This window comes from Streptomyces sp. CNS606 (assembly GCF_000426325.1).
In genome coordinates, this window is the sequence record NZ_AUFD01000009.1 from 57672 (window position 1) to 173014 (window position 115343).

Here is a 115343-nt window from a genome sequence, read left to right on the forward strand (position 1 = left end):
GGGTCCCGCGTGGTCTCCTCAGGGTGTTCCAGGCATGCACGGCGAGGGTTCACAGGAGGGGTCGGGAGCGATGCACTGTCCCTTCTGCAAGCACCCGGACAGCCGCGTGGTCGACAGCCGCACCACCGACGACGGCACCGCGATCCGGCGCCGCCGGCAGTGTCCCGACTGCGCGCGCCGGTTCACCACGGTGGAGAACGCGTCACTGATGGTGATCAAGCGCAGCGGTGTCACCGAGCCGTTCAGCCGGGACAAGGTGATCGCGGGAGTCCGCAAGGCCTGCCAGGGGCGTCCCGTCACCGAGGACGCGCTCGCCCAGCTCGGCCAGCGGGTCGAGGAAGCGGTCAGAGCAACCGGAAGCGCGGAGCTGTCCACGCACGACGTGGGCCTCGCCATACTGGGTCCGCTCCAGGACCTGGACCTTGTCGCCTATCTGCGCTTCGCGTCCGTCTACCGGGCTTTCGAGTCGCTCGAGGACTTCGAGGCCGCTGTCGCGGAGCTCCGCGAGGCCCGGCCGTCCGCCGAGGAAGCCGGACCCGTCGAGGGCCACGGGGACCTCGACGTGCCCGCGCCCACTGCCGCCGCCGACTGAGCGGCACGGCGTCAGACCTGGCCGGCGGCCCACAGGGCCGACCGGTCGATGATCAGAAATTCGCGTTCCGGGAAGAACCGGGGCACACGGGGCGTTATGCCCGTACAGGGAGGCGGAATGACAGAGACGACGAGCGGCCCGGCACGCGGCTCCCGCGCCAAGGGCGGCAAGGCGAACAAGGGTCTGCGCATCGAGCGCATCCACACCACCCCCGGCGTGCACCCGTACGACGAGGTGAGCTGGGAGCGCCGTGACGTCGTCATGACCAACTGGCGCGACGGCTCGGTCAACTTCGAGCAGCGTGGCGTCGAGTTCCCCGACTTCTGGTCGGTGAACGCGGTCAACATCGTCACCAGCAAGTACTTCCGCGGCGCGGTCGGCACCCCGCAGCGGGAGCACAGCCTCAAGCAGCTCATCGACCGCGTGGTGAAGACCTACCGCGCGGCCGGCGAGGAGAGTGGCTACTTCGCCTCACCGGAGGACGCCGACGTCTTCGAGCACGAGCTGGCCTACGCCGTGCTCCACCAGGTCTTCGCGTTCAACTCCCCGGTCTGGTTCAACGTCGGCACCAAGCAGCCGCAGCAGGTCAGCGCCTGCTTCATCCTCTCCGTCGACGACTCCATGGAGTCGATCCTCGACTGGTACAAGGAAGAGGGGATGATCTTCAAGGGCGGTTCCGGCGCCGGCCTGAACCTCTCCCGCATCCGCTCCTCCAAGGAGCTGCTCTCCTCCGGCGGCAACGCCTCCGGTCCCGTCTCCTTCATGCGCGGTGCGGACGCCTCCGCCGGAACCATCAAGTCCGGCGGCGCCACGCGCCGGGCGGCCAAGATGGTCGTCCTGGACGTCGACCACCCCGACGTCGAGGCCTTCATCGAGACCAAGGTGAAGGAGGAGGAGAAGATCCGCGCGCTGCGCGACGCGGGCTTCGACATGGACCTGGGTGGCGACGACATCACCTCCGTCCAGTACCAGAACGCCAACAACTCGGTGCGCGTCACCGACGAGTTCATGAAGGCCGTGGAAGCCGGCTCGGACTTCCCCCTGCGCGCCCGCATGACCGGCGAGGTCGTCGAGAAGGTCGACGCCAAGTCGCTGTTCCGCAAGATGGCCGAAGCCGCACACGTCTGCGCCGACCCGGGCATCCAGTACGACGACGTCATCAACCACTGGCACACGTCTCCGGAGTCGGGCCGCATCACCGCCTCCAACCCGTGCAGCGAGTACATGCACCTGGACAACTCCTCGTGCAACCTGGCCTCGCTCAACCTGATGAAGTTCCTGCGGGACGACGACAACGGCAACCAGTCGTTCGAGGCGGAGCGGTTCGCCAAGGTCGTCGAGCTGATCATCACCGCGATGGACATCTCCATCTGCTTCGCCGACTTCCCGACCGAGAAGATCGGAGAGACCACCCGGGCCTTCCGCCAGCTGGGCATCGGCTACGCCAACCTCGGCGCCCTGCTGATGGCCACCGGCCACGCGTACGACAGCGACGGCGGCCGGGCGCTCGCCGGCGCCATCACCTCGCTGATGACCGGCACCTCCTACCGTCGCAGCGCCGAACTCGCCGGTGCCGTCGGGCCGTACGACGGCTACGCCCGCAACGCCGACGCCCACCGGCGCGTGATGAAGCAGCACGCCGACGCCAACGACGCGGCGACCCGCATGGACGACCTGGACAGCCCGGTCTGGGCCGCCGCCACCGAGGCATGGCAGGACGTCGTCCGTCTGGGCAAGAAGAACGGCTACCGCAACGCGCAGGCCTCCGTGCTCGCCCCGACGGGCACCATCGGCCTGATGATGGACTGCGACACCACCGGTGTGGAACCGGACCTCGCGCTGGTCAAGTTCAAGAAGCTGGTCGGTGGCGGTTCGATGCAGATCGTCAACAACACCGTGCCCAAGGCGCTCAAGCGCCTCGGTTACCAGCCGGAGCAGGTCGAGGCGATCGTCGAGCACATCGCCGAGCACGGCAACGTCGTGGACGCCCCCGGCCTCAAGCCCGCGCACTACGCGGTCTTCGACTGCGCCATGGGCGCGCGCTCCATCTCTCCGATGGGCCACGTGCGGATGATGGCGGCCGCGCAGCCGTTCCTCTCCGGCGCCATCTCCAAGACGGTCAACATGCCGGCCTCCAGCACGGTCGAGGACGTCGAGGAGATCTACCTCCAGGGCTGGAAGCTCGGGACCAAGGCGCTCGCCGTCTACGTCGAGAACAGCAAGGTCGGCCAGCCGCTCTCCGCCAAGCAGAAGGAGGAGGAGAAGAAGGAGGAGCCGGCCACGGTGGTCGAGTACCGCCCGGTCCGCAACCGCCTGCCCAAGGGCCGCCCCGGCATCACCACCTCCTTCACGGTCGGCGGCGCCGAGGGCTACATGACCGCCAACTCCTACCCGGACGACGGTCTCGGCGAGGTCTTCCTGAAGATGTCCAAGCAGGGCTCGACCCTCGCGGGCATGATGGACGCCTTCTCCATCGCTGTCTCCGTCGGCCTCCAGTACGGCGTCCCGCTGGAGACCTACGTCTCGAAGTTCACCAACATGCGCTTCGAGCCGGCCGGCATGACGGACGACCAGGACGTGCGGATGGCGCAGTCGATCGTCGACTACATCTTCCGGCGCCTCGCCCTGGACTTCCTGCCCTTCGAGACCCGCTCCGCACTCGGCATCCACTCCGCCGAGGAGCGCCAGCGCCACCTGGAGACCGGCTCCTACGAGCCCGGCGAGGAGGAGCTGGACCCGGACGGCCTGGCCCAGTCCGCGCCCACGGCCGACCAGCCCGCCGCGCAGAACCCGGCCCGGCAGGCGCACAACTCCACCGAACTGGTGGAGATGCAGCTCGGCCTGAACGCCGACGCCCCGCTGTGCTTCTCCTGCGGCACCAAGATGCGCCGTGCGGGCAGCTGCTACCTCTGCGAGGGCTGCGGCTCCACCAGCGGCTGCAGCTGACCGGCCCGAACGGCGGGGGTGGGACCGGCGCGTACGCGCCGGTCCCACCCCCGCCCGCGTCTGCTCCCGCCCCCGTGCACCGGGTCGCTCGTGCGCGGCGGCGTTCGCGCGGGCGTTCCCCGCCGGCGGACGCGGGTCGATGCCCGAGGCGCTCACCCACTTGGCCGTACGATGGCGCGGTGCTGGTCAAGTGGATGCGTTGCACCGTCGTGGACCGTCGCGGGTTCGAGCGGGGGCAGCGGAAATGGGCGGGGCTGCTCGGGGAACCAGGCTTCCGCGGGCAGGGCGGCGGCTGGAGCCGTGCCCGCAGCGGCGTCGCGCACCTCTTCGGCTTCTGGGAGAGCCGGGCCTTCTACGACTCCTTCATGGCCCGCTCCCACGACCGGCTGCACGCCTCCCAGGTCGGCACCTACAAGGACATGCGCGTCCGCCTCTTCGAGTACCGCTTCGACGTGAAGACCGGCTTCTCGCCGGTCTTCACCGACGCCGACCTGCTCCGCGTCGCCCACTGCCGGGTACGGGACGACCGCGTCGAGCACTTCACCCTGATGCAGGAGAAGGTGTGGAACCCGGCGATGGCGGGATCGCCCGGCATGCTCCGCGGACTCTTCGGACAGGCGGATCCCCAGAACGAGTTCCTCGTCCTGTCGATGTGGGACTCCGCCGCCGAGCACGGCAAGTACCGCACGGAACGGGTCGAACGGCTCGCCCTGCGGGCGCAGATCGGCGCCGACGTGACCGCGATCGCCGGGGACGTGATCGACCTCGAGCCCTCGTGGACGGTGTGAGGACACGATGAGCGGGCGGGCGCGTCCCGTCCGCCTCCCCCTGGGGCGGCAACATCGCCACGGCTGGAGTCGGCACACCATGACCGATGATCCTTCCCCCCCCGTCCGGCCCGTCCGCCCCGTCGCCGGCCTGCACGGGCTCGCCGTCGGCGACGCCCTGGGATCCCAGTTCTTCGTCCCCGCCCACCTCGGCCTGCTCCGGCGCCGCGCGCTGCCGCCGGACCCGTGGCAGTGGACCGACGACACCGAGATGGCCTGCTCGGTGCTGCTCGTCCTGGCCGAACACGGCGAGATCGACCAGGACGCGCTGGCCGCCGCCTTCGCCACGCACCACGACTTCGACCGGGGCTACGGACCCGCGGTGAACCGCATGCTGCGGCGAATCAGGCAGGAGGACGCCGACTGGCGGCAGCTGTCCTCGGAGCTCTTCGACGGTCAGGGCTCCTGGGGAAACGGCGCCGCCATGCGGGTCGCGCCGCTCGGAGCATGGTTCGCCGACGCTCCCGAACGCGCCGCCGAACAGGCAGAGCTGTCCGCCGTCGTCACCCACCGGCACCCCGAGGCGGTGGCCGGAGCGATCGCCGTCGCGGTGGCCGCGGCGCTCGTCGCGCGCGACGCGGACCCGGAAGCCCGCGTGCCGGCAGCGGCGGGTCCGGCCGCCCGGCCGGACCACGCAGAGGCAGGCGGGGCGGAGGCCGGCGCCCGGCTGCTCGACCGGGTCCTGGACGTCGTGCCGCGCAGCGCGGTGCACGCCGGTCTGCGCAGGACGAAGGACATGCTCGACTTCGACGACGTGGCCACCGTCGCCGCGGTCCTGGGCTGCGGACGCCGTACCAGCGCCCACGACACCGTGCCCTTCGCGCTCTGGGCGGCCGCGCGTCATCTCGGGGCGTTCGAGGAGGCGTTGTGGAACACCCTGCAGGCAGGCGGTGACGTCGACACCACGGGGGCGATCGTGGGGGGCATCGTGGCCGTGAGCGCGGGCGGCGCACCACCGGAGCCCTGGACCCGGCGTACCGAGGTGCTGCCGAGCTGGATGCCCGCCCTCGTCTGAGGGTTGTAGGGCCGCACGTCACGGGGCCGTCACAGGGACGCCCGCCCGTCCGGGTCCACGTCACCGCCTGGTCACAGAGGCAGCCCGCGACGTGCAACCTCCGGGCGTGGAACTAGCGTTGCCGCACTGAGGGCCGCACCGTGGCTTCGGGTGGCCGGGGGAGGAGACGCATGGTCGAGCAGCCGGGTGGGGAATCCACGGAAGGGCGCGGACGAAGAGCCGAGCCGGACACGGTGACCGAGCGGGGCGTTCCGCAGGAGCGCGCGGAGGAACGCCGGGACGAAGGGGCCGGCCGGGCCGGCGGGAAGGCCGGGGCCGGGGCCACCGTGCCGGACCAGCCGCGTCACGCAGCGGGCCCGTCGCCCGCCCGCCCGCCGGGCAGCGGCGAGCCCGGTCCGGGGCCGGACCTGCGGAAACCTCCGCAGCACGGGGAAGCCGCTCCGCAGCCCCAGGGCGGCCGCGGCGTTCCCGGCGGGATGGCGCCCCACCCGCAGCCGCCGCACTACGCGTACCAGCCGCCCAGGCCGGCACCGCCGCCGGCCTGGGTCGTGTCTTCGCGTCCCGACGACCCGCCCGCGCCCCTGCGTGCGGCCACCGGCTGGGCCGCGGTCGGAGCCGGAGTCGCCGCCTCACTGCTGCTCGGCGAGGGCCTCGGCGTCAACCTGCTGCTCGCCGCGCTCCCGGCCGCGCTCGCGGCCCACTTCGCGGCCCGGACCGCCGGCCGCAGGCCCCGGCCGTGGACGCTGCTGTGGGTCGCCGGATGCCTGGCCCTGCTCGCCGTGCCGGCGCTGCGTGACGCCGCCTGGCCCAGCACGCTCGCCGTGCTCGCCGCCCTCGCGGCGGGCTCCTTCGCCCTCCAGGGCGGACGCAGCTGGGCGGCGGCCCTGATCAGCCCCTTCTGGCTGCCCGCCGCCGTGCCAGGCGGCGTGGCGTGGGCGTGGAAGGGTGCCCGGGAGCGGGCCCGGAACACCCGGCACCGCTGGGGGCCGGTGGTCCGCACCGGCCTGATCGCCGTCGGACTCCTGGTGGTTTTCGGTGCGCTCTTCGCCGGGGCCGACGCCGCCTTCGCCGACCTGCTCGGCAGCCTGGTCCCGGACGCCTCCGTCGCGGACGGCCCGTTGCGCTCGTTCTTCCTGCTGCTCGGCCTCGTCACCGCGCTCGCGGCCGCCCGTACGGCCGCCGCACCCCGCCGCTGGGACCGGATCGACGTCAAGCCGGGGAAGGGACGCGGCCGGGTTGAGTGGGCGCTGCCGCTCATCGTGCTCGACGTCCTGTTCGCCGTCTTCAACACGGTGCAGCTCACCGTGCTCTTCGGCGGCTACGACCGCGTGCTCCGGGAAACCGGCCTGACCTACGCCGAGTACGCGCGGCAGGGATTCTGGCAACTGCTCTGCGCCACCCTCCTGACCCTGGTGGTGATTGCCCTCGCGCTGCGGTGGGCGCCGCGCGGCCGTCGGCGGGACGCCACCCTGGTGCGGGCGGTGCTCGGGACGCTGTGCGCGCTCACCCTGGTCGTGGTGCTCTCCGCCCTGCGCCGGATGGATCTGTACGTCGACGCCTACGGGCTGACGCGGCTGCGCCTCTCGGTTGCCGGCGTCGAACTCTGGCTCGGACTCGTCATCGTGATGATCATGATTGCCGGAGGACTCGGTGTCCTCGGCCGACGCGGCGCCACCTGGGTGCCGCGTGCGGTCACCGCCTCCGCCGCGCTCGGTGTACTGGCCTTCGGGCTGATCTCCCCGGACCGCCTGGTGGCCGAACAGAACCTCGCCCGCCACGAGCGGACGGGCAAGATCGACCTGCTCTACCTGCGCAACCTCTCCGCCGACGCCGTACCGGCCCTGGACCGCCTTCCCGAACCGCTCCGCTCCTGCGCCCTCGGCGAGATCGCGCGCGGGGTCGAGGCTGACGAGCGCGAGCCCTGGTACGCGACGAGTCTCGGCGAGGCACGCGCTCGCGAGCTCCTGGCGCAGCGGCCCGTCGCCGAGAACCGTGATGCCTGCGCCTCAGCGGGCGCCTACGACGGCTACCGGAGCTACTGAACGCGTACCGGCCCGGCGTGCGCGGGCCGCGCCGTGCACGCCGGGCCGGCTTGTTGCGGTTCACCACGGGGCGCGACAATGAGGAGGGCGGTACCGGGGAGCACCGGCACACCGCCGACCGAACGACGCCCGCAGCGGAGGCCCTTCCGTGCACCTTCCGGAGCCGGTCGAACCCGTGGCGGAGCAGGCGGCTACGCTTGCTCCCGCCATGCCGTACGAACCGCCCACCCACCGTGTCGAGCGCTCCCTGCGCGCCACCACCGGAGCGAAGGTGGTGGCCGGGGTCGACGAGGTCGGTCGCGGCGCGTGGGCCGGACCCGTCACCGTGTGTGCCGCCGTCACCGGTCTGCGGCGGCCTCCCGAGGGACTCACCGATTCCAAACTCCTCACCCCGCGGCGGCGGGAGCAACTGGCCCGCGAACTCGGCGGCTGGGTCACCGCGCACAGCCTGGGTCACTCCTCGCCGGAGGAGATCGACGCGTGGGGGATGACCGCAGCCCTCCGTACGGCCGCGGTCCGCGCCCTCGAAGGGCTGCCGATGCGTCCGGACGCGGTGATCCTCGACGGCAAGCACGACTACCTGGGGCGGCCCTGGCGGGTCCGCACGGTCATCAAGGGCGACCAGTCCTGTGTCGCCGTGGCGGCGGCCTCCGTTCTGGCGAAGGTCCGGCGGGACGCGATGATGGCCGAACTCGGGCAATCCCACGCGGACTTCGCCTTCGCCGACAACGCCGGGTACCCCTCCCCGGTGCACCGCGCGGCACTGGAGGAGTACGGCCCGACCCCTTACCACCGGCTGTCCTGGGCCTACATGGACGGGCTTCGGCGCTGGCAGCACCTGAAGAAGATCCGCACCGAACCGGTCGAGCAGATCGGCCTCTTCTGACCGTCCCCGGTCCGCGCGTCCGTGTCGCGGTCGCCCCCGCCGACGCGTGCGGCCGCGGAGTTTGATAGACAACACCCCATGCCTCTCTCCCCTGAGGAGCCACAGATTCACGAGCGTGTCCCCGGCCGCGAAGGCGGCGTGGGAACCACCCGGACTCCGCAGGCTTCCCGATCTTCTGTTCCCCTTCCCGGCCCCCGGACCACCCCGCGTCCCGCGCCGCCGCGCGCGGACCGGACCAACCGGCCCGCGCCCGGCCCCGGCCGGCCCGGCAACGCCCGCGGTGCGGGTACGTCCCCGGCTCAGCCGCCTGTGCGGCCACCCGCCCCGTCGAAGCCCGCCGTGCCCGCCGCCGCGCCGCCGCGTACCGCCGCCGACATACAGCTCGTCGAAGCGAGCGACGCCACCGCGGTCGACGCCGCCGACGAGGCCGTCGACCGCCTCCTCGACGGCGGCCGGGAGCCGGGCGGCGTCCTCGTCCTCACCACCGGCGGCCCGCACCCGTGGGCCGAGCACGAGACGTCCTTCGGCGAGGACGCGTACTGGCGTCAACAGGCCGAGGGCGACGACGTGTTCTGCGCGCACGTCACCGAACTCGCCCGGGTCGCTCCCCGGCCCGTCGTCGTGCTCGCCGTCAACGGCGGTACGGACGCCGACGTCGCCCGATCGCTGCCCGCAGCGCTGGACAAGGCCGGTGAACGCCTGGTGGTGTGCGGCGACCCGCAGCGGCTCGGCACCCTGCTCTGAACCCTGCCTGCGGGGGCCTGAGCCCTCCCCCGGCCGGGTGGGCGGCCCGCTCAGGGCCATGCCTCAGGGCGATGCCGAGCCCCGCGGCCGATTCCGTCGCTGTCAGCGGTGCCCGGTGCGACCGCCGGGGGCGAAGCCGTTCGACGCGCCCGGGACGGCCGGCCCTCCGGCCACGTGCGGGGGGCGGGTCGCCTCGACCAGGGTTCGCGGGGCGCTCACCGGCCGGTCCGGGGTGGGCGTCACCTGCGGCAGTTCCGCAGGTGCGCCCCCTGAGGGCTCCGGGGAGCGCGGGCGCCGCCCCTTCCTCCCCTCGCCCAGCACCTGCCATCCGGCGGGCGTGAGCACGATGTACGCCCCGCAGCGCAGGCCGTGCAGGGTGCAGGCGTCGCGCAGTCCCCACATCCAGGCGCCGTCCACCTCGCTCCAGTCCGATCCGCCGCCGCGGCAGAACAGCAGCGCAGCCGTGCGCACCGGAGTACGACGGCGCAGGTCGTGCGGCACGATCCGGCGCAGCTGCCCGAGCAGCGCGTTGCGGAACTCCCAGCCGTCCGGCCGATCGGTCGACCGTGCGAAGGACGCGCTGGCCACCAGCCGTTCCTCGGGCCCGAAGACGGCGATCACCGCCGTTCCCGGCGCCGGCAGATGGCGTTCGTACAGCCCGCCGACCACCTCCCGGGGGCTGCGCAGCAGGGGCACACCCAACGCGGCCCATTCCGACGGCTCCAGACTGCGGCTCAGGCGGGACACGGCGTCGGTAGGAGGCGGCGTCGCGAAACCGAGACTCACATTTCCCCCTTCGACGGCGCGCGCAACCCGCCCGGGCCTTGCTGCGGATCCGTGCCGATTCTCGCCGCCCGGACCGGACGCGGCAATGCCCGAAGCCCTGTCGCACCACCCGGCCTTCGCCTGCCGGCCGGGACGCCCCGCTGGTCAGCCCTGTACCGCGAGCACCAGGGGCAGCACCCCCTTCGCTCCCGCACCGCGCAGCATCCGCGCGGCGACCGCCAGCGTCCAGCCCGTCTCGGTGTAGTCGTCGACGAGCAGGACCGGACCGTCGGCCGCCGCGACCGCGGCCGCCACTTCCGGGGGGAGGTGCAGCGCTCCGTCCAGCGCCCGGAGCCGCTGCGCGCTGTTGCTCCGCGGCACCCGGCCGTGCTCGGCGGAGCCCTCCGTGTACTCCACGGCTCCCAGCAACGGCATCCGGCCGATCTCCGCGATGCGCCGGCCCAGCGACGCCACCAGAGCCGGCCTCCCCCGCGAGGCCATGGTCACCACTCCGGCCGGACGAGCGGGCGACCCTTCGTTCCCGGAAGCCCAGCCGTCCTGGCCGCGGGCCCAGTCGGCCAGCACCGTCACCACCGCATCCAGCACGTCCTTCGGGACCGGGCCGTCTCCACCACCCGGAGCGAGCATCGGCCGCAGCCGGTTGCCCCAGCCGATGTCGGAGAGGCGGCCCAGCGCCCGTCCGGGAGCCGCCTGTTCACCCGCGGGGATGCGTCCCTTGAGGTCCATGCCGACGGCCGACAGGCCGGTGGGCCACATCCGGCGCGGTTCGACCCGGACGCCGGGGCGCCCCAGCGCCGCCCGCGCGGCGTCCATCGCCTCCGGGGACACCTTCTCCGAGAACCGGGGCTCGCCGCGGCAGTTGTCACAGCGACCGCACGGCGCCGCCTCCTCGTCGTCCAGCGCGCGCCGGAGGAATTCCATCCGGCAGTCGCCGGTGGTGGCGTAGGCCCGCATGGCCGTCTGCTCGGCCTCGCGCTGCCGCGCGATCCACGCGTACCGCTCGGCGTCGTACGTCCACGGGGCGCCCGTCCACTCCCAGCCGCCCTTGACCCGGCGCACCGCACCGTCGACGTCGAGCACCTTGAGCATGGTCTCCAGACGCGACCGGCGCAGTTCCACCTGCGGTTCGAGAGCCGGAAGCGACAGCGGACGCCCCGCTTCCGCCAGCACCTCCAAGGTCCTGCGCACCTGTTCCTCGGGAGGGAAGGCGAGGGAGGCGAAGTACCGCCAGATCGCCTCGTCCTCCCGCCCGGGCAGCAGCAGCACCTCGGCGTGCCGGACTCCGCGGCCCGCCCGCCCCACCTGCTGGTAGTAGGCGATCGGGGAAGCGGGGGAGCCGAGGTGCACCACGAAGCCGAGGTCCGGCTTGTCGAAGCCCATCCCCAGCGCCGAGGTGGCGACCAGCGCCTTCACCCTGTTCTCCAGGAGGTCCCTTTCGGCAGCCTCCCGGTCGGCGTTCTCGGTGCGTCCGGTGTAGGAGGCGACCGTATGGCCGCTCTGCCGCAGGTGGGCGCTGACCTCCTCGGCGGCCGCGACGGTCAGTGTGTAGACGATGCCCGACCCCGGCAGCTCGTCCAACTGCTCCGCGAGCCACGCCAGCCGGTGCGCCGCGTCGGGCAGGTGCAGCACCGACAGGCTCAGACTCTCCCGGTCCAGCGGACCGCGCAGCACCAGCGCCGCTCCGCCCTCCGGATCCTGCTCGGTGCCGCCGGTGCCGAGCTGGTCGGCGACGTCCGCCGTCACCCGGGCGTTGGCCGTCGCGGTCGTCGCCAGAACGGGGACGCCGGGCGGGAGGTCGGCCAGCAGACTGCGCAGCCGGCGGTAGTCCGGGCGGAAGTCGTGGCCCCAGTCGGAGATGCAGTGTGCCTCGTCCACCACCAGCAGGCCGGTGGTCGCGGCCAGCCGGGGCAGCACCTCGTCGCGGAAGTCGGGGTTGTTCAGCCGTTCCGGGCTCACCAGCAGCACGTCGACCTCGCCGTCGGCCACCTCCTGCTGGACGGCATCCCACTCCTCGGTGTTCGCGGAGTTGATGGTGCGGGCCCGGATCCCCGCCCGCTCGGCGGCGGCGACCTGGTTGCGCATGAGCGCGAGCAGCGGCGACACGATCACCGTGGCGCCCTCGCCGCGGTGCCGGAGCAGCGCCGTGGCGACGAAGTACACCGCCGACTTGCCCCATCCGGTGCGCTGTACGACCAGGGCGCGGCGGCGGTGCGCCACCAGTGCCTCGATGGCCCGCCACTGGTCGTCTCGCAGGCGGGCGGTGCCGCTCTCGTCGCCCACGAGGCGGGCCAGGACGTCGTCCGCAGCGGTACGCAGATCCGTGTCGGTCATGCGCTCCATGCAAGCCCATCGCACCGACAGAAGCGAACGCGCCCTGGGGAAAACTCAGCGTCGGTCCGGTGATCACATGAGCAGACCGTGCCTGTGGACGAAACCGGGCGGAGATCGGCGCAGGCAGGGCACAGTCGCGTCATGACACAGCACAGCGGGGGATCCGCACCCGACAGCCCGCCCACCGACCCGGTCACGCAGGTCTCGCTGCGCGGGCCCGCCGAACTCGCCGACGCCCTGCCCTACCTCCTCGGTTTCCATCCCGACGACTCGGTGGTGCTCGTCGCCGTACACGGGGAGGAGAGCCGTTTCGGCGGGCGTATCCGGCTCGGCATCCCGGCAGAAGCGGGGGAGTGGGAGGAGGTCGCCCGTCACCTCGCCCGCTGCCTGTCGGACGGCTCGCAGGTGCGCGGCGCACGGCCGGAGGGGGCCGTGGTCTACCTCTGCCGGGATCCGGCGGAGGGGGAGACGGCCCGCACGGTCGCCGAGCGGCTCCGCCCGCTGGCGCAGGCGCTGCGCCGGGCGTGCGGCGAACGGGAGATGCCCGTATACGAGGCGCTCTGTCTCTCCGGCGGCCGCTATTTCTCCTACTGCTGCCCCGATCCGGCGTGCTGCCCGCCGGAGGGGGCCTCGCTGGAGAGGCCGGGGACCTCGGCCATGGCCGCCGCGGCCGTGTATGCCGGAATCCGGGTGCGCGGCTCGCTGAAGGACATGGAGGCGCGGATCGCACCGCTCGGACCGGTCCTCGCCGAGGCACAGGAACGCGCGCTGGACACGGCGGCGGCCGAACTCGTGCCCCGCATGTTCGCCGCCGAGGGCGCCACGGCCGTCCGGGCGCGGACGGTCGTGCTGGCGCGGCGGCTGATCGCGCGCTTCCGTGCCGCCGTGCCCGGGCCCGACACGGTGGCCGCGGTACAGGACGCCGCCGACGACGCGCTCCTCAGGCCGGAGGAGGCCGCCACTCTCATTCTGGGGCTCCAGGACCGGGGCACGCGGGACCAGGCCGCGGAGTGGATGGAGGGCAGGGACGCCCAGCCCGCGCTGCGCCTGTGGCGTGCGCTGGCCCGGCGCTGCACCGGCCCGTACGTCGAGCACGCCCCGGCGCCGCTCACCCTGGCCGGTTGGGTCGCCTGGTCGACGGGGGACCAGCCGGCCGCCCGCGTGGCGTTCGTGCGGGCGCTGGAGACCGATCCCGACTACGTCTTCGCCCAGTTGCTGCACCGTGCCTGCAACGAGGGCCTCGATCCCGAGCCGTTGCGGCGCTGCATGCGTGAGGAGCGGGCCGCGCGGCGACGCCGGAGCCATCGCGGGCGGAAGGGAGGACCGGCGAGGCGCGGGGGCCGGAGAGCTCGTGCCGACCGGAAGGTCCGTGCCGGGAGCAGGGCCCGCGCGGAGCGGAGCGCCGGTCACCGATGAGGTCGGCAAGCGCCCTTTTTATCGTCAGGGAGACGACTATGATCATGCCATGCCCTATGACCCGTCGGCCTTCCCGCCGTTCGCCGTCACCGTCGACCTGGTCGTGCTCACCGTCCGCAGGCACGCGCTCTGCGCACTGGCGGTACGGCGTGGCGAGCCGCCCTTCCAGGGGCGGTGGGCGTTGCCGGGCGGGTTCGTCCGGGCGGACGAGGACCTGGCCGGCGCGGCGGCCCGCGAGCTCAACGAGGAGACGGGGCTGCGGGCCCAGGACCCCGGCGACCACACGGCCGAGGCCCATCTGGAACAGCTCGCCACCTACGGCGACCCCGACCGCGACCCGCGTATGCGGGTGGTCAGCGTGGCGCACCTGGTCCTCGCCCCCGACCTTCCGTCGCCGACACCGGGCGGCGATGCCGACAGCGTCCGCTGGGCTCCCGTCGAGAGCCTTCTCCAGCTCTCCGGTACGGAGGAGGACCCGCCCGAACCGCTGGCGTTCGACCACGGGCGCATTCTCGCGGACGGTGTGGAGCGGGCCAGGTCCAAGATCGAGTACAGCTCTCTCGCCACCGCCTTCTGCCCGCCGGAGTTCACCGTGGGCGAGCTGCGCCGCGTGTACGAGGCGGTCTGGGGGGTGGTGCTCGACCCGAGGAACTTCCACCGCAAGGTCACCGGCACACCGGGTTTCCTGGTGCCCACCGGCGGCACGACCTCGAGGCAGGGGGGCCGCCCTGCACAGCTCTTCCGGGCCGGCGGCGCCACGCTCCTCAACCCGCCGATGCTGCGACCGGACGTCTGAGCCACACCGGTCGCGTCATTCCCGGCAAAACGGGCATTTCATCGCTATCTTGCAGGGGTGCGTCCCCCATGTGCCCTGCGGGAGCAGCGATGATTCAGGCGATCGGACTGACCAGCGTTCCCCGCCGCGGCCGGCGCCCGGCGGTCGACGACGTGACCTTCGAGGCGCCTGCCGGCCGGGTGACGGCTCTTCTGGGCCCCTGTGGCGCGGGCAAGTCGACGGCGCTGCGGCTCCTCCTCCAGCTCGAGCCGGGCCGTGGCGTGGCGCTGTTCGACGGGCGGCCCCTCCACCGGCTGGAGCATCCGGGGCAGGAGGTGGGTGTCCTGCTGGGAGACGTGCCGGGCCACCCGGGGCGCACCGCCCGCAACCACCTGCGGATGCTCGCCGCCGCGGCGGGCGTCCCCGCGGAGCGGGCCGACGAGATGCTCGAGATCGTCGGGCTCGGGGTCCTCGCCGAGGAGCGGGTCGGTGCCTTCTCCCTGGGCATGGACCGTCGCCTGGGCATGGCCGCCGCGATGCTGGGCGACCCCCACACCCTGGTACTCGACGAGCCGGCGCAAGGGCTGTCCCCTCGCGAAGCCGGCTGGCTCTACGGGCTGCTGCGCGGATACGCGGCCCAGGGCGGCGCCGTGCTCGTCACCCTCCGCGACCCCGGGGAGGCGGTCCGCGTCGCCGACCGGGTCGTCAGCCTCGAGGAGGGACGGCTGCTCGCCGACCAGGAGGCCGAGGACTTCGCCCGTACGCGGCTCCGCCCCAGGGTCGCCGTGTCCACGCCGCACGCCGGACGCCTCGCCGATCTGCTCGTCCAGCAGGCCCGGAGCGTCCCGCGTACCGGCGCCGACGGGCGCGAACGCGACGAGATGGAGGTGGTGGCCGAGTCCGGCACCCGCCTCTGCGTCTACAACAGCGACTGCGCCTCGGTCGGCGAGACCGCCTACCGTCACGGCATCCTCGTGCACCGCCTCGCCGAGGAGAGCGGCGACGACGGCGCCTCCGTGGTGACGGCACGCGCGGAACGGGCCGTGACCGGATCGCCCACGGCCCTGGTCGCCGCGGAACGTGCGGCCCTCGCTCCACCGCGGCAGCGCGCGGCCGCGCCCCGGCGGAGCGACGCCCCCCGACTGCACAGCATCGCCCCTCCCGGCCCGGCTTCACCCCTGCGCTACGAGGTGCGCCGCATGCTGAGCGTCCGCACCCCCTGGTACGTGCTCGGCTGTGTGCTGGCCGTCGCACTGACCGCCGGCCTCGGCCTCGCGCTGGCCGGTCCCGACCCCGACACCGACGAGGCGCTGCTGCGCCTTCTCGCCGGCTGGCCCGCGACCTTCCTGTTCCCGCTGCCGCCCGCCGCGGCCGGCGCGGGCCTGCTCGGAGCGCTCGCCTACGGCCAGGAGTGCCGCTACCCCTCGCTGGTCCCTGCCGGAGCGTCCGTGCCGCGCCGGCTCGGACTGCTGCTCGCCAAGGTCGCCGTGACCGCGGCCGGTTCGCTCGTGCTGTGTCTCGCCGTCCTCGCCGTGAACGGCGCGGCGCTGCTGCTCCTGTTCGGCGGCGAGGTGCTCGTCCCGTCCGACGGGCTGCGTGGACTGCTCGCCGCCGGCGCCTGGTCCGTGGTGCTCGCCGTCGGCTGCGGCTGGGCGGGTCTGCTGGCGGCCGGAGCCGCCCGGTCCACCGCCGTCGGGCTGGCCGCGGTGCTGGCCGTGCCCCTGCTGGTGGTGCCGATGGCGAAGCGCATGTTCCCCGGCGGTGACGGCCCGGTGCTCGACGGCCTGGCCGGGCGGCTGGAGAGCGCGCTGCTGTCTCCGTGGCCCTCCGGAGTCGACGGCTGGGTTCCGGTCGCGGTCAGGCTGGTCTCCCAACCGGTCGGCCAGGCCCTCGCGATGTCGCTGACCGTGCTGTTCGCCGCCTACCTGCTGCTCGGCCTCCGCGGTCGGACGTCGTGACCCGCCGCGAGGGCTGTCGGGGGGACCGCTCTTCCCGGTCAGGCGATCGAACGCGACACTGGTAAGCCTCTTTCTTTCCGATAAGGCGTCAATTGTGCGGAAGTCAGCGATCACCCTTTCGTGTGCTTTTCACCAAAGCCCTCAAGGCGGCCTGTGACCAGGCCGACAAAGGGTTCGTGACTACCCTTGCGCACACCTCGATGACCTCCGCCCGCTCCGCCCGCTCCGCCGGCTCCGGCCTCGCCGGCCCGGGAGAGCTGGACCGCTACGCCTACGCCGAATCCTCCGGAGCGGCGCGCACCACCAACGCCCCCGCCTGGGAGGGGGCCGAGGCTGACATGGGCCGCCTGGGCCGCCGGTCGTCCGGCAACCGCGGCCGCGGGCTGCACGGCCAGCTCGTACAGCAACTCGGCCAGATGATCGTCTCCGGTGACCTGGGCGCCGACCGTCCGCTGGTCCCGGAGGAGATCGGCCAGCGGTTCGAGGTCTCCCGCACCGTCGTCCGCGAGTCGCTCCGGGTCCTGGAGGCGAAGGGCCTCGTCAGCGCCCGTCCGAACGTCGGCACCCGGGTCCGTCCGGTCAGCGACTGGAATCTGCTCGACCCGGACATCATCGAATGGCGGGCGTTCGGCCCGCAGCGGGAGGACCAGCGCCGCGAACTGTGCGAACTCCGCGCCTCGATCGAGCCGCTGGCCGCCCGCCTCGCCGCCGCCCGCAACCGCGACGAGGTGCAGCAGCGCGTCGCCGACATGGTCGGGATCATGGGTCAGGCCCTGGCCCAGGGCGACTCGCTCACCTTCTCCCGCGCCGACGCCGAGTTCCACGGCCTGCTCCTGCAGTCCGCGGGGAACCGCATGCTGGAGCACCTGGCCGGCATCGTGTCCTCCGCGCTCCAGGTCTCCGGCGGCCCCTCCACCGGCTGCGTTCGCCCGAGCGAGGCGGCCGTGGCCCAGCACCGGCAGATCGCCGACGCGCTGGCGGCAGGGGACGAGGGCGCGGCCGAGTCCGGGATGCGCGGCCTCTTCTGCGGTCAGGCGGACGCCGCGGTCGCCCAGCAGGCCCCGGGCGCCGACCACGTCGTGCCCGCGCCCCGCGAGCACTGAGACGGCGAGCGGTCCGTCCCGCTGTGCGGCAGCGCCGCCGGGCTCCCCGGCGGCGCTGCCGCACGTGACGGCGGTGCCGGGAGCCGGACCGTGCGCGCGCCCGGAGCCGGCGGCCCGCGCCCGGCCCGGTTCGCCCGGTTCCCGTCGCTTGGGCCGGGTACACGGTGTGACTCGGGCCACGCACGGCGTGCGTAACGCTTCCCGCCGTCGTGCGATGACTCAAGAGGTGGCAGCCGAAGAGGGAGCTGATCCGCGCCTCCGCGCTCTCCCTTCCCGGCTCTGCCCGCGCCGTCGGTGCATCCCGCCGGCGGTCCGCCGTTTCCATCGTTCCGAGAGGTTGTTCGTGTCGGCCAGCACATCCCGTACGCTCCCCGCGGAGATCGCCGAGTCCGAGTCCGTGTTGGCGCTCATCGAGCGGGGAAAGGCCGAGGGGCAGATCGCCGGCGATGACGTCCGTCGGGCCTTCGAGGCTGACCAGATCCCGCCGACCCAGTGGAAGAACGTCCTGCGAAGCCTCAACCAGATTCTGGACGAGGAGGGTGTGACGCTCATGGTGAGTGCCGCCGAGGCGCCCAAGCGCACCCGTAAGAGCGTGGCGGCGAAGGCCCCGGCCAAGAAGACCGCCACCACGTCGGTCCGCGCCAAGACCGCCGCTCCGAAGAAGGCCACGAAGGCCGCAGCGAAGAAGACCGCCGCCGAGGCCCCCGCCCCGCCGGAGACCGCCGCCGCAGACGACGCCGTCGAGGCGCCTCCTGCGAAGAAGGCGGCGGCGAAGAAGACCGCCGCGAAGAAGACGGCCGCAAAGAAGGCTCCTGCCAAGAAGGCGGCCGCCAAGAAGGGCGCGGCGAAGAAGTCGGTCGTCGACGAACTGCTCGAGGCGCCGGACGCCGAGGCGGAGGAGCCCGGTGCGAAGCCCGTCAAGAGCGCTCCGCAGGACGGGCCCGCCGTCGAGACCAAGAACGAGAACGAGGGCTTCGTCCTCTCCGACGAGGACGAGGACGACGCACCCGCGCAGCAGGTCGCCGCGGCCGGCGCCACCGCCGACCCGGTCAAGGACTACCTGAAGCAGATCGGCAAGGTGCCGCTGCTCAACGCCGAGCAGGAGGTCGAGCTCGCCAAGCGCATCGAGGCGGGTCTCTTCGGCGAGGACAAGCTGGCGTCCGAGGAGAAGATCGCCCCGAAGCTCAAGCGCGAGCTGGAGATCATCGCCGAGGACGGCCGCCGGGCGAAGAATCACCTGCTGGAGGCCAACCTCCGTCTCGTCGTCTCGCTCGCCAAGCGCTACACGGGCCGCGGCATGCTCTTCCTGGACCTGATCCAGGAGGGCAACCTCGGTCTGATCCGCGCCGTCGAGAAGTTCGACTACACCAAGGGCTACAAGTTCTCGACCTACGCGACGTGGTGGATCCGTCAGGCCATCACCCGCGCGATGGCCGATCAGGCCCGCACCATCCGCATCCCGGTGCACATGGTCGAGGTCATCAACAAGCTGGCCCGCGTGCAGCGGCAGATGCTCCAGGACCTGGGCCGAGAGCCCACCCCGGAGGAGCTGGCCAAGGAACTCGACATGACCCCGGAGAAGGTCGTCGAGGTCCAGAAGTACGGGCGCGAGCCGATCTCGCTCCACACCCCGCTCGGTGAGGACGGCGACAGCGAGTTCGGTGACCTCATCGAGGACTCCGAGGCCGTCGTCCCCGCGGACGCGGTCAGCTTCACCCTTCTGCAGGAACAGCTTCACTCCGTCCTGGACACCCTCAGCGAGCGCGAGGCCGGTGTCGTCTCGATGCGCTTCGGCCTCACCGACGGCCAGCCCAAGACGCTGGACGAGATCGGCAAGGTCTACGGGGTCACCCGCGAGCGCATCCGCCAGATCGAGTCCAAGACGATGTCCAAGCTGCGGCACCCCTCCCGTTCGCAGGTCCTGCGGGACTACCTGGACTGATCCTCGCAGCGAGAAGCGCCTCCGACGACGTGCACTGATGCGGCTTCGGAGGCGCTTTCTGCTGTGGCGGCCGAGACGACGAGGCCCGCTCACGCGCTGCCGCTCGGTCTCTCTGCGAAGAAGCAGGTGAGTGCGCGCGCGATCCGGTCGGGCGCGTTCTCGGTGGGGATGTGCCCGGCATCCGGGACACGCACGAGTGTGGTGTGCGGGATCTCCGAGGCGAACCGCTCGGCGTACTCCACCCTCTGAAAGCGGTCGTCCTCGCCCCAGATCAGCAACTTGGGCGTCGCGTTCCGCCGCAGCACCGGAACGGCATCGCGGGTGTAGCGGTTGTCGGCCGCGCCCGCCATGGCCATCCAGGAGCGGCGAACCCGCGCGTCGGTCCACGGATCCAGATAGTCGGCGATCCGCCGCTCGGTGGCGGCACCGGCCAGTGCCGCCCTCACGGCTTGCCGGCGAGCGGCGAGCATCTCCTCGGCTGTGGTCGCGGCGATGACCTGCGGGTCCCGGAATCGGGCCACCCCGGGCACGGGCCAGGAGTCGTAGGTGACGGAGTTGACCAGCGCCAGCCGGGACACGTCCAGCCGGTCGTGGGCGAGGAGGTGCTGGGCGATGGCGCCGCCGATGTCGTGACCTGCTACGGCGATCGGCCCGGAGAGTCTCAGCGCGGAGGCGAAGCGCGCCACCCAGTCCGCGAGGGCTGGGACCGTGCCGGTTTCCAGAGTGAGTTCGCCTCCCGAGCGTCCCAGCCCGGGGAGGTCGACCGCGACGGGTCGCAGCCCCGCCTCAGCGAGGCGGGCCAGTATCGGGAGCCAGACACGGCTCCAGTACGTGCCGTGCAGCAGCAGAACGGCCGGGCCGTCCTGTTCCACGGTCAGGTAGCTGGCCGTCTCTCCGTCGACCTGGATCCCGGTCCGCAGCACTGTCGTTTCGGTGATCTGGCTCATGGGTCCACTGTCACCGGGGCCGGCCTCCCGCCCGAGAGTCCAGAATGACATCTTCAGGTACATTCCTGCCATGACCCTTCACCGGGTGGTGGCCCTGCTCACCCCGCCGCAGTCGCCCTTCGAACTGGCCTGTGCCTCCGAGGTCTTCGGTACCGTCCCCGAGGACGCCGCGCCCCGCTACGGCTTCCAGGTCTGTGCCGAGCGTCCTGGACCCGTACCGACCACCGCCGGCTACGCGATGCTCGTCGAGGCGGGGCTGAGCGCCCTGGGCGCAGCGGACACCGTGGTCGTCCCGGGGCGGCAGCAGCCGGACGCACCCGTGCCGCCTGCCGTCACCGATGCGCTGCGGGGCGCCCACCGGCGCGGGGCGAGGATCGTCGCCATCTGCACGGGGGCGTTCATCCTCGCTCAGGCCGGTCTGCTCGACGGCCGACGGGCCACCACCCACTGGCGTAGCGCCGCCCGCTTCGCCGCCGCCTTCCCCCAGGTGCAGGTGGACCCGGACGTGCTCTTCGTGGACCACGGCGACGTGGCGACCAGCGCCGGCACCGGCGCGGGAATCGACCTGTGCCTGCATCTGGTGCGTTGCGACCAGGGCGCGGCGTACGCCGCGCAGGTCGCCCGGCGCATGGTCCTGCCGCCGCACCGGGAGGGCAGCCAACTCCAGTACGCCGCACGGCCCGAACCGGCTCGGACCGACGCGTCGTTGGCGCCGCTGCTGGAGTGGGCCACCTCCCACCTCGACGCCGGGCTGACCCTCGATCGCCTCGCCGAACGCGCCGGACTGTCCAGCCGGACCCTCGCGCGGCGGTTCACCGAACAGCTCGGTACCAGCCCGGGGCAGTGGCTGCTCGGACGGCGCCTCGACGCAGCCCGGATACTCCTGGAACGGACCGACCTTCCGGTGGAAGCCATCGCCACCCGGGTCGGACTCGCCTCGGCGGTCAACCTGCGTCGCCGTTTCCGGGCGCATTTCGGTACGACGCCCGGCGCTTACCGGCGGACCTTCGGCGAGGCCTGACAGAGCGGTTCACTTCCTGGCGAGGTCTCGCAGGCGAGGTGGCCGCCGGAGGGAGCCGCCGGGGCCGGTGAGGTCGGCCCGCCGGACTTCGCTGTCGCGCGGCAGGGACGCGGTCCGGGCGCGAGGAGGAGCGCGAGGGTCATCAACACGGCGGCAGCCGGCGGCACGTACGACGCGCCGAGTGCGCCGATGACGGTGCCGCCCACGGCGCCGGCCGCGCCTGTGCCCAGGTAGAGCCCGGCGATGTTCAACGACAGCGCGGTCATGCCGGACGTCGGGCCGGTGGCGGCCAGGACGCTGCCCTGCACCGGCGGGGCCAGCCCCCAGGCGAAGAAGGCCCAGCACACCACCGCGGCAGCCAGGACGTATCGGTTCCCCAGGCCGTTGAAGAGCAAGGCTGTTGCCCCGGCCAGCGCGAGGGCGTGCCCGGCGAGCACCCCGCGCAGGCTTCGCTGCGGGCCCCATACGTCCGCCGCCCGGCCCCAGCTCACCGCGCCCACCAGACCGGACAGGCCGACCAGCAGCAGGAGCAGCGGCAGAAGGCCCTGCGAGGTCCCGGTGACGTGCGCGGCGTAGGAGCCCAGGTAGGTGTAGAACATCAGACCGCCGCTCGCGGCCAGGAAGGTGACCGTCACCAGCCGCAGCACGCTCCGCTCGCGCAGGGGCGCCAGCCGTTGCCGCAGCGGGACGGGAGGCGAGCCGGGCAGCCGGGGTGTGGTGACCCACACCCCGAGGGAGGCCACCGCGCCGACTGCGGCGATCAGCCAGTACGTGGCCCGCCGGCCGAACGTCCCGCCCAGCCAGGCCCCAGGGGGACGCCCGAGAACAGCGCCGCCGTCATCCCGGCGGTCACCAGCCCCAAGTACCGCCCCTGCTCGCCCTCAGGCGCGCCCAGGCCTGCGGTCGCGAACGCCGCGGAGGCCACCACCGCCGCGCACAAGGCGGCCACGACGCGGGCGGCCATCAGCCACCAGTAGCCCGGCGCCAGTGCCGCCGCGACGTTGGCCACCGCGAAGACCAGCAGGCCCGGTGGCCATCACCGTCCCTACCTCCTCCGTGCCTGGTGGGACGGTAGGCAGTGACACCGGTGTGAGGTTCAAGTCGTGGAGCGCAGCAACTCCGCGAAGTCCTTCGTGCTCGCGGCGCCGGACCGCATCCGGGCGATCCGCTCCAAGAGCGCCGCCCGGTGCTGCTCCAGCTCCGCCGCCTTGGCCTCCACCGCGGCCAGGCGTCGCTCGTACATCGGCAGCGCGCCGTCCGGGCCGCCCTCGCAGGCCAGGAACTCCTCGGTCTTCATCTCCAGGCACGGCACGACATGGCCGATGTCCTCCATGGTCAGTCCGGCCCGCAGCAGCTCGCGGATGTTGGCCACCCGCAGCACCGCGTGTTCGTCGTACTCCCGCCACCCGTTACCGGACCGCCGCGCCTCCAGCAGCCCATGCTGCTCGTAGTACCGGATCGAGCGGCGACTCACTCCGGTCCGCTGCGCCTATTCCCCGATGTGCATGTCTCCTCCTCCCAACTCCCCGTCAACTCACCCTTCGACGCTACGACCGGGACCGGCACCGGAGCCCTCCCGGGCGGGCGGTAGCAGCATCTCCCACGGCTTCCCGGCGGCTGGACCTGAGAGCACCGCCGGGCAGGGGCCTTTCGGACGATCCCCCCGCCGCACCCGAGGACCTGAGCGGGTTACGCGACCAGACGGCCGGCGAAGCCTTGATCGGCCCGCCCTTCAGGCACCCGAATGGCCGAGGCGGGGTTCCCCGGCAGCGAGCGGCGAGCGCCGTCACGGCCCTGGGGGTTCGCCGCAACCCCGTGGACCGGCGGGAGCGGGCCGAAGGCGGCGGCGGCGAGGGACCTGCGCCGGCCGCCACGGTCAGGCCGGAGCAGCGCAGGACGTGGCGAGTACGGCGCTCACACCCGGCCGGGGCCCTGACCGGGTCACAACGGCGCGCAGCCGGCGTTTCAGCAGGTCGTGCGGCGCGCCTACCCGGACCGACGGACGGCCGCACGGCGGGCCTTCGGTGACCGACGGGCCGGTGTTCCCCCGAACGGGGTCTCGGGGCCGTGCCCGTTGCTCCGGATGCGGAGGGTGTTCCCGGGGTCGACTCTGGGTGGTCACGACGCCACCGACCTGGGGAGGCCGCGTGCGAGACCGCCTGCTCCGCCCGCTCATATGCCCGCTCCTGCTGCTGGCCTGCACCGCGCCCGCCGTCCCCGCGCAGCTCCGGGAGGCCGAGAACCCGCGTGACGGCACGTCCGCCGCCCCTGCGGTCACCGACACGGTCGCCGGGGAGACGGCGGACGCGAAGAATCCCGCCGCGGTCCGGGACGGGGACGTCGTGGGCGGCCGGGACGTGAGCGTGGCCGCGCACTCCTGGACGGTCGCCCTGGCCAGCCGGGAGCGCTTCGGGGACACCCGCTCCGGCCAGTTCTGCGGAGGCGCGCTGGTGGGCCCGCGTACGGTGCTGACCGCCGCGCACTGCCTGAGCACCGAGGTGCTGGGGGTGGACCGGCGGCAGGTCACGGACCTGCGGGTGATATCGGGGCGGGACGACCTCACGGGCGGGGCGGGACGGGAGACGCCGGTGTCGGACGTCTGGGTGAATCCCGGGCACGACCTGCGCACCAACGCCGGCGACGTGGCGATGCTGACCCTGGCCGAACCGCTCTCGGGCGCGCGCCCGATCGAGCCGGCCGCAGCGGGGGACGAGGCCTACCGGCCGGGCAGCGAGGCCACCGTGTACGGCTGGGGCGACATGCGCGGGGACGGCAGCTTCGCGGACACGCTGCACGCGGCCCGGGTGCGCCTCCTGCCCGACGGCGCCTGCGCCGAGGCCTATCCGGGCAGCGTGTCGGGCACCTACCGGGCCGGTTCCATGCTGTGTGCGGGACTGCCCGCCGGTGGTCCGGACGCCTGTCAGGGCGACAGCGGAGGGCCCCTGGTGGCCGACGGTCGGCTGGTGGGGCTGGTCTCCTGGGGCACCGGCTGCGGCGAGCGGGGCCTTCCCGGCGTCTACACCCGGATCTCCGCGATGCTCCCCCTGCTCCCCGCCCCCGCCCCGGCCCCGGAGGATCCCTCCTGACCGGCAGGGCCGGCGCAGAACCCCCCCCTGCGGAGGCCGCGGAACCTTCTGCGAGGGCCCGCACACGACCGACGGGCGGCTTCCCGGTCCTACCGGGAAGCCGCCCGTGGTGTCCGGCCCTGTGGCCGGTCCGAGCTCGTCCGACGCTGTGGTACGCCGGGGTCCGGCGTGTCCCGCGCCTGAGGCGGGACGTCAGCGCTCGTCGTCGCCTGCGGTGGCCGGAGTCGCGGTGAGCTTCTCCGTCTCGTCCTGTATCTCCGCGGCGATCTTCTTCAGTTCCGGCTCGAACTTGCGGCCGTGGTGCGCGCAGAACAGCAGCTCTCCGCCACTGAGAAGCACGACGCGCAGGTAGGCCTGCGCGTTGCAGCGGTCGCAGCGGTCGGCTGCCGTCAGCGGGGTCGCGGGGGTCAGAACAGTAGTCACGTCGCCTCTTCTCTAGCTCGACGAGCTGTCGTACCAGGGTCAACATCCAACCAGCCCGAAAACGTTCCCGCTCCGGACTTTCCCAGGAGGATTTCTCCCTCCGTGACGGCCGGAATGCTGCCGGTTGGCGGCGAATGAGCCGTGGTGCGTCGGTTGCCGGTGGTGCTCGGTTCGTGATGAAGGGTGTCGAAGGTGTGGGGTCGGTGTCGGTCGTGGTCACGATCCGGTTCAACGGTTCGTGTCAGAGGACGTGCCCGGAGCCTAAACGGTTCATGCCTGGATGTGAACGTGATGTACGCGTCACCCGTCCGAGTTATCGAACGTGCATGCGACGCTGCGCTAGCATGGGCGCCCTGCACAACGGCTCAACTGGGCCTCGGTACCCTCTCATCCGGCACCACCGCCACACGAGCAGAATTCAGCGAGGAGCGAACCGCGTGACCGCCGAGACCTCAGTGTCGTCTTCCACCGCCCTGCTGTCCGGAGCGGACCGGGACGGCGGGTCCAACTACACCGCGCGGCACCTGCTCGTCCTGGAGGGGCTCGAGGCGGTCCGCAAGCGCCCTGGCATGTACATCGGGTCGACCGACAGCCGCGGCCTGATGCACTGCCTCTGGGAGATCATCGACAACTCCGTCGACGAGGCGCTCGGCGGCCACTGCGACCACATCGACATCGTGCTCCACGACGACGGCTCCGTGGAGGTCCGGGACAACGGCCGCGGCATCCCCGTCGACGTCGAGCCGAAGACGGGGCTCTCCGGCGTCGAGGTCGTCATGACCAAGCTGCACGCCGGCGGCAAGTTCGGCGGCGGCTCGTACGCCGCCTCCGGGGGTCTGCACGGCGTCGGCGCCTCCGTGGTGAACGCGCTCTCCTCCCGGCTCGACGTCGAGGTGGACCGCGGCAGCCGCACCCACGCGATCAGCTTCCGCCGCGGCGTTCCCGGCATCTTCACCGAGTCCGGCCCGGACGCGCCGTTCGACCCCGCCACCGGGCTGCTGAAGAACAAGAAGATCCCCAAGACCCGTACGGGCACCCGCGTGCGGTACTGGGCCGACCGGCAGATCTTCCTCAAGGACGCCCGGCTCTCGCTGGAGACGCTGTACGCGCGCGCCCGCCAGACCGCCTTCCTGGTGCCGGGCCTCACGCTCGTGGTGCGCGACGAGCGCGGCCTGGACGGCGCGGAGGCCACGGAGGAGGTCTTCCGCTACGACGGCGGCATCAGCGAGTTCTGCGAGTACCTCGCGCAGGACCGCGCGGTGTGCGACGTGCTGCGGCTGCAGGGCCAGGGCACGTTCAAGGAGACGGTCCCCGTCCTCGACGACCGGGGCCACATGATCCCCACCGAGGTGCAGCGGGAACTCGCCGTCGACATTGCCCTGCGCTGGGGCACCGGTTACGACACCACCGTCAAGTCCTTCGTCAACATCATCGCCACCCCCAAGGGCGGCACCCACGTCACCGGCTTCGAGCGCTCGATCGCCCGCACCGTCAACGAGGCGCTGCGGTCGGCCAAGCTGCTGCGCGTGGCGGAGGACGACGTCGTCAAGGACGACGCCATGGAGGGCCTCACCGCCGTGGTGACCGTCCGGCTCGCGGAGCCGCAGTTCGAGGGGCAGACCAAGGAGGTGCTGGGCACCTCGGCGGCCTCCCGGATCGTCGCGCAGGTGGTGGCGAAGGAGCTCAAGGCCTTCCTGACGTCGCACAAGCGGGACGCCAAGCAGCAGGCCCGGTCGGTGCTGGAGAAGGTCGTCGCGGCGGCCCGCACCCGGATCGCCGCCCGGCAGCACAAGGAGGCGCAGCGCCGGAAGACGGCGCTGGAGTCGTCCGCGCTGCCGGCCAAGCTGGCCGACTGCCGCAGCGACGACGTCGACCGCTCCGAACTGTTCATCGTCGAGGGCGACTCGGCGCTGGGCACCGCCAAGCTCGCGCGGAACTCCGAGTTCCAGGCCCTGCTGCCCATCCGCGGCAAGATCCTCAACGTGCAGAAGTCGTCCGTCTCCGACATGCTCAAGAACGCCGAGTGCGGGGCGATCATCCAGGTCATAGGAGCCGGGTCCGGCCGGACCTTCGACATCGACCAGGCCCGCTACGGCAAGGTGATCTTCCTCGCCGACGCGGACGTCGACGGCGCGCACATCCGCTGTCTGCTGCTGACCCTCTTCCAGCGCTACATGCGGCCCATGGTGGAGGACGGACGGGTCTTCTCGGCCGTGCCGCCGCTGCACCGCATCGAGCTGATCAACCCCAGGAAGGGGCAGGACAAGTACCTCTACACCTACTCCGACAACGAGCTGAGGCAGACCCTGCTCGACCTCGAGCGCCGCAACGTCCGCTACAAGGACAGCATCCAGCGGTACAAGGGCCTCGGAGAGATGGACGCCGACCAGCTCGCCGAGACCACCATGGACCCGCGGCACCGCACGCTGCGGCGCATCAACATCAGCGACCTGGAGGCGGCGGAGGAGGCGTTCAGCCTGCTGATGGGCAACGAGGTCGCGCCGCGCCGTGAGTTCATCACCACGTCGGCGGCCACGCTGGACCGCTCCCGCATCGACATCTGAGCGGCGAGCCGCCGGGGCCGTCGTGTCCGCGCCCGCCCGAGGCCCCCGGCCTCAGGCGGCACCGTCCGCGCCGCCCGCGGCCGCGCCCGCCCGGTCCGCGACGGCCGGGCCCGCGACGGCCGGGTCGGGCGCCAGCGCGTCCGGCAGCACCACGGTGAACTCCGCGCCGCCGCCGGGCGCCTCGCTCACCCGCACGGTGCCGCCGTGCCGTTCCGCCAGTCGCTTCACCAGCGCCAGGCCGAGCCCTCGCCTGCCGTGCGCCGGCGGCGGCTTCGTCGACCAGCCCTCGGCGAACACCTGCTCCCGCCGCTCGGGCGGAATCCCGGGCCCGCTGTCGGTGACCCGCAGCCGGACGCCCGTGCCGCCGAGCGGGAGCAGCTCCACGCCGACCTCCGCGCGGGCGGTGCCGGCCGCCGCGTCCAGCGCGTTGTCCACCAGGTTCCCCACCACGGTGACCATCTCCCGCGCGTCGACCAGCCGGTCCGGGAGCAGCGTCCCGGAGCGGACACGCAGCGCCACGTCGCGTTCGGCCGCCACGGTGGCCTTCCCCACCAGCAGCGCGGCCAGCTGCGGGTCGCGCACCTGACCGGTGATCTGCTCCGCCGTGGCCCGGTGCACGCCGACCACCTCGGACAGGTAGGCGGCGGCCTCGTCGTACAGCTCCAGTTCCAGCAGGCCGAGCAGGACGTGCAGCCGGTTGGCGTGCTCGTGGTCCTGCGCGCGCAGGGCGTCCACCAGCACCCGCGAGCTGTCCAGCTCGCGGCCCAGCTGCTCCAGCTCGGTCCGGTCGCGCAGGGTGACCACCGCGCCGCCGTCGTCGGTCGGCATCCGGTTCGCCACCAGCACCCGGCCGCTCCGTACCGTGAGCAGGTCCCGCCCGGTGACGCGCCCGGTGAGCACGTCCGCCGTACGCCCGGCGCCGAGCGCCTCCTGCAGCGCCCGTCCCGCATCCCGCGGGGCGAGGTCGAGCAGCCGCTGGGCCTCGTCGTTGACCAGCCGGATGCGGCCCGCCCCGTCGAGCGCCACCACGCCCTCACGGATGCCGTGCAGCATGGCTTCGCGCTCGGCGAGCAGGGCGGAGATGTCGGAGAACGCCAGGTCGTGGGTCTGCCGCTGCAGACGCCGGGAGACCAGCAGCGCCGCGAGCACACCGACGCCCAGGGCGCCCCCGGCGTAGGCGAGGAGTTCGGGGACGGCGCCGAGCAGCCGTTCGCGGACGCTGTCGTAGGCGATGCCGACCGACACCGCGCCGACGATCCGGCCCTCGCCGTCCCGCACCGGCACCTTGCCCCGCGCAGACCGTCCCAGCGTTCCCACGTCGATGTGCCGCACCTCGTGTCCGGCGAGTGCGCGGGCCGGGTCGGTGGAGACGTACCGTCCGATCCGCCGCACCTCCGGGTGGGACCAGCGGATGCCGCGGGTGTCCATGATCACCACGTAGCTGGCGCCGGTGGTGCGTCGCACCCGCTCGGCGCGTTCCTGCACCGGCCCGTCCGCGGACGGGCCGCCGGGGGAACGCAGCTGTTCGGGCAGGCCCGGTTGCACGGCGGTGGACCGGGCGATGGCCAGGGCGCGCTGGGTGGCGCGGTCGTCGAACTCGGCACTCAGCGGGGCCAGGAAGAGACCGGTGACCAGGGCCGTCACCCCCGTGATGATCGCGAGCTGCATCACGAGGACCTGGGAGAAGACCCGCCGCGGCATGCCGACCCGCAGCGCGCGCGGCGACAGCCCGAACGGGACACGCGGCCGTACCGGTCCGATCCGCCGCCGCGAGGCCGTCCCGGACCGGCCCGGCGGCCCGCCGGTCGTGGCCCGCCCGGGCGGGCCGTCCGTCCCGGTCTCCTTGCCCGGCGTGGCCGTCACCGAGCCGGGCGCTCCGCTCCCTCGCCCGCGGCCCACGGTGCGCCCGCCGGCGCCGCCGTCACGGGCACGAGCGCCTCGACGGCCTCGACCCGCATCTGCGGCGGCAGCCCCAGCGCGGCGCCGCAACTGGGCGCCGCCTGCGGGGCGTCGTCGGCCACCGCGGCGATGTGCACCTGCCAGCGGCGCCCGTCCCGGTGCACCACGGTGGCCGCCCACCGCTGCCCGCCGGAGCCCTCCGACGCCTCGTCCACGTCCTGCACGTCCACCACGTCCAGCGCGTCCGCCTGCTGCTCGCCGGTGGTCTCCCGGACGGCCAGATCGGCCGCCTGGCCGGGCCGGTCCCAGACCGAACGTCCTCGGCAGCCCTCGGTCACCACACGCCCCTCGCGCACGGCCTCCAGCACCGCCTTGACGGTGTGCGCGGCGGCGCGCCCGTAGGCGTAGCCGTACGGCAGCACCAGCAGGGTGGGGGAGAAGCGGTGGCCGCCGATGTGCGTGATCTCCCAGACGTCGGCGTGCGCGGACGCGGCGAGTTCCGCGGCCAGCGGGCGGCCGAGCAGGGCGCAGCAGCGGTCCCGCTTGCCGTTGGTGCACACCAGCGCCAGCGGGTCGCCCCGGTGGTCGTGCCAGCCGGGGCCCGCGCCGGCGCGGATCCCGGCGCCGAGGGCGGCGAAGTCCATGTCCGGCAGGGACGTGACGGGGTCCACCCCGGCGGCCGTCTCGCGGGTGAGCACCCAGGATGCGCCGGGTGCGGTGTGGGCGAGGTGGATGCGCCGGTGGTGGGGCTCGCCGCGGTCGGCGTGCGGTCCCGGCCGCCGGATGAGCGCGACGCGCACGCCGTGCGGGGCGGCCGCCCGGTCCAGGGCGGCGCCCAGCGCGGGATCGAGGTGGCTCTCCGTCAGGGCCTTGGAGCCCCAGGGGCCGGGCTGTTCGATCAGCAGCCAGGTGCGTGCGGTGGCGGCCGTGGCCGCCAGGGGCTCGCTCAGCACCCGGGACGCTGTGGCGCACGTTCTCACAGAGGCGAGCCTAACCGAACCTGTTCCAGGTCACTCCCCGGGACGCGTCCCCGCGGCCGGGCTGCGACCGACCGCAGTGGCTCGACTACGATCGGGCCCCGCCCGCCCGCCCCGTCCCGACACGCTGGAGGTCCCCGTGGTCACCCGCCGGATTCCGGTCGTCGTTCTCGCCGGCTTCCTCGGTTCCGGCAAGACCACACTCCTCAACCACCTGCTGCGGCGCAGCGGCGGCACCCGCATCGGCGCGGTCGTCAACGACTTCGGCAGCATCGAGATCGACGCGATGACGGTCGCCGGGCAGGTCGACTCCATGGTGTCGCTCGGCGACGGCTGCCTGTGCTGCGCCGTAGACACCGAGGACCTGGACGGCGTGCTGGACGTCCTCGCCCGGCCGTCCGCGCGGATGGACGTCGTCGTGGTCGAGGCGAGCGGGCTCGCCGAGCCCGAGACGGTGATCCGGATGATCCTCGCCAGCCGCAATCCGCACATCGTGTACGGCGGGCTGGTGGAGGTCGTCGACGCCGCCGAGTACCCCGCGACACGGGAACGCCATCCGGAGCTGGACCGCCATCTGCGGGCCGCCGACCTGGTGGTGCTCAACAAGACCGACCGTGCCGATCCCGGGACGCTGGAGACCCTGGAGTCGAGCCTGCGGGAGCTCGGCCCCGGTGGTCCGGTGGTGCGCGCCGCGTACGGGCGGGTCGACCCCGGCCTGCTCTTCGACCGGCCGGAGCGGCGGCGGCCGGCGGCCGAACAGCTCTCCTTCGACGCGCTGCTGCGCGCCGGCGACGAGTCCGCGGGGGACCATGCCGGTCACCTCCACGCGGCCTACCAGAGCGTGGAGTTCAGCACCGGGGAGCCTGTGGACCCCCGCCGGCTGCTGGAGTTCCTTGACCGGCGTCCTCCGGGCGTCTACCGGATCAAGGGCTTCGTCGACTTCGGCGACGCCGACCCGGGGCGGCGGTACGCGGTGCACGCGGTGGGCGGCTTCCTGCGGTTCGCGCCCGTGGAGCGCGCCGGGCCCGGGCCCGCGGGCACCGAACTGGTGCTGATCGGCACCGGCGTGGACGGCCCCGCGCTCCGTGAGGGGCTCGACGCGTGCAGGGCGGACCCCGCAGCCCCCGCCGATGCGCGCGCGATGTGGGGCGTCCTGCGGTACGTCGACGACCCCGCCGCGAAGGACGCGACGGGGCCGTCGGAGACGGACGGGGAGCCCGGTGACGCGTGGGACGACCTGGACGAGGCGGAACTCGTCCAGGTCGAGCCGTTGCAGCCCTAAGCCGGCCCGGCCAGCGCCGTGATGGGCTTGGCCAGCGGCACCCCGGAGCCGTCCCGGCGCGGGTCCGGCTCCGGCAGTTCGGCCGGAGCGCCGGTGCGGGTCGCCGCGCGGACGGGCGCAGGTCCCGCCCAGGCCATGGTCAGGCAGTCCTCGCCCTTCAGGAACCGCTGGCAGCGCACGCCGCCGGTCGCCCGGCCCTTGCGCGGGAACTGGTCGAACGGGGTGAGCTTGGCGGTGGCCACCGAGTCGTCGAGGGTGCCGTGCGAACCGGCGACGGTGAACACCACGGCGTCGGCCGACGGATCGACCGCGGTGAACGTGAGGACCTTCGCGTTCGGGGCGAGCTTGATGCCGGCCATGCCGCCGGCCGCCCGGCCCTGCGGCCGTACCTGCCCCGCCGGGTACCGCAGCAGCTGGGCTTCGCTGGAGACGAACACCAGATCCTCCTCGCCCGTGCGCAGTTCGGCGCCGCCGACGACGCGGTCGCCCTCCTTGAGCGAGATGACCTCCAGCTCCTCCTTGTGCGCCGGATAGTCCGGTACGACACGCTTGACGACGCCCTGCGCGGTGCCGAGCGCCAGCCCGGGTGAGGACTCGTCCAGCGTCGTCAGGCAGATCAGCGACTCGTCCGCCGCCAGCGTCAGGAACTCCGACACCTGAGCGCCTCCGGAGAGGTTCGGCGGCCCTCCGGTCTCCGGGAGCTGGGGCAGGTCCACCACCGCCAGCCGCAGCAGCCGCCCGGCCGAGGTGACCGCGCCGATCTCGCCGCGGGTGGTGGCGGGAACGGCCGAGACGATCACGTCGTGCTTGACGCGTTTGACCTCCGCGCCCGCTCCGGTGTCCGCGGTGCCGTTCTCGGCACGGGCCAGCAGGCCGGTGGAGGACAGCAGCACGCGGCACGGGTCGTCGGCGACCTGGAGGGGGACGGCGGTGACCGGCGACTCGGCGGAGTCCAGCAGCTCGGTGCGGCGCTTGGTGCCGTACTTCTTGGCGACGGCGGCCAGTTCGGAGGAGACCAGCTTGCGCAGCTCGGCGTCCGAATCCAGGATGCGCGTCAGCTCCTCGATCTCCTCCCGCAGCCGGTCGCGCTCGCTCTCCAGCTCGATGCGGTCGAAGCGGGTCAGGCGCCGCAGCGGGGTGTCGAGGATGTACTGCGTCTGCACCTCGGAGAGTCCGAAGCGCTCCATCAGCGTCTGCTTGGCCTCGGCGGCGTTCTCGCTGGCCCGGATGAGCCGGATGACCTCGTCGATGTCGAGCAGCGCGACGAGCAGGCCCTCGACCAGGTGCAGCCGGTCGCGTCGCTTCCCGCGCCGGAACTCGCTGCGCCGCCGCACCACCTCGAAGCGGTGGTCGACGTACACCTCGAGCAGCTCCTTGAGCCCGAGGGTCAGGGGCTGCCCGTCGACGAGGGCGACGTTGTTGATGCCGAAGGTCTCCTCCATCGGCGTCAGCTTGTACAGGTGCGTGAGCACGGCCTCCGGGTTGAAGCCGTTCTTGACCTCGATGACCAGCCGCAGCCCGTGCTCGCGGTCGGTGAGGTCCTTGACGTCCGCGATGCCCTGGAGCTTCTTCGCGTTGACCAGGTCCTTGATCTTGGAGACGACCTTCTCCGGACCCACGGCGAACGGCAGTTCGGTGACGACCAGGCCCTTGCGCCGTGCGGTGACCTGCTCCACGGCGACGGTGGCGCGCATCTTGAAGGTGCCGCGCCCCTTCTCGTACGCGTCCCGGATCCCGTCCAGTCCGACGATCTTCCCGCCGGTGGGCAGGTCGGGGCCGGGCACGAAACGCATCAGCGTCTCGAGGTCGGCGCCAGGGTGACGGATCAGGTGCCGGGCCGCGGCGACGACCTCGCCCAGGTTGTGCGGCGCCATGTTGGTCGCCATGCCGACCGCGATCCCGGAGGCGCCGTTGACCAGCAGGTTCGGGTAGGCCGACGGCAGCGCGACGGGCTCCTGCTCGCTGCCGTCGTAGTTCGGCGCGAAGTCGACGGTGTCCTCGTCGATCGATTCGACCATCAGTCCCGCGGCCGGGGCCGACCGGCATTCGGTGTAGCGCATCGCGGCCGGCGGGTCGTCGTTGCCCAGCGAACCGAAGTTGCCGTGCCCGTCGACCAGCGGCACGCGCATCGAGAACGACTGCGCCATGCGCACCAGCGCGTCGTAGATCGCGGAGTCGCCGTGCGGGTGCAGCTTGCCCATCACCTCGCCCACCACACGGGCGCACTTGACGTAGCTGCGCTCGGGGCGCAGGCCCATCTCGTGCATCTGGTACAGGATGCGGCGGTGCACGGGCTTCAGGCCGTCGCGGGCGTCCGGCAGGGCGCGCGAGTAGATGACCGAGTAGGCGTACTCCAGGAAGGAGCCCTGCATCTCGTCGACGACGTCGATGTCGAGGATGCGCTCCTCGAAGTCGTCCGGCGGCGGGGTCTTCGTACTGCGGCGGGCCATCGCGGCGAGCGCTCCTTCGTCCGGGTGGTCTGACGAGCTGGGTCAGGGAGAGCTGAGACTGACGCGGACCATTGTGGCCCGCGGGTCCGACAACCGGTCGCGCGGGGAAGGTCCTGGGCACGTACCGTACGGGAACTTCGCGGACAGTCGGAGCGCTTGCATACAGTGACGGAAAGAATCACTTCTCGCGATCGAAGGGACTGAGCGGCCCATGGGTCACACGGCCACGCCCCCGCCTTCCACCGGCGGGCTCACCGCGACCGAGCACCGGCTGGCCAACGGCCTGCGCGTGGTGCTCTCCGAGGACCATCTGACGCCGGTCGCCGCCGTCTGCATCTGGTACGACGTGGGCTCCCGGCACGAAGTGAAGGGCCGTACGGGTCTGGCCCACCTCTTCGAGCACCTGATGTTCCAGGGCTCGAAGCAGGTGCCGGGCAACGGCCACTTCGAGCTGGTCCAGGGCGCCGGCGGCTCCCTCAACGGCACCACCAGCTTCGAGCGCACCAACTACTTCGAGACCATGCCGGCGCACGAGTTGGAGCTCGCCCTCTGGCTCGAGGCCGACCGGATGGGCTCGCTGCTGGCCGCCCTGGACGAGGAGTCCATGGAGAACCAGCGCGACGTGGTCAAGAACGAGCGCCGCCAGCGGTACGACAACGTGCCCTACGGCACCGCCTTCGAGCGGCTGACCGCCATGGCCTTCCCCGACGGCCACCCCTACCACCACACCCCGATCGGCTCCATGGCCGACCTGGACGCCGCCTCCCTGGAGGACGCGCGCCAGTTCTTCCGCACCTACTACGCGCCGAACAACGCGGTGCTGTCCGTGGTCGGCGACATCGACCCGGAGGCCACGCTCGGCTGGATCGAGAAGTACTTCGGCTCCATCCCGGGCCACGACGGCAAGCAGCCGCCGCGCGACGGCGCCCTCCCCGAGATCATGGGGGCGCAGCAGCGGCAGGTGCTCCGCGAGGAGGTGCCGGCCCGCGCCCTGATGTCCGTCTACCGGCTGCCGCAGGACGGCCTGCGCGAGTGCGACGCCGCGGACCTCGCGCTCACCGCCCTCGGCGGCGGCGAGTCGTCCCGGCTGCACAACCGCCTGGTCCGCCGGGACCAGAGCGCGGTCAGCGCCGGCTTCGGCCTGCTGCGCCTCGCCGGTGCCCCCTCGCTGGGCTGGCTGGACGTGAAGACGTCCGCGGGCACCGAGGTCGCCGACATCGAGGCGGCCGTCGACGAGGAGCTCGCCCGGTTCGCGGCCGAGGGCCCCACCGAGGAGGAGATGGAGCGCGCCCAGGCGCAGCTGGAGCGCGAGTGGCTCGACCGGCTCGCCACGGTCGGCGACCGCGCCGACGAACTCTGCCGCTACGCGGTGCTGTTCGGCGACCCGCAGCTCGCGCTGACCGCCGTGCAGCGGGTGCTGGAGGTCACGGCCGAGGAGGTGCGCCAGGTCGCCGCCGCCCGGCTCCGGCCGGACAACCGCGCCGTTCTGGTGTACGAGCCGACCACGCCCGAGACCGCGTCCGAGGACGGGGACCAGACCGCAGCCGAGGAGACCGGCCAGTGAGCGACGCCGCCAACACCCCAGGCATGACGATGGACTTCCACCCGCGCCCCCGCGGCGGCGAGCCCAAGCCGTGGGCCTTCCCGGCGCCCGACCGCAGCACCCTGCCCAACGGCCTGACCCTGCTGCGCTGCCACCGGCCGGGCCAGAAGGTCGTCGCCGTCGAGGTCAACCTGCTCGCCCCGCTGGACGCCGAGCCGGAGGGCCTGGACGGCGTGTCCAACATCATGGGCCGCGCGCTCGCCGAGGGCACCGACAAGCTGGACGCCGAGGCCTTCAACGCCGAGCTGGAGCGCTGCGGCGCCACCCTGGACACGCACGCCGACCACCCCGGCGTGCGGGTCTCCCTGGAGGTCCCGGCCTCCCGCCTCGACAAGGGGCTGAGCCTGCTGGCCGACGCGCTGCGCGCGCCCGCCTTCCGCGACGACGAGGTCTCCCGGCTGGTCCGCAACCGCCTGGACGAGATCCCGCACGAGCTGGCCAACCCGGCCCGCCGCGCCGCGAAGGAACTGGCCAGGCAGCTCTTCCCGGCCGCGTCCCGGCACTCCCGCCCCCGTCTCGGCACGGAGGAGACGGTGCAGCGCATCGACGCCGCGGCCGTCCGCGCCTTCTACGAGGCGCACGTGCGTCCCGCCACGGCCACCGCGGTCGTGGTCGGCGACTTCACCGGCGTCGACCTGGACCAGGCCGTCGCCGACACCCTCGGGGCCTGGACGGGCTCGACGGCCGAGCCCCGGCCGGTCCCGGCCGTCACCGCCGACGACACCGGTCGCGTCGTCATCGTGGACCGGCCCGGTGCGGTGCAGACCCAGCTGCTCATCGGCCGCATCGGCCCCGACCGGCACGACCGCGTCTGGGCCGCGCAGGTCCTCGGCACGTACTGCCTGGGCGGCACCCTGACGTCCCGTCTGGACCGCGTGCTGCGTGAGGAGAAGGGCTACACCTACGGTGTCCGCGCCTTCGGCCAGGTGCTGCGCTCCGCGCCGGACGGCTCGGGGGCGGCGATGCTCGCCATCAGCGGTTCCGTCGCCACCGACGTGACCGGTCCCGCGCTCGCGGACCTGTGGCAGGTGCTGCGCACCCTCGCCGCCGACGGCCTCGACGACGAGGAGCGGGACGTCGCCGTCCAGAACCTCGTCGGCGTGGCCCCGCTGCGGTACGAGACGGCCGCCGCCGTCGCCGCCACCCTCGCCGACCAGGTGGAACAGCACCTCCCGGACGACTACCAGGCGCAGTTGTACCTCCGCCTCGCCGAGACGGGCACGGTCGAGGCCACCGCCGCCGTCGTCAACGCCTTCCCCGAGGACCGGCTGGTCTGCGTCCTCGTCGGCGACGCCGGGCAGATCGCGGACCCGGTGCGCGCACTCGGCATCGGCGAGGTGACCGTCGTCCCCGGCACCTGAGGGCGCGTCCCGTGCGCACGCACGCCTGAACCGCGCCTGAACACCGCCTCCGGCGTGCACTCCTGAGCGCGGCCTGTGGCGAGGTGAGCACCTCGCCGCAGGCCGCGCTCTGTCCGCTTCGGCGGCGAGATGCCCGGTCTGTGCTGTGGCATGCGCGACAATCGGCCGATTCGGTTTGGCTGTTGGCAGATGTCCTGATTAGCGTCCCTCCGGCTCACGTCAGCAGGCGCCGCCGCCGCGGCCCGCGTGCAGCCGGAGAGGAGCCCGCCGCAGCATGGCGACCACCACTGGCCCCGGGAGGCAGCGCACCCCGGGCAAGCACCGCCGGCCGGGCCGCGCCTGCCGTGCGGGCGCCCGCATCGCCGGCGTGGCCGGACTCGCCACCGCGAGCGTCGTCGGCTCCCTCGCGGCCCCGGCCGCCGCTGTGCCCGCCGCCCCGGCCGCCGCTGTGCCCGCCGCCCCGGCCGAGGATGCCTCCGGGCGCCCGGACACCGGTCTGACGCAGGCCGCCGCCGTGTCGGACTCCCTCGCCGGCCGCATCGCGGACCAGGCGCGCACCCAGCGCAGCGCCGCGGAGGAGGCGGCCGAAGAGGCAGCCCGGAAGGCGGCCGCCCGGGCCGAGCGCGAGCGTGAGGAGGCGGAACGCCGCCGCGCGGCCCGCGCCGCCGAACGTGCCGCCCTGCACCGCTACGTCGCCCCGGTCGCCGGCTCCCACGTCTCCACCGCCTACGGCGCGGGCGGTGCCATGTGGTCCTCCGGCAGCCACACCGGCGTGGACTTCCACGCCGCGTCCGGCACCACGGTCCGTTCCGTTGCCGCCGGCGAGGTCGTGGAGGCGGGCTGGTCCGGCTCCTACGGCTACAACGTGGTCGTCCGCCACGCCGACGGCGCCTACACCCAGTACGGCCACCTGTCGTCCGTCACGGTCGCGGCCGGCGCCCAGGTCGGCGCGGGCGATCGGGTGGGGCTTTCCGGCTCCACCGGCAACAGCAGCGGCCCGCACCTGCACTTCGAGGTGCGCACCGGCCCCGACTACGGCTCCGACATCGCCCCGCTGCCCTACCTCCGCGAACACGGCGTCGACGTCTGACCCGGCCGGGAGCTCGGCCGGACGTGCCGGTTACGCTTCCCCCCTTCCGGGCATGGCAGGGGGCGGTATGCGGAGGAGAACTCCGAGACGGGTGCTGACCGTGGTCGTGTCGGCGCTGCTCGTCGCCGGATGCGCGGCGGCGACCGAGGCCGGTGGTCCGAAACGGCAAACGAGCACCCTCCCTCCAGCGACGGGCAGCACGCTCTCCGTCGAGGAGCTGGAGGCCCTGACTCTGCCCGACGAGCAGGTGCCCGCCTCGTACACGAACCCGGTGGTCGTCGTCATTCCCGGAGAGCAGCCGGCCCGTGAGCCGGTGTCGGACGCCTCGTGCGAGAGGGTGCTCGACACCCTGCGGGTCGAGAGCGCGAGGGCGTCCGTGTTCCAGTCCTTCAACTGGAAAGGCGACATCTGGGGCGGGAACTCGACACTGGCGACCTTCGGCCCCGGTCAGGCGAAGGCGGCGTTCGACGAGCTGAGCAGCGCACTGCACGAGTGCAGGGGCTTCGTCTCCGACACCTACGCCGGTGTCAGCGCTTTCACCGTCGAAGTGACCCCAGGCCCCTCCTACGGCGACGAGTCGATCAGCTTCCACATGCGTACGCGCGTGGAGGGAGGCGACATCCGCGACGAGGAGCACACTTTCGTGCGGGTCGGGTCGGCCACCGCACACTTCGAGAAGCTCTTCGTGGGCCGGGACGCCCGTTTCCCGGCGAGCCTGATCGAACTGCAGGTCGAACGGCTGCGCGAGGGGCAGGGGATGCGCAGAAGCTGAGATGCGGCTCAGCCCTGCGCCGGCAGCTCGTCGAGGCCCTCGGCGACCATCCGGGCGAGCCGGTCCAGGGCGGAGCGGTCCGCGTCCCCGTCGCCCTCGGAGGCGAGCACGATCTCGTCGCCCCGTTCGGCGCCCAGAGCCATGACGCCCAGCATGGAAGCGGCGTCCACGGCGGGCGTGCCGTCCCCGTCGGTGTCACTCCCGGCCCCGTCGCCGGAGGGCTTCCGTACGGTCATCCGGACTCCGGTGGCCATCGCCGCCCGCGAGAACATCGCGGCCGGTCTGGCGTGCAGGCCCTCCTGCCAGCCCACGGTGACACGGCGCTCGGCCATCCCGCTCTCCCCTCCCCACGACTCGGAACCAGGGTGCTGGACTACGACACTACGCCGCACCCGGCCGTACGCTGTCACTCATGCAGACTCCGGCGGACCGGGCGTATCCCGCCCACTGGGAGGCCGACGTCGTGCTCCGCGACGGCGGCACGGCCCGGATCCGGCCCATCACGCCCGACGACGCGGAGCGGCTGGTCGCCTTCTACGAGCAGGTCTCCGACGAGTCCAAGTACTACCGTTTCTTCGCGCCGTATCCACGTCTTTCCGACCGCGACGTCCGGCGGTTCACGCATCACGACTACGTCGACCGGGTCGGGCTCGCCGCCACCGTCCGCGGCGAGATCATCGCCACCGTCCGGTACGACCGGATCGACGACGACGGCCGCCCCGCCCACACCGCTCCCACCGGCACCGGCACCGAGGACGGGGACGGCACAGGCGGCGGCACCGGGGACGGCGTGCCGCAGGACGCCGTCCGGGCGGGCCAGGCCGAGGTCGCCTTCCTCGTCCAGGACGCCCACCAGGGACGCGGCCTCGCCTCGGCCATGCTGGAGCACGTGGGCGCGGTGGCCCGCGAACGCGGCATCCGCCGCTTCATCGCCGAGGTGCTGCCCGCCAACACCAAGATGATCAAGGTGTTCACCGACGCCGGCTACTCCCAGCGCCGCAGCTTCGAGGACGGCTCCGTCCACCTCACGCTCGACCTGGAGCCCACCGAAGCCTCCCTCGCCGTGATGCACGCCCGCGAGCAGCGCGCCGAGGGCCGTTCCGTGCAGCGCCTGCTCGCCCCCGCCTCGGTCGCCGTCGTCGGCGTCAGCCGCACCCCCGGCGGCGCCGGGCGCACGGTGCTGGAGAGTCTGCGCGCCGCCGGGTTCACCGGGCGCACGTACGCGGTGAACCACGTGCTCGACCCGTCACCCGGCCGCGCCCTCGACCTCGGCGGCGCCGCCGCTTTCCGCTCGGTCCGCGACGTGCCGGAGAGCGTCGATCTCGCCGTCGTCGCCGTCCCCGCCGCTGAGGTGGCCGACGTCGTCGCGGACTGCGGCGAACACGGCGTGCAGGGCCTGGTCGTGCTCTCCGCCGACTTCACCCGCGACGGGCAGCGCGAACTCGTCCGCCACGCCCGGTCGTACGGCATGCGCGTCATCGGGCCGAACGCGCTCGGCATCATGAACACCGCCCCGGACGTGCGCCTCAACGCCACGCCGTCGCCGCAGATGCCCCGGCGGGGGCGGGTCGGTCTGTTCACCCAGTCCGGCGCGATCGGCATCGCGCTGCTCGAAGGGCTGCACCGGCGCGGCGCGGGCCTGTCCACCTTCGTCTCCGCCGGCAACCGCGCCGACGTCTCCGGCAACGACGTGCTCCAGTTCTGGGACGAGGACCCGGACACCGACGTCGCGCTGATGTATCTGGAATCCATCGGCAACCCGCGGAAGTTCACCCGTCTCGCCAAACGGATCTCCGTCCGCAAGCCCGTCGTCGTGGTCAAGGGTGCCCGGCACAGCGGCAGCGCCCCGCCGCCCGGGCATGCCGCGCCGGCCTCCCGTACGCCCGCCGCCACCGTGTCCTCGCTGCTGCGGCAGGCGGGGGTGATCACCGTCGACACCGTGACCGAGCAGGTGGACGCGGGAGCGCTGCTGGCGTCCCAGCCGCTGCCCGCCGGGCCGCGCGTGGCGCTGCTCGGCAACACCGAGTCGCTGAGCCTGCTCACCCACGACGCCTGCCTCACCGACGGACTGCGCCCGCTGCCGGCCCGCGACCTCACCACCGCCGCCACCGTGGACGACTTCCGGGTGGCGGTCCGCGAGGCGCTGGCCGAGGCGCAGACGGACGCGGTCGTCGTGACCGCCATCCCCGGCGTCGGCGAGGTGCCGGTCGAGTCGCTCGCCGACGCGCTGGCCGACGCCGCATCCGGTGCACAGAAGCCGCTGGCCGTCGTGCACCTGGCGATCGCCGGGCTCGACGAGGCGCTGGCCGCCCGCGGCATCCCCAGCTACCCCTCACCGGAACGGGCGGTGCGCGCCCTCGCCCACGCCGTGCGGCACGCCGCATGGCGCCGCGACGCACAGGAGCCGGGCCGCGTCCCGCAGTTCGACGTGGACGAAGGGGCCGCCGCCCGGTTGGTCGCCCGCGCCACCCGCGGCGACGGGTCCGGGGAGGACGGCCCCGGCGTCCGTACGGCCCACCCCGCCGCACCGCGTGAGGCCCGGCCCACGACGGGGGCCGCCGCCGAACCCGGGATGCACCGCAGCCTGCCGCTGGGCCAGGCCGGGACGGCCGAGCTGCTCGGCCACTACGGCATCGCCGTCCAGCCCACCCTGCCCGCCGCCTCCGCGGACGACGCCGTCGCCGCGGCCCGGCGGCTCGGCTACCCGGTGGCGCTCAAGACCACCGCCCCGCACCTGCGGCACCGCGCCGACCTCGGGGGCGTACGCCTGGACGTGGCGGGCAAGCACCAGCTCCGCCGGGCGTACGCCGACCTGACCTCGTCCCTGGGGAAGCCCGCCGAGCTGCGGCCCGTCGTGCAGGCCATGGCACCGCGCGGCGTGGACACCGTGGTCCGCGCGGCCGTCGACCCGTCGATCGGCGCCGTGCTGTCCTTCGGCCTCGCCGGGGCACCGTCGGAGCTGCTCGGCGACACCGCGCACCGCCTGGTCCCCGCCACCGACCGGGACGTCCAGGAACTGGTCCGGTCCCTGGGTGCGGCCCCCCTCCTCTTCGGCTGGCGGGGGGCGCAGCCGCTCGACACCGCCGCGCTGGAGGACCTGCTGCTGCGGGTCTCCCGGCTGCTGGACGACCACCCGCGGATCGTCGCGGTCGATCTGGAGCCGGTGGTGGTGGCGCCGCGCGGGCTGACCGTGCTGGGCGCGGCCGTACGGGTCGCCGAACCGCCGCCGCGCGGCGACCTCGGCCGCCGCACCCTGCCCGCGTACTGACCGGGCCGCCTCGACGCGGGACCCGGCCGCCGTCCCCGGTGCCGCCCGCCCGGTCCCTCGGCATACCGGCGGGGCGGAGCGAGCGCCGCCGTACGGACCGGCAGAACCTTCCCTCGCAGGCCCTAGGATGGTCCGCATGGCGAAGACCGGTACGACGACCCAGGGACTGCGCTCCGCGATCGAGCGCAGCGGCTACTACCCCGCCCTCGTCGCCGAGGCGGTCGAGGCGGCCGTCGGCGGCGAACCCGTGTCGTCCTACCTGGTGCACCAGGAGACGACGTTCGACTCCAACGAGATCCGCCGGCACGTCACCGTCCTCGTCCTCACCGGCACCCGCTTCCTGGTCAGTCACACCGACGAGCAGCCGGCCGACGGCACCTCCGCCTCGCCCTACGCCACCACCTCGACCGAGTCGGTGAAGCTGGAGCGGATCGCCTCCGTCGTGCTCTCCCGCGTCGTCGCCGACCCGGAGTCGTACACCCCCGGCACCCTGCCGCGCGAGGTGGTGCTGACCATCGGCTGGGGCGCGGTCTCCCGCATCGACCTGGAGCCCGCGGCCTGCGGCGACCCCAACTGCGAGGCGGACCACGGCTACACAGGCTCCACCACGGCCGACGACCTCTCCCTCCGGGTGAGCGAGGCGGGCGACGGGCCGGAGACCGTACGGCAGGCGCTGGCCTTCGCGCAGGCGCTCTCCGAGGCGACGGCGGCGGCCCGCCCGGGTGCCCACCGGTGACACCGCCGCACACGGCGCGACCCGTCCCGGAGGACCCCTCCCCGGCCGACGAGGCGGCGCCACTGGATCCGCGCACCGCTCCCGTTCCCCGCTACGGCGACGGTTCGCTGGCCGACCTGCTGCCGACCCTCGCCTCCGGACTGGGGGTGCCCGGCCTGGAGGCGGGTCTCCCGCTGGAGCCGGCCGACCGGGTCTGCGTGTTCCTGGTCGACGGCATGGGGTGGGAGGCGCTGGCGGCCCACCCCGAGGAGGCGCCGTTCCTCACCTCGCTGCTGCCGAGTTCGCTGGGCGGCAGCGGACGCCCGCTCACCAGCGGATTCCCCTCCACCACCGCCACCTCGCTGGCCTCGGTCGGCACCGGTCTCCCACCCGGCGCGCACGGCCTGCCCGGTTACACCGTCCGGAACCCGGACACCGGCGCGCTGATGAACCAGCTGCGCTGGCGCCCGTGGACGGACCCCCACCTGTGGCAGCCGCACCCCACGGTCTTCCGCCTCGCCCACGCAGCCGGCGTGGCGACCTGCCAGGTCACCGCGCCGCACTTCGAGCACACCCCGCTGACCACGGTGGCCCTCTCCGGCGGCACCTTCCACGGGCGGCTGGCCGCGGAGGAGCGGATGGACACCGCCGCGGAACGCCTCGGCGCCGCCGACCGCACCCTGGTGTACACCTACTACGCCGAACTCGACGGTCACGGCCACCGCTACGGCATGGACTCCGACGCCTGGCGCGGCCAGCTCCAGTACGTCGACCGGCTCGCCCAGCGCCTCGCCGAGCAGCTGCCGCCCCGCTCCGCGCTCTACGTCACCGCCGACCACGGCATGGTCGACGTACCCGAAAGCCCGCAGTTCCGCTTCGACTTCGACGAGGACTGGGAACTCTCCGCCGGCGTCGCCTCGCTCGGCGGCGAGGGGCGCATGCGGCACCTGTACGCGGTGCCCGGCGCGGCGGGCGCCGTCGCCGACGTCTGGCGCGAGGTGCTCGCCGGCCAGGCCTGGGTCGCCACCCGTGAGGAGGCCGTCGCACTCGGCTGGTTCGGCCCTCGGGTGGAGGACCGCGTCCGCGACCGGCTCGGCGACGTCGTCGTCGCGATGAACGGGAACGCCGCGGTGGTCGCCACCCGGCGGGAGCCCAACGAGTCGGCGCTGATCGGCATGCACGGCTCCGCGACCCGCGCGGAGCAGATGGTCCCGCTGCTGGAGGTCCGCACCTAGCACCACGCCGCACGACGGACCGTCACGCCCCACCGCCACCGCCACCGCCACCGCCCACCGCCCCCGACCCCGAAAGGTCCGTCTTCTCCATGCCCGAGCTGGTCTTCTTCTCCGGCACGATGGACTGCGGCAAGAGCACGCTGGCCCTCCAGATCGAGCACAACCGGTCGGCACGCGGCCTCCAGGGCATGATCTTCACCCGGAACGACCGGGCGGGGGAGGGGCTGTTGTCCTCCCGCCTCGGCCTGGTGACGGAGGCCGTCGAGGCGGACGAGGCCTTCGACTTCCACCTGCACCTCGTCCGGCACCTGACCGCGGGCGGCCGCAGCGACTACGTGATCGCCGACGAGGCGCAGTTCCTCTCCCCGGAACAGGTCGACCAACTGGCCCGCATCGTCGACGACCTCGGCATAGACGTGTACGCCTTCGGCATCACCACCGACTTCCGCACCAAGCTCTTTCCCGGCTCCCAGCGGCTGATGGAGCTGGCCGACCGCATCGAGGTGCTGCAGGTCGAGGCGCTGTGCTGGTGCGGTGCCCGCGCCACCCACAACGCGCGTACGGTCGGCGGGCGCATGGTGGTCGAGGGCGCGCAGGTCGTCGTCGGGGACATCGGCGGACGCGGCGGCCCGGCCGCGGAGATCGGCTACGAGGTGCTGTGCAGGCGCCACCACCGCCGCCGGCTCACGGCGGTGACGGCGGGTGCCGCGCCGCTCTCCCCGGACGTTCTGCCCGTGGACGCGGCGGCCGCGCCCCCGCCGCCGGGCCCGGTTCCCGGCGGAGTGAACGGCTCGGCCCCCGTGAACGGCTCGGCCCCGGCGCCCGAAGGTGTGCGGGGGCCCGGAGGCTCACCCGCCTGAGACGGACGGGCCCGCGCCCCTTCAGGCCGCCCCGCCGGACGCCCCCGGCTGCTCGCGTACGCTGAACTCCGCCCCCTCGGCGTCCGCCACCGTCGCCCGCACGCCGTACGGCGTGGGATGCGGCTCGCGGACCAGTCGGCCGCCCAGTTCCCGGACCCGCCGCACCGTGTCCTCGGCGTCCCGGACGGCGAAGCAGGTCTTCCAGTGCGGTCCGTGCGCCGACGGCCGGGCCCCGTCCGTGCCGCGCACGGTCGCCACCGGCCGGTCTCCGACCAGCAGTGTCAGCCGGTCCTGCTCGTCGCCGTCCGGGTCGTCGCCGTCCGGGTCTGGTTCGGTCCCGTAGCCGAACACCGACGGGTAGAAGGCGCCCGGCCCCGCCGTCGTGTGCGTCAGCAGCTCGAACCACACGGGCGTGCCCGGGGCGTTCTCCACCACCTGGAGACCGGTGTCCTCGTCGCTCTGCCAGACGCCGAACGCGGCGCCGCCGGGATCGGCGGCGACCACCAGCCGTCCCGTGTCGCCGAAGTCGAGCGGGCCCACGGCGACGGTACCGCCGCACAGCCGGATGAGGCCCGCCGTCTCGTCGGCGTCGTCGCTGGCCAGGTAGGGGGTCCAGGCGGCCGGGAAGCGCCGGCCCGCCGGAGTCTCGCCGAGTCCGGCCACCTCACGCCCGTCGAGCACCGCTCTGACGTACGGGCCGAGCTGCTGCGGTCCGGCGGTGAACTCCCAGCCGAAGAGGCCCTGGTAGAAGTCCCGGCTGCGGTCGAGATCGCGCACCATGAGACTGGCCCAGCACGGCGTGCCCGGAGTCTGCCGGCGCTGCCGCGCGCTGACTGTCTGCGTCATCTGCTGCTCCCCTGACCATCGTCGGTGCGGTCTCTTCCGTGTACCCGTGCGGTGAATTGTGTCATCCGGTCCCGTAGCGCGGGCGGAGGCGCGGGACGGCGGGACGCCGTTGCGGGAGGATGGCGTCATGACCGCACTCCTCACCGCCTCCGCGCTGGCAGCCGAACTGGCCGGTCCCCGGCCGCCGGTGCTGCTCGACGTCCGCTACGTCCCCGGCGGCCCGCCCGGCCGCCCCGCCTACGCCGAAGGCCACCTGCCGGGCGCCGTCCACGTCGACATGGACACCGAACTCGCCGCGCCCGTGGGGCCGGGCACCGGACGCCACCCGCTGCCCGCGCCGGAGGTGTTCGGCGCCGCGATGCGCCGCGCCGGCGTGACCGCCGACCGTCCCGTGGTCACCTACGACGGGGGCCTCGGGTGGGCCGCCGCGCGCGCCTGGTGGCTGCTGCGCTGGGCCGGGCACCCGGACGTGCGCGTGCTGGACGGCGGCCTCCCGGCCTGGGACGGGCCGCTGACGAAGGACCTGCCCGAGCCCGCCGAGGGCGACTTCGTCCCCGTACCCGGTTCCCTGCCCACGCTGGACGCGGACGCGGCGGCGGAGCTCGCCCGCCGCGGGGCGCTGCTCGACGCCCGTGCCGGCGAGCGGTACCGCGGCGAGGTGGAGCCGCTGGACCCGGTCGCCGGACACATCCCCGGCGCCCTCTCCGCGCCCACCACCGCGACCGTCACCGACCGGGGCACCTTCCGCCCGGGCGCGGAGCTCGCCGCGCACTTCGCCGCGCTCGGCGTCACACCGGGCACCGAGGTCGGCGTGTACTGCGGCTCCGGCGTGTCGGCCGCGCACGAACTGCTGGCGCTCGCCGAGGCGGGAATCGACGCCGCGCTCTACCCGGGCTCGTGGAGCGAGTGGACCGCCGACCCGGCGCGCCCGGTGGCCACCGGCCCGGAAGCGGGCTGAGACCGAACCGGGCGGCCGGCCCGCCCCTCCGCGGGAAGTCCGCGAGGGGCGGGCCGGCCGCCCGGTCACTCCTTCTTGCGCCGCGTGCCGAAGACGATCTCGTCCCAGCTGGGCACCGCGGCCCGCCGGCCGGGCCGGACGCCGTCCGCCTCGGCCTGCCGGTCGGTGTTCCCGGTGAGCCGCTCGCGGTGCGCCTTCACCGAACGGGGCATCAGCACGTCCGCGTACGCGGAGCCCGCGCTGGCCGCGGGGGCGGGCGGATCGATCTGCTCCCGGTCCTCGTCGGACTCCCGGTCGGCGACGGCGGTGCCGTCCTCCTCCGCGTCGGCCGACTGCATGGCGGCGGGCCGCTCGGGCACGACCAGGTCGCCCCGGAAGCTCGGCACCGCCTCCAGCAGGCTGGTCAGCGAGTCGGCGGCCTCCGCGGGGGCGCCGTCGGCCGATGCGGGCGGCAGCGCGGCGGGCTCCAGCTCCGGACGGTCCCCGCGCTCGCCCCGGTCCCCGCGGTCCCGCGGCAGTCGCGCGATGCGCGGCACGAAGGGGAAGCTCGGCTCGGGGGTGTCGTCGGTCTCGCCGATGAGCGAACGGGCCTCGTCGTCCACGGCCTGCACCAGCCGCCGCGGCGGGTCGTACGTCCAGCCGGCCGAATGCGGTTCGCCGGCGACCCGGTAGGCGAGCACCACTTCCCAGGTGCCGTCGTCCCGGCGCCAGGAGTCCCACAGCACGGTGTCCTTGTCCGCGCCGCGCAGCAGCAGCCGCTCGGCCACCACCTCGCCGAGCTGCGGACCGGTGCTCTCGCCCGGGCGACGCACGGGGGTCTTCCGGGCGCGCTCCGCCATGAACGCGCGCTCGGCCAGAACCGGGCCCTCGAAGCGGCGGACCCGCTCGACGGGGATGCCGGCCATCTGCGCGACCTCTTCGGCGGTGGCGCCGGCTCGTATCCGGGCCTGGATGTCCCGGGGGCGCAGGTGGCTCTCCACCTCGATCTCGATCTGCCCCAGGCGCGCACGGTCGTTGCGCACGGCGGCGCGCAGCCGTTCGTCGATCGGAAGGGTGTATTCCGTGCTGTCGGCAGCCTTGAGCACCAGCCGTGTGCCGTCGTTGCTGACGGCCACGACACGCAGTTCGGGCATGGGAACCTCCCCGGTGGTGCCTGCCGACGTCACGTGCGTCGCTGCTCCCGCTTGGACGAGTGTGGCCTGCCCGGGTGCAGCCTGCCACAACCTTGCCGACTCGCCCGGCGTGTCGAGCCCCGGTCCCGCTCCGCCGTTATGGCACGGTGACACGTTGACCACTCAACGTGACGGGCTGTCACGCTGGGCAGCGAAGCCAGGGTCGGGGCCGAGGCCAGGGCTCGTCACACTACTCCATTCGGACCATCCGGGTGGGGTGACGCGCCGCCGAACTCCCGTCCGCAGGTGGGCTTCAGGCGCTCGGCGCGCCGTCGCGCGCCACCTCGGGCCGTCCGGACATTCACTAGATCGACACAATCGGAAGGCTGCGATCCGGTCTGGGGAGTGGCGGGTGCCCCGTCCGACTCCGCTCAGTCCCCGAGTACCCGGCTCAGATAGTCGTTGCCGAACGCCCGCCCCGGGTCGAGACGGTCACGCAGCGCCAGGAACTCCCCGAACCGCGGGTACGCCTCCGCCAGCCACGTCGCGTCCCGCGAGTGCAGCTTCCCCCAGTGCGGGCGCCCGCCGTGCGCCGTCATGATCCGTTCCGCGGCCGTGAAGTACGCCTCGTGCGGCGCCCCCCGGTACATGTGCACGGCGAGGTAGACGCTGTCCCGCCCGCTCGCCGTCGACAGGGTGATGTCGTCGGCCGGCGCGGTCCGCACCTCGACGGGGAAGCTCACCCGGAAGTCCGACCGCTCGATGAGAGCCCGGAGTTCGCGCAGCGCCGCCATCCCGGCCTCGCGCGGCAGCGCGTACTCCATCTCCAGGAACCGCACCCGCCGCGGCGTGGTGAACACCCGGTAGGGGACGTCGGTGTAGCTGCGCGCGGAGAGCGCCCGGCCGGCGATCCGGGCGACCCCGGGAACCGTTCCCGGCACGGCCCGGCCCAGTGCGCACACGGCGCGGAACACGCCGTTCGACAGCAGTTCGTCGTCCACCCAGCCGCGCACGCGGGGCAGCGGCCTCGGGGGACCCGGACTGCGGTTGTTGCGCTTGGTGCTGCAGTGCTCGGTGTGCGGGAACCAGTAGAACTCGACGTGCTCGTTCTCCGCCGCGAGTTGGTCGAACTCCTCGGTCACCCGCCCGAACGGCATCGGTTCCTCCCGGGCGGTGAGCAGGAACAACGGCTCCACGGCGAAGGTGAGTTCGCTGATCACTCCCAGCGCGCCCAGGCCGACGCGGGCGGCGGCGAACACGTCGGCGTTCTCCTCGGCCGAGCACTGCAGGACCGAGCCGTCCGCGAGCACCAGCTCCAGCCCGACGACCTGCGCCGCCAGTCCCGCCGAATCACGGCCCGTGCCGTGGGTGCCGGTGCTCACCGCCCCGGCCACCGTCTGCTCCATGATGTCGCCCATGTTGGTCAGCGACAGACCCTCGCCGGCAAGGGTCTCGTTGAGCTGCCGCAGCGGCGTGCCCGCCGCGACAGTGACCGTGCCGGCCGTCCGGTCGATGCTCCGCACCCCGCACAGCCGGTCCGGGCGCAGCAGCACACCCTCCGTCGCCGCGACCGTGGTGAAGGAGTGGCCGGTGCCCGCCGCCTTCACCGGCAGGCCGTCCTCCGCCGCCCGGCGCACCGCCTCGGCCAGCGCCGCCGTCGAGGACGGCGCCACCGTGCGGACCGGACGCATCCCGACGTTCCCCGCCCAGTTCCGCCACGTCGGCGAGCCGCCCCTGCTCGGTGCGCCCATACCCGACCCCCTCCTGCTGCGGACTCCTCGTACGGACCGTGCGCACGGGCCGCCCCCGGCGGCTGCGGGGATCATACTCACGGGCCCTGCGCGGCTCGGGGCGGCCCGGGTGGCAGGATCGAGGACATGTCCGACGCGCTCGATGCCCGCCCCTACGACGCCCTGCTCCTCCTCTCCTTCGGCGGCCCGGAGGGCCCCGAGGACGTCGTGCCCTTCCTGGAGAACGTCACCCGGGGCCGCGGAATCCCCCGGGAACGTCTGGAGGAGGTCGGACGGCACTACTACCGGTTCGGCGGCGTCAGCCCCATCAATGCGCAGAACCGGGCACTGGCGGAGGCGCTGCGCGAGGACTTCGCCGCGCACGGACTCCACCTCCCGGTCCACTGGGGCAACCGCAACTGGCAGCCGTACCTCACCGACGCGCTCCGCGACGCCGTGCGGGACGGCGCGAGCCGCGTCCTGGTGCTCACCACCAGCGCCTACGCCTCCTACTCCGGCTGCCGGCAGTACCGCGAGAACCTCGCCGAGTCGCTCGCCGCGCTGGAGGCGGAGGGCCTGGCGCCGCCGCGCGTCGACAAGCTGCGCCACTACTTCAACCACCCCGGCTTCCTCGACCCGGTGACCGACGGCGTCCTGGCCGCCCTCGGCAGGCTCCCGGAGGCCGTGCGCGACGGCGCCCACCTCGCCTTCTGCACCCACTCCATCCCCACCGCGTCCGCCGAGACCTCCGGCCCGGACGGCGGCGCGTACGTCGCCCAGCACCTCGACGCGGCCCGGGTGATCGCCGCAGCGGTACGGGAGGCCACCGGCGTCGACCGGCCCTGGCGGCTCGTCTACCAGTCGCGGAGCGGCTCACCGCAGGTGCCCTGGCTGGAGCCGGACGTCTGCGACCACCTGGAGGACCTGCACGGCTCCGGTGCGCCCGCGGTCGTCATGATCCCCGTCGGCTTCGTCTCCGACCACATGGAGGTGCTGTACGACCTCGACACCGAGGCCATGGCCAAGGCCGAGGAACTGGGACTGCCCGCCGCCCGCTCGGCGACCGTGGGCGACGATCCGCGGTTCGCCGCGGCCGTCCGCGAACTGGTGCGGGAACGGGCCGCCACCGAACGCGGCGAACGGCCGCGGCGCTGCGCGCTCGGCACCCTCGGGCCGAGCCACGACGTGTGCCCGGCGGGCTGCTGCCCGGCCCGCACGCCGAAACCCGCCGCGGCCGGCGCGGACAGCCCGTACGCCTGACCCCGCCCACCCCGACGACGAGGAGCACGAGCACCGTGACCGACGGACACCACAGGCCCCGCGACGCCTCAGACCCCGACGCGCTCGAGCGGCTCAAGGCCGACCTGCTGGAGACCGCGCTGGCGGCGGCGGAACGGGCGGGTGTGCTGCTGCGCGACGGGCGGCCGGACGACCTGGGCGTGGCGGCCACGAAGACCAGCCCCATCGACGTCGTGACCGAGATGGACCTCGCCGCCGAGAAGCTGATCACCGGGCACCTCGCCGAGCACCGGCCGGACGACGGCGTGCTCGGCGAGGAGGGCGCCTCGGTGGACGGCACCAGCGGAGTGCGCTGGATCGTCGACCCGATCGACGGCACCGTCAACTACCTCTACGGCCTCCCGGCCTGGGGCGTCTCCGTCGCCGCGGAGTACCGGGGGGAGACCGTCGTCGGCGTCGTCGAGATCCCCTCCCGCGCGGAGACGTTCCGGGCCGTCGCCGGGCACGGCGCCTTCCGCAACGGCCGGCCGGTCCGCTGCCGGACCTCTCCCTCGCTCGACCAGGCCCTCATCGGCACCGGCTTCAACTACGTCCAGGAGCGGCGCGTCGCCCAGGCGGAGGTGGCGCGCCGTCTCGTCCCGCAGGTCCGCGACATCCGCCGGTCCGGCTCCGCGGCCGTCGACCTCTGTGACGTGGCCGCGGGCCGGCTCGACGGCTTCTACGAACGCGGACTGCACCGCTGGGACTGGGCGGCCGGCGACCTGATCGCCCGCGAGGCTGGTGCGCTGACCGGTGGCCGGCCCGGCGAGCCGCTGGGCGAGGACCTGACGGTCGCCGCCTCCCCGGGGGTCTTCCGCACCCTCCAGCCCCTCCTCGACGCCCTCGGCGCCTGGCACGACTGACCCCTTCCGTGCGCGCCTCCTCACGGCGCGCAGCGGAGCGCCGGCGGCCGTCGCCGCCTCCCCGGGAGCACCGTCGTGACGGCGCTCCCGGGCCGGCGGTCGGCTCCGCACAGGAGTGTGCCCCGGACCTGAAGGCCCGGGGCACTGTGTCGGCTGTGTCGGCGGCGATGACGCAGCCCGTCGTGGAGGGACGGCCGCGAACGTCCGCTTCAGCAGGGGGAGGCGCTGACCCCCCGGCTGACGCGGTCCACGTCCACGCCGTGATCGGCGGCGATGCGCCGCAGATCCTCCAGTTCGGCCTGCTCGACGTCCACGAGGAAGTCGTCGCCCGACTCACGAGCGGCGTGCAGATCGGACTGGGTGCTCCGTATCCGCTGCAGAATGCCTGCGGTGAACGCGTCCATGTGCGCCCCCTCGTCATGGTCGGCGGCACGGGGGTGTGCCGAGGGTGATGGGCACGATCACGACGTGCTGCCCGGCCGACGCGAAAGCCCGGGTGGGTCGGGCCATGCCGCCGGCAAGGCGTGATCGTTGGGTGTGCACTCGTCCTCCCCACCTTGATGCCGGGGAAAACCTCACAGGTGGCGAAAAAAATCCCCGGTCGTCCCGCGTCCCGCTCCCGCACGCCCGTCACCTCCTCTTACCGCCGGTTTACCGGCGGGGCGGGCAGGATGGGGGGAGGACGCCGCTGGGGTGCGGCGCGGCGGCGCGTGCCGCCGCGCCCGCGACCGCCCCGGCGGCACCGCTGCCCGCCCCGCCGGGGCGCATCGAGGACAGGGCCGGACCGACCGGACCGGACAGGGAAGGAAGACCGCCGTGCGCGTACTCGTCGTCGAGGACGAGCAGCTGCTCGCCGATGCCGTGGCGACCGGACTGAGGCGGGAGGCCATGGCCGTCGACGTGGTCTACGACGGCGCGGCCGCCGAGGAGCGCGTGGGCGTCAACGACTACGACGTCGTCGTCCTCGACCGGGACCTGCCGCTGGTGCACGGCGACGACGTCTGCCGGGCGATCGTCGAGTCCGGTCTGCCCACCCGCGTGCTGATGCTCACCGCGTCGGGCGACGTCAGCGACCGCGTCGAGGGCCTGGAGATCGGCGCCGACGACTACCTTCCCAAGCCCTTCGCGTTCAGTGAGCTGATCGCCCGGGTCCGTGCCCTGGGCCGTCGTACGACCGCCGCGCTGCCGCCGGTGCTGGAGCGGGCCGGGATCAAGCTGGACCCGAACCGCCGCGAGGTGTTCCGGGAGGGCCGGCAGGTGCAGCTCGCGCCGAAGGAGTTCGCGGTGCTGGAGGTGCTGATGCGGGGCGAGGGGAACGTGGTCTCCGCCGAGCAGCTGCTGGAGAAGGCGTGGGACGAGAACACCGATCCGTTCACCAACGTCGTCCGCGTCACCGTGATGACCCTGCGTCGCAAGCTCGGCGAGCCACCGGTCATCCTCACCGTCCCCGGCGCCGGGTACCGGATCTGAGCCATGGCCGACGCTCCTACGCCCGCCCCGCCGCCCCCCGACGCGCCCCCGAAGCCCACCTGGGACCCGCGTGAGCCGTCCCGCCCGTACCCCTGGCTGCGGCCCACGATCCGGATACGGCTCACGCTCCTGTACGGCGGCATGTTCCTCATCGCCGGCATGGTGCTGCTGACGATCATCTACCTGCTCGCCGCCCAGGCGCTGTACGAGATCAACGAGCTGCCGTTCAAGATCATCGGTGTGGAGGCGCAGCTGACCTCCAACACCTGCCCGGAGCTGGCCGGGCGGATGCCCGCCGAGGAGCTGATGCGCCGCCTCGCGCAGTGCAACGACGTGCAGCGCGCCCATGCGCTGGACGAGCTGCTGCGCAGCTCGCTGCTGGCGCTCATGGGCCTCGCCCTGGCCGCTTTCGCGTTCGGCTACGTGATGGCCGGCCGGGTGCTGTCCCCGCTGGGCCGCATCACCCGCACCGCCCGCCAGGTGGCCGGGTCGGACCTGCACAAGCGCATCGAGCTGGAGGGCCCGGACGACGAGCTGAAGGAGCTGTCCGACACCTTCGACGAGATGCTGGACCGGCTGGACCGGGCGTTCACCGCCCAGCAGCGCTTCGTCGCCAACGCCTCGCACGAGCTGCGCACCCCGCTGGCCATCAACCGCACGCTGCTGGAGGTGCAGCTCTCCGACCCGGACGCCTCCCCGGAGGTCCACCAGCTCGGCAAGACCCTGCTGGCCACCAACGAACGCAGCGAGCAGTTGGTGGAGGGCCTGCTGCTGCTCGCCCGCAGTGAGAACGAGATCGTCGACCGCAAGCCCGTCGACCTCGCCGAGGTGGCCGGCCGGGCCGTGGAGCAGATGCGGGCCGACGCCCAGGCGGCGCGCGTGGAGCTGGGCGGCCTGCGCCCGCCCGCGTACGTGCAGGGGAACGGGGTACTGCTGGAGCGGGTGGCGCTGAACCTGGTGCAGAACGCCGTGCGCTACAACCTTCCCGAGGGCGGCTGGGTGGCGGTGAGCACCGAGGCGCAGCCCGGGCACGCGCTGCTGGTCGTCGAGAACACCGGGCCGCACGTCCCGGCCTACGAGGTGGACAACCTGTTCGAGCCGTTCCGGCGTCTTCGTTCCGAGCGGACCGGAAGCGACCGGGGCGTCGGCCTGGGGCTGTCCATCGTGCGGTCCGTGGTGCGGGCCCACGGCGGGACCGTGCAGGCGCGGCCGAGGGACGAGGGTGGCCTGGTCGTGTGGGTCGTGCTGCCCGTCTGAGCCGGGCGTCACGGCTCGCCCGAGGGTCGACCGAAGGGGTGTGAGGAGGAGCACATGTACGGAATTCGGCGGACACGGACGCCGCCGGGGCGGGCGCCTGCGCGGCTGTGATCGATCACACAGGCGATTTCGGCCGCATCGACGCTGTGTGATCTTCGGCCGGGAAGAAATGCCGGAACGTCCGGGTTTCGCCTGGTGTCGATCGTGGGCAGACCACGGAGTGTCGCGCGCCAAGTGCGACTTTCGGACCGTCTACGGTCCTGATCGACTGCCCACCCGATCACCTCTTCGGGGGTCGGGTCGGGTGTCGATTGAGTAACAGACCTTGATGTGAGGCAAAATCTCCGCCTCAGGTCGGGCACAAGCCCGGCCTCTCACGCGTTACGTGCGCTGAGACACCGCATACACCCAGAGGGGGAGAGCGACATGGCAACGGATTACGACACCCCACGCAAGACCGACGACGACGTCAACGAAGACAGCATCGAGGAGCTCAAGGCACGACGAAACGACAAGTCCGCGTCCAACGTCGACGTGGACGAGTTCGAGCAGGCCGAGGGCCTCGAACTGCCCGGCGCCGACCTGTCCAACGAGGAGCTGTCGGTCCGCGTCCTGCCGCGGCAGGCGGACGAGTTCACCTGCATGAGCTGCTTCCTGGTGCACCACCGCTCGCAGCTCGCGGCCGAGAAGAACGGGCACCCGATCTGCCGCGACTGCGCGGCCTGATCCGGTACGCCCCCGCCGTGGCGGCAGACGACGCACGTGATGCCGAGCGAGGAGCCCAGGACGAGGGCGCCTCGCTCGCACCGGTGCCCGCGCGCCGCCGCCTGCCGCGCGTCCCGTGGGCGCGCCGGAGCGGCGCCGACGCGGCCGACGGAGCGGCCGGTGCCCGAGGAGGGGCGGAATCGGCGGCCGAGACCGAGCGGGCCGGGAGCGGGGACGTGCCGGAAGCAGCAGACCCCCTCGATCCGGACGCCCCCGACGACCGCTCACGGCGTGGCCGGGTCCGCGCCTTCCTCGGCGTGGTCGCCGACCGCATCGTGCAGATCGCACCGCGCATCCCGGTGCGGGACCTGGAGACGCTGCGCCGCCAGTTCCCGGGCCTCGGTCCGGAGGAGATCGCCGACCGGCTCGTCTCGGGTGCCCTGAAGGGCTCGGCGACGGTCGGCGCCGGCGTGGGCGCGGCCGCGATGATGCCCGTCCCGCCGGCGATGCCCACCGAACTCGCCGCCGAGATCGTCGGCGTCGCCTCCATCGAGCTCAAGCTGATCGCCGAACTGCACGAGGTGTACGGCCGCCGCGCCCCCGGCACCCTCCAGCAGCGCACCGCCGCCTACCTCCAGGCCTGGACCTCCGAGCGGCGGATCGACCTCACCAAACCCGCGACGGTGAACGCCGCGCTCGGCGTGCAGATGCGCCGCGAACTGCGGCAGCAGCTCCTCAAACGGACGCTGCGCAACCTGCCCAGCCTCACTCCGTTCATGGTGGGTGCGGCCGTGGGCGCGGTGATGAACCGGCGCGACACCGCGAAGCTCGCCGAGCGGGTCCGCGCCGACCTCCGACGGGTCGCCGTCCCCTGGCACGAGCTGCCACCGCCGGGTGAACTTCCCCCGCCCGGTGCTCCCGGGCTCCCGCCCGGCCGCTGAGCCCGCCCGCAAGGGTCCCGGGTCCCTGCGGGTCCCTCCGGGCCCGTCAGCCCTCCGGAGCGGCTTCCCCGGCCGCCTCCAGGGCCGCCACCAGCGCCTCCGGCCGCCGCGTCGAGACGTACACGTACGGCGTCGGGTCCTCCGGGTCCGTGACCTCCACCCGCACCGCCGTGCGCACGTAACCCCGCAGCAGCATGTGCGCCCGCGGATCGGCCTTGTACGTGCGCCACGCCTGCGCCTCGTCCGCGTCCAGCGCCCATGCCTCGCCCAGCGCGGCGACGGGGATGCGCGCGTCCCCGGCGACCAGCGAGCCGGCGACGACCCGAACCCGGGCCGACCCGTACGCGCTCACTCCGACCGCGGCGGCCGCGCCCGTCACCACCAGCCCGACCAGCATCGCCACCGCCCCCACCGGCAGCAGGATCAGCCCGCCCGACAGCCCGGCCAGCACGGCGATCAGCCACCACGACCGCGGCGCCGTCAGCCGCTCGTCGAACGGCCCGGCCGTCCGTGCGGCCCCCTGCGGGGAGGGTGCGGACGGGGACGAGGCCGAGGGGGTGGAAGGCTGCTCCATGTCTCCAGCTTGGCACGGCCGCTCGGGGCCGCCGCCCTCCGCGCCGGTAAGGTCTGCACACGTGAGTGCAGAACGACCCGCCCGAACCTCCCTGACGCCGCCGGACGACGCCGTGATCCCGGTCCGTCACCCCGACGCGCCCGCCCCCGGCGAGGTGCTCGGCTCCCACTACAACCAGTGCTTCGGCTGCGGCGAGAAGCAGCCGCACGGCCTGCACCTGGAGGCCCGCGCGGGGGAGGGCGTGACCGTCACCGCCGAGTTCACCGTCAAGCCCGCCCACCAGGGCGCACCCGGTCTCGCCCACGGCGGGGTGCTCACCACCGCCCTGGACGAGACCCTGGGCTCCCTCAACTGGCTGATGCACGTCATCTCCGTGACGGGCCGTCTGGAGGCCGACTTCGTCCGCCCGGTCCCCGTGGACACGGTGCTGCACCTGGACGCCCGGGCCACCGCCCGGCACGGCCGCAAGATCTACTGCACCGCCACCGGCCGCATCGGCGGCGCGGACGGGCCGGTCGCCGTCCGCGCGGACGCCGTCTTCATCGAGGTCAGGGTCGAGCACTTCGTCGACCACGGCCGCGAGGCCGAGATCCAGGCCGCCATGGCCGACCCGGACCAGGTCCGCCGCGCCCGCGCCTTCGAGGTGAACCCGTGACCCGGCCGCCCGTCGACGTGCTGATCCGCCGCCTCGACCCCGAGGTGCCGCTCCCCGCCTACGCCCACTCCGGCGACGCCGGCCTCGACCTGGTCACCACCGAGGCCGCCGTGCTCGCCCCCGGCGAACGGACGCTGCTGCCCACCGGGGTTTCCCTCGCACTGCCCGACGGGTACGCCGCCTTCGTGCACCCCCGATCCGGCCTCGCCGCCCGCTGCGGCCTCTCGCTGCTCAATGCCCCCGGAACCGTGGACGCCGGGTACCGTGGAGAGATCAAGGTGATCGTGGCGAACCTCGACCCGCGCGAGACGGTGCGGTTCGAACGGTTCGACCGCATCGCCCAACTCGTCGTTCAGCAGGTGGAGAAGGTGCGCTTCCACGAGGTGGAGGAGCTGCCGGGCTCGGCACGGGCCGCGGGGGGCTTCGGTTCGACCGGGGGCCACGGCACCGGCACCGCTGCACGCCAAGAAGATTCCGTTGTGGTCGAATCCGGCCTGGACGCCGACCTGAGAGGACAGTGACGTGTTCGGACGTCGTCGCAAGAAGAGCGAAAAGCCTGAGAGGGGCGCCTCGGACGAGTTCGAGACCGAGCAGTCCGACGGTGGCGGGAGCGACGCCACCGGCGCCGACGGCGTGACCGACGCCGAGGCCCAGCGCGTCAAGCTGCCCCCGGCCCCGCGACCGGACGGCCCGTGGGACCTCTCCGAGGTCGGCGAGCCCGGCAAGGGCCGCGTCAACCTCGGCGGCATCTACGTTCCCGGCGTGGAGGGCATGGAGCTCCGCGTCGAGGTCGCCGGCGACGCGATCGTCGCGGCCACCGTCGTGCTCCGCGACAGCGCCGTCCAGCTCCAGGCCTTCGCCGCCCCCAAGCGCGAGGGCATCTGGGAGGAGGTCCGCGAGGAGATCGCCGCCGGCATCACCAAGCAGGGCGGCGTCATCGACGAGAAGGAGGGCTCGCTCGGCTGGGAGCTGCGCGCCCAGGTCCCCGTCCAGCTGCCCGACGGCAAGCACGGCGTGCAGGTCGTGCGGTTCATCGGCGTCGACGGCCCGCGCTGGTTCCTGCGCGGCGTGATCTCCGGCCAGGGTGCCGTCCAGCCGGAGCAGGCCGGGCTGCTCGAGTCGATCTTCCGTGACACCGTCGTGGTGCGCGGCGAGTCGCCGATGGCCCCGCGCGACCCGATCGTCCTCCAGCTCCCCGAGGACGCCCAGATGGTTCCCGAGGGTGTCCGGCAGGAGACCGTCGAGGAGGGCTCCCGGTTCGCCGGAGGCATCGACAAGCTCCAGCGCGGCCCCGAGATCACCGAGGTCCGCTGACCCCTGCCGCAGCCGCGCACCGGGCGGTACGGTCGTCCCGGCCCCGCCGCCGCGACACGCCTCAGGGCGTCGCGGAGCGGGGCCGGAGGTCCGTAGGGGGCCTCCGGGCACGCACGGGGACCAGGGGGGCACATGAGCGACGCCGTACCGGAGGAGGCCGGCACCTCGCCGGGGCAGCGGCCCGAGCCGATGGTCGTCGTCGAGGGCCTGCACCGCACGTACGGCGGCGGCGCCACCGCCGTGCACGCGCTGCGCGGCGTCTCGTTCACCGTGCCGCGCGGCCGGCTCACGGCCGTCCGCGGACGCTCCGGATCGGGAAAGACCACTCTCCTCAACCTCGTCGGCGGGCTCGACACCCCCGACGACGGCACGGTCACCGTCGACGGCACCGCCCTCGCCGACCTGACCGGCGAGCAGCTGCTGGAGCTGCGCCGGGACCGGGTCGGCTTCGTCTTCCAGGGCTTCGGCCTGCTCCCGGTGCTCACCGCAGCCGAGAACGTCGGCGTCCCGCTGCGCCTGCGGCGTGCCCCCACCGCCGAACGCGAGGAGCGCGTCGCCCTGCTGCTCTCCCTCGTCGGCCTCTCCGACCATGCCGCACAGCGTCCCGGTGAACTCTCCGGCGGCCAGCAGCAGCGCGTCGCCCTCGCCCGCGCCCTCGCCAACCGCCCCCGCCTGCTCCTCGCCGACGAGCCCACCGGCCAGCTCGACGCCGACACCGGACTCGCCGTGATGGAACTGCTCCGCGCCGTCGTCCGCAGCGAGGGCGTCACCGCCCTGGTGGCCACCCACGACGAGGCGCTCCTCGGCCTCGCCGACGAGGTGCTGGAGCTCACCGACGGCCGGGTCCGGCAGAGCCGGGAACCCTTGCCCGGCGCGGGTACGCTGGCGCTATGAAAGGTGCCACCCGCGACGAGCCCGCCCACGGGCGCTTCCGGCGCTTCCTGGAGCGGCTGTCCTCCTCGGAGGAGGATCTGCGGTCCGCCGAACTGCGCGAGGACACGGCGACCACCGGCTGCACGCGCATCAGCGAGTGCACGGACCGGCAGTTCGTCCGCGTGACCGGTACACTGCGCACCGTGACGCTGCGGCCACGCGCCGGAGTTCCCACCCTGGAGGCCGAACTCTTCGACGGTTCGGCCGCCCTGGACGTGGTGTGGCTCGGCAGGCGGGCGATCGCGGGTATCGAACCCGGGCGCAAGGTGATCGCCTGGGGCCGGGTGGCGATGAACCGGGGCCGCCCCGTGCTCTTCAACCCCAAGTACGAACTGCGACCCCTCGGACAGGAGTAGCGGGTGACCTCACTCGACAGGGACACCGCCCACCAGACCCGTGAAGGGGCCGCGCCCCCGCCCGCCGAGGACGGGACCACGGCGTCACCGGACGGAGCGACGTACCAGGCCGAGACGCACGCCGCGCTGCTGGAGGCGTTCGGCGGCCTCCGCGGGTTCATCGAGACGACCGTCCCCGGGCTCTGCTTCATCCTGATCTACACGATCAACCGGGACATCCACACCGCGGCCATCGCCGCACTCGTCCTCTCCGCCCTGATGGGCGTCGCACGGCTCCTCGGCCGCAGCACGGTCAAGCACGCCTTCAGCGGCGTCTTCGGCGTCGCGGTGGGCGTCGCCTTCGCCGTCTTCACCGGGGACGCGAAGGACTTCTACCTGCCGGGCATGCTGTACGGGCTCGGTCTCGCGCTGGCCTACCTGATCAGCGCGGCCACCGGCTATCCGCTGCTCGGCATCATCCTGGGGCCGATCTTCAAGGAGAACCTCTCCTGGCGCACCCGTAACCCGGGTCGCAAGCGCGCCTACGTCAAGGCCAGCTACGCCTGGGGCTTCATCTTCCTGACCAAGTCGGCGATCCTCTTCCCCCTGTACTTCTTCGCCGACCCGACCCGCTTCGGCTGGGTCACCGTCGCCCTGAAGATCCCTCCGCTGCTGCTGGCCGTCTACCTCACCTGGATCTTCCTGGCGAAGGCCCCGCCGCCGATCAACGTCCTCGCCGAGATGGAGGCCGAGGAGGAGGCGAAGGCGGCGGAGACCGCCCCGAAGGCCGACGACACCCCCGGGCCCGCGCCCGAACGCGGCCGCCACCGCGCGTAGGCGCTCCGGGCCGGGGGCCCCCTCTCCGCCGTCACCGGCTCCCCACCCCCGCCGGTCGCCCCGACGAGGCGGCTGGTGGGCGTCACGCTCCGGTTGCCGCCACTTCCTCACAGCCCTGGGGTGACGGACTGCGCAGGGCCGCCGGGATGCGGCGCGACCTCCTCCCGGGGCCCGCGCCCGCAGGCGGGGTGGTCCGGTACCGGCCGTACCCGGTCCGCCCGGGCGCGCCGGTCTGCGGCTGCGCGCCCCGTGCGGGGGAGTGGTCCTCGGCCGACGGCGCCGGTCCCGTCAGGTCTCGGTGCATCTGCTGACGGCGTCGCCGCCCTCGTCCGGAGGGGACCCGTCCGCGTGTCCGGCCCGCGAAACGGTGGCCGTCCGGCCGGAGGCCGCCGGCTCTCCGGCCCGCGAAGCGGGCCGGGGCCCTGTCCTTCTCCCGGCTGCTGCGGCGAGCTGCCCGGCCGCCGGCGCAGGTGGTGTCCGGGCGCGCGGCCGCGGCGCGAGAGTCACCCGCGCCACCGGCGGGGAGTCCCCGGCACGGGAGGTGGGGCGGAACCCCGCGGCCGAGGCGCCGTACGTCGGCTGCCCCCGGGCGTCAGCCCGACCCGCGGACGGACAGCAGGTCCTCCAACTGCTCCTCCCGCGCCGGCGCGGCCACGAACAGCAGCTCGTCCCCGGCCTCCAGGGCGTCGTTCGGGTTCGGCGTGAGCACCCGGTTCCCCCGGATGATCGTCACCAGCGCGGTGTCCTGCGGCCAGGCCACGTCGCCGACCCGCGTCCCCGCCAGCGCGGCCTCCGGCGCGAGCGTCAGCTCGACCAGGTTCGCGTCGCCCTGCGAGAAGCGCAGCAGCCGCACCAGGTCGCCGACGCTCACGGCCTCCTCGACCAGCGCCGACATCAGGCGCGGCGTAGACACCGCGACGTCGACGCCCCACGACTCGTTGAAGAGCCACTCGTTCTTCGGGTTGTTGACCCGGGCCACCACCCGCGGCACGCCGTACTCGGTCTTCGCCAGCAGCGAGACCACGAGGTTCACCTTGTCGTCCCCGGTCGCCGCGATCACCACGTGGCACCGTTCCAGCGCCGCCTCGTCCAGCGACGTGATCTCGCACGCGTCGGCCAGCAGCCACTCCGCCAGCGGGACGCGCTCGACGGAGATCGCCGACGGCGTCTTGTCGATGAGCAGCACCTCGTGGCCGTTCTCGAGCAGTTCGCCCGCGATGGAGCGGCCGACGGCTCCGGCACCCGCAATCGCCACCCTCATCGCTGCTGCGCCTCCTCGGGGCCCTTCGCGAAGGCCGCTTCCGTCTCGGCTACCTGGTCGGTGCGCATCATCACATGCACCAGATCACCCTCCTGCAGCACGGTCTGCGACGTCGGCAGCATGGCCTCGCCCAGCCGGGTGAGGAAGGCGACGCGTACGCCCGTCTCCTCCTGGAGCCGGCTGACCCGGTGGCCCACCCACTCCTCCGACGCGTGCACCTCCGCCAGCTGCACGCCGCCGCTCGGGTCGCGCCACAGCGGTTCCGCGCCCGACGGCAGGAGCCGTCGCAGCATCTGGTCGGCGGTCCAGCGCACGGTCGCGACCGTGGGGATGCCGAGCCGCTGGTAGACCTCGGCGCGCCGCGGGTCGTAGATGCGGGCGGCGACGTTCTCCACGCCGAAGTTCTCCCGCGCGACCCGGGCCGAGATGATGTTGGAGTTGTCGCCGCTGCTGACGGCGGCGAACGCGCCGGCCTCCTCGATCCCGGCCTCCCGGAGGGTGTCCTGGTCGAAGCCGAGCCCGGTCACCCGACGCCCGCCGAAGCCGGAGCCCAGCCGACGGAACGCCGTGGGGTCGCGGTCGACCACGGCGACCGTGTGACCCTGCTGTTCCAGGGCCTGTGCGAGCTCGGCGCCTACGCGTCCGCAGCCCATGATCACAATGTGCACGCCCGTCCCTCTCATCCGCTGCAGCGGGCCGTATCAGCATCGCACGAGTGCCCGCGTACGATCCTCCCCGTGCCGAAGTTGACCGACCTGCCGAAGCGGATTCTCATCGGGCGGGCCCTGCGCAGCGACCGGCTTGGACAGACCCTCCTGCCCAAGCGCATCGCCCTTCCCGTGTTCGCCTCGGACCCGCTCTCCTCCGTGGCGTACGCGCCCGGCGAAGTGCTGATCATGCTGTCCCTCGCCGGGGTCACCGCGTACCACTTCTCGCCGTGGATCACACTGGCGGTCGTCGTACTGATGTTCACCGTCGTGGCGTCGTACCGGCAGAACGTGCGGGCCTACCCCTCGGGCGGCGGCGACTACGAGGTCGCGAACACCAACCTGGGCCGGCGCTCGGGTCTCACCGTGGCGAGCGCGCTGCTGGTCGACTACGTGCTGACGGTCGCGGTGTCGATCTCCTCCGGAGTGGAGAACCTGGGGTCGGCGATCCCCTTCATCGTGGAGCACAAGACCGCCTCCGCCGTGGCGATCATCGCGCTGCTCACCGTGATGAACCTGCGCGGCGTGAAGGAGTCGGGGAAGCTCTTCGCCATCCCCACCTACTGCTTCGTCTTCGGCGTGTTCTGCCTGATCGCCTGGGGTGCGATCCGCCACTGGATGTTCGGCGACGACCTGCGCGCGCCCAGCGCCGGCTACGAGATCCAGACCGAGCACCCCGGCGGTCTCACCGGCATCGCCCTCGCCTTCCTGCTGCTGCGCGCCTTCTCCTCCGGCTGTGCCGCGCTCACCGGCGTGGAGGCGATCAGCAACGGCGTGCCCGCGTTCCGCAAACCCAAGTCGAGGAACGCGGCCAACACCCTGGCGATGATGGGCGCCATCTCGGTCACCATGTTCTGCGGCATCATCGGCCTCGCCCTGGCGACCGACGTGAAGATGGCGGAGAACCCGGCCACGGAGATCCTCATCGACGGGGCGCCCGCGGGCGAGGACTACGCCCAGGACCCGGTGATCACCCAGGTCGCCGCGGGCGTCTTCGGCGACGGCTCGTTCGCGTTCGTCTTCCTCGCCGCCGCCACCGCCCTCGTCCTCTTCCTCGCCGCGAACACCGCCTACAACGGCTTCCCGCTGCTCGGCTCGATCCTCGCCCAGGACCGCTACCTGCCCCGCCAGCTCCACACCCGCGGCGACCGGCTGGCCTTCTCCAACGGCATCGTGCTGCTCGCCGGCGCCGCCGCGATACTGGTCGCCGTCTACGACGCCGACTCCACCAAGCTCATCCAGCTCTACATCGTCGGCGTGTTCGTCTCCTTCACCGTCAGCCAGACCGGCATGGTGCGGCACTGGAACCGCCTGCTCTCCGAGAACCCGTCCCGGGCCGCGGCCCGCCGCATGAAGCGCTCCCGCGCCATCAACGCCTTCGGCGCCTTCTTCACCGGCCTGGTGCTGGTCGTCGTCCTCCTCACGAAGTTCACCCACGGCGCCTGGGTCTCCCTCGTCGGCATGGCGCTCTTCTACGCCGTGATGACCGCCATCCGCCGCCACTACGACAACGTCTCCGAGGAACTCGTGGTCGAGGAGACCGAGGAGGAGCCCGTGCGCCCCTCCCGGGTGCACTCCATCGTCCTCGTCTCCAAGATCCACAAGCCGACGCTGCGCGCTCTCTCCTACGCCCGCCTCGTCCGCTCCGACACACTCGAGGCCGTCACCATCAGCGTCGACGAGGAGGAGACGCGCGAGCTGCGCGCCGCGTGGGACCGCCGTGGCATCGACGTGCCGCTGAAGATCCTGGAGTCGCCGTACCGCGAGGTGACCCGCCCGGTGATCGACTACGTCAAGCGGCTGCGCCGCGAGTCGCCGCGCGACGTGGTGGCCGTCTACATCCCGGAGTACGTGGTCGGCCACTGGTACGAGCAACTGCTGCACAACCAGAGCGCGCTGCGCCTCAAGGGCCGCCTGCTCTTCACCCCCGGCGTGATGGTGACCTCGGTGCCGTGGCAGCTGGAGTCCTCGGAGATCGCCAAGCGTCGGGCCCGCAAGTACGCCGACTGGAACGCGCCCGGCGCCGTCCGCCGGGGGCCCGTCCCCGGCGCCCCACCGCGCGGCAACGGCAACGGCCACCGCAACGGCGGCGACGACGGCAGTCCGCCGCGCTGAGCCCCCGCCCACGGCCGTCCGCCGGGCGGGAATCCCGTCGCCGGCCCGGCACTAGACTGGACGGCTGCCGCCCCAGCAAGCCCGTCAGCACCCGACGCAGTGGAGCCACCCCCTCATGTCCCAGTCCCCGGACGCCCCCGGCGCCGACCGTCCCGTCGACGCCGCCGCCACCGACTCCGGTGAGGCGTCCCTCGTCGGTCAGGAGCACACCGTGACCGTCGGGCCCGTCGCCCACGGCGGCCACTGCGTCGCCCGCACCGACGAGGGCCAGGTCCTCTTCGTGCGGCACACCCTCCCCGGCGAACGGGTGCGCGTCCGCGTCACCGAGGGCCAGGAGGGCGCCCGTTTCCTCCGCGCCGACGCCGTCGAGGTGCTGGAGGCGTCCAAGGACCGCGTCCCCGCCCCCTGCCCGTTCTCCGGCCCCGGCCGCTGCGGCGGCTGCGACTGGCAGCACGCCAAGCCCGGCGCCCAGCGCCGGCTCAAGGCCGACGTGCTCGCCGAACAGCTCCAGCGCCTCGCCGGGCTCACCGCCGAAGACGTCAACTGGGACGGCACCGTCGAACCCGCCCCCGGCGACAAGGTCCCCGCCGGGGAGGTTCCCGCCTGGCGCACCCGCGTCCAGTACGCGGTCGACGCCGACGGCCACGCCGGTCTGCGCCGGCACCGCTCGCACGAGGTCGAGCGCGTCGACCACTGCCTCATCGCCGCCCCCGGCGTCAGCGAACTCGGCGTCGAGAAGCACCTCTGGCCGCAGATCGCCACCGTCGAAGCCACCGCCGCCACCGGCTCCAGCGACCGCCAGGTCCTCCTCACCCCGCGCCCCGGCGGACGTCTCCCGCTCGTCGAACTCGACCGGCCCGTCTCCGTCCTCCGCGTCGGCGAGAAGGACAAGAACGTCCACCGCGTGCACGGCCGCCCGTACGTCCGCGAGCGTGCCGACGACCAGACCTGGCGGATCTCGGCCGGTGGCTTCTGGCAGGTCCACCCGCAGGCCGCCGGGCTCCTCGTCGACACCGTGATGCGCGGCCTCACCCCGCGCAAGGGTGAGACGGCCCTCGACCTCTACTGCGGCGCCGGTCTCTTCGCGGGCGCCCTCGCCGACCGCCTCGGCGAACAGGGAGCCGTCCTCGGCATCGAGTCCGGCAAGCGTGCCGCCGAGGACGCCCGCCACAACCTCGCCGGCTTCCCCCGCGTCCGCGTCGAACAGGGCAAGGTCGAAGCCGTCCTCCCGCGCACCGGCATCACCGAGGCCGACCTCGTCGTCCTCGACCCGCCGCGCAGCGGCGCCGGCAAGCAGACCGTCCGCCTCATCGCCGCCCTCGGGCCCCGTCGCATCGCTTACGTAGCCTGCGACCCCGCCGCCCTCGCCCGCGACCTCGCCTACTTCCGCGAGGCCGGCTACGTCCCCCACTTCCTCCGCGCCTTCGACCTCTTCCCCATGACCCACCACATGGAGTCCGTCGCCATCCTCAAGCCCGCTCCGCAGGGCATCTGACCTGCGCTTCCGCCGAAGTGTACGAGGTCCGCTGCGGGTGATTCGGGCGTTGGCGTGACGTCCCCGAAGTCACCCTGTCTGCGGACGGGCTGGACGCCGTCGACGAGATCGTTGCCCCCGGCGTCCCGGTCGATCCGGTCGGCAACATGGTGTGGCCGACCGAGGCGCAACGGCTGCACATACATCAATCTGGTACATGTGATAGTTTTGGTACATGTCCATGAAGCGCACCAACGTCTACGCCGACCCCGAGGACCTCGCCATCATCAAGGAGGCGGCGAAGCGGCGCGGCATCAGCGAGGCCGAGATCATCCGGCAGGGCATCCATCTCGCGGCGATGGCCAACCGCGTCTGGGACGAGCCTCTCTTCTCCCGCACTTTCGAGGGGGCCGGCCGCACCCTCGGCAAGAGCGAGGTGCGTGACACCGTGGCCGATGCCGTGCGCCGGGAGACCGGAGCCGGAACCGCCGCGTGATCATCGTCATTGCGGACACGTCCGGGCTCCTCGCGGCGCTCGACTCCACTCACCCCGAGTACCAGGCGTCGAATGAAGCGATCATGGCCGCCGGCCTCCTGGTGATGTCGCCTCTCCTGCTTGCGGAGCTCGATCACGTGGCGACCCGGGAGCTCGGTCGCCAAGCCGCGCACAGTGCGGTCGACGACATCCGGACCTGGATGCGCCGCGGTCGCATCGCCGTCCCCGAGATCACGGAGGACCACCTGGGGATCGCCCAGTCCGTGCGTGCCCGCTACCGGGACCTCGACCTGGATCTGGCAGACGCTGTGAACGTGGCCCTTGCCGCCGACTACGACACGGACGCAGTGCTGACGCTCGACCGCCGCGACTTCCGCGCGGTGCGTCCGCTGGGTCGCCACAAGACGTTCCGGGTTCTCCCGGACGATCTCCCACTCTGAGGCCGGCGGCGCACGGCTGAGGCTGAGGCGCCGACTTCCCTGGTGGTGACGCTCACCCGCCGCTGGTCCTTGCCCCTCTGCGGTGTGGTCACGCAGCCGGCGTCCGGCCTCGCGTCGCGGCCTGTGCGCCGTCCAGCGCCGCCAGTTCATCCTCGGTGAGGAGGGTGGATGCGCCCACCACGGCCTGCTCGACCTGTTCGACGCTGCTGACTCCGACGACCGGGGTCAGCGCCGGGTTCCCGGAGGCCAGCCACGCGAGCACCACCTGGCCCGGCCGGAGTCCGCGCGCGGTGGCGACGCGGGTCAGCGCCGCCAGCCGTCGTTCGGTGCCGGGGTGGCGGTATGCGGTCTCGAGCGGGCGGTCACCGCGGTCGTACCGCCCCTGGAGGGTGGCGGTGTAGACCCAGCCGTCGCACGACGGGTTGCGTCGCAGGAAGTCGAGGCCGTCCGGTGACAGCATTCCCAGCGGAATCGGCTGGCCCTCCACGGCCATGCCGCCCGCGGGCTGGAGGTAGGAGTAGCGCTGCTGGTACGCGCCGGGTTGCGGGTGGCCGGCGTGTTCGGCGGTGGCCCGGATCCGCTCGAGCAGCCAGGACGGGTGGTTCGAGACGCCCCAGCGGGCGGTCAGGCCGTCGCGGACCAGGCCGCCGAACGTCTCGACCAGGTCCTCCACCGGAACGGTCGGGTCTTCGACGTGCGCCCAGTACAGGTCCACACCGGCTACGCCCAGCCGTTCCAAGCTCTGTGCCATGGCTCCGCGAACGACGTCCTCGCGCAGCCCTTCGAGGTGGTCGGGGAACCCGCCGACCCGCGTGGGCTGGGCGCCGACCTTGGTGCTGAGGCGGACGCGGACTCCGGGGTTGGACGCCAGCCAGCGGCCCAGCAGCGCCTCGCTCTGGCCGCCGAAGCCGGTCTCGGATGTCCAGAAGCTGTAGTTGTCGGAGGTGTCGACGAAGGCTCCGCCGAGTTCGGCGTACCGGTCGAGAACCGAGAAGGCGGTCCGTTCGTCCACCCTGGTGCCGAAGTACATCGTCCCGAGGGCGATCATGGGTGTGGTCATGGCGACACCTTCGTCGCTGGAGCGCGCTCCACGTCAAGCTTGCGCGTTGACGCAGGTTGCGAGCGGCCACGGGCACTCCGACCGGCTCGTGCCGCGTCCTACTCCTGCACCGGCACGTCCAACCGGTCCGGCTCCCACCACGCCGCCGCAGTCGACGGTGCCGGCCGGGAACGTGGCTCGTGGGTGGTGGGAAGCACGGCGGCCGGATGCGGTGGGGGAATCCCGAACGCCGTGGCGTGGGCGGGCCCCACGGGGTATGCGCTCATGCCGGTGGCCGGACCCCGCGGCCCGGCCACCGCTCACCGGTCGGCAGCGCGGTCAGCGCGCCCGCCGGGTCGCGCGCAGGACGACGTCGTCCACGTGGTGGGTGCTGACCGCGCCGGGGGGCCGGGGCCGGGTCTCGTGGATCTCGACGTCCCAGGTGTCCGGGTCGGTGGTGAGCGCGGCGGCGACCTCGTCGACTCCGACGAAGGCCTCCGGGTCGTACATCCGGGTCTGGGTAGCCACGTCCACCGGGTCGCGCAGGGGAGTGAGGTCGTGGTGCACGACCAGGAGCGTGCCGCCCGGGGCGACGGCGGCGAGCAGGCTGCGCAGGCCGCTCCGGTCGGGGGTGCGCTTGAACGAGCCGTACTGCAGGGACACCAGGTCGAACGCCTCGGCGCCGAAGGGCGTGGGATCGTTGGCGTCGCTGCGCAGGAGGTCGACGGCGAGTCCGCGCCGGTCCGCCTCGGCGCGCACCCGGGCGAGCGCGTTGCCGGAGATGTCGGTGGCGGTCACCTTCCAGCCGCGCTCGGCCAGCCAGAGGGCGTCGGCGCCCTCGCCGGTTCCGACGTCGAGCGCCCGGCCCGGGGGCAGGGCGGTGACCTCGTGGACGAGCGTGCCGTTGGGGTTGCCGCTCCAGGCCCGGTCCGGGCCCCCGTAGCGGTGGTCCCAGTCGGTCTCCTCGCCCGAACGCCGGACGGCCGCGTGCAGGTCCTCTTCGGCGAGACTGAAGGCGATCATGGCGCCGACCTGGCTGCCCTGGGCGGCCGACGGCAGCACCTGCAGGCTCGGGTCGGTGACGTTGCCCGCCGCGTAGATCCCCGGTACGGCGGTCTCGCCGCGCTGGTCCACCGTGAGGACGTCGCCGGCGCCGGTCGGGTGCGCTGTGGCGGTGAGCCCGGTCCCGGCCAGCATGTCGACACGTGCCCGGAACCGCGGGCCGACCACGACGGCGTCGGCCTCGAGGACGCGACCGTCGCCGAGTTCGACTCCGGACACCTCGCCCTCCGGCCCGGTGAGGACCCGGCCGACCTCGCGGCGTTCGACGGCGACGCCGGAGGCGGCGAGGGCGTCGACGGCCTCCTCGTCGAGTCCGGCCGGATCGTGCAGCACGACGGTCAGCCGGTCGGTCAGGTGCCGGAACAGCGGGGTCGGGTGGAGGCCGAGAGGGTGGGTGACGATCTGCACCAGGCGCCGGTCGCGCACTTCGAAGCCGTGACAGAACGGGCAGTGGATCACGCCTCGTCCCCATCCCTCGGCGACGCCGTCCAGGGCGGGGAGCTCGTCGGACAGGCCGGTCGCGGCCAGGACGCGGCGGGCCGTGAGTGCATGCCCGCCGGTGAGGTCGAGCCGGAACCGGCCGTCGTCGCGACGGTGCACCCCCATGACCCGGCCCGAGAGCACCTCCCCGCCGTACGCGCGTACCTCGGCGCGCCCGGTCTCCCTCAGCTCGTCGGGCGCGACGCCCTCGTGCCCCAGGTACCCGTGCATGTGCGCGGCCGGGGCGTTGCGCGGGGTGCCGTCGTCGACCACGACGACGCTGCGTCGCTGGCGGGAGATCTGCAGTGCGGCGGCGAGTCCGGCGGCCGAGCCGCCGATGACGGCGACGTCGCAGTGCCGCTCCTGGGCGGGGTGCTGGGTGTGGCTGTCGTGGTCGGTGTCGTCGGAGTGCTCGGCGTGCTCGGCGTGCTGGGGGTGGGCCGAGGTGCGGGTCTTCGCGGGGTGGTCGCTCATGGGTCCGACGGTACGACGCCCGGCGGTACCCGCAAAGCACCTTGCGGAATCAGCAAGAAGGCGGCAGGGTGGAAGCATGCACGGAGTCGCCGACATCGAGGCCCTGGCGCGGTCGCGCCTGCGCAGCATGCGCACCACCCTGGGGTATTCCCTCGACGAACTGGCCGAGCGCACCCACCTCAGCCCGTCGACCATCAGCCGTGTCGAGACGGGCAGGCGCACGCTGAGCCTCGACGTGCTGGTGCCACTGGCCAACGCCCTCCAGGTGAGTCTCGACGCGCTCTTCGAGGTGCCCACCGACGACGACGTCGTCATCCGCCCGGTCGCCCACAGCAGCGGCACGCGGACCACGTGGCCGCTGAGTCGTCCGGACGGGCGCACGGTCGCGATGAAGATGCGCCTCGAACCGTCCGACGCGCCGCCGAGTCAACGAGTACATCCGGGCCACGACTGGTTCCTCGTGCTCGAGGGCCGCGCGCGTCTGTGGCTGGGTGAGCGGCAGATCGACGTCGACACGGGGGAGGCGGCGGAGTTCGCGACGATGGTCCCGCACGCGATCACGGCCCTGGACGCTCCGGCCGAGTTGATCATGGTGTTCGACCGTGAAGGGCAGCGCGCCCACGTGCACCAGTGAGGCGGCTCGGGGCGGATGCCGGCGGGCGGAAGCCGTCGAGCGGCCCGGGGGCGCACCGCCGGCCCTTCCCTCAGGAGACGTCGGGGGTGGTGAAGCCTCGGAAGGTGACCGGCCTGCGTGAGGTGAAGCCGAGCCGTTCGTACAGGGAGATCGCTGCGGTGTTCGCCTCCGCCACGTGGAGGAAGGGCCGTTCGCCGCGCGCCACGATGCGTGCGGCGAGCGCGGTGATGAGGCGGGAGGCGTGGCCCTTCCCGCGTGCCTCGGGTGCGGTGCAGACGGCGCTGATCTCGGTCCATCCCGGAGGGCGCAGGCGCTCTCCGGCCATGGCCACCAGGACGCCGTCGGACCGGACGCCCAGGTAGGTGCCGAGTTCGTGGGTGCGCGGCCAGAAGGGTCCCGGCTCGGTCCGGGCGACGAGATCGAGCACGTCGGGCACGCTGTCCGCACCCAGTTCGACGAGGTCGGTGCCTGGCGCGGATTCCGGCCGGCCGGGGCGGGCGTCGCCGTTCCAGATCATCTGACGGCCCTCCAGGGTGAAGACCGGCTGCCAGTCCGGCGGCGGGAGGGACGGGCAGCTGAACATGTCGGCGAAGGCGCCGGGGCCGAGCAGCCGGGCGAGGTCGGCCCAGTCCTGAGCGTCCGGGTCGGTGGCCACGGCGGAGAAGGTGGCCACGTCCGTGAGGTAGGTGGCGGCGGCGCCGGCTCTTCGGGCGAAGGCCGCGTGCCGGCCGCCGAGCGACCGGCCCACGGGGTCGTCGAGGACCGGGTCGTCGAGGAACGGATCGTCCAGGGCCGGCTCGTCGTCGTTCGTCATGGCGCAGTTCCTTTCCTGCGGGCAGCGGGTTCGGCCGGATGGTGGCCGGTCTCGTCGGGTCACCGCCCGCGCGGCCGTCCACGTCCTCGCACGTGCCGCGGCGCGGACTCCGGTCCGGGGCGTGGCGCGCGTCGGACGCCGTCCGTGCCGGGATCCGCCACGGTCGGCAGGCGGCATGCCGGCCGTGGGTGCGAGCCGTGCGGGCGTTCGTTCAGTCTCTCCCGCCCCGGGGCGTCGGCAGGCGGCGGGCCCCGTCCCCGTACCGTGGACGGAGCCGAGGAAGCGTTGGTTGGGGCGCCGTCGCACGACCGGCGGGCCGGGCTTCTCCCGGGAGCCTCGCGCACCTGACGGGCCATAAGCAAAAGCTGACGGTCCGACAAAAGGTCTATGTGATCTACGAGTTCATTGCAGCTATGCTGCCGAGGGCTCGGAGCGCTGACGCAGTGGATCTCCTCTGCCGCTCCCTGTCCTGTTGCCGTGTCGAGGGTGTGCGCCTCGGCTGACCGGTCTTCCCGTCGCTGGACGAAGAACACCGCCTGTTGCGCGCGTCGCTTCAATATTGTGAGGATGCTGATGGTTCGTGCTGGATCGTCCCCCGGAGTCCCGCGGTCCGTACCTGCGGTGGCGTGGTTCCTGCCCGCCGCCGTGACGGCGGCGGTGACGGTCGTCGCCGCCCTGCTGGTGCAGCCCGTGGCGCGCGCGGCGGTCGTCTGGTGCGGTGCCGCGGCCACGCTCGCCGTCGCCGCACTCGCGGCGGAGGTGGCCCGCCGCGGCGCGGCGGCCGCCGCCGAGCGGGCCCGGCACGCCGAACGGGAAGAGGCGCTGCGCAGCCGCCTGATCCAGCAGGAGGCGGCCACGACGGCACTGGCGCAGCAGCGGCTGCCCGAGGCCGTCGAGCGCCTGCAGGAGGGCGAGTTCGCCGAGGACGTCCTGCTGTCCACGGAGTCCACCGGGGACGGGCTCAGCGACGAGTTCCGGGCAGCTCACCGGGCGCTGCTGCACAGCGTCGTCCAGGCCGTGCAGGCCGAGGAGACGCTGCGGGACTCCGCGCAGCGCGGTGTGGTCAACATCGCCCGCCGTGTGCAGGCCGTCATCCACCAGCAGGCCCGCGACCTGCGGGAGATGGAGGAACGGCACGGCAGCCGGCCCGACTTCTTCGCCGACCTGCTCAAGCTGGACCACGGCACCGCGCTCATCGGCCGCCTCGCCGACAGCATCGCCGTGCTGGGTGGGGCACGCCCCGGCAGGCAGTGGAGCAAGCCAGTGGCCCTCTACAGCGTGCTGCGCGGCGCGATGTCCCGCATCACCGACTACCAGCGCGTCGAGCTGCACTCGGTCGTCGACGTGGCGATCACCGGCCCGGCCGTGGAACCGCTCATCCACGCGCTCGCCGAACTGCTCGACAACGCGACCCGGTACTCGCCGCCCAAGGCGAAGGTGCACCTGACGGCGAGCGAGGTCCACGCGGGTGTCGCCGTCGAGATCGAGGACGGCGGCGTCGGCCTGAGCGAGGAGGCCAGGTCCCGCGCCGAGCAGATGCTCAAGGAGGCGCAGGCCGGCATCGACCTGAACGACCTGGGCGAGGCGCCGCGCCTCGGGCTGGCCGTGGTCGGCCGCCTGGCCAGGGCCTACGACTTCCAGGTGTCGCTGCCGCCGTCCGCCTACGGCGGGGTGCGGGCCGTGCTCGTCGTGCCCAAGCAGCTGGTCACCACGGCGCCGGTCACAGTACGCGCCCACGGCATCGGTGCCGCTCCCGGCGCCGCCTCGCGCGCGCACACCCCGGCGGACGCCGGATCGGGCGGCGGTGTCCGCCCCGGTGCCGGACACGAGCCGCGGCGGGCGGCGACCGCCACCCCGGCGCCGGCCCACGGTCTCCCCGAGGACGCCGAGGAGGCGGCTCCCGCGGAGGAGCCGGTGCGCAACGCGAACGGCCTGCCGCAGCGGCGCCGCCGGCGGCAGGGCCCGAACGGCCCGGGTCGCTTCGGTCCCGCGCGCCCGGCTCCCGCCGCTCCGCCGGTCGCGCAGGGAGAGGCCGCCACACCGGAGCCCGGCATGTGGATGGCCGACCTGGCGAGCGGGTTGTCCGGCGAGGGGCGCACGAGGCCGGCACCCCGCCACAGCAGCACAGACACGACGTCGGATGAGGGTGAGTGAGTGATGGATCGGCGGGTCGACATGGACTGGATGCTGAAGGACCTGGCGGAGAGCGTCCCGCAGACACGTCATGTGGTGGTGCTGTCCTCGGACGGCCTGTGCATGGCGCGGCACGCCACCGACCAGGACACCGCCGACCGGATCGCCGCCATCGGGTCGGGGCTGCAGAGCCTTTCGGTGGCGATCGCCGCGGAGTTCGAGCACAGCAGCGGCCGGATGCGGATGGTCGTCATCGAGGTCGACGGCGGCTTCATGTACCTGATGGCGGCCGGTGCGGGAGCGCATCTCGCCGTGCTGGCGGACGAAGGGGTCGACGCGGGTCTCGTGGGCCAGTGCATGCGTGACCTGGTGGCGCGTATCGGAGCCCACCTCACGAGCCCTCCGCGGCATGACGGATCCTCCGTATGAGTGGAGGAGACGAGGAGTGGGAGGACGCGGAGACGCCCGAGCGGCTCTACGTCATCACCGGGGGTCGCACCGACTCGCCGGAGACGGCGGGTCTGGGGCTGGTCACGCTGATCGTCGCCCGCGTGCAGCCGAAGGTCGGGATGCAGCCCGAACACGCGGCCATCCTGCGGATGTGCGGTGCCCCGCTGTCCCTGGCGGAGATCTCCGCATACCTGCGGCTGCCGGTCAGCGTGACCACCGTGCTGCTCACGGACCTGTTGGACGAGGAACTGGTGCAGACGCGCAACCCTGCATCCACGCTTCCGGACATCGCACTGATTGAGGCGGTAATCGATGGACTCAGCAAGCTCTGAGACGGTCACGGGGCCGCGGAGCGAGGACGCGCTGCCGTCGTCGACCAACGTGGCGGTCAAGCTCGTCGTGGTGGGCGGCTTCGGCGTCGGCAAGACGACGCTGGTCCGTTCGGTCAGCGAGATTCGTCCGCTGACGACCGAGGAGACGATGACGCAGGCCGGCGCCACGGTCGACGACAACACCGGCGTCGAACGGAAGACGGCCACCACCGTCGCGATGGATTTCGGCCGCATCAGCCTCAACCAGGAGATGGTCCTCTACCTCTTCGGCACGCCCGGACAGGAGCGGTTCTGGTTCCTGTGGAACGGCCTGTTCGACGGAGCACTCGGTGCCGTCGTCCTCGTCGACACGCGACGCCTCGAGGCGAGCTTCGACGTGATGGGCCGGCTGGAGGAGGCGTCGGTCCCGTTCATCGTGGCCGTCAACGCCTTCCCGGACGCCCCCTCCTACGCCGTGGACGACCTGCGCGACGCGCTCGACCTGCCGCCGACCGTACCGATCGTGGCGTGCGACGCCCGGCACCGCGATTCCAGCCGTGACGTCCTGATGACGCTGATGCACCACCTGCGTTCCCTGGCCACGACTTCGGAGGCGATGTGAACTCCCCGAACGAACCCACCGCCGGGCCGGGGCCGGCCGCACCACCGCCCGGATGCCCCGCGCACGCCGCCGGGGCGGACGGTCTGCGGCGTCTCTACGGGCCGGAGGCCGACGCCGACCCGATGGCGCTGTACGAGAAGCTGCGCGCGGAGCACGGGGCCGTGGCTCCCGTGCTGGTGCACGGGGACCTGCCGGCGTGGCTGGTGCTCGGTCACCGGGAGAACCTGGAGGTGGCGCGGACCTCGACACTCTTCAGCCGCGACTCGCGCCGCTGGCGCGACATGGCGGAGGGCAACGTGCCGCCCGACCACCCCCTCACGCCGATGACCGCGTGGCAGCCGCTGTGCGTGTTCGCCGACGGCCCCGAGCACGAGCGGCTGCGCCGCGCCGTCACCGACAGCCTGTCCCGGTTCGAGGCGCGCGGTATCCGTCGGTACGTCACCCGCTTCTCCCACCAGCTCGTCGACGACTTCGCCGCCGCGGGGCGGGCCGACCTGGTCGACCAGTTCGCCGCCCAGCTCCCGCTGCGCGTGGTCACGCAGCTGTTCGGCATGCCGGAGGACTACGGTCCCCGGCTCGTCGACGCGGCGCGCGACATGCTCGGTGGCACGGAGACGGCGGTGGCCAGCAACGACTACCTCACCGAGACGCTCCAGCAGCTCGTCGAGCGCAAACGCGTCACGCCCGGCCACGACGTGGCCTCCAAGCTCATCGAGCACCCGGCCCGGCTGAGCGACGACGAGGTGCGCGAGCACCTGCGCGTCGTGCTGGTCTCCGCCAACGAGCCGACGGTCAACCTGATCGCGGGCACCCTGCGGCTGGTGCTCACCGACCGTCGCTTCCGCGCGAACCTGGCCGGTGGCCACATGACGCTGCCGGACGCCCTGGAGCAGGTGCTGTGGGACGACCCGCCGATGACGACCAACCTCGGCCGCTGGGCGACCGGGGACATCGAGCTGGCGGGCAAGCGGATCAAGGAGGGCGACCTGCTGATCCTCGGCCTGGCCGCGGGCAACGCCGATCCGGCCATCCGCCCGGACACGTCCACCTCCCTGCACGGGAACCGCTCCCACCTGGCCTTCAGCGGCGGTCCGCACGAGTGCCCCGGCCAGGACCTGGGCCGGGCCATCGCCGACACCGGGATCGACGTCCTGCTCAGCCGGCTGCCCGACCTGCGCCTGGCCGTACCGGAGGAGGAGCTGACCTGGAACGCCTCGCTGATGTCGCGTCCGCTGGCCGCCCTGCCCGTCCGCTTCACCCCCGGGCGGCTCCGGGCGGCGAAGGGTTCGCCGGCCCCGGAGGAGGCCGCGGGCGCCGAACTCCCGCCCCAGCGCAGCGTTCCCTCCCCTCCGGCCCTCGCGGACGCACCCGGCCGGACGGCGCCCGGGGCTTCCACCTCCCGCCGGCCCTTCCGCCGTCTCCGGTGGCGCCGTTAGGGACGGTCCGGCCTCGCCGGTCCCGGGGCGGTTGTCCGGCCCGGGACCGGTGCGCGCATATGATGGCGCAATATGCCCTCTTGACATGCCAGTTCGATATCCGGGGTCTTGAGTGCCCCGGAACGATGTGATCCACTTCTGGCCGTCTTCGATACGCGATGCAGCCACCGCGATACCCCCGCGGTGGCTGCATCGGTGTGCCGTGGACCTGGTCGCGGTGCAGGCGGCTCCCCGAGACCCCGTGGAGAGCGGCCGTCCGCTGAACGACTGAGGTGATCGCTCGTGCACCACGGGTTGCTCGTCCCGCCCGTCTACTCTCCGATACCCCCGGCCATCCATCCGCGGCACCAGGCCGTCGACCGTCAGAACGCCGCATGGGCGCACGCCTTCGGCATCGGCTCGACGGAACTGCGTGACAAGCTCGTCGCCAGCGAGATCGGCACCTTCGCCGCGCGCATCCTCCCTGAAGGCGACGAAGACGTCGCCCGGCTCCTCGCCGACTTCATCCTCTGGCTGTTCGGCGTCGACGACGGCCACTGCGAGGAGGGAGAACTCGGCGCCGATCCCGGCCTGCTCGCCGGTGAACTCTCCCGTCTGCTGCGCGTCGCCCAGAACCCCGAAGCGCCGATGCTGCAGCAGGACCCCCTCGCCCACGGCCTGCGCGACCTGAGCCGCCGCATGGCCCACCACGGCACGCCCGCCCAGGTGACCCGCTGGGTGGACGCGCTGCGCGAGTACTTCCTCTCCGTGGTGTGGGAAGCCGGCCACCGCAGTCACGCGACGGTCCCCGACCTCAACGACTACACCCTCATGCGCCTCTACGACGGTGCCACCTCCGTCGTCCTGCCGCTGCTGGAGATGGGGCACGGCTACGAACTCGACCCCGGCGAGCGCGACCACCGGTCGGTCCGGGCCGCCGCCGAGATGGCCTACTTCGTCATCACCTGGGACAACGACCTCTTCTCCTACCACAAGGAGAGCCGCGCCGGTCAGCACTACCTCAACGTGCTGCGCGTCCTCCAGCACCACCGAGGACTGAACCCCGAAGACGCACTGCGGACCGCCGTCGCCCAGCGCGACCGCGTCATGGTGCTCTTCGAGAGGCTCTGCGACCACCTGACGTCCACCGTCGCCGGCCCGCGGCTGCGGCAGTACCTGCGCAGTCTCGGCCACTTCATCCGGGGCGCGCAGGACTGGGGCATCAGCTCCCACCGCTACACCACCCCCGACGACCCGGCACGGCTGCCCTCCACCTTCCTCGACGCCCCGACCGACGACAGCAGCGAGCCGCTGGACATCCCCTGCGTCGCCTGGTGGTGGGACCTGCTGCCGCGCGCGCAGGACACCCCCTCGCCCCCGCCGGCGCAGGAGACCCCCCTCACCGAACTGATGGCGAACTGACGGCCAGGTGCCGAGACAAGGAAACGCCGTGATGGCTGCAACCAGCGCCGCCGCGGTGCCACGAGCACCGGGCCGCATACCGCTCCTCGGACACGTCCTCCCGCTGGTCCGCCGCCCGCTCGACTTCATGCAGTCGCTGCGGCACACCGGCGACTTCGTGCGGGTCGACGTGGGAACCCTGCCCATCTACTTCGTCAACAGCGCCGAGCTGACCCACGAACTGCTCGTCACCAAGGCGCGCCAGCTGGACAAGGGACGCTTCTTCGTCCGCGCCCGCATCCTGGTCGGGGACTCCCTGCCCACCGCTCCCAGCCACATCCACAAACGGCACCGCCGGCTGATGCAGCCCAGCTTCCACCACGCCAAGATCGCCGGCTACGCCGCGACCATGGCCGCCCGCGCGCGTGCCATGGCCGACGCATGGACCGACGGCCAGACCGTCCAGGTCGACCAGGAACTCGCCGAGTTCTCCGTGGGCACCCTGGCCGAGACGATGTTCTCCGCCGACATCAGCCGGCCCGCCGCCGAGGCCGTCCGCGTCGACGTGCCGATCCTGCTGCGCTACGCCCTGCTGCGGGCCGTCACCCCGCGCCTGCTCGACCACCTGCCGATTCCGGCGAACCGGCGCTTCAACCAGGCGGCGAAACGGTTGCGCACGGTCATCGACGACGTCATCGCCGCCTCCCACAAGGAAGGCGACGTCGACTACAACGACCTGCTGTCCATGCTGCTCAACGCCCGCGACGCGGACACCGGGGAGAAGCTCACCGACCGCGAGATCCGGGACGAACTCGTCGCCATCATGTTCGCCGGCACCGAGACGACCGCCTCCACCCTCGCCTGGACCTTCCACGAACTCGCCAAGGCACCGGAAGTGGAGAAGAGGCTCCTCGCGGAGATCGACGAGGTGGCACCGGACGGGAACATCGCCTTCGAGGACGTCCCGAAGCTGACCTACACCCGGCAGGTGATCGACGAGATCGGCCGAATGCACTCGGTTCCCCTCCTCATGCGCCGCGTCACGAAACCGGTCGAACTCGCAGGACACCGCCTGGAGGAGGGCACCGAACTCGCCTTCAGCCTCTACGCCCTGCACCGCGACGAACGCCTCTACGACGACCCGCACACCTTCGACCCGGACCGCTGGCTGCCCGAACGCCGGGAAGGGCGGCCCCGTGAGGGGTACATCCCCTTCGGCGCGGGGAACCGCAAGTGCATCGGTGACGGCTTCGCGCTGACGGAGATCGCCATCGCGATGGCCACCGTCCTCTCCCGCTGGCGGTTCGAGCCCCTCCCGGGGCATGAAGTCCGCGAAGTCGCCTCCGCCGTGGCCCACCCGGACAAGCTGCCGATGCGGGTCGTGTCCCGCCGGACGTAGCCGCCGTCCGCCCGTCCGCCCGGCCGGGTCCCGTCCGGCCCGTGCCTCCGCGGACCGGGCGGGTCCCCGGCCGTTCCGCATCTGCGGGACCTCTCGCGCGGGGGTGCGTCGGCCTCCGACGGCCTGCAGAGGGCAGAAGCAGCCCGCCCCCCGGGGGCACATCCCTCAGCTCCCGTCCCGTGTGACGCTCTGTCGCGGGTCGGGGCGGCGTCCCGGATCGGGGAGAGGTCTCCGGGACGCCGTTCTCCACGCCCCCGCCCGCACCCTCACTTCATGCGGTCGGGGGCTTTCTCGTGTCCGGAACCACCGCCGGGGCCGTCGCGCCCATGCTCGTGGCGTTGAATCCGATCGCGCTTCTTCTCCGGTAGAAGGAGGCATGAATCTCTCGTCCGGGACGGAGGACCGCACCTGTCCTGTGAGCCCGCAAACCCCACTGCGGTCCCGCTGCGGCACGCAGACTCCGCACCCGGACGTGGACACTCCGGGAGCCGTGGAGGCACTTCTGGCCTCGTGGCTGGAGGACCGTGTGGTCGAAGCGGCTTCACTCGATGAGGTGTTCTGCGACGAGGTCGCACGGCCCGTGGCGGACTTCGTCCTGCGGGGCGGCAAGAGACTGCGGGCCTCGTTCCTCTGGTGGGGGTGGCGTGCGGCGGGGGGCTCGGGCCGGGAGCCCGAGGCGCGCGGCGCGCTGAAAGCCGCGGCCTCCCTCGAGCTGCTGCAGGCGCTCGCCCTGATCCATGACGATGTGATGGATCGCTCCGAGACGCGGCGCGGAAGGCCGGCCCTCCACATGGACTTCGCCGCCCGCCATCGCGGGGCGGGCATGAACGGCTCTCCGGAGGCCTTCGGCACCGGCGGTGCCGTGCTGGCCGGTGATCTCGCTCTGATGTGGGCCGAGGACCTGTTCGCCGAGGCGACACGCGAGCGTGCGGCTCCACGTGGCGAAGACCTCGGGTGGCGGGCCATGCGGGCCGAGATGGTCGCCGGCCAGTACCTGGATCTGCGCACGCAGGCCGTCGGAGCGTTCTCGCCCGAAAGTGCCCTGCGGGTGGCGGCGCTGAAGACGGCGGCCTACACCGTGCGGCGTCCGCTGGGCATGGGCGCGGCCCTCGCGGGCGCCTCCACGTACACCCGCAGGTGCCTGGAGGCCGCGGGGCACAGCGCCGGCCTCGCCTTCCAGCTCCGCGACGACCTCGACGGCGTGTTCGGCGACCCGGCCGCAACCGGAAAGTCGGCGGGGGAGGACGTGCGCGAGGGCAAGGCCACCTATCTGGCGGCCCTCGCGTGGCAACGGGCGGAAGCGTGCGAGGACCACCAGGCGCTCGAGGTGATGAGGCGCGTCTTCGCCGACTCCCACCTGGGCGCCGAAGCGCTGCAGGAGTACCGGCACGCGCTGGCCCGGGTCGGCGCACGTGACGCCGTGACCGAGCGGATCGAGGCACTGGTGAGGCACGCCGGCACGGAGCTTGCCCGCGCCCGGCTCGACTCCGACGCCGAGCAGCGGCTCGTCGACCTCGTCCACACCGCCACCCGCGTCGTCCCCGGAGCCCCGGGGGCCGCAACGGACCGGAGGAGTACGTGACGCGAACGGTTCCCGGCCCCACCGACCGCGTCATGGTGGTCGGCGCGGGACTCTCCGGGCTCTCCGCGGCACTGCATCTGCTCGGCTCCGGCCGGGAGGTGACCGTCGTCGAACGGGACGCCGGACCGGGCGGCCGGGCGGGCCGCACCGACCTCGGCGGCTTCCGGCTCGACACCGGCCCCACCGTGCTCACCATGCCGCACCTTCTCGACGAGGCGTTCGCCGCTGTGGGCACGTCGGTGAGGGGCCGACTGGAACTGACGCAGCTCCACCCGGCCTACGGGGCGCTTTTCGCCGACGGTTCGAGCCTGGACGTGCACACCGACGCCGAAGCGATGGAGGACGAGATCCGCCGCTTCGCCGGGCCACACGAGGCAGCCGGGTACCGCGCTCTCCGCCGCTGGCTGGAGCGCCTGTACCGCGTGCAGATGCGCCGTTTCATCGACGCCCACTTCGACTCTCCCCTCGACCTCCTGCATCCCGACCTGGCGCGGCTGGCCGCGCTCGGCGGCTTCGGCCGCCTCGAGAACCGCATCGGCCACTTCCTGCGCGACGAGCGGCTGCGGCGCGTCTTCACCTTCCAGTCGCTCTACGCCGGGGTGCCCCCGGCCAAGGCGTTGGCTGCCTACGCGGTCATCGCCTACATGGACACCGTGGCAGGCGTGTACTTTCCGACCGGTGGCATCCACGCCGTCGCTCGTGCCATGACCGCGGCAGCAGCCGAAGCCGGAGCCACCTTCCTCTGGAACACCGAGGTCGGCAGCCTGGAGCGGTCCGGCGACCGGATTCGCGCCGTGCGCACCGCCGACGGCCGTCGCCTGCCCTGCGACGCCGCCGTCCTGACCTGCGACCTGCCCGCCGCCTACCGCCTGCTGGGCCGAACACCGCGCCGGCCGCTTCGGCTGCGGCACTCACCGTCCGCCGTCGTGCTGCACGCCGGAACCGACCGCACCTGGGACGAGCTGCAGCACCACACCCTCTTGTTCGGTCACGCCTGGCATAGCACCTTCGACGAACTCACCCGCCACGGGCGCCTGATGACCGACCCGTCGCTGCTGATCTCACGCCCCACCGCCCACGACCCCGGCCTCGCCCCACCGGGTCGGCACCTGCACTACATCCTGGCGCCCTGCCCCAACACCGACATCGGCCCGAGCCCCGCCGCCTGGCGCGACCTGGGCCCCCGCTACCGGGACGAGCTGGTCGCCGAGCTCGAACGCCGCGGCCTGACCGGCCTGAACACCTCCATCGAGGACGAGCAGCTGGTCACCCCCGCCGACTGGACGGCCCAGGGCCTGGCCGCAGGCACCCCCTTCTCCGCCGCCCACACCTTCGCGCAGACCGGCCCGTTCCGTCCCCGCAACCTGATCCGGGGCATCACCAACGGCGTCCTCGCCGGCTGCGGAACCACCCCCGGCGTCGGCGTCCCCACGGTCCTCATCTCGGGGAAGCTCGCCGCCCAGCGGATCACCGGAGCGAGGGCGCTTCCCGCGTCCCGCCACCACCACTGCGCCGAGAGCATGCCGCACTGCGGCAGCCGCATCCCGGCAGGAGGCACCGATCATGACGGCACGTGAACTGACGGCCGCCGGCATCACCGAACCGGGCCTGCGCCGGGACTACACGCTGTGCCGCGCCCTGAACGCCCGCCACGGCCGCACCTACTTCCTGGCCACGCGCCTGCTGCCGCCCGCGCGTCGCCCGGCCGTGCACGCGCTGTACGGCTTCGCCCGCTGGGCCGACGACATCGTCGACGACCTCGCCGCCGACGCCGCCGTCCACGAGCGGGCGGCCGCCCTGAGCCGCTGGGAGCAGGAGCTGGCGGTCGGCCTCCGCACCGGCTCCAGCCGCGAACCGGTCGTCCGAGCCCTGGCGCACACGGCCCGCACCTACGGCATCCGCCACACCCACTTCACCGACTTCATGGCGTCCATGCGCATGGATCTCCAGGTCCGCGCCTACGCGGACTATCCGGCTCTGCAGACCTACATGCACGGCTCGGCGGCCGTCATCGGCCTGCAGATGATGCCGGTGCTGGGCACCGTGGTCCCGGCGGAGGAAGCCGAAGCCCACGCTGCCGCGCTCGGTGTGGCCTTCCAGCTGACCAACTTCCTCCGGGACGTCGGCGAGGACCTCGACCGTGACCGCGTCTACCTGCCCGGCGACCTGCTGGCCGCGCACGGCGTCGACCGGGGCCTGTTGCAGTGGAGCCGTGCCACCGGACGCGACGACCCACGCATCCGCAGCGCCCTGCGGGCCGCCGCCGCCCTCACCCGCGAGGTGTACCGGGAGGCCGAGCCGGGCATCGCCCTGCTCGATCCCGTCTCCCGCCCCTGCATCCGCGCCGCCTACACCCTGTACTCGGAGATCCTCGACGCCGCCGCCGACGCCGGCTACCCGGTCCTCCACCGCCGCGTCGCCGTCTCGCCGGCCCGCCGCGCCGTGGTGGCCGGCCGCGGCGCCATCGGAGTCGCCGCCGCCCGGCTGCGGCGCGCCCCTTCCACCGCACGGCGACGCCCCGGGACGCCGGAACCCGTCCGTCACCCCGTTCTGCCGCGAGAGGACTCGGCATGAACCCGCTCCCCGCACCTCGCCGCAGACCCCGTCTTCCGCTCTCCTGGCGCCGCCGGCCCGGCCGCTGGCACGCTCAGGCCCCCACCTGGCGCGAGGCGAGACCCGCGCTCATCGCGGCCGCCCTGAAGACGGCCTCCGCTCGGCCGACCGGCAACTGGTATGTCGTCGCAGGCAGTCGCGAGGTGCGCCCGGGCACCGTCCTGGGCCGCACCGTGGGCGGTGTGGAGGTCATCTTCTGGCGCGGGGACGACGGTGCGCTCCGTGCGGGGCAGGGTGCCTGTCCCCACCTCGGTGCGCCGCTGCGTGACAGCCCGGTGCGCTGCGGGAGAGTGGTCTGCCACTGGCACGGTCTCGCCCTGGACGGCACGCCGTTCGCCGGCTGGCAGCCCTACCCCGCCCACGACGACGGCCTGCTGGTCTGGGTGCGACTGGACGCGCTGGGAGGCGAGTCCCCGCTGCAGAGCCCGCTCGTCCCCGCCCGTCCCTCCCTGCCCGGCGCGGTCGGTGCCGTCATGAGCGCGCAAGGCGTCTGCGAGCCGGAAGACGTGGTCGCCAACCGGCTCGACCCCTGGCACGGCGCCTGGTTCCACCCCTACTCCTTCGTCGACCTCACGGTGGAGAGCGCCGCCGACGAAGGCTTCACCGTACGGGTGTCGTTCAAGGTGGCCGGCCGGCTCGTCGTCCCCGTACGCGCGACGTTCACCGCCCCCGGACCCCGCACCGTCGTCATGCGGATCGTCGAAGGCGAAGGTGAGGGGTCCGTGGTCGAGACGCACGCGACCCCCCTCGGGACCGACCCGCACGACCGGCCCCGCACGCGTGTCGTCGAAGCCGTCGTCGCCACCTCCGAACGGCCCGGGTTCGTCGCCGCGCGGCGCGCCGCCCCGCTGCTGCGTCCGCTCATGAGTGCGGCGGCCGCGCGCCTGTGGCGCGACGACCTCGCCTACGCCGAACGCCGCTACCTGCTGCGCTCCACCGGCCGGTTCCCCGGCTGACGGCGCCACCCGGCAGCCCGAGGGGAACGAGCAGCGAAGCAGGTCAGGCCAGGGCCGCTGCGGCCCTCAGCGCGGCCGAGCGCCCCGCCCGCGGCACGGTCCACAGCGTCTGCCCGCGCACACCCCACTGCCGCAGCAGGGCGTTCGCCGCCTGGAATCCGGTGGTCGCCGCCCGCTCCATCAGGGCCACCGGCAGGTCGGTGCGCACCAGATCGCCGGCGAGCATCAGCCGTGCGTGCGGCGTGGTCACTCCGGGGCGGCGCGGGTGACCGCCCACCTCGAAGAGCGGGCAGTCCGCCCGCCACTCGTGCCGCGCATCGATGATCCGGGCGTGAAGCGTTTCCGGATACACCGCGTGCAGGTGTGCCGTCAGCTGTTCCTCCGTGGCCGCGCGGTCGGTGCCGTCGGCGACGGCGTAGGCGTGCAGTTCGACGACCGAACCGCCGGTGCGCTCCGCCCATCGGCGGGCCTCACCCTCCCACCGGTCCAGGACGCTGACGTTGTCCAGCGGACCGTAACCGCTGGTGCCCAGGAACCCCGGCCGGTCGGCGGCCACCGGGCGGTCCAGCCACAGGCGGGAGACCAGGAACGGCGGCGCGGCCCGCAGCCCGGCCACGCGCGAGCGCCAGTCGGCGTCGCCCAGACCGGGGGAGCGCTCCACGAGGGACTGCAGCCCCGTGGTGTCCAGCGCGAGCACCACCGCATCCACCTCCTCGCCGCCCGGCCCGGAGACGACCGTGAACCCTCCGTCCCGGGGCTGCACGGTCTCCACCGGCGTCTCCGTGCGGACCCGTGCGCCGTGACGGGCCAGGTAGCCGGCGAGCGGTTCCCACAACGCCTGCGGGAACGGTTCACGGGGGACGTCGAACAGCAGGCCCTCGCTGGAGCCGAGGAAGTAGATGTGGAACATCAGGACGAGTTCGGCGGCGGAGAAGTCGCGCGGGTCGGCGAAGAAGCTGCGGGAGAACACCTCGAACGCGAGATGCCGGGCGGCGGGCGGAAACCCGATCGCGTCCAGGTACGAGGCGGCGCTGACGCCGTCGAAGCGCGCGTACACCTCCGGAACCCGCACGTCCAGCAGCGACAGTGCCGCCCGCGGCCGGATCCGGGTCAGATCCCGCCAGGCGAAGGCCTCGCTGCGGGCCACGAACGCCGCCGCGTTCCACGGAGGCGTACGGGGCAGTCCGCGGAAACCGTCACGCAGACCGTCGCGGTGCCACAACGGATAGTCCGCGAGCGGCGTGAGCATGCCGAGGGATCCGTCCACCCGCCGCAGCAGTCCCCGCAGGTTGTAGTACTGGCGAAAGAAGGCGTGGAAGCCGCGGCTCATCGTCACCCGGCTGCCGTCCGCGAGACGCTCCGGCCGGCCCAGCAGCCGACCGCCCAGCCCGGACTCCCTCTCGTACACCGTGACGCGCGCACCACGTTCGGCCAGCCCGGTCGCCGCCGCGAGCCCGGCGATGCCGCCGCCGACCACCGCGACGCGCGGCGGCGCACCCGTCAGCCGCGGCGCCCCCGGTGGCGGCCGCAGCGCCTCCGCGCGCGGGTCGCGTCCACGCCGTGCCCGGCCGTGAGCATCCACACGGATCACGCGGCACCCCCTCGGCGCGCGACGAAGGTGTGGACGATGCCCCACTGCCACCCGGTGGCCGGAAGCACCCGCACGTCCTCGAATCCGGCCCTTCGCAGCCGGGCACGGAAGCCGGCGGCGTCGTCGAAGTCCAGGACGCTGCGCCACAGATGCCGGTAAAGGCGCCCGTCGCCGCGCAGTGACGCCACGGGGACGAGACCGCCCCGGCAGACTCCCGTCCACAGCGCGCGGTGTGCCCGGGCGCCGCTGAGGGTGTACTCGTGCACCGCCAGCCGCCCAGCCGGAGCCAGCAGGTCCCGTACCGCGGCCAGTACCCCGTCGGTGTCGGAGAGGTTGCGGAAGAGGTACGCGGCGAAGACCGCGTCGAACGGGCCCCGCACCCCGGCTTCCGTGAGCTTCTCGGCGGGGCCGTGGACGAACTCCACCGCACCGAGCGGCCACGGTTTGGCCTCCGCCCGCTCCAGCATCCCCGCCGACGCGTCCACGGCGGTGACGTGGGCCCGTGGCGCGGCGGCCAGCAGCGCGGCGGTGGAGGACCCGGTGCCGCAGCCCAGATCCAGGATGCGCGGCGCCGCACCGCGGTCAGGAAGGCGCAGTCGTCGCGCGGAGCGCCGGAGCCCGGCCCGGTAGCCCGGGTTGGCGGCCGTGAAGCGGTCGTAGGTGCCGGCGGCGTGGTCGAAGGCGGCGGAGAGTTCTTGGTCGTGCAGCAGGGGCACCGCGTCTCCAGGGTGGGTGTCAGGCAGGCGTCAGGTCGTCGTGGGCGGTCGGGGCCGCAGCCAGGGAAGTTCGGCCACGGTGCGGAGCATGGGCAGCACCGGGGTGCTCGCCCCGACCCGCAGGTCTTCGAACGGTGTCGTCGTTCCGTCCAGAAAACGCAGCAACCGCCTGGTGTCGTTACGCGTGAACAACCGCTCGAAGAACGCGGCGCCGTCCACCCGGCCGGTGTCCAGGGCGCGCAGCATCACCGCGTCCATCGCCCGGGACCTCGCCGTGTGCGCGGGAGGGGGCGTGGGAGTGCGGCCGGCGAACAGGGCGTCGGCCACCGCGCGCACCTGGCGCTGCGCGGCGGTGAACGTGTAGCCGGTGGAGGGCCGCGTCGCGCCGCCGGCCGTACCGATGCGGAAGACGGAAGCACCGGCGCGCCGGGGGAAGCGGCCGTCCGTCATCGGGATGGCGCCCTGCTCGGTCGCCTCGACCTCGAAGCGGCCGAGTCCCAGGACCTTCCCCGTGTAACGGCGCAGGGCCTCGTCGTACTGCGCCACGGACAGCGGTCTGCGGGAGAACTCGGTGTACTCCACGAGGGCTTCACGTGCGCCGAAAGGGAGGACGTAGCCGAAGGACAGTCCCTCCTGGGGCTGTTCGGTGCGCAGATCCATCAGCACCGCGGCTCCCGGATCGAACGCGTCGCGCTCCGTGCGCAGGAACCAGCCCCGGAAGTGCTGCCACAGCAGCGTCCGTGCCGGAGGCAGGGCGCGCGGACGGGAGTCGAAGACCCACCGGGCGCCCACCGTACGCTCCGCTCCGTCCGGTGCCGTGCAGTGCACGCGTGCCTCCCTCTGCCCGTCGTCGATGCCGGTGACCGTGGCATCGAGACGGGACAGGGTGCGAACGGCCGCGAGGCGGCGGTCGGTCTCCCGCTCGAAGGAGGGAGAACGGATCATCAGGTAGCGCATCGGCGAGATGTCCGATGCGACGACGCTGCCGGTGGGTCCGTGCACGCGGACCCTCGGCCAGGACGCCGTGGCGAGCGCTTCGAGCTCTCCCGGTGCATCGTGCCAGAAGCACCACGTCCGCTCGGGCGGGCGCAGCCGCCTGAGCGGCGTCTCGAGGAGAAGGACCGTCAGCCGAGGGGCTCCCGGCGGCGGGTCGGCCAGCAATCGTGCGAGGGAGAGACCCGCCGCTCCGGCCCCGACGATCGCGACGTCGACGTCAGGCACCGGCCGCACCGCCGCGGCCGGTCGGCGGCAGGGAGCCGCGGACCACGCTCCGACCCGAGTGGGCCGTGGTGCCGTCATACGGCTGGGCCGACACGTCCAGCAGGGCGTACACGTCGGTGTCGACTCCCTTCGGAAGGGTGAGTGTGGAGCTGCCTCCCGTGCCCAGGGTGCCGAGCGGAATCAGCTTCCGGTGCGTGCGGTCCATGAGCCACACCTCGTAGTACCCGGCCGTGGACGGCAGACCGTGCACCGTCACCCGGACGCGGCCCGGCGCGCCGTCCCGCACGAGCTGCACCTCGCCCCGCGCCTCGCCGGTCCCGCCCGCCTCCGGCGGAGTGAGGGCTCGTGTCCCGGCCGCCGTGGGTGACGTCTCGGGCTGCCGCATCTCCCACCAGGTTGCGGCACTGCCCGCGGCGGCGCCGCCCAGCACCAGGCAGACGACGGAGACGACGCCGGCCAGCCGGCGAGAGGCCCGCCAGGTACGCCGGGTACGCCCTGCCACGGTGGGCGTCTCGCGGTCGGTGGCAGCGGATGCCCCGCCCGTGTCACCCCGCGTGGCACCCCACGTACGGGCGTCCTTCGTCACGTCGGCCAGCAGCGCTTCCCACACCCTGGGCGGCGGCGGTACCGGGAGGTCCTCTGCCGTCAGCGACCGCCCGGCCCGGGCGACCCGCTGGAAGGACGCGAGTTGCTCGATGCAGGCGTCGCAGTGACGCAGGTGGCCGGTCTGCCATGGGGTGAGCGTCGCCGCCTGCCCGTCGAGCGCGCGTGCCGCGAGGTCTGCCGGATCGATGTGACGCACTGCGGAAGACCTCCTTCTGACACCGCCCCGGTCGGGGGTGCCGTGGCGCGCACAGGGTGATCATGCCCGCTGCCGGGGTTCTGCGGTGACGACCAGGTTGTTCCGGTAGCCGGTCCCCTCGTCGTACGGGGGAGCGCAGGTGATGAGGGTGAGCACCGGAGGCCCTTCCCGGCGGAACAGCCCGGGCGGCAGCCGTTCCTGGTCGACGACCTCGCGTGCGGTGATGCGGTACCGCGCCGGTTCCGCTCCGTCCCGGCGGACCGACACCTCGTCGCCTGCACGGACGTCGTAGAGAGCGGCGAACTCCCCGAGCTCCCCGGTGGCATGGTCGACATGTCCCACGAGCACCGCGGATCCGCGCTCGCTGCCGGGCGCGACGCCGAAGCGGTACCAGCCCGCCGCGTCGGGCGACGTGGGGACTTCCACCGTTCCGTTCTCCAGCACTCCCACGGGCTCCACGCGCGCCGCGAGGCCGACCCGGTCGATGCGGATGCCCGCCGGCTCGGCGGGCGGCCCGGCGGGCAGCGCGTCGGTCCCGGGTCGCCCTGCTCCGCTCGCGCTCGGTGGCGTCGAGTGCGGGGCCGGAACGGGCGCCTCGGCGCTGCGGGTGTCGCCGGTCGTCCGGGTGCCGAAGTCCGGCGGCGGTCCGTTTCCGGGCAGCAGCACGAACGCCATCGCTGCCGCGGTGCAGAGCACCGCGGCAGCGAGGGCTGCCCGGACCGGTGGCAGGCGTCGTCGCATCGGATGCCTCCTGCGATCCCCTCCCCTCAGCGACGGGAGGCCGCGGCCGTCTGCCGGCGCTGACGCAGTGCCAGGGCGCCGGCCGCCAGGGCGGCCGCACCCGCGGAGCCGGCCAGCCAGAGGGCTGCGGAGTTGGTGCCGGCCTGCGTGTCGCCCGCGCCCGCCTCGACGCCGCCCGGTTCGGAGTGCATCCCGGAGAGCGTCTGCACTTTGAGCGCGAGGTTGTCCTCCTCGGCGCTGCCCCAGGCGTAGACGATGTTGCTCGTGCCTTCCTTCAGGGTCAGGTCGGCCGGGCCGATGGCCACGTCATCGGTCCCGGCGAGCGTCACGTCTGCGGAGATGGTGCCCGCGTCCACCACGCCGGACTTCTCGTTCGGGTTGGTCAGGTCCTTGAACACGGCCTTGTCGTTCGCCCGCACATCCACGGCCGGGGCGGCGGCGACGTGCCGCACCGTCAGGCGGGACTTGCCGGCGTCCACCTTCGCGGTGTCGTTGACGAACGCGGTCAGTTGCGGCTCGCCGTCGGCGCTCAGGTGAGCGGCGACGGTGGCGTTGGCTCCGGCGGGCACCTCGACGGTCTTCTCGATCGCGGGGTCGTCCGACTTCGGGTCGGCGCCGTCGGGGAAGACCTTCAGGTCGTAGCTGCCGGCCGCCAGCGGCATGGGCTCCGTCAGCGTGCCCGGCTTGAAGTCCGGGATCAGCTCCTTGTCGCCGGCGTAGACGTCCACGGTCATCCCCGGGACCCCGTGGAAGACGGACACCATGGCCTTGTCCTGCTCGGAGGCGCCGGCGGGCGCAGCGGCGGTCAGGCCGAGGGCGCAGGTGCCGAGAGCAGCCGCAACGGCGGTGCTCTTGCGGATGTACGACATCTCTCTGGTTCCTTTCACGGGGAGCTCCGCCCGGCGCGGAAGCTGCTGACCTGGATTCCGGGCATCGGGGCGTTCCGGATGCACGGGCGACCGACGAACCGGGTGATGTGTGTGCAGGGCGGGCACCGGCGGGGGTACCGGGTGACGCCGCCGTCCCGCAGGGGGCGTGCCCGCTGACGCCCCGGGTGGGAGTGGCATGTGCATGCGGTGACGGGGGGCGGGCAGAGCGCAGTACGCACTACGGCGCACGTTCACGATCACCGACACTCCGTCGCCCGAGCCCGGCGGGTACGACCACGCGCGCCTCACCGTCAGGCCCAGGACACCGGGTGCGAGCTGAACGCGCGGTGGGACTACGCGGCCTGAGCGGACAGCCGGCAGAAGCAGGAGGAGTGCACCGGGACGTCCGCCCTGGCCCGCGCGAGGCGCAACTGCTGCTCGACGAGGGCGGCTTCACGCGTGCGGCCCAACCGCTCCAGGCACTCGTGGTAGCCGTGGAGGCTCCATACGTTGCCCGGGTGCTGCTGCGACCGGGGGATGCTGCCGTCCAGACCCAGGTCGGCCCGGTACACCGCCTCGGCCTCCTCGACGTGGTCCTGCTCCAGCAGCAGCGCGCCGTAGGCGTGCCGGGTGGGCTGCATCCAGCCCCAGGGTTCGTCGTAGGGGAGGTGGTCGTCGAGTTCGATCGACCGTCGCAGCGCGGCGTAGGCGTCGTCGAGGTTCCCCCTGCGGTACTCCAGTTCGCCCTCCAGCATCGAGGCCGCCACCGCGAGGATGTCCTGACAGGTGTTGTTGAACAGCATGCGCGACTCCGGCACCCGCAGCCGCGCCGCGTCGAACATCACCTGCTGGGCGGCGGCCGCGTCCGTCCGGCCGGAGGCGGCGTGGGCGAGGGCCTTCGCGTAGTGCAGGAGCGCCGTGGTGACGCAGTACAGCTCGGAGTCGCCGGGCAGTTCGGCGTCGATGATCTCCTGCCACATGCCGAAGCGGATCAGGACGTGCATGCGCAGCGGGAGGAGGCCCTCGAGCCAGTCCGCCATCGGCGGCACCTGCACACGGAGGAGTTCCTCGGGAACCGCGGCCTCGAGCGCGTCGCACGTCTGCAGCGCAGCCGCCCGCTGCCCGAGGAACATCGCGCCGTAGATCTTGAAATGGTAGTCGTGGCAGCGGTACAGCGTGTAGAAGTTCATCGGGCCGGAACGCGCCGCACACTTCTCGTCCGCTTCGATGGCGCGCGAGTTGGACGAGACCACGCGGGCGTAGTCGCCGCACAGGACGTCGAGGTGGGTGGGCATGTGCTGCAGGTGGCCCGCGTCGGGGACGAGGTCGCGGAGCCGGTCGGCCATCGGCAGGGCCTGTTCCGGCGTGGACGACATCTCCATCAGGTGGATGTACAGGTGCAGCACGCCCGGGTGGTCCGGCCCCCCGGGCAGTCCCAGCGCGTGGTCGAGGACGGCGCGCGCCTCCACGGCACGGGACCCCGGCGCCGGCTCACCGGTCCACTGGTCCCACAGCTGCCAGGGGGTGAGGTTCAACAGCGCGTCGGCGAACAGCGCGGCCACGTCGAGGTCGTCGGCGTACTCGCCGTACACCCGGCGCATCGCCTCGGCGTAGCGGTGGTTCCACACCGCCAGGTCCGGCACCGCCCGCGGCCGCGGGTAGCGGTGCCGCAGCGCCCCGACGAGCGCCCGCTCCACCGGCGCAGCCCTGTCCGCGAGCCGTGCCGCCTCCTCGGACGCCTCGAACGCCCGGGAGACGCACGTCGCGAGATCGACCGGGTCGAAGGCCTCCCACGGCTTGTTGTAGTTCGGCCCCAGCGCGAAGGCGATGCCCCAGGGAGCCATGGCGCACTCGGCGTCGTGGGCACGCGCCCGCTCGAAACAGTCGATCGCCTCCTCGTGGTGGAAGCCGTAGCTCCACATCAGGCCGCGGTCGAACCAGACCTGCGCCGCCTCCACCGTGGTCGACACCGGCCGGCTGTAACGCCCGAGGTCGTAGTAGTCGCTCATCGCACGCACCCTCCGGCCGTCTCCACCACCACGGGCCCCGTGCGACGGCGGACCGACTCCCCGCCGCGGCCGCGGCGGGCTCCGCCTGCCGCGCCGACAGCGGAAACGCATGCCACACGCCGACGGGCATCCCCGCCGCCACAGCGCGCAGACGCCCTTTCATGGTGACCCTTCCACCTGTCGCCAGCCAGTCGGCGACGCCGAGGCTGGCCGGCGGCTTCCCGGTTCCCGCGTGACGCGCCGAATTTCCGTGCAGGGGACTTCCCGCTCAGCGGGAGGTGCGCGGCCCCCTACGACTCCGTCGGAGCTGCGGACTTCTGGACGGGATTGCCACTCGGTAGGCGCGGAGTCGAGCATTTCAGCACGTCGGAGCTGACGTAACGTGCGGTGTCCGCCGCCAGTTGCGCGGCGCTCTCGGCGAGTCTCTCCGAGGGCACGTCGGACCCTCTCCGGCGGTCGGGAAGGAGCACCTGGACCGATGCGCCAAAGTCACCGTTTTGTGCAGTGCGTCCCTTCGGGCTCCTGCAGTCGAATACGAGTACAGATTTTTCCGGGGTCGTGAACCCTGTCGCAGACCCCAAGGTGATCTTTCTCCGGTTATCCGGATAATATCTCTTATAGTTCTTGAAGAGGTCTTCGGCCTGTGCGTCAGGTTTTATGAAGGTGGCGACTTTCACCACGGAAAAGACATCACCCTTCTTCTGGGTAATCCAGATATCGCAGTCGCCCTCCGTGGCCCCGCCGGTGCCGCCCAAGGCGTCGATTCCACCTCCTTTCGAGGGCATCATTTTGGTACTTGTGTAGGGTCCCGGGTACATCTGCCGCAGTGCACTTGTGGTGATACTTGTGTCGCAGAGTGTATTCTTGAGGCGGCCTGCGTCCCGCTTCGCATCGCCGTCGGCGGAGCAAGACGCGATAAGGAGGCAGGCGATAATTGTCGTTGCCGGCGCGGCTGCGAATTTTCGCAAGTCGATCAACCCCTCTTGCCTGCGCCAACTGCGCCAACGGCGAATGTCTGCTGGGACTCGCGGGCCACAGTGTGTCCCATTTGTTGGGAGTCACTTGCGCTGTAGCCGTGAGTCCGAGCTGATTCTCTGACCATCGAATCCATTGCTCTTTCATGCGACTGTGCGCCGGAAGCATATGTGTCTCGCGCATCGAAATTGGCTTCTGTGGTGTAGTCCTGGCGAATGTGACCCACCACCGCCGTGCTGAGTCCATCATAAGCGGCGCCCACTGCGGCACCTGCAACTGGAGTTGCGTAAATGCCTGTGGCGGTGCTGACTCCTAGCCCGACCCATTTGTTGACTTCGTCGACGGTGGAATTGAAATCATTCGCTTCCGCCGTCTTGTGCCCGTGGACAGCCTCGGCGCGTGCTTCGCTCATGATGCCGGCAATCTCGGAGCCTGGAGTGGTGACGTTGATAACGCGATCCTCTACCCGCCCGAAGTTCTGGCCGTTGCCATCCGCCAGTGTTTCGTCGACCAGTCCTTGGGTGTAACCGATCTGAGCGCCGGTGACCGCCTTGTACGCGTCCGGGTCTTGGCCGATCGAGGCCATGAAATTGATGGCGTTGCCGCGGTCGATACCTGCCTCGCCGCCTACAGGGGCTCCGTTGGTCGGAAGGTCCTGGGTCGTGAACGCTTGCTGGAAATCCCCCATGTAGTTGGCGGTGATGTCGCCGAGGCTGTCCTTGATGGGGTCGAGGCGACCGTCGCCGTCGATGAGGTCCGCGTTCTCGGAGCTGCCGAGCGTGGTGACGAGCTCGTTCACGAGCTTGGCTTGTTCGGGTGTGTGGGCCGGCATCGTGGTGCCGTCGTAGTCGTACGGCATCCCGGTAGTGGCCGCCTCGAGGGCGTGGCCGAGGTGGTCGATGTCCCCGTCGCCGCCGTGCCACTCGCGGTCCTTGAGGAGGTAGTCGAGATTGTCGACCTTGCCGTCGTCGGTGTCCGTGCTGCCGGAGAGGAAGTCGGTGGCCGCTTCGGGGTTGTGGCCGAGGGCGTCGGAGAAGCCGACCATGGGGTCGGAGGTGATGAGGTCGAGAGCGGAGCCGCCGCCGCCCCAATAGGATTCGCGGTCGGAGCCCCAGAACTGGTAGCGGTCCTGCTCTTCCTTGATGAGTTCGGTGCCGAAGTCGTTGAGGAGGCTCGAGTCCCATTCGCCGTTGGCCATCAGGCTGCTGGTGAGCTGGTAGCCGTTGTAGTCGTGGGTGCCTGCACGGCCTCCGGAGGAGTGGTAGTCGTTGTCTCCTGCAGCCATCAGGTCCTTCTCGAACCTGTCCATGGCCCGGCTGTCGACCGTGGTGGCGGTGCCGAGTGTGGTGCCGAGATTCTTCTGGATCTTCTTGAGCAGTTCCTTCTGGTCGTGGCCCGAACCCGGGGGCGGGTTCATCATCGTCATGTAGGACTGCAGCGTCCCGTCCGCCCCTCGTGTCCTGGCGAACTTCTCCGCGAAAACGGGGTCGTTCCCGTGTTTGCTGAGCAGTTTGTTCAGCTCACTGAGCTCGGTGGGGGAAGCGCGACCCGTCATGAGTTCGGCCGCCCGCTCGGCGTCCTTCTCGGCTTGGGCGACCTGTTCGAGGGTGGTGTGACCGGCCTTGGTGAAGGTGTCGTCCTCTTCGCCGTTGCGGTCGGCCTTCAGCGCGGTTTCCGCGGTCTCGTCCGCCTCGGTGGCCTTCCGGAGGATCTCGTCGATCTTCTCCGCGTAGCGGTTCACGAGCCGCTGGCGGCCCGCACGCCAGTCGTCCATGCCCGGGTCGTGGCGGGCTGCCTTGTCCTGGTGCGTCGGGTGGTGGTCCGAGATCGCACCGTTGCCACCGACCTGCAGGTGCTTCTCCTGCATCTCCTCCTCGAGGGTGCGGAGCTGCTTCTGGAACTCGTGGAGGTCGTGATGGATGTCGTCCAGCAGCTTCGCCATACGACCGGCTTCCCCGGCTGCGGCGTCCATCTGTTTCTTCACCTGGACGATCTCGCTCTGAGCGGCGGCGGCGGCCTCGCCCTCCCAACTGCGCTCCAGGCGGCGTCTCACCCTCTGGTCGTAGTCGTCTCCCAGGCCCTCGTAGGCGGATTTGACGGATCGCCAGTCCTTGGCCGCCTGCTCCAGGCCCGACAGATCCGCCTGGTCCAGCTGTTCGTAGTTCATGACGGCCCCCCTCAGCCGAAGTCCTGGCGGATCTTTTCCTGGTTCGCCGACTCCTGTTTCTCTCGCTCGGTGTACTTCACCTCGGAGTCGTGGAGCTTGCGGCTGATCCCGTCCAGCCGGTCGTGCAGATGCTTCACCTGGCGGTTCCAGCGATCCGCGAGCGCGACGAGCCCTTGCGGCGTCTTCCAGCCACCCGCCTTGTTGATCTTCGGCCCTGCCGCCCGGGTCGTGTCGTCGGCCTCGTTGTCCTTCCGGCGCAACTGGCTACGGATGCCCACCAGTGCATCCGCCGCGGCGGTCAGCTCCTTGGTCTCGACCTTGGTCCGACCCATGTCCCCATCCCCGTAACGTAATGGTCCGCGTGCTCAGCGTGAACGCCGACCGGTCATGCTACAGAGCCCCGGGCGCGCCGGAATCGAGGGGCCCACACCACGGTCCCGGGGGCTGCTGGCTCGTGGCGTCATTCCGAGGATGCCGACGATCCCCACCGCGCCGCCGTCGCGGACGGTCCCGGTGAAGCAAGCCCGCCGTCCAAGAACTCGGCCGGCTCCGGCGCGAGGTACGTCATGCACCGCAGGTGAACACGTGCGCCCGGAACGGCGGCTGTCGGAGGCGACGGAGGACCTGCGCCGGAGCGGAAGATGAGTACCGCTACTCAGGCTCGGGGCGATGGCGCCGTCGATGATGAAGGCCGTCATCGTAGAGACCGGGAGCACACTCATGCTCAACCGCATCGCTGCCACGCTGGTGCCCGCCGCAGGCCGGCTGTCGGTCACCACCGACCCCGATGCCGCATTCGCACCGGGCAGTATCCTCGCTGCCAACCACACCTCCCTCGCCGATCCGGCCATCGTGGTCGCCGCCCTGCACCGCCTCGGTATCGAGCCGGTCGTCATGGCAGCCGCGGGACTGTGGCGCATTCCCCTGCTGGGGTGCGCTCTCACCCGCGGAGGACATATCCCGGTCCGTCGCGGACACCGGCGCGCCGCGGACGCGCTCGACGCCGCAGCCGACGCCCTGAGCAAGGGGCGGCTGGTCCTGATCTACGCCGAAGGGGGCCTGCCCCTGCGGCGGGATGCCGCGGAAGCGGCACCGGGCACCTTCCGCAGCGGTCTGGTGCGGCTCGCCGAACGCACCGGTGCCCACGTCGTCCCCGTCGGTCAGGCCGGCGCCCGCCGGGTTACCTCGGGCGGCGCCGTCAAGCAGTTCGCAGGGCTGGTCACGGCGCCGTTGCGCCGGCCGGACCTGCATGTGCACGTGGGCGCGCCACTGGCCCTGACCGGCGACCACCCCGCGAGAACGGCCCGGGCCCACGGGGCGGTGACCACCGCATGGCGTGTGGCCGCATCCCGCCTCGGCGAACCCGCGGCGCTCGCCGCGTGAGGCTCACCCGGGAAGTCGTCGCGCTACCGACGTGCCCGCCGAACGCCGCGCCGGCGGTCACTCCTCTTTGCCGTTGGTCAGGGCTTCCAGCCTTTCCTGGCGAAGCAGGGTGGGGATGGCGGCGGCAAGAAGAGGCAAGAGGAGCGCGACCACCGCGAGAATGATCGTCCACACCACACCTACCCCCATGGCGATGACGCCGAGCAGAACGCAGGTGAGCAGGAGGGTGACGAGCGCTGCGGTGTGCAGTGAGGGGTTCCACTGGGGGAAGCGCGCCAGCTTGGGGAGTTCGGCCCAGTGCGGCGCCTCGGCTGCCGGAACCGGCTTCCCGGTGGTCGGATCACTGACCTCGCCGGAGATCACCCAGCACGGGAGTGCGCGGTCCGCGTTGACGATGAGGGCACCATCGACCGTTGTGAGGTCCTGGCTGACGCTGGTCACGGTGGTGCCGACGGCGGGCCTCTTCATCCAGTAGAGCGTCAGAGACGAGTCCGGGCCCGACGAGACGAGTGCGGCAGCCAGAGCGACCGCATCGATCTCGTGGTCGAGTGCGACCGTCAACGGCGTCCCGTCAGCCGTCTCGAGCGTGAGGCAAGGCCGTAGTTGTGGCTCCTGATCGTTCTTGCCGCCCTTCGGCGCCGTTTCCTGATCAGCGCCTGTTGTCGTGGCGGGAGGGCGCAGCGTGACGGCCGTACCCCCGACAGCCCTGACGGCGCACGATCGGAACCGGCCCAAGCGGAGTGCGACCGCCGAGGAGACCGGGAGCCACCCTCCAGTGGCCCTCCCGGCGCGGATCGCCCACATCGCGTAGGGGAGCAGCACGATGAAGGTCCCCAACGAACCGCCGAGAGGTCCGCCCAACTCCCGCTCCAGGACCGTGCGGCTGCTGTGCAGGAGGGCTCCCGCTTCGGGCGCGGACGGTGCGTAGAGTGCCCAGATGCGGTCACCGGCCTGGAGCGCCCTGGGCGAGGTGAAGTCCGCGGTGACCTCCTCAGGGCCGTCGTCGAACGGCACCCGGGCGCGCATCTCCGTCTCGTACCCGGAGGTGTGGCGCCCCGACAATCGTCTTGATGACACCACTTCCACGACGCCGACTTGTTCGAGCGTGTGGCCTTCGGCCACGACGCGTCCCGCGTCCGTGGAATACGCGGTCATCGAGAACGCGAGGGCGGCCAAGGTCAGCATCCAGGCGGCGAACGGCCAGCCGATGCTGGTGGCGCGCAGATCGGGCCACCACCGGTGCGGTGGTGGGCTGCCCAGATCGGTGCAGCGGCCGATTCTGACCGTGACCAGGCACCCCGTCACGCCCAGGCCCGCGGCCACGAAGCAGGCGATCAGGTCCCACCGTGGCAGGGGCGCGTGGTAGGCGGTCAGGACGCGCGCCACGGCGGCGAGTATGCCGAATCCTGCGAACAGCAGCCAGGCGGAAGCGAGTCGGCGGACAAGGGCCTCCGGCCGTCGGCCACATGACCCCCTCCGCGTGAGTTTCACCGGCATCTACCTGCCCCCTCCCGCGATGACGGTCCACCCGAGGGGCAGTCACCCTTCCCGCGATCCTCCGTCGGCTCCCGTCAGCCTGCTGACGGGACTTCTTACTGTTGCAGAGCACGGGTAGTCCATGCGTGCCGGGGGCACGGGCGGGAACGGATGGCGGTATGGACGGTGACGCGATGACACGAGACGGCCGGCGCCGAACGGTTCGCCGGAGCGGGTTCGGACGGGCCTCGGTGGCCCTCGGGGTGGTGGCGGCCCTGGCCTGGAGCGTGACCGCGTGCGGCACGGGCGACACGGGTGCCGACATCTCCGCTTCCTCCGTTTCGGCAGGTGAAGGCGGAGGGAGTGACAACGGTTCGTCGCAGTCTGGAGGGTCCGGGAAGGGCGAGGACGGTGCAGCCGCCGCCGGAGGCGGCGGCGCTCTCGACGGGACGGGCGCCGGCCCGGACGGGGGCATCCGGTGTGCGGCGAAGGACCTGAAGCCTGCGGTGGCGAAGGCCGACGCCGCGGCCGGGAACGTCTACTACGACCTGAACCTGACCAATGTCGGCGAAGGGGCCTGCGAGCTCAGGGGGTTTCCCGGCGTCTCGCTGATCCAGCGGGACGGCGGCGAGATCGGTGAGCCGGCGGATCGTGAGGGAGAGCAGGGCACGGTCGTCGAGCTCGAGCCGGGGCAGGCGGCCCATGCCACGCTGCACACCGTCAACAAGGGTGTCGACGAGGCCGGGTGCTGGAAGCGCCCGGACCTGCTCAAGGTCTATCCGCCGGATTCGCTGGACGCCCTGACGCTCCGTACGGACGCCGTCCGGGTGTGCGGGGACACCTTCACCGTCGGTGCGCTGAGCGCCTCCTCCTGACGCCGGGCGGCGGCAGGGTTCCGACTGCCCGCGCGTCTCCGTGCGGGGCTGCGGCGGCCCCGCACGGAGACGGGTTCACCTCTGCTCCGGCCGGTTGCAGCAGTGGCTGGCGCTGCTGGTCATGCTCATTACGCCGGCGGCATGGGTCGTCGTACGAGGCTGCAGGTTCTGCAGTCTGAGGACACTCACCCGGATCACCTCCCCCGTCGGATTCTGGGAAACCGCGCCCGGCGGGGGCCCCGGAGCGGGCGCCGTCCCCCTGGATGGGCTCACCCAACTGCGCGCGCCCTGACCGGGCATGGGTGAATCCCACCCGGATAACGGCGGCGTGCCACCGGCGGAAGAGTGGTGGAGGCTGCGGTGGCGCCGGCGGGAGTCTGGTGATCCGCGTGCAGCCCCGGTGGTATGGCGGGTGCGGGCGCGGCCTGGCGTATGCATCGGCGGCGGGCAGAATGTGCGGGGACAGCGACGCTTGTGGACGCGCCCCGGCCTGCGCAGGGCGGCAGACGGGCCGGCGGGCGCCACCACGGGGAGGGGGCGTGTCGTGGCAGTGGGCTTCGTGCCGATCCTGCGCTTACGCATACCGGGTGGGAAGCCGGAGGCCAGGTCGGGGCTGCAGCGCGCCCAGTCGTTCATGATCCTGGCCACCCTGTTGTACCGGGCGAGCCACCTGACGGCCGGAGTCGTGGCCGTCACCAAGTACCAGCGGGACCGTCCGCTGCACAGTGCCATGCTGGCGGTGGCGCTGGGGCTGAGCGTGCTGAGCTACGGGACGGCGCTGCGGCACGGCTGGTTCCGCCGGTGGCACGTCTGGGCGGACGTCCTCGTCGTCGGCTGTGCGCTGCCGTTCGTCCTGTGGGCGGGGGGCGGGGTGCCGGAGCCGTCCACCATCGGCTGGGCGATGCTGCTGGGCGGTTCCGCGAGCGCCACAGCGGCCCTCGCCTTCGAACGCCTGCACGTCCCGGCCGCGGTGCTGCTTCTGGTGGTGACCCACCTCGTCGGCTACCAGATGGTGGGGGCCGGGCCCGCGGTCCACGTGGGGCACGTCAACTCGCTGCTGTCGTCCGCTGTGATGGCCTGGGTCTTCTGGTGGTACCTGCGCCGGCAGGGGCAGTTGCTCGACGACGCCAACGCGCGTGCGCTGGCCGCCGAGGCGCACAAGGCGCGCTATGCCGAACGGCTGGAGCACCACCGGAAGCTGCACGACACCGTGCTCGCCACGCTCACCACCCTCGCCGCCGGTGGCATCGACGCCAACGCCGCCCAGGTGCGCGAGCGGTGCGGGCGCGAGGCCGCGTACCTGCGCAGGCTGATCGAGCAGACTGCCGACGAGGTGCCCGAACGTCGCGTCGGTGCGGCCCTGGAGGAGGCGGTGGGCTGCGCGGAGAGCCTCGGGCTGCGGGTGACGGCGCGCTACCACCGTCTCCCGGACGTGCCGCACGAGGTGGCCGCGGCGCTCGGTGACGCGGTGCGGGAGGCGCTGAACAACGTGCGGCGCCACGCCGGCACCGGTCACGCTTATCTCACGGCGGCCGGAAGCGCGAACGAGGGCGGGGAAGGCGGGGAAGGCGGCGACGGCAGGGAAGGCGGGGAAGGCGGCGGGGAGGTGGTCGTCACCGTGGTCGACCGCGGGCCCGGCTTCGACCCGGAGCGGTACGCGCCCGGTATGGGCCTGCGCAGTTCGGTCCGCGCCCGCATGGCCGAGGTGGACGGCAGTGCGACCGTGGACACGGCGCCCGGTGAGGGTGTGCGGGTGGAGCTGCGATGGCCGCGCTGATCTCGGTCGCCGTGGTGGACGACGACCGGATGCTGCTCGACGGCATGCGGTCCTGGCTCGCCGGTGTGCCCGGGCTGCGGCTGGTGGCGACCGCCGCGACGGTGGCGGAACTCCTCGGTCCGCAGGGCCCGGTACGCCCGGCACCGGACGTCGTCCTCCTCGATCTGATGCTGCGGGACGACTCGGACCCGTCCGACAACATCCGCCGGCTGGTGGGCGCAGGGAGCCGGGTGCTGGTGATCAGCACCGTCCCGGAGGGCCGCCGGATCGTCGAGTCGGTCCGGGCGGGCGCCGACGGCTACCTGACCAAGGACAACGATCTGCCGACGCTGGTCTCCGCGATCGAGGACGTCGCCGCGGGCCGCAGCGTCCATTCCCCGGAGCTCGCCTTCGCCTGCGCCCACGACGACGGCCCCGGCCGCCCCCGGCTCTCGCCCCGGGAGCGGCAGGTCCTCCTCGACTACGCCTCGGGCATGACGCTCAAGGCCACCGCGCGGCGCGCGGGCATCACCGCGCACACGGCGAAGGACTACCTGGACCGGGTCAAGGCGAAGTACCGGCAGGCCGGGCGCCCCGCGTACACGAAGATCGATCTGGCCCGGCGGGTCCGCGAGGACGGCCTCGAGGACCGCCTCGAGACGTAGCCGGCTTCCCGCGCAAGCCCCCCAAACAGACGGCTGGAGACAGGGGGAGCGCGTTCCTATCGTCGTGCCCGTCGGCGGTGCAGGACGGGAACTCCCGAACCTGCGGTCCGGCGCCGGCCGCCGCCTTCCGCGACCGGACGACGTCCCGGGCACGCTCCGGTGCGCCGCCTGAGCGGCACCCGGAGCCGGACCGTACGGGACGGCTCGCCCGGCCCTCGTGCGTCCCCGTGTCAGGAGAGGCAGATGACGACTCCCCACCTCGGCAGCGTTGCCGCCGCCGGCCGTCCCGCTCCCCGCAGGGGGCGCGTGCCCCTCGTCGGCCGGGCGGCGGAGCGGGAACAGATCCAGAGCGCTCTGGCTGCGGCACGGCAGGGCGGCGGCGGGGCCGTCTTCGTCACCGGTGACCCCGGTGTGGGCACGACGCGGCTCGCCGCCGAAGCCGTCGACGTCGCGGCGGAGGCCCACATGGTCGCGGTGCGGGGCCGGGCGCGGGCGCTCGACGCGCACGCCTCGTGCCGGCAGGCCCCGTACCAGCCGCTGGTGGAGGCGCTGCTGTCGCTGGGCCGGGCCGGGCTGCTGCCCGGCCACGAGGCTCTGGGGCCGTACGCGCCGGCGCTCGCCCGGTTGCTGCCCGACGCGCGGGTTCCGGGAGTTGCGGCGTCTTCGTCGCTCATGGTCGCCGAGGCCGTGCTGCGCCTCCTCGCTCTGGTCGGCCGGGGCCGGGGCTGCCTGCTCGTGCTGGAGGACCTGCACGAGGCCGACCCGGCGACGCTGGCGACCGTGGAGTATCTGCTGGAGCACGTCGAGCGGGAGCCCGTCGTCCTCCTGCTCACCGTCGGGCGCCAGGCGTGTGCCGCGGCGGGCCTGGCCTTCCGGGCGCGTCAGCGCGGCACGGCCACGACCCTCGATCTGCGCCCCCTGGACCGTGCGGAGGTGCGGCTCCTCGTCGCGGCCGAACAGGGCGTCAGCCCGGAGGAGGCCGACCCGGATGTCGTCGACCGGGCGGCGACGGACTGCGGCGGCCTGCCGTTCGTGGTCCGGGAGTGGCTGCACGACCACTCCCGCGAAGCTTCCGGACCCGGGGCGCCGGCAGTGCCCGCAGCCGTGGTGGAGAGCGTCCGCCGCCGGATGGAGGGGCTGGGCCCGGCGGGTGTGGAACTGATGCGTACCGGGGCGGTGTTCGGCGGGCGCTTTCCGGTGGCGGTGGTGCAGCACGCGCTCGGCTGCACGCACGCCGAACTGTCCGCGCTCCTGCACGAGGGCGTCGCCGCCGCGCTGCTCGCACCGCCGGGCGCAGGGGGAGCCCCCTGGTACGCCTTCCGGTACCCGCTGGTGGCGGGGGCGGTGCTCGGAGGCGTCGGACCCGGCGAACGGGCCGGGTACGCGCGCCGCGCGGTCCGTGCCCTCGCCGACCTGCACCCGGCACTGCCCGGGGCGTGGTGCGGGCACGCCGCCGCACTGCACGAACGCGCGGGCGACGGGGCCGAGGCCGTCCGCCTGTACGGCGAGGCGGGGAGGCGGGCGCTGTCCGAGGGCGCGCTGGACCGGGCCGTGGACCTGCTCGCCCGGGCACAGGAACTCGCCGACGACGCGAGCACGCCCGAAGAGCGCGCGGACGTGCTGGAACTCCTGCTCGACGCCGTCGCCCGCTCCGGCAGGCTGGACCGGCTCCCCGCGTCGGCGACCGGCCCCACCTGCCCGGACGGCCTGGGTGTGCCGGCCCTGCGCAGGGCGGGGCTCCACGCGCGGCTGGCCGGCGTCGCGGACCTTGCTGGACGGCCGTCGGAGGCGCAGCGGCACCTGGACATCGCCCGCTGGCTGCTCGGGGACGCGCCCTCCGACGCCTGCGCCGCCCTCGTGGACGTGACGGCCGCGCAGGTGGAACTGAGCAGACGCGCACCGGAACGGATGCGCACCGCGGCGGAGTTCGCACGCCGCGGTCTCGCGGCGGCCGGGCGCGCCGACCTCCCGGAACTGGCCGGGCGGGCACGCCTGGTGCTGGCGCGCGTGCTCCTGCAACGGGACGGGGAGGCCGCGGCCGGACACCTCGCACGGGCGCGCGTGCTCGCTCACACGCACCGGATTCCCGCTCTCGCGGCGGAGGCCGAAGTGGGTCTGGCCGCGCTCACCTCGCGCGTCGACGGAGACCTCACCCGCCTCGAGGGGGCCCGGCAGGAGGCGCTGCACACCGGTGCCGTGCCGCTCGTCCACGAGGCCGACCTCCTTCTGGCCCTCGAACAGATCCAGCGGGGCGACTTCGAGTCGGCCGGAGGCCGGATCCGTGAGCGGATCGCCGATGCGACGCGGCTGCGGCTGGGGCGGTCCCTGGCCGAACTGTGGCTGGCGGAGGCGGTGCGCCACGCCCACCAGGGCCGACGGGACGACATGGAGGAGGCGCTGGAGGCCCTCGCCCCGCTGGCCGACGCGGCGCCGGGAGCGCTGCCGAGGTCGTACGGGCTGGCGCGCGCCTTCTGCGCGCTGCTGGAGGAGCGGCACGACGTCGCCGAACGCGAGTTCGCGCACGCGCTCGTGTACGACGCGGAGAACCCGTCGAGCGGCGACTTCGGCCGGTACGGCATCGTCCTGCTGCTGGGGGTGCTGTCCGGGCGCATGGCGTGGCCGCACCATGCGAGTGTGGTGGCACTCAGCGCCGCCGGCACGCGCTGGAACCGGCAGTTCGTGGGCATGGCGCACGCCGTGCTGCTGGGACGTGAGGGCCGGGCGGCCGAGGCGACCGCCGCCGCGGCCGACGCCCTGGAGGCGGCCGCGCCGCATCCCGTGGCCCGCGCCCTGTGCCGGCGCCTCGTCGCGCAGTCGGCGTACGACCACGGTTGGGGCGCGCCCGTGGACTGGCTGCGGGAGGCGGAGGACTACTTCCACGGTGCGGGCGTCCCCGCGGTCGCCGGTGCCTGCCGGGTGCTGCTGCGGGGCTTGGGCGCGCCGGTCCGGCAGCGGCGTTCGGGCACCGGGAGCGTGCCCCCGGCGCTGCGCCGGTACGGGATCACGGCCCGGGAGTTCGAGGTGGCCCGGCTGCTCGCGGACCGGATCCGCAACAAGGACATCGCCGCCCGGCTCTGCATCTCCCTGCGCACGGTCGAGAAGCACGTGTCCAGCCTCCTGCAGAAGACCGGCCACCCGGATCGGGGGGCCTTCGCCGCGGCCGCCTGCGAGCTGCCCGGCGGTTTCGCCGGGGCCGCCGGGGCCGGTGTGGCCGGTGGGTCCTCCGGGTACGGCGGGTCCGGCTTCCCGGGACCGGGGTCCTCACGGAGACCGCGGCGTTCCGCGCCGTGAGCAGGACTCCTCGACGGAGGGAGGGGCCGGTCCGGCGCGGCGGCCTCGCCGCGCCGGACCGGCCCCTCCCTCAGCTCACCGAGCTCGCGCCCGGGCGCCGACCGGCATCCCCGCGTCCCGGCCTGCGGTCTCGGGACGGGCTTCCCCGCCGTCTCCCGCAGGGCCGGGTGCTGCCAGGTTCGCCACCCGGTCGAACCGGCCGTCGAGGTCGCCGTCCCCGTGGTGCACGACCAGCAGGCCGGCTCCCGCGGTCCGTTCCAGCAGCGTCCGCAGGACCAGTTCCCTGCTCTCCTCGTCCAGGTTGGCGAACGGCTCGTCGGCGAGGTAGAGGTCGGCCTCCTCGCACAGCAGGGCGGCGATCCCCACCCGTTGCCGTTGGCCGGACGACAGCTCCGAGGGCAGCTGACCGGCGAGGGACTCCAGGCCCATCGTGGCCCGGAGCTGCTCGTCGGCGACGAGGTCCCGCACGGGGAGGGGCGGCAGGTTCACGGGGGCGGTCAGGCTCGCCACCCGGCGCGGCAGGGTCACCGTCCCGGTGTCCGGGGCGAGCGTTCCGGCGATGAGGTGCAGGAGCGTGGTCTTGCCGCAGCCGTTGGGGCCGCGGAGCAGCACGCGTTCGCCGGGGGCCAGCGTGAAGTCGGCGACCGAGACCTCCGCCCCGTCGCCGAAGCCGATCCGCGCCCCGCCGACCACGACCAGGGCGCCTTCCTCGTGGTAGGGGACCGGCCGGGACGCGCGCAGCGACTCGATGCGCTTCAGCACGGCGGCGCTCCGGCGGGTCTGCGGGATCATGTTGATGAGGTCGAAGATGCCGGTGACCGCACGCCACAAGGAGTTGACGAAGGCGAGGAAGCTGCCGAACGTCATCTTGCCGGCGAAGACGAAGTACGCGCCGATGATCATGGAGGCGGTGTCGGACAGGTTCATCACCAGGTCGCTGAGGGTCCGCTGTTTCAGCGCCAGCCGGTAGTTGACGAAGGTGAGGCCGAGGAAGCCGCGGAGCGCCTGCCGGTTCACCGCGCGGGTCCGAGGCTGGAGCATGACCAGACCGCGGAGCGCGTGGAAGGACTGGAGCGTCCGGGTCAGTTTCTCGATGTACCCGGCCTCCGCCTCCCGTTCGGGGTCGGTGTTGGTCTCGATCTTCTTGGCGAGGCGGTTGCTGACGAGCACCAGCGGCGGCACGATGATCAGCAGGATGAGGCTGGCCTGCCAGGACAGGTACAGCAGCACCCCGATGAACACGACGGACGCGACGGCCTGCTTCGCGATGCGGATGCACACGTCGATCGCCGGCAGGACGCCCTCGTGGGCGTCGTTGTGGATGCGGCTGACGTAGGACGCGCTGCCCTTCTCCGACATGGTGCGCCCGTCGAGGGCGAGGGCCCGCTCCAGCAGTTCCGTCTGCAGCACCAGCATGAACGCGTTCTCGCAGTGCTTGCGCCACCAGGAGGCCCAGTAGGCGCCGATGTTGAGGGTGAGCCCCAGCGCCAGGTAGCCGCAGCCGAGGAGGAGGAAGCGCCGGAAGTCGCCGGCCACGATCGCCTGGTCGAACAGCGCCTTGAGCATGAGCGGATGCAGCAGGGCTTCGAGCCCGCTCATCGCCGCCTCGGCGAGCGTGACCAGGACGAAGCGGGTCCGGTGCCCCCGCAGCGTGTACCACAGCGCGTTCATGCGACCACCTCGTCCAGCAGGAAGTCGCCGCCACCGCCGTGGTTGGCGCGGTGGAGGGCGCGGAGCACGCCCGCCGAGCCCGTCGAGTAGTCGCACGCGCAGCGCAGCAGTCCCTCGCCCGGCACGCCCAGCAGGGGCACTCCCTCGGGGCGCGGCAGGGCGAACCGCTCTGCGGGCTCGAAAAGGAACACCCGCCGGACGAAGTCGAGTTGCCGGAGCGCGGTGTGCCGGTAGGTCGTGTCGCCTGTGACTTCCGCCGCGTCGAGCAGGGCGTCGGCGACGCCGCTGAGCCCGAAGGTGTATCCGGCCAGCACCGACTGCCTGATGTCCAGCCCCCGCAGAATCGTCCGTGCGGCGTCCAGGTCGCCGTAGCGCAGCAGCACCTGCGCCACGCCCGCCGAACCCACTTCGACGTACGGCTCCATGGTGCCCTCGTGCTCGAACATGACCAGGTCGTCCTCGAGGGGCTTGACGTGGGCCATCTCCCAGGCCAGTGCGGCCCGTCCGAGCTTCAGCCAGCCTTCCTCGCCGGTCACCTGGTGCATCCGCAGCAGGAACATCGCCACTCCGGCCTGGCCGAAGCCGAGACCGGTGAAGGGGTCGTCCTTCGTGAAGTCGTTGAGCCAGTAGGCGTGTTCGCCCTCGCGCCGGACGGTGGCCTGCAGCACGTCGGCGCATTTCCGGGCCGCGGCGAGATCGCGGGGGTCGCGGCTGCGCAGGAAGAAGCGCAGGTTCGTCATGCCCAGGCCGGCGAGGCCGTAGTAGAAGGTGTAGTCGTCTCCCTCCGAGGCCCGGGCGTTGGCCTGGGCCAGCAGCTCTCCTGCGTGCGCCTTCAGACCGAGCGAGTCGGCGGCCCAGGCGATGCCGGACAGGCCGCTCATGAGGCCGTCCGGGTACCCGGCCACGTCGAGGTCCGAGAGCCGGTCGTCGAGCCAGCCGCGCCACTCGGGCCGTATCGGCACGCCGGAGGCGTTCAGCGCCCACAGCACCCCGCTCGCGCCGAAACCGAGGCTCAGCGGATTGCTGATGTGGGCGAACGGGTCGACGGGGAAGAGGGTGGGCAGGGCGGGGTCGGCGACGGCTTCCACGAACGCGGCGACGCCCGTCTCGGCGTCCAGCAGGCCGAGGTCGCCGGTGACCACGGGCTTCCGCGGCGGTGCGGCGCGTACCTGGGCGAGCAGGCTCTCCTGGTCCGCCAGCTCCTCGACGACCTCGGGAAGGCCGATGCGCGCCGCCGCCAGGCCGGTGATCAGCTCGTGGATGCGGGCCGGCCAGCAGAGCTTGTCGGTGAAGATCCGGTAGGTGTCCAGCACGTCGGCGCGCAGGTGGGACATGGCCGCGATCGGGAAGACGAAGTACGCCATGGTGGTGGCCAGCCCGAACAGGTCGCCCTCCGTGCCGTGCTTCTCGAACAGGCTGCGGGAGAGGCTGAATCCCGGGGTGAACAGCTCGACGGGCTTCTCCAGTTCCTCCTCGCCGTCCTCGCCGCCCTCCCCGGTTCCGGAGAGCCGGCAGGCCTCCAGGTCGACGATGGTCACCTCGTAGGTGTCCGGGTCGATGAGCAGGTTGGCGGCGGTGAAGTCGCCCAGGATCACGCCGCGTTCGTGCGCGGCGTGGATGGCACGGGCCAGCCCGCGGAAGACGGTGAGGTACATCCGCAGGAAGTGCCGGGACTTTTCGATGTCGAAGCCCGGCCTGGCCAGAGGGTTGTGCTCCAGGAGGACGGAACGGATGTCGGAGCCGTCGACGAACTCCTCGGCGATGTAGGCGTGCTCCCAGTGGCGGAACGTGGCGATGGGCGCCGGGTAGGAGCCGACGTCGGACAGCCGGTTCAGGAAGGTCCACTCGCGGGCGAGGATGTCCACGGCGTCGTGGTCGCGGCGCGGATTGACGTTCGTGTGGGGGCGGGCCTCCTTGAGGACCACCTGTCGGTCGCCGTGCGCGGTGTCCTCGGCCGTGTACACGCCGCCGCTGTTGGAGAACTGGAGCGCGCCGGTGACCCGGAAGCGGCCGTCCAGCAGTTCTTCGTCCTCGGTCTCGTCCGCGGGTTTCCAGTCGTCGAACGGCCAGGGCTCCCACCAGGGCTGGGAGTAGACGGGGCGACGGTCGTCGGCGACGGGTCCGTCCGGCGAGACGATGTGCGGCATCCGCCGGCCGAGCGCATCGACGGCGTCGGTGGGAAGGAGCTGGCCGTAGCGGAAGTACAGCGCCTTGTTGTCCCGGTACCGCATGTCGGAGAGTACGTACGGGCCCTCGGCGCCCTCCAGGATGCCGTCGAGGTCGGACAGCACCTTCCGGAACTCGTCGACGTCCCGGGGGTAGACGGTGATGAACTTGCCACCGCTGCCGCGGGACATGGCCTTGGAGCTGAGCATCTCGAAGATGTTGAGGTCCAGAGCGATCTTGAAGTCGACCTCGTGCGCCGTCAGGTACGCGAGGGCCGAAGCGGCGACCTCGCGTACGTTCCGGTGGTGCGCGGAGACGTGGATCTTCCAGCCCTGGGCGGGAAGGGCGGGGTTGAGCCGGTGACTCCACCAGATGCCGTGCCGGAGGAACCGCGCCCGCACCCGGTCGTCCAGCGTGGTGAGGAAGTGGTCCTTCCTCGGCTCGTAGTGCGACTCCAGCGGGTCGAAGAAGAGCGTGTCGTTCCAGGCGAAGAGGAATCTGTTGACCCAGCGTTCGTTGCGCATGTCGACCTCTGTGTGGTCCGGGGGGCCGCCGTGGCGGCGGAGGGAAACAAGCCGGCGTCGGGGCGGGGCCGCACCGCGGCCCCGCCCCGACGCCGTCAGATCACTTCGGGTCGGTGACGCAGCAGCTGCTGTGGCTGCTCGACACGCTCACGGGGCCGGCCGCGTGGTTGCTGGTGGTCCGCGGCTGCAGGTTCTGGAGCTTCAGAACGCTCATCAGTTCATCTCCTCGGTTGGGTGCGCCAAGCGCGCTGCTGTGACCGGCCGGAAGTGGCCGAGCACGAGTCAACGACCTGGACCGCACCCGCACATGGGAGATCACCCCCCATATTCCGGCCCGCCGTCCCGCGCGGGACCCACCGGTCAGAGGGCCGGTCGAAGCGGGTCCGGGCATGCCGAGGAGGCCCTCCGGGGGCGGAGAGCCGAGGACGTACGGGGGCTCGGCCCGACCGCACTGTCGGGGCGGTCGCGCGGCCGGGCGGTCGCGTGGCGCGTACGGGCCGGCGGAGCGGGTGCCCCGCCGGCCCGTACGGCCGACGGCTCAGGCGCGGCGGATCTGCAGGACGGCGACCCGGGCGTCGTGGGAGTCGACGTGCAGCGGGACGGTCTTGGTGCGCCGCAGCCGGATCTGGGTGCCGTTGGTGCCGGTGACCCAGCCGATCTGGTCGATGCCGCGGGCGAAGGCGCGCTTCTCGTGGTTCGGCAGCAGGAGCGGCATCGGGGTGCGGTTCACGTCGCCGGTCCAGATGACGGGGAAGCCACGTGAGCGCCAGTGGCCGATGACGTCATCGCGGTGGGCCCGGAAGTGACGCCCCCACATGTCGTCCCGCCACCCTTCGTGGGGGTCGTCCTTGCCGTTCCAGGCCCCGGCCACGTAGTGGGTGTTGACGAACACGAACCTCGTCTGCGGATCGTCGACCCGGGCCAGCACGGCCTCGGTGACGACGCGGTGCGGTGACACGCCCGCCTTGCCGCCGTGTACTCGGGTGACCCGACGGTCCACGATGTCGTAGTCCCGGGGGATCGACATCGGCACCCGGTGCGCCACGTCGTCGTACTCGAAGATGTTCCGGAAGCTGCTGCCGAAGTGCTGGTTGATCGCGCGTGGCTCCACGCCGTCGTCGTCGCCCTCGCCGATCTCCTGCCAGCCCACCAGCGGCTTGGCCAGATTGCCGTTGACGGTGACGGCGTGCCGGACGGCGCGGACGGCCTCCGCCCGGCGGGCCAGATTGTTGCGGCCGATGTTCGCGGTGACGACCACGAGCCGTGTCCAGTCCGTGGCCGCCCGGGCCTCGCCGGTTGCTGCGGTCACTCCGGCGGCACCGAGTGCTGCGCCGCCCCCCAGGGCCAGGGCACGCCTCCTGCTGATCGCTTCCATGCTTGTGTTCTCCCTCATCTTCCGGCGATCGGTACGCGCCGCCCTCGGCCGACGGGTGGTCGGCCTCCCCGTGCGAGGACCCTTGCACGAGTGGATCACGCAGCGGAAGAAGGCGTCGGACGTTCGCTCGCCGGGCCGGTCGGCAGCGCACGCGACGGGGGCGCGGGCGGCCTGCCCACGCCTCGGACGCGTGTGCGCACATGTGTGCTTATGCTGAAAAACAGGACACAGTGACCCCGAGAAGTGAGCCGGGAAGCGCGTATGGACTCCGAGGCCGAGTACGAGGACACCTCTGCTGCGGAGGAGAACGGGGAGCCGGAGGGTTCCGGAGCGGTGGAGCCCCGGGCGGAGGATCCGGATGTGCTGCTGGACGTGCCCGGGCTGTCGGTGGACGAGATCAGCCTCGAGGTCGAGCATCTGCGGGCGCGGGTGGCGTTGCGGGCCGAGGTGCTGGACCTGCTCAAGCTGAGTGTGGGAGCCGACGTCGAACTGGGGCGGGTGCACCTGGACATCAAGGGGGTCGAGGCGCAGGCGCTGCTGAAGGTTCGGCTGGACAACGTCGCCGAGATCGTCGGCAGTGTGCTCGGCACGATCGACCGGAACCCGCAGATCCTGGAGCAGATCACGTCCGGCGTCGGCGAGGCCGCTCGCGAGTTGGGGGAGGGAGGACGGCAGGCGGTCGGCGAGCTGGGACGCGGCGCCGGGGAGGCCGTGGAGGACGTCGGTGAGGGCGCCGGGGAGGCCGTGGAGGACGTCGGCGGGGGTGCCGGGGGAGCGGTGGAGGACGTGGGCGGGGGTGCCGGGGGAGCGGTGGAGGAGGTCGGCGAGGAGACGGCCGAAGCGGCGGGAGAAGCCGGCCGGGGCGCCAAGAAGGCGGGGCGCGACACCGGGAAGAAGGCCGCTCGGGGCGCGGCGAAGAAGGCCGCACGGGGGAAGGCCGCTCCGGGCGAGGCGCGGAAGAGCGCCGCACAGCGCAGTTCCCGCACGCGCGGCGCGCAACGCCGCGCACGGCCGCCGTGAAAGCGGGGCGCCTCAGGGGACGACGACATCGCCTTCGCCTCACGCGTCGATGCGCGGGAGCTCCGCTTCCACACGCGGCCGGAGACGGTGGTGCGCTTCCACGGCTCGCCCGGCCGGAAGTCCGAGTCCCGCAGCGAGCGCCGCAACCTGCCGGCGAGGATCGACGGGCCGTCCGACCACCGCGACGTGCGGATCGACTACCACCTGGTCAGCCGACTCGACCCGGAGACCTGGTCGGAGGGGTAGCACTCGTCCACCCCCGATCCTCGTGACCGGGATCACGGACGACGCCCTCGACGCCGCGACGCTCGCGGCGCACTTGTGGGGCGGCGAACAGGCGTACCCGCTGGTGACCGGGGCGTCGGGCGGTCCCACCGCGCACGGCGACCGCCTGGCCACCCGCCGCGACGCGCGGTCCGTGTGGTGGGACCGCCGTGGCCCCTCCGGGCCCGGCATGCCACGATGCCGTCCGTGGATCTCTCATGGCTGATGATCGTTGCCGGGGCCCTCGTGGGCATCTCGGTCGGGCTGACCGGTATGGGTGGCGGGGCCCTGATGACACCGATCATGGTGCTCGTCTTCGGGGTGAACCCCACCGCCGCCGTCGGCAGCGACCTGGCGGCCTCGGTGGCGATGAAGCCGGTCGGCGCCTACGTGCACCACAAGGCCGGGACGGTGCGCTGGGACATCGTGAAGTGGCTGCTGCCCACAGCCGTGCCCGCCGGGTTCGCCGGTGCGTGGCTCATCAGCCTCTTCGGTGAGGGCGAGGAGGTGCAGCACAGGCTCGAACTGGCGATCGGTGCGGCACTGCTGCTTGCCCTCGCCGGGATGGTGGCGCGCAGCATGCTCACCCGCCGCCGCAACGCCCTGCCGTCGACGGAGCCGACCCGCCTCAAGCCGGTGCCGACGCTCATCGTCGGCCTGGTCGGCGGCCTCGTCGTCGGCGTCACCTCGGTCGGCTCCGGCTCGCTGATCATCGTCATGCTGATGCTCACCCATCCGCGGCTGCGCGCCCAGGAACTCGTCGGCACGGACCTCGTACAGGCCATCCCGCTGGTCGCCTCCGCCGCCCTCGGCCACCTGCTGTTCGGCGACGCCAAGATCGCCCTGGTCGGCACCGTGCTGATCGGCGCGATCCCCGGCATCTACCTGGGCGCCAAGCTGGCCACCCGCACCCGCGACGACGTGCTGACGTGGATCCTCGCCACGCTGCTGCTCGGCTCGGCGCTGTCGCTCTGGGGAGTTCCCGGCCCGGTCATCCTGATCGCCTGCGGCGCCCTCGTCGCCTTCGCGTCGTTCCGCATGTTCGCCGTCCCCGCCCTGCGCCGTCGCCGTGAGGCCGCCGGGGCCGGGCCTGCCAAGGCCGCCGACCGCGACGCCGCCACCGACCCGGACGCGGACGCGGATCCGGAACGGTCGGAGCCCACCACACGCCGCTGAGCACGCCACCGGAGGGGACGCACATGGCCACCGATGCCGCCTACCGGGCCACCGCCGGTGGCCCTCTCGACGTGGACCGGGCGTTCTACGACGCGGTCTCCGGCACGACCGGGAGCCGGGAGCTCGTCGACCGCTTCACGATCCCGGTCCGCTCCGGGCGCGCCTGGGAGGTGCCCGCCGGCCACCTGTGCCGCCTGGTGACGGTCGAGGGCCCGCAGGTCGGGGACCTCAACGTGTGGAACCTCCACGACCCGCGCGAGCGCCTGTGGGCGTCCCGCACGCGCCAGCTCCAGCGCGCCCACGTCAGCACCTACGACCGGCTGTGGTCCACGCTGCCCTTCCTGCGCCCGCTGCTCACCGTCACCGGCGACACCCTCGCCGGGTACGGCACGGACGCCGAGGGCGGTCGCGTCCACGACCTGCTCGGCACCCGCTGCGACCCGTACGTCAACCGCATGCTGACCGGCGAGGACTTCGACTTCCACTGCCACTCCAACCTCGTGCGGGCCGTGCTGCCGTACGGGCTGACCGAGTTCGACGTGCACGACGTGCTGAACGTCTTCCAGTGCACCGGGCTCAACGAGAACGACCAGTACTTCATGAAGGCCTGCCCGGCCCGCCCCGGGGACCACTTCGAGTTCTTCGCCGAGCTCGACCTGCTGTGCGCCCTGTCCACCTGCCCGGGCGGCGACCTGTCCGTGCCGTTGTGGGGGCCGGACGCCCGCGATCCGGTCGACGTCTGTCACCCGATCGGCGTAGAGGTGTACCGCGTCGATCCCGGCCTGCTCTCCGGCTGGTCCCCGCCGGAACGTGCCGCCTACCGGAACGTGCACGGCATGACGTCACCCGCCTGGGACGACCGAAAGCGCTGAACGGGGACCGCGCCGCGTCGTGCCGGGCGATGATTTCCGGGCGGGACGGCCGTCCGAAGAGCCGTAGACCCCGCAGCGACGGATCGACGGATCGAGGAGCGAGTCCCATGCGCATCGTGAGCATCGCGTTCATGAGTCTGGACGGTGTCGTGCAGGCGCCCGGCGGTCCCGAGGAGGACACCGACGGCGGCTTCGCGCACGGTGGCTGGACGGGTCCGTTCTTCGACCCGGAGGTGGTGGGCGGAGCCTTCGACGACGCGCTGAACGCCGCCGACGCGGCGTTGTACGGCCGCCGCACCTGGCAGGCCATGGCCCGCGCCTGGCCGGAGCGCGCCGGCGACCCGTTCGCCGACCGGCTGAACGCGCTGCCGAAGTACGTCGTCTCCCGCACCCTGGTCGAGGACGACCTGACCTGGGACAACACCACCCTCATCCCCGGTGACGAGGCTCCCGCCCGCCTCCGCGCACTGCGCGGCGGGGACGACGGCAACCTGCTGGTCATGGGCAGCCCCACCCTCGTCCGCAGCCTGCTGGAGGAGGACCTGGTCGACGAACTCCGCCTGATCGTCATGCCGGTGCTGCTCGGCGGCGGCAAGTCGGTCTTCCCGGCCGGCGGCGCCCTCCGCACCCTCGAACTCGCCGCCAGCACGACCAGCCCCGCCGGTGTGCTGGTGTGCACCTACCGCCGCGCCGCCGCGGATGGCTGAGCCGGCCGCACCGGCGCCGGCGACGCCGGGCCCCACCCACCCCGAGCACTGGGACGCCCACTACGCCGCCGGCCGCGGCTTCGCGCCGCTCGGCGACACCGAGCGGCGCCTTCTCGCGGACTTCTGCCCGGCGCGGGCGGGCGCCCTCGCGCTGGAGGTGGGATGCGGCCTGGGGGAGCTCGCGCAGCACCTGGCCGCCACCGGGTACCGGGTGGATGCCGTCGACTGCTCCGGCGAAGCCGTGGACCGTGCCGCCGCGGCAGCCGGTGCGGGCACCGCGACGCCGGTACGGTTCCTGCGCTTCGACATCGAGAACGACGACCTCGGAGCGCTGCCGAACCCGGCCTACGACCTGGTCGTCTTCCGGCTGAGTTACGCCTTCGTCCGCGACCGCGCCCGCCTCCTGCGCACACTGGGGCGACGGCTCCG

101 protein-coding genes and 1 pseudogene (1 of these 102 only partly in view) are annotated in these 115343 nt (G+C 72.9%); 65 read left to right on the forward strand and 37 right to left on the reverse strand.

The annotated features are described in order from the left end of the window. The first annotated feature begins 70 nt into the window (after positions 1–70). The 7 genes from nrdR (at position 71) to K304_RS33915 (ending at position 9052) form a co-directional block, all read left to right on the forward strand. Positions 71–592 (forward strand): transcriptional regulator NrdR, encoded by a 522-nt coding sequence (nrdR, locus tag K304_RS0106780; protein WP_027763135.1) that lies wholly within the window; start codon positions 71–73, stop codon positions 590–592. Between the two features lie 117 nt (positions 593–709). Then, complete coding sequence (locus tag K304_RS0106785) at positions 710–3538, forward strand: vitamin B12-dependent ribonucleotide reductase (protein ID WP_027763136.1); 2829 nt, start codon at positions 710–712, stop codon at positions 3536–3538. Between the two features lie 179 nt (positions 3539–3717). Next, positions 3718–4326 carry a YdbC family protein gene (locus K304_RS0106790; RefSeq protein WP_027763137.1) on the forward strand — a complete coding sequence of 203 codons (609 nt, stop codon included), beginning with the start codon at positions 3718–3720 and terminating at the stop codon, positions 4324–4326. A gap of 79 nt (positions 4327–4405) precedes the next feature. Then, positions 4406–5380 (forward strand): ADP-ribosylglycohydrolase family protein, encoded by a 975-nt coding sequence (locus tag K304_RS0106795; RefSeq protein ID WP_027763138.1) that lies wholly within the window; start codon positions 4406–4408, stop codon positions 5378–5380. Between the two features lie 548 nt (positions 5381–5928). Next, entirely contained in the window at positions 5929–7422 is a 1494-nt protein-coding gene (locus tag K304_RS27675; protein WP_051308067.1) for a DUF4153 domain-containing protein, read from the forward strand. A gap of 208 nt (positions 7423–7630) precedes the next feature. Next, positions 7631–8308 carry a ribonuclease HII gene (locus K304_RS0106805; RefSeq protein WP_027763139.1) on the forward strand — a complete coding sequence of 226 codons (678 nt, stop codon included), beginning with the start codon at positions 7631–7633 and terminating at the stop codon, positions 8306–8308. Positions 8309–8647: 339 nt separating this feature from the next. Then, positions 8648–9052, forward strand: a complete 405-nt coding sequence (locus tag K304_RS33915) for a hypothetical protein (RefSeq protein WP_486591597.1) — start codon at positions 8648–8650, stop codon at positions 9050–9052. A 102-nt stretch (positions 9053–9154) separates the two neighbouring features. Here K304_RS33915 and K304_RS27680 read toward each other — a convergent pair whose 3' ends face one another. Next, positions 9155–9838, reverse strand: coding sequence for a hypothetical protein (locus K304_RS27680; RefSeq protein ID WP_051307999.1), 684 nt, complete (start codon positions 9836–9838; stop codon positions 9155–9157). Positions 9839–9982: 144 nt separating this feature from the next. Further along, on the reverse strand, positions 9983–12169 hold the full coding sequence (locus K304_RS0106820; RefSeq protein ID WP_027763141.1) for a RecQ family ATP-dependent DNA helicase: 2187 nt from the start codon (positions 12167–12169) through the stop codon (positions 9983–9985). 141 nt (positions 12170–12310) lie between these two features. On the opposite strand from K304_RS0106820, the gene K304_RS27685 reads away from it, so the two are divergent. From K304_RS27685 to K304_RS0106845, 5 genes are all read left to right on the forward strand, one after another. After that, positions 12311–13585, forward strand: a complete 1275-nt coding sequence (locus K304_RS27685; RefSeq protein ID WP_051308002.1) for a DUF4192 domain-containing protein — start codon at positions 12311–12313, stop codon at positions 13583–13585. 49 nt (positions 13586–13634) lie between these two features. Continuing rightward, positions 13635–14381 carry an NUDIX hydrolase gene (locus tag K304_RS0106830; RefSeq protein ID WP_027763142.1) on the forward strand — a complete coding sequence of 249 codons (747 nt, stop codon included), beginning with the start codon at positions 13635–13637 and terminating at the stop codon, positions 14379–14381. Between the two features lie 89 nt (positions 14382–14470). Next, positions 14471–16318 carry an ATP-binding cassette domain-containing protein gene (locus K304_RS0106835; RefSeq protein WP_027763143.1) on the forward strand — a complete coding sequence of 616 codons (1848 nt, stop codon included), beginning with the start codon at positions 14471–14473 and terminating at the stop codon, positions 16316–16318. Positions 16319–16440: 122 nt separating this feature from the next. Next, a complete protein-coding gene (locus tag K304_RS0106840) occupies positions 16441–17421 on the forward strand; it encodes a FadR/GntR family transcriptional regulator (RefSeq protein WP_078528702.1) in 981 nt (326 codons plus the stop codon). Positions 17422–17764: 343 nt separating this feature from the next. Continuing rightward, a complete protein-coding gene (locus tag K304_RS0106845; RefSeq protein WP_027763145.1) occupies positions 17765–19363 on the forward strand; it encodes an RNA polymerase sigma factor in 1599 nt (532 codons plus the stop codon). An 89-nt stretch (positions 19364–19452) separates the two neighbouring features. On the opposite strand, the gene K304_RS0106850 is transcribed toward K304_RS0106845, so the two are convergent. Further along, positions 19453–20310: an alpha/beta fold hydrolase gene (locus tag K304_RS0106850; RefSeq protein WP_027763146.1), complete on the reverse strand. Its 858-nt coding sequence runs from the start codon at positions 20308–20310 to the stop codon at positions 19453–19455. 70 nt (positions 20311–20380) lie between these two features. Here K304_RS0106850 and K304_RS0106855 point away from each other — a divergent pair, with 70 nt between their 5' ends. Continuing rightward, on the forward strand, positions 20381–21331 hold the full coding sequence (locus tag K304_RS0106855) for a helix-turn-helix domain-containing protein (RefSeq protein WP_199779574.1): 951 nt from the start codon (positions 20381–20383) through the stop codon (positions 21329–21331). Here K304_RS0106855 and K304_RS27690 read toward each other — a convergent pair. From K304_RS27690 to K304_RS27695, 3 genes and pseudogenes are all read right to left on the reverse strand, one after another. Then, positions 21304–22131 carry an MFS transporter gene (locus K304_RS27690; RefSeq protein ID WP_199779581.1) on the reverse strand — a complete coding sequence of 276 codons (828 nt, stop codon included), beginning with the start codon at positions 22129–22131 and terminating at the stop codon, positions 21304–21306. The two genes, K304_RS0106855 and K304_RS27690, sit on opposite strands and share 28 nt — an antisense overlap. Then, the gene (locus K304_RS33575) at positions 22092–22340 is read right to left on the reverse strand and encodes a hypothetical protein (protein WP_051308005.1); all 249 of its coding nucleotides are present in this window, start codon (positions 22338–22340) and stop codon (positions 22092–22094) included. The genes K304_RS27690 and K304_RS33575 overlap by 40 nt, the downstream gene beginning before the upstream one ends. A gap of 87 nt (positions 22341–22427) precedes the next feature. Beyond that, a pseudogene (locus K304_RS27695) lies at positions 22428–22808 on the reverse strand (MerR family transcriptional regulator); the annotation flags it as partial. A gap of 670 nt (positions 22809–23478) precedes the next feature. On the opposite strand from K304_RS27695, the gene K304_RS33920 reads away from it, so the two are divergent. Next, on the forward strand, positions 23479–24417 hold the full coding sequence (locus K304_RS33920) for a serine protease (protein ID WP_051308007.1): 939 nt from the start codon (positions 23479–23481) through the stop codon (positions 24415–24417). Positions 24418–24609: 192 nt separating this feature from the next. Here the strand turns inward: K304_RS33920 and K304_RS0106875 are convergent, their stop codons facing one another. After that, positions 24610–24840, reverse strand: a complete 231-nt coding sequence (locus tag K304_RS0106875) for a DUF7455 domain-containing protein (RefSeq protein ID WP_027763148.1) — start codon at positions 24838–24840, stop codon at positions 24610–24612. Between the two features lie 437 nt (positions 24841–25277). Between K304_RS0106875 and K304_RS0106880 the strand changes: the two genes are divergently transcribed. After that, positions 25278–27404, forward strand: a complete 2127-nt coding sequence (locus K304_RS0106880) for a DNA gyrase/topoisomerase IV subunit B (RefSeq protein ID WP_027763149.1) — start codon at positions 25278–25280, stop codon at positions 27402–27404. Between the two features lie 51 nt (positions 27405–27455). Here the strand turns inward: K304_RS0106880 and K304_RS27705 are convergent, their stop codons facing one another. After that, positions 27456–29105, reverse strand: a complete 1650-nt coding sequence (locus K304_RS27705) for a sensor histidine kinase (RefSeq protein ID WP_051308069.1) — start codon at positions 29103–29105, stop codon at positions 27456–27458. A 158-nt stretch (positions 29106–29263) separates the two neighbouring features. Further along, complete coding sequence (locus K304_RS27710) at positions 29264–30283, reverse strand: sucrase ferredoxin (RefSeq protein ID WP_051308009.1); 1020 nt, start codon at positions 30281–30283, stop codon at positions 29264–29266. A gap of 136 nt (positions 30284–30419) precedes the next feature. On the opposite strand from K304_RS27710, the gene K304_RS27715 reads away from it, so the two are divergent. Further along, positions 30420–31562 carry a CobW family GTP-binding protein gene (locus K304_RS27715; protein ID WP_106965541.1) on the forward strand — a complete coding sequence of 381 codons (1143 nt, stop codon included), beginning with the start codon at positions 30420–30422 and terminating at the stop codon, positions 31560–31562. Here K304_RS27715 and K304_RS0106900 read toward each other — a convergent pair. Next, a complete protein-coding gene (locus K304_RS0106900; protein WP_027763150.1) occupies positions 31559–34012 on the reverse strand; it encodes a DNA topoisomerase IV subunit A in 2454 nt (817 codons plus the stop codon). The genes K304_RS27715 and K304_RS0106900 overlap by 4 nt on opposite strands. Positions 34013–34223: 211 nt before the next feature. On the opposite strand from K304_RS0106900, the gene K304_RS0106905 reads away from it, so the two are divergent. The 4 genes from K304_RS0106905 (at position 34224) to K304_RS0106920 (ending at position 38838) form a co-directional block, all read left to right on the forward strand. Next, positions 34224–35576 carry a M16 family metallopeptidase gene (locus tag K304_RS0106905; RefSeq protein WP_027763151.1) on the forward strand — a complete coding sequence of 451 codons (1353 nt, stop codon included), beginning with the start codon at positions 34224–34226 and terminating at the stop codon, positions 35574–35576. A 29-nt stretch (positions 35577–35605) separates the two neighbouring features. Further along, the gene (locus tag K304_RS0106910; protein WP_199779582.1) at positions 35606–36976 is read left to right on the forward strand and encodes a M16 family metallopeptidase; all 1371 of its coding nucleotides are present in this window, start codon (positions 35606–35608) and stop codon (positions 36974–36976) included. Between the two features lie 274 nt (positions 36977–37250). Further along, the gene (locus K304_RS0106915; protein ID WP_027763153.1) at positions 37251–38066 is read left to right on the forward strand and encodes a M23 family metallopeptidase; all 816 of its coding nucleotides are present in this window, start codon (positions 37251–37253) and stop codon (positions 38064–38066) included. 91 nt (positions 38067–38157) lie between these two features. After that, positions 38158–38838 (forward strand): hypothetical protein, encoded by a 681-nt coding sequence (locus K304_RS0106920; RefSeq protein WP_027763154.1) that lies wholly within the window; start codon positions 38158–38160, stop codon positions 38836–38838. 8 nt (positions 38839–38846) lie between these two features. On the opposite strand, the gene K304_RS0106925 is transcribed toward K304_RS0106920, so the two are convergent. Continuing rightward, positions 38847–39170 carry an HPr family phosphocarrier protein gene (locus K304_RS0106925; RefSeq protein ID WP_027763155.1) on the reverse strand — a complete coding sequence of 108 codons (324 nt, stop codon included), beginning with the start codon at positions 39168–39170 and terminating at the stop codon, positions 38847–38849. Positions 39171–39250: 80 nt separating this feature from the next. Here K304_RS0106925 and K304_RS0106930 point away from each other — a divergent pair, with 80 nt between their 5' ends. The 4 genes from K304_RS0106930 to K304_RS27720 all read left to right on the forward strand — a co-directional run bounded on the left by K304_RS0106930 (position 39251) and on the right by K304_RS27720 (position 44916). Further along, complete coding sequence (locus tag K304_RS0106930) at positions 39251–42106, forward strand: GNAT family N-acetyltransferase (RefSeq protein WP_027763156.1); 2856 nt, start codon at positions 39251–39253, stop codon at positions 42104–42106. A 136-nt stretch (positions 42107–42242) separates the two neighbouring features. After that, a complete protein-coding gene (locus K304_RS0106935) occupies positions 42243–42842 on the forward strand; it encodes a DUF5998 family protein (RefSeq protein WP_027763157.1) in 600 nt (199 codons plus the stop codon). Further along, positions 42839–44056: an alkaline phosphatase family protein gene (locus tag K304_RS0106940; RefSeq protein ID WP_078528711.1), complete on the forward strand. Its 1218-nt coding sequence runs from the start codon at positions 42839–42841 to the stop codon at positions 44054–44056. The genes K304_RS0106935 and K304_RS0106940 overlap by 4 nt, the downstream gene beginning before the upstream one ends. A gap of 89 nt (positions 44057–44145) precedes the next feature. Beyond that, positions 44146–44916, forward strand: a complete 771-nt coding sequence (locus K304_RS27720) for a thymidine kinase (protein ID WP_051308011.1) — start codon at positions 44146–44148, stop codon at positions 44914–44916. A 21-nt stretch (positions 44917–44937) separates the two neighbouring features. Here the strand turns inward: K304_RS27720 and K304_RS0106950 are convergent, their stop codons facing one another. Continuing rightward, positions 44938–45762 carry a VOC family protein gene (locus K304_RS0106950; protein WP_027763159.1) on the reverse strand — a complete coding sequence of 275 codons (825 nt, stop codon included), beginning with the start codon at positions 45760–45762 and terminating at the stop codon, positions 44938–44940. A 127-nt stretch (positions 45763–45889) separates the two neighbouring features. On the opposite strand from K304_RS0106950, the gene K304_RS0106955 reads away from it, so the two are divergent. Next, positions 45890–46720 carry a sulfurtransferase gene (locus K304_RS0106955; protein ID WP_027763160.1) on the forward strand — a complete coding sequence of 277 codons (831 nt, stop codon included), beginning with the start codon at positions 45890–45892 and terminating at the stop codon, positions 46718–46720. Between the two features lie 65 nt (positions 46721–46785). On the opposite strand, the gene sepH is transcribed toward K304_RS0106955, so the two are convergent. Continuing rightward, positions 46786–47853, reverse strand: coding sequence for a septation protein SepH (gene sepH, locus K304_RS0106960; protein ID WP_027763161.1), 1068 nt, complete (start codon positions 47851–47853; stop codon positions 46786–46788). A 410-nt stretch (positions 47854–48263) separates the two neighbouring features. Further along, a complete protein-coding gene (locus K304_RS0106965) occupies positions 48264–49583 on the reverse strand; it encodes a D-arabinono-1,4-lactone oxidase (protein ID WP_027763162.1) in 1320 nt (439 codons plus the stop codon). Positions 49584–49709: 126 nt separating this feature from the next. Between K304_RS0106965 and K304_RS0106970 the strand changes: the two genes are divergently transcribed. Together K304_RS0106970 and K304_RS0106975 are read left to right on the forward strand one after the other, a co-directional pair. Beyond that, on the forward strand, positions 49710–50822 hold the full coding sequence (locus K304_RS0106970) for a ferrochelatase (RefSeq protein WP_027763163.1): 1113 nt from the start codon (positions 49710–49712) through the stop codon (positions 50820–50822). Between the two features lie 104 nt (positions 50823–50926). Then, a complete protein-coding gene (locus tag K304_RS0106975) occupies positions 50927–51703 on the forward strand; it encodes an inositol monophosphatase family protein (protein ID WP_486591600.1) in 777 nt (258 codons plus the stop codon). Between the two features lie 209 nt (positions 51704–51912). On the opposite strand, the gene K304_RS0106980 is transcribed toward K304_RS0106975, so the two are convergent. Beyond that, positions 51913–52107, reverse strand: a complete 195-nt coding sequence (locus tag K304_RS0106980; RefSeq protein WP_027763165.1) for a hypothetical protein — start codon at positions 52105–52107, stop codon at positions 51913–51915. Positions 52108–52519: 412 nt separating this feature from the next. Between K304_RS0106980 and K304_RS0106985 the strand changes: the two genes are divergently transcribed. The 4 genes from K304_RS0106985 (at position 52520) to K304_RS27725 (ending at position 56076) form a co-directional block, all read left to right on the forward strand. Further along, on the forward strand, positions 52520–53173 hold the full coding sequence (locus K304_RS0106985; protein WP_027763166.1) for a response regulator transcription factor: 654 nt from the start codon (positions 52520–52522) through the stop codon (positions 53171–53173). A 3-nt stretch (positions 53174–53176) separates the two neighbouring features. After that, on the forward strand, positions 53177–54430 hold the full coding sequence (locus K304_RS0106990) for a sensor histidine kinase (protein ID WP_027763167.1): 1254 nt from the start codon (positions 53177–53179) through the stop codon (positions 54428–54430). Positions 54431–54856: 426 nt separating this feature from the next. After that, positions 54857–55156 carry a DUF4193 domain-containing protein gene (locus tag K304_RS0106995; protein ID WP_023528427.1) on the forward strand — a complete coding sequence of 100 codons (300 nt, stop codon included), beginning with the start codon at positions 54857–54859 and terminating at the stop codon, positions 55154–55156. Positions 55157–55173: 17 nt separating this feature from the next. Continuing rightward, the gene (locus tag K304_RS27725) at positions 55174–56076 is read left to right on the forward strand and encodes a hypothetical protein (RefSeq protein ID WP_078528720.1); all 903 of its coding nucleotides are present in this window, start codon (positions 55174–55176) and stop codon (positions 56074–56076) included. 46 nt (positions 56077–56122) lie between these two features. Here K304_RS27725 and K304_RS0107005 read toward each other — a convergent pair whose 3' ends face one another. After that, positions 56123–56650 (reverse strand): DUF3093 domain-containing protein, encoded by a 528-nt coding sequence (locus K304_RS0107005; protein WP_078528723.1) that lies wholly within the window; start codon positions 56648–56650, stop codon positions 56123–56125. A gap of 61 nt (positions 56651–56711) precedes the next feature. On the opposite strand from K304_RS0107005, the gene K304_RS0107010 reads away from it, so the two are divergent. From K304_RS0107010 to K304_RS27735, 6 genes are all read left to right on the forward strand, one after another. Continuing rightward, positions 56712–57305 (forward strand): PaaI family thioesterase, encoded by a 594-nt coding sequence (locus tag K304_RS0107010; protein WP_051308025.1) that lies wholly within the window; start codon positions 56712–56714, stop codon positions 57303–57305. Further along, positions 57302–57826 (forward strand): dUTP diphosphatase, encoded by a 525-nt coding sequence (gene dut, locus K304_RS0107015; protein WP_027763170.1) that lies wholly within the window; start codon positions 57302–57304, stop codon positions 57824–57826. Before K304_RS0107010 ends, dut begins: the two co-directional genes overlap by 4 nt. A 1-nt stretch (position 57827) precedes the next feature. Beyond that, positions 57828–58619: a DUF3710 domain-containing protein gene (locus K304_RS0107020; RefSeq protein WP_027763171.1), complete on the forward strand. Its 792-nt coding sequence runs from the start codon at positions 57828–57830 to the stop codon at positions 58617–58619. A 132-nt stretch (positions 58620–58751) separates the two neighbouring features. Next, positions 58752–59513 carry an ABC transporter ATP-binding protein gene (locus tag K304_RS27730; RefSeq protein WP_051308027.1) on the forward strand — a complete coding sequence of 254 codons (762 nt, stop codon included), beginning with the start codon at positions 58752–58754 and terminating at the stop codon, positions 59511–59513. Beyond that, a complete protein-coding gene (locus K304_RS0107030) occupies positions 59510–59908 on the forward strand; it encodes an OB-fold nucleic acid binding domain-containing protein (protein WP_027763172.1) in 399 nt (132 codons plus the stop codon). Before K304_RS27730 ends, K304_RS0107030 begins: the two co-directional genes overlap by 4 nt. A 3-nt stretch (positions 59909–59911) precedes the next feature. Next, the gene (locus K304_RS27735; RefSeq protein WP_051308029.1) at positions 59912–60724 is read left to right on the forward strand and encodes a DUF3159 domain-containing protein; all 813 of its coding nucleotides are present in this window, start codon (positions 59912–59914) and stop codon (positions 60722–60724) included. Positions 60725–61316: 592 nt separating this feature from the next. On the opposite strand, the gene K304_RS0107040 is transcribed toward K304_RS27735, so the two are convergent. Further along, a complete protein-coding gene (locus tag K304_RS0107040; protein ID WP_027763173.1) occupies positions 61317–61985 on the reverse strand; it encodes a potassium channel family protein in 669 nt (222 codons plus the stop codon). Next, positions 61982–62653 carry a potassium channel family protein gene (locus tag K304_RS0107045; RefSeq protein WP_027763174.1) on the reverse strand — a complete coding sequence of 224 codons (672 nt, stop codon included), beginning with the start codon at positions 62651–62653 and terminating at the stop codon, positions 61982–61984. Before K304_RS0107045 ends, K304_RS0107040 begins: the two co-directional genes overlap by 4 nt. 69 nt (positions 62654–62722) lie before the next feature. Here K304_RS0107045 and K304_RS27740 point away from each other — a divergent pair, with 69 nt between their 5' ends. From K304_RS27740 to K304_RS0107065, 4 genes are all read left to right on the forward strand, one after another. Next, positions 62723–64807: an APC family permease gene (locus K304_RS27740; RefSeq protein WP_051308031.1), complete on the forward strand. Its 2085-nt coding sequence runs from the start codon at positions 62723–62725 to the stop codon at positions 64805–64807. Between the two features lie 115 nt (positions 64808–64922). Continuing rightward, complete coding sequence (locus K304_RS0107055) at positions 64923–66302, forward strand: class I SAM-dependent RNA methyltransferase (RefSeq protein ID WP_027763175.1); 1380 nt, start codon at positions 64923–64925, stop codon at positions 66300–66302. A gap of 214 nt (positions 66303–66516) precedes the next feature. Further along, positions 66517–66777 carry a ribbon-helix-helix protein, CopG family gene (locus tag K304_RS0107060; protein WP_027763176.1) on the forward strand — a complete coding sequence of 87 codons (261 nt, stop codon included), beginning with the start codon at positions 66517–66519 and terminating at the stop codon, positions 66775–66777. Next, positions 66774–67217: a PIN domain-containing protein gene (locus tag K304_RS0107065; RefSeq protein ID WP_027763177.1), complete on the forward strand. Its 444-nt coding sequence runs from the start codon at positions 66774–66776 to the stop codon at positions 67215–67217. The genes K304_RS0107060 and K304_RS0107065 overlap by 4 nt, the downstream gene beginning before the upstream one ends. Before the next feature lie 88 nt (positions 67218–67305). Here the strand turns inward: K304_RS0107065 and K304_RS27745 are convergent, their stop codons facing one another. Together K304_RS27745 and K304_RS0107075 are read right to left on the reverse strand one after the other, a co-directional pair. Further along, complete coding sequence (locus K304_RS27745) at positions 67306–68277, reverse strand: aldo/keto reductase (protein WP_051308033.1); 972 nt, start codon at positions 68275–68277, stop codon at positions 67306–67308. Between the two features lie 318 nt (positions 68278–68595). Continuing rightward, entirely contained in the window at positions 68596–70272 is a 1677-nt protein-coding gene (locus K304_RS0107075) for a bifunctional NAD(P)/FAD-dependent oxidoreductase/class I SAM-dependent methyltransferase (RefSeq protein WP_027763178.1), read from the reverse strand. Positions 70273–70348: 76 nt separating this feature from the next. Here K304_RS0107075 and K304_RS0107080 point away from each other — a divergent pair, with 76 nt between their 5' ends. Then, positions 70349–70906, forward strand: coding sequence for a helix-turn-helix transcriptional regulator (locus K304_RS0107080; protein ID WP_027763179.1), 558 nt, complete (start codon positions 70349–70351; stop codon positions 70904–70906). A 70-nt stretch (positions 70907–70976) separates the two neighbouring features. Here the strand turns inward: K304_RS0107080 and K304_RS0107085 are convergent, their stop codons facing one another. Continuing rightward, complete coding sequence (locus K304_RS0107085; RefSeq protein WP_051308035.1) at positions 70977–71720, reverse strand: GNAT family N-acetyltransferase; 744 nt, start codon at positions 71718–71720, stop codon at positions 70977–70979. 573 nt (positions 71721–72293) lie between these two features. On the opposite strand from K304_RS0107085, the gene K304_RS27750 reads away from it, so the two are divergent. The 11 genes from K304_RS27750 to K304_RS0107140 all read left to right on the forward strand — a co-directional run bounded on the left by K304_RS27750 (position 72294) and on the right by K304_RS0107140 (position 84602). Continuing rightward, positions 72294–73874, forward strand: a complete 1581-nt coding sequence (locus K304_RS27750) for an ATP-binding protein (protein ID WP_037789439.1) — start codon at positions 72294–72296, stop codon at positions 73872–73874. A 3-nt stretch (positions 73875–73877) separates the two neighbouring features. Beyond that, the gene (locus tag K304_RS0107095; RefSeq protein ID WP_199779575.1) at positions 73878–74282 is read left to right on the forward strand and encodes a roadblock/LC7 domain-containing protein; all 405 of its coding nucleotides are present in this window, start codon (positions 73878–73880) and stop codon (positions 74280–74282) included. Continuing rightward, positions 74279–74635, forward strand: coding sequence for a DUF742 domain-containing protein (locus tag K304_RS0107100; protein ID WP_027763182.1), 357 nt, complete (start codon positions 74279–74281; stop codon positions 74633–74635). The genes K304_RS0107095 and K304_RS0107100 overlap by 4 nt, the downstream gene beginning before the upstream one ends. Further along, entirely contained in the window at positions 74616–75236 is a 621-nt protein-coding gene (locus tag K304_RS0107105) for an ATP/GTP-binding protein (RefSeq protein ID WP_027763183.1), read from the forward strand. The genes K304_RS0107100 and K304_RS0107105 overlap by 20 nt, the downstream gene beginning before the upstream one ends. Further along, positions 75233–76672, forward strand: a complete 1440-nt coding sequence (locus K304_RS27755) for a cytochrome P450 family protein (RefSeq protein ID WP_037789440.1) — start codon at positions 75233–75235, stop codon at positions 76670–76672. The genes K304_RS0107105 and K304_RS27755 overlap by 4 nt, the downstream gene beginning before the upstream one ends. A 282-nt stretch (positions 76673–76954) precedes the next feature. After that, complete coding sequence (locus K304_RS27760) at positions 76955–78073, forward strand: selina-4(15),7(11)-diene synthase (protein ID WP_051308038.1); 1119 nt, start codon at positions 76955–76957, stop codon at positions 78071–78073. A gap of 31 nt (positions 78074–78104) precedes the next feature. Further along, positions 78105–79451: a cytochrome P450 gene (locus K304_RS0107120; RefSeq protein WP_027763184.1), complete on the forward strand. Its 1347-nt coding sequence runs from the start codon at positions 78105–78107 to the stop codon at positions 79449–79451. A 490-nt stretch (positions 79452–79941) separates the two neighbouring features. Next, the gene (locus K304_RS27765) at positions 79942–81033 is read left to right on the forward strand and encodes a polyprenyl synthetase family protein (protein ID WP_051308039.1); all 1092 of its coding nucleotides are present in this window, start codon (positions 79942–79944) and stop codon (positions 81031–81033) included. Between the two features lie 32 nt (positions 81034–81065). Further along, complete coding sequence (gene crtI / locus K304_RS0107130; protein ID WP_037789497.1) at positions 81066–82610, forward strand: phytoene desaturase family protein; 1545 nt, start codon at positions 81066–81068, stop codon at positions 82608–82610. Next, a complete protein-coding gene (locus K304_RS27770) occupies positions 82597–83607 on the forward strand; it encodes a phytoene/squalene synthase family protein (protein WP_037789442.1) in 1011 nt (336 codons plus the stop codon). Before crtI ends, K304_RS27770 begins: the two co-directional genes overlap by 14 nt. Continuing rightward, positions 83604–84602, forward strand: coding sequence for a Rieske (2Fe-2S) protein (locus tag K304_RS0107140; protein WP_027763186.1), 999 nt, complete (start codon positions 83604–83606; stop codon positions 84600–84602). The genes K304_RS27770 and K304_RS0107140 overlap by 4 nt, the downstream gene beginning before the upstream one ends. 43 nt (positions 84603–84645) lie before the next feature. On the opposite strand, the gene K304_RS0107145 is transcribed toward K304_RS0107140, so the two are convergent. The 10 genes from K304_RS0107145 to K304_RS0107185 form a co-directional block, all read right to left on the reverse strand. After that, the gene (locus tag K304_RS0107145) at positions 84646–86193 is read right to left on the reverse strand and encodes an FAD-dependent oxidoreductase (protein ID WP_199779576.1); all 1548 of its coding nucleotides are present in this window, start codon (positions 86191–86193) and stop codon (positions 84646–84648) included. After that, a complete protein-coding gene (locus K304_RS0107150; protein ID WP_027763188.1) occupies positions 86190–86909 on the reverse strand; it encodes a methyltransferase domain-containing protein in 720 nt (239 codons plus the stop codon). Before K304_RS0107150 ends, K304_RS0107145 begins: the two co-directional genes overlap by 4 nt. Positions 86910–86939: 30 nt before the next feature. Next, positions 86940–88130, reverse strand: a complete 1191-nt coding sequence (locus K304_RS0107155; protein ID WP_027763189.1) for a lycopene cyclase family protein — start codon at positions 88128–88130, stop codon at positions 86940–86942. Beyond that, positions 88123–88932 carry an anti-sigma factor gene (locus K304_RS31625; RefSeq protein ID WP_027763190.1) on the reverse strand — a complete coding sequence of 270 codons (810 nt, stop codon included), beginning with the start codon at positions 88930–88932 and terminating at the stop codon, positions 88123–88125. The genes K304_RS0107155 and K304_RS31625 overlap by 8 nt, the downstream gene beginning before the upstream one ends. Positions 88933–88992: 60 nt before the next feature. Continuing rightward, positions 88993–89673 carry a class F sortase gene (locus K304_RS32010; protein ID WP_078528735.1) on the reverse strand — a complete coding sequence of 227 codons (681 nt, stop codon included), beginning with the start codon at positions 89671–89673 and terminating at the stop codon, positions 88993–88995. 26 nt (positions 89674–89699) lie between these two features. After that, positions 89700–90542 carry a DUF4397 domain-containing protein gene (locus K304_RS0107170; protein WP_027763191.1) on the reverse strand — a complete coding sequence of 281 codons (843 nt, stop codon included), beginning with the start codon at positions 90540–90542 and terminating at the stop codon, positions 89700–89702. A gap of 353 nt (positions 90543–90895) precedes the next feature. Further along, positions 90896–92551 carry a hypothetical protein gene (locus K304_RS0107175; RefSeq protein WP_027763192.1) on the reverse strand — a complete coding sequence of 552 codons (1656 nt, stop codon included), beginning with the start codon at positions 92549–92551 and terminating at the stop codon, positions 90896–90898. A gap of 290 nt (positions 92552–92841) precedes the next feature. Next, complete coding sequence (locus K304_RS33265; RefSeq protein WP_158687309.1) at positions 92842–93369, reverse strand: hypothetical protein; 528 nt, start codon at positions 93367–93369, stop codon at positions 92842–92844. A gap of 155 nt (positions 93370–93524) precedes the next feature. Continuing rightward, positions 93525–95693 carry a DUF6571 family protein gene (locus tag K304_RS0107180; protein WP_027763193.1) on the reverse strand — a complete coding sequence of 723 codons (2169 nt, stop codon included), beginning with the start codon at positions 95691–95693 and terminating at the stop codon, positions 93525–93527. A gap of 11 nt (positions 95694–95704) precedes the next feature. Continuing rightward, on the reverse strand, positions 95705–96025 hold the full coding sequence (locus tag K304_RS0107185) for a hypothetical protein (protein ID WP_027763194.1): 321 nt from the start codon (positions 96023–96025) through the stop codon (positions 95705–95707). Between the two features lie 388 nt (positions 96026–96413). On the opposite strand from K304_RS0107185, the gene K304_RS0107190 reads away from it, so the two are divergent. Next, positions 96414–97076, forward strand: coding sequence for a lysophospholipid acyltransferase family protein (locus K304_RS0107190; protein ID WP_027763195.1), 663 nt, complete (start codon positions 96414–96416; stop codon positions 97074–97076). Positions 97077–97133: 57 nt separating this feature from the next. Here K304_RS0107190 and K304_RS0107195 read toward each other — a convergent pair whose 3' ends face one another. Continuing rightward, positions 97134–98462: a DUF3592 domain-containing protein gene (locus tag K304_RS0107195; RefSeq protein ID WP_027763196.1), complete on the reverse strand. Its 1329-nt coding sequence runs from the start codon at positions 98460–98462 to the stop codon at positions 97134–97136. Between the two features lie 284 nt (positions 98463–98746). Here K304_RS0107195 and K304_RS33925 point away from each other — a divergent pair, with 284 nt between their 5' ends. Further along, a complete protein-coding gene (locus tag K304_RS33925) occupies positions 98747–99427 on the forward strand; it encodes a DUF4232 domain-containing protein (RefSeq protein ID WP_027763197.1) in 681 nt (226 codons plus the stop codon). 75 nt (positions 99428–99502) lie between these two features. Here the strand turns inward: K304_RS33925 and K304_RS33930 are convergent, their stop codons facing one another. Next, positions 99503–100063 (reverse strand): class III lanthipeptide, encoded by a 561-nt coding sequence (locus K304_RS33930; protein WP_486591598.1) that lies wholly within the window; start codon positions 100061–100063, stop codon positions 99503–99505. Between K304_RS33930 and K304_RS0107205 the strand changes: the two genes are divergently transcribed. From K304_RS0107205 to K304_RS27785, 3 genes are all read left to right on the forward strand, one after another. Then, entirely contained in the window at positions 99972–101204 is a 1233-nt protein-coding gene (locus K304_RS0107205) for an ATP-binding protein (RefSeq protein WP_158687311.1), read from the forward strand. The genes K304_RS33930 and K304_RS0107205 overlap by 92 nt on opposite strands. Further along, entirely contained in the window at positions 101192–101848 is a 657-nt protein-coding gene (locus tag K304_RS0107210) for a response regulator transcription factor (RefSeq protein WP_027763199.1), read from the forward strand. Before K304_RS0107205 ends, K304_RS0107210 begins: the two co-directional genes overlap by 13 nt. 243 nt (positions 101849–102091) lie before the next feature. Continuing rightward, positions 102092–105139 carry a helix-turn-helix transcriptional regulator gene (locus K304_RS27785; protein WP_051308043.1) on the forward strand — a complete coding sequence of 1016 codons (3048 nt, stop codon included), beginning with the start codon at positions 102092–102094 and terminating at the stop codon, positions 105137–105139. A 75-nt stretch (positions 105140–105214) separates the two neighbouring features. Here the strand turns inward: K304_RS27785 and K304_RS27790 are convergent, their stop codons facing one another. The 4 genes from K304_RS27790 to K304_RS0107235 all read right to left on the reverse strand — a co-directional run bounded on the left by K304_RS27790 (position 105215) and on the right by K304_RS0107235 (position 110875). Next, a complete protein-coding gene (locus tag K304_RS27790) occupies positions 105215–106810 on the reverse strand; it encodes an ABC transporter ATP-binding protein (RefSeq protein ID WP_051308045.1) in 1596 nt (531 codons plus the stop codon). Beyond that, positions 106807–109500 carry a class III lanthionine synthetase LanKC gene (gene lanKC, locus K304_RS0107225; RefSeq protein WP_027763200.1) on the reverse strand — a complete coding sequence of 898 codons (2694 nt, stop codon included), beginning with the start codon at positions 109498–109500 and terminating at the stop codon, positions 106807–106809. The genes K304_RS27790 and lanKC overlap by 4 nt, the downstream gene beginning before the upstream one ends. Positions 109501–109600: 100 nt before the next feature. Beyond that, positions 109601–109714 (reverse strand): class III lanthipeptide, encoded by a 114-nt coding sequence (locus K304_RS33585; protein WP_199779578.1) that lies wholly within the window; start codon positions 109712–109714, stop codon positions 109601–109603. 324 nt (positions 109715–110038) lie between these two features. Then, a complete protein-coding gene (locus K304_RS0107235) occupies positions 110039–110875 on the reverse strand; it encodes a hypothetical protein (RefSeq protein WP_027763201.1) in 837 nt (278 codons plus the stop codon). 261 nt (positions 110876–111136) lie between these two features. Here K304_RS0107235 and K304_RS27795 point away from each other — a divergent pair, with 261 nt between their 5' ends. The 7 genes from K304_RS27795 to K304_RS27810 all read left to right on the forward strand — a co-directional run. Then, entirely contained in the window at positions 111137–111895 is a 759-nt protein-coding gene (locus K304_RS27795; protein WP_078528738.1) for a hypothetical protein, read from the forward strand. Between the two features lie 90 nt (positions 111896–111985). Then, positions 111986–112141, forward strand: coding sequence for a hypothetical protein (locus K304_RS33275; protein WP_158687312.1), 156 nt, complete (start codon positions 111986–111988; stop codon positions 112139–112141). Between the two features lie 22 nt (positions 112142–112163). Continuing rightward, the gene (locus tag K304_RS0107250) at positions 112164–112385 is read left to right on the forward strand and encodes a hypothetical protein (RefSeq protein WP_027763202.1); all 222 of its coding nucleotides are present in this window, start codon (positions 112164–112166) and stop codon (positions 112383–112385) included. Further along, positions 112358–113335 (forward strand): sulfite exporter TauE/SafE family protein, encoded by a 978-nt coding sequence (locus tag K304_RS27805; RefSeq protein WP_078528741.1) that lies wholly within the window; start codon positions 112358–112360, stop codon positions 113333–113335. Before K304_RS0107250 ends, K304_RS27805 begins: the two co-directional genes overlap by 28 nt. 23 nt (positions 113336–113358) lie before the next feature. Next, on the forward strand, positions 113359–114207 hold the full coding sequence (locus K304_RS0107260) for a DUF1989 domain-containing protein (protein WP_027763203.1): 849 nt from the start codon (positions 113359–113361) through the stop codon (positions 114205–114207). A 107-nt stretch (positions 114208–114314) separates the two neighbouring features. Next, entirely contained in the window at positions 114315–114914 is a 600-nt protein-coding gene (locus K304_RS0107265; RefSeq protein WP_027763204.1) for a dihydrofolate reductase family protein, read from the forward strand. Beyond that, positions 114907–115343: the 5' portion of a class I SAM-dependent methyltransferase gene (locus tag K304_RS27810; RefSeq protein ID WP_051308047.1), read on the forward strand. The gene runs 205 nt beyond the window's last position; the window shows 437 of its 642 coding nt (coding positions 1–437); the start codon lies at positions 114907–114909; its stop codon lies off the right edge, out of view. The genes K304_RS0107265 and K304_RS27810 overlap by 8 nt, the downstream gene beginning before the upstream one ends.

What these genes read in the sequence shown, in the direction of transcription:
- nrdR (WP_027763135.1), top strand. Translation starts at nt 71, where the DNA reads ATGCACTGTCCCTTCTGCAAGCACCCGGACAGCCGCGTGGTCGACAGC.
- K304_RS0106785 (WP_027763136.1), top strand. Translation starts at nt 710, where the DNA reads ATGACAGAGACGACGAGCGGCCCGGCACGCGGCTCCCGCGCCAAGGGC.
- K304_RS0106795 (WP_027763138.1), top strand. Translation starts at nt 4,406, where the DNA reads ATGACCGATGATCCTTCCCCCCCCGTCCGGCCCGTCCGCCCCGTCGCC.
- K304_RS0106805 (WP_027763139.1), top strand. Translation starts at nt 7,631, where the DNA reads ATGCCGTACGAACCGCCCACCCACCGTGTCGAGCGCTCCCTGCGCGCC.
- K304_RS0106820 (WP_027763141.1), bottom strand. Translation starts at nt 12,169, where the DNA reads ATGACCGACACGGATCTGCGTACCGCTGCGGACGACGTCCTGGCCCGC.
- K304_RS27685 (WP_051308002.1), top strand. Translation starts at nt 12,311, where the DNA reads ATGACACAGCACAGCGGGGGATCCGCACCCGACAGCCCGCCCACCGAC.
- K304_RS0106830 (WP_027763142.1), top strand. Translation starts at nt 13,635, where the DNA reads ATGCCCTATGACCCGTCGGCCTTCCCGCCGTTCGCCGTCACCGTCGAC.
- K304_RS0106835 (WP_027763143.1), top strand. Translation starts at nt 14,471, where the DNA reads ATGATTCAGGCGATCGGACTGACCAGCGTTCCCCGCCGCGGCCGGCGC.
- K304_RS0106850 (WP_027763146.1), bottom strand. Translation starts at nt 20,310, where the DNA reads ATGAGCCAGATCACCGAAACGACAGTGCTGCGGACCGGGATCCAGGTC.
- K304_RS0106855 (WP_199779574.1), top strand. Translation starts at nt 20,381, where the DNA reads ATGACCCTTCACCGGGTGGTGGCCCTGCTCACCCCGCCGCAGTCGCCC.
- K304_RS27705 (WP_051308069.1), bottom strand. Translation starts at nt 29,105, where the DNA reads ATGCCGCGGCGGGTCTTCTCCCAGGTCCTCGTGATGCAGCTCGCGATC.
- K304_RS0106900 (WP_027763150.1), bottom strand. Translation starts at nt 34,012, where the DNA reads ATGGCCCGCCGCAGTACGAAGACCCCGCCGCCGGACGACTTCGAGGAG.
- K304_RS0106905 (WP_027763151.1), top strand. Translation starts at nt 34,224, where the DNA reads ATGGGTCACACGGCCACGCCCCCGCCTTCCACCGGCGGGCTCACCGCG.
- K304_RS0106910 (WP_199779582.1), top strand. Translation starts at nt 35,606, where the DNA reads ATGGACTTCCACCCGCGCCCCCGCGGCGGCGAGCCCAAGCCGTGGGCC.
- K304_RS0106915 (WP_027763153.1), top strand. Translation starts at nt 37,251, where the DNA reads ATGGCGACCACCACTGGCCCCGGGAGGCAGCGCACCCCGGGCAAGCAC.
- K304_RS0106925 (WP_027763155.1), bottom strand. Translation starts at nt 39,170, where the DNA reads ATGGCCGAGCGCCGTGTCACCGTGGGCTGGCAGGAGGGCCTGCACGCC.
- K304_RS0106930 (WP_027763156.1), top strand. Translation starts at nt 39,251, where the DNA reads ATGCAGACTCCGGCGGACCGGGCGTATCCCGCCCACTGGGAGGCCGAC.
- K304_RS0106935 (WP_027763157.1), top strand. Translation starts at nt 42,243, where the DNA reads ATGGCGAAGACCGGTACGACGACCCAGGGACTGCGCTCCGCGATCGAG.
- K304_RS27720 (WP_051308011.1), top strand. Translation starts at nt 44,146, where the DNA reads ATGCCCGAGCTGGTCTTCTTCTCCGGCACGATGGACTGCGGCAAGAGC.
- K304_RS0106950 (WP_027763159.1), bottom strand. Translation starts at nt 45,762, where the DNA reads ATGACGCAGACAGTCAGCGCGCGGCAGCGCCGGCAGACTCCGGGCACG.
- K304_RS0106955 (WP_027763160.1), top strand. Translation starts at nt 45,890, where the DNA reads ATGACCGCACTCCTCACCGCCTCCGCGCTGGCAGCCGAACTGGCCGGT.
- sepH (WP_027763161.1), bottom strand. Translation starts at nt 47,853, where the DNA reads ATGCCCGAACTGCGTGTCGTGGCCGTCAGCAACGACGGCACACGGCTG.
- K304_RS0106965 (WP_027763162.1), bottom strand. Translation starts at nt 49,583, where the DNA reads ATGGGCGCACCGAGCAGGGGCGGCTCGCCGACGTGGCGGAACTGGGCG.
- K304_RS0106970 (WP_027763163.1), top strand. Translation starts at nt 49,710, where the DNA reads ATGTCCGACGCGCTCGATGCCCGCCCCTACGACGCCCTGCTCCTCCTC.
- K304_RS0106980 (WP_027763165.1), bottom strand. Translation starts at nt 52,107, where the DNA reads ATGGACGCGTTCACCGCAGGCATTCTGCAGCGGATACGGAGCACCCAG.
- K304_RS0106990 (WP_027763167.1), top strand. Translation starts at nt 53,177, where the DNA reads ATGGCCGACGCTCCTACGCCCGCCCCGCCGCCCCCCGACGCGCCCCCG.
- K304_RS0106995 (WP_023528427.1), top strand. Translation starts at nt 54,857, where the DNA reads ATGGCAACGGATTACGACACCCCACGCAAGACCGACGACGACGTCAAC.
- K304_RS0107005 (WP_078528723.1), bottom strand. Translation starts at nt 56,650, where the DNA reads ATGGAGCAGCCTTCCACCCCCTCGGCCTCGTCCCCGTCCGCACCCTCC.
- K304_RS27730 (WP_051308027.1), top strand. Translation starts at nt 58,752, where the DNA reads ATGAGCGACGCCGTACCGGAGGAGGCCGGCACCTCGCCGGGGCAGCGG.
- K304_RS0107030 (WP_027763172.1), top strand. Translation starts at nt 59,510, where the DNA reads ATGAAAGGTGCCACCCGCGACGAGCCCGCCCACGGGCGCTTCCGGCGC.
- K304_RS0107040 (WP_027763173.1), bottom strand. Translation starts at nt 61,985, where the DNA reads ATGAGGGTGGCGATTGCGGGTGCCGGAGCCGTCGGCCGCTCCATCGCG.
- K304_RS0107055 (WP_027763175.1), top strand. Translation starts at nt 64,923, where the DNA reads ATGTCCCAGTCCCCGGACGCCCCCGGCGCCGACCGTCCCGTCGACGCC.
- K304_RS0107060 (WP_027763176.1), top strand. Translation starts at nt 66,517, where the DNA reads ATGTCCATGAAGCGCACCAACGTCTACGCCGACCCCGAGGACCTCGCC.
- K304_RS27745 (WP_051308033.1), bottom strand. Translation starts at nt 68,277, where the DNA reads ATGACCACACCCATGATCGCCCTCGGGACGATGTACTTCGGCACCAGG.
- K304_RS0107075 (WP_027763178.1), bottom strand. Translation starts at nt 70,272, where the DNA reads ATGAGCGACCACCCCGCGAAGACCCGCACCTCGGCCCACCCCCAGCAC.
- K304_RS0107080 (WP_027763179.1), top strand. Translation starts at nt 70,349, where the DNA reads ATGCACGGAGTCGCCGACATCGAGGCCCTGGCGCGGTCGCGCCTGCGC.
- K304_RS0107085 (WP_051308035.1), bottom strand. Translation starts at nt 71,720, where the DNA reads ATGACGAACGACGACGAGCCGGCCCTGGACGATCCGTTCCTCGACGAC.
- K304_RS27750 (WP_037789439.1), top strand. Translation starts at nt 72,294, where the DNA reads ATGGTTCGTGCTGGATCGTCCCCCGGAGTCCCGCGGTCCGTACCTGCG.
- K304_RS0107095 (WP_199779575.1), top strand. Translation starts at nt 73,878, where the DNA reads ATGGATCGGCGGGTCGACATGGACTGGATGCTGAAGGACCTGGCGGAG.
- K304_RS0107100 (WP_027763182.1), top strand. Translation starts at nt 74,279, where the DNA reads ATGAGTGGAGGAGACGAGGAGTGGGAGGACGCGGAGACGCCCGAGCGG.
- K304_RS0107105 (WP_027763183.1), top strand. Translation starts at nt 74,616, where the DNA reads ATGGACTCAGCAAGCTCTGAGACGGTCACGGGGCCGCGGAGCGAGGAC.
- K304_RS0107120 (WP_027763184.1), top strand. Translation starts at nt 78,105, where the DNA reads ATGGCTGCAACCAGCGCCGCCGCGGTGCCACGAGCACCGGGCCGCATA.
- crtI (WP_037789497.1), top strand. Translation starts at nt 81,066, where the DNA reads ATGGTGGTCGGCGCGGGACTCTCCGGGCTCTCCGCGGCACTGCATCTG.
- K304_RS27770 (WP_037789442.1), top strand. Translation starts at nt 82,597, where the DNA reads ATGACGGCACGTGAACTGACGGCCGCCGGCATCACCGAACCGGGCCTG.
- K304_RS0107140 (WP_027763186.1), top strand. Translation starts at nt 83,604, where the DNA reads ATGAACCCGCTCCCCGCACCTCGCCGCAGACCCCGTCTTCCGCTCTCC.
- K304_RS32010 (WP_078528735.1), bottom strand. Translation starts at nt 89,673, where the DNA reads ATGCGACGACGCCTGCCACCGGTCCGGGCAGCCCTCGCTGCCGCGGTG.
- K304_RS0107170 (WP_027763191.1), bottom strand. Translation starts at nt 90,542, where the DNA reads ATGTCGTACATCCGCAAGAGCACCGCCGTTGCGGCTGCTCTCGGCACC.
- K304_RS0107175 (WP_027763192.1), bottom strand. Translation starts at nt 92,551, where the DNA reads ATGAGCGACTACTACGACCTCGGGCGTTACAGCCGGCCGGTGTCGACC.
- K304_RS33265 (WP_158687309.1), bottom strand. Translation starts at nt 93,369, where the DNA reads ATGTACCCGGGACCCTACACAAGTACCAAAATGATGCCCTCGAAAGGA.
- K304_RS0107180 (WP_027763193.1), bottom strand. Translation starts at nt 95,693, where the DNA reads ATGAACTACGAACAGCTGGACCAGGCGGATCTGTCGGGCCTGGAGCAG.
- K304_RS0107185 (WP_027763194.1), bottom strand. Translation starts at nt 96,025, where the DNA reads ATGGGTCGGACCAAGGTCGAGACCAAGGAGCTGACCGCCGCGGCGGAT.
- K304_RS0107190 (WP_027763195.1), top strand. Translation starts at nt 96,414, where the DNA reads ATGCTCAACCGCATCGCTGCCACGCTGGTGCCCGCCGCAGGCCGGCTG.
- K304_RS33925 (WP_027763197.1), top strand. Translation starts at nt 98,747, where the DNA reads ATGACACGAGACGGCCGGCGCCGAACGGTTCGCCGGAGCGGGTTCGGA.
- K304_RS33930 (WP_486591598.1), bottom strand. Translation starts at nt 100,063, where the DNA reads ATGAACGACTGGGCGCGCTGCAGCCCCGACCTGGCCTCCGGCTTCCCA.
- K304_RS0107210 (WP_027763199.1), top strand. Translation starts at nt 101,192, where the DNA reads ATGGCCGCGCTGATCTCGGTCGCCGTGGTGGACGACGACCGGATGCTG.
- K304_RS27785 (WP_051308043.1), top strand. Translation starts at nt 102,092, where the DNA reads ATGACGACTCCCCACCTCGGCAGCGTTGCCGCCGCCGGCCGTCCCGCT.
- K304_RS27790 (WP_051308045.1), bottom strand. Translation starts at nt 106,810, where the DNA reads ATGAACGCGCTGTGGTACACGCTGCGGGGGCACCGGACCCGCTTCGTC.
- lanKC (WP_027763200.1), bottom strand. Translation starts at nt 109,500, where the DNA reads ATGCGCAACGAACGCTGGGTCAACAGATTCCTCTTCGCCTGGAACGAC.
- K304_RS33585 (WP_199779578.1), bottom strand. Translation starts at nt 109,714, where the DNA reads ATGAGCGTTCTGAAGCTCCAGAACCTGCAGCCGCGGACCACCAGCAAC.
- K304_RS0107235 (WP_027763201.1), bottom strand. Translation starts at nt 110,875, where the DNA reads ATGGAAGCGATCAGCAGGAGGCGTGCCCTGGCCCTGGGGGGCGGCGCA.
- K304_RS27795 (WP_078528738.1), top strand. Translation starts at nt 111,137, where the DNA reads ATGGACTCCGAGGCCGAGTACGAGGACACCTCTGCTGCGGAGGAGAAC.
- K304_RS27805 (WP_078528741.1), top strand. Translation starts at nt 112,358, where the DNA reads ATGCCGTCCGTGGATCTCTCATGGCTGATGATCGTTGCCGGGGCCCTC.
- K304_RS0107260 (WP_027763203.1), top strand. Translation starts at nt 113,359, where the DNA reads ATGGCCACCGATGCCGCCTACCGGGCCACCGCCGGTGGCCCTCTCGAC.
- K304_RS0107265 (WP_027763204.1), top strand. Translation starts at nt 114,315, where the DNA reads ATGCGCATCGTGAGCATCGCGTTCATGAGTCTGGACGGTGTCGTGCAG.